Annotated in this window: 102 protein-coding genes, 2 tRNA genes and 2 pseudogenes (2 of these 106 running past the window's edge); 56 read left to right on the top strand and 50 right to left on the bottom strand. The window is 70.5% G+C overall.

What is annotated here, in order from left to right; all coding sequences use genetic code 11:
- Window positions 1–954 carry the 5' portion of a restriction endonuclease gene (locus tag ACIBKX_RS36680; protein WP_363269972.1) on the bottom strand. 54 nt of this gene lie to the left of the window's left edge, so 954 of the gene's 1,008 nt are visible here — the first part of the coding sequence; the start codon lies at window positions 952–954; its stop codon lies beyond the left edge, outside the window.
- 221 nt (window positions 955–1,175) lie between these two features.
- On the opposite strand from ACIBKX_RS36680, the gene ACIBKX_RS36675 reads away from it, so the two are divergent.
- Complete coding sequence (locus tag ACIBKX_RS36675) at window positions 1,176–1,427, top strand: hypothetical protein (protein ID WP_363269973.1); 252 nt, start codon at window positions 1,176–1,178, stop codon at window positions 1,425–1,427.
- A gap of 63 nt (window positions 1,428–1,490) precedes the next feature.
- Here ACIBKX_RS36675 and ACIBKX_RS36670 read toward each other — a convergent pair whose 3' ends face one another.
- From ACIBKX_RS36670 to ACIBKX_RS36615, 12 genes and pseudogenes are all read right to left on the bottom strand, one after another.
- Window positions 1,491–2,075 carry a hypothetical protein gene (locus tag ACIBKX_RS36670; RefSeq protein ID WP_363269974.1) on the bottom strand — a complete coding sequence of 195 codons (585 nt, stop codon included), beginning with the start codon at window positions 2,073–2,075 and terminating at the stop codon, window positions 1,491–1,493.
- Window positions 2,076–2,226: 151 nt separating this feature from the next.
- On the bottom strand, window positions 2,227–2,376 hold the full coding sequence (locus tag ACIBKX_RS36665) for a helix-turn-helix transcriptional regulator (protein ID WP_363269975.1): 150 nt from the start codon (window positions 2,374–2,376) through the stop codon (window positions 2,227–2,229).
- Window positions 2,377–2,474: 98 nt separating this feature from the next.
- Window positions 2,475–2,990 (bottom strand): pentapeptide repeat-containing protein, encoded by a 516-nt coding sequence (locus ACIBKX_RS36660; RefSeq protein ID WP_363269976.1) that lies wholly within the window; start codon window positions 2,988–2,990, stop codon window positions 2,475–2,477.
- A gap of 84 nt (window positions 2,991–3,074) precedes the next feature.
- Window positions 3,075–3,488 (bottom strand): hypothetical protein, encoded by a 414-nt coding sequence (locus ACIBKX_RS36655; RefSeq protein ID WP_363269977.1) that lies wholly within the window; start codon window positions 3,486–3,488, stop codon window positions 3,075–3,077.
- A gap of 172 nt (window positions 3,489–3,660) precedes the next feature.
- Window positions 3,661–3,786: a hypothetical protein gene (locus tag ACIBKX_RS36650; RefSeq protein ID WP_363269978.1), complete on the bottom strand. Its 126-nt coding sequence runs from the start codon at window positions 3,784–3,786 to the stop codon at window positions 3,661–3,663.
- Window positions 3,783–3,992 (bottom strand): hypothetical protein, encoded by a 210-nt coding sequence (locus tag ACIBKX_RS36645; protein ID WP_363269979.1) that lies wholly within the window; start codon window positions 3,990–3,992, stop codon window positions 3,783–3,785. The genes ACIBKX_RS36650 and ACIBKX_RS36645 overlap by 4 nt, the downstream gene beginning before the upstream one ends.
- A 113-nt stretch (window positions 3,993–4,105) precedes the next feature.
- Window positions 4,106–4,178: transfer RNA gene (locus ACIBKX_RS36640), tRNA-Arg, on the bottom strand.
- Window positions 4,179–4,237: 59 nt separating this feature from the next.
- Window positions 4,238–6,146: pseudogene (locus ACIBKX_RS36635) on the bottom strand (helix-turn-helix domain-containing protein).
- A 95-nt stretch (window positions 6,147–6,241) separates the two neighbouring features.
- On the bottom strand, window positions 6,242–7,657 hold the full coding sequence (locus ACIBKX_RS36630; protein ID WP_363269980.1) for an MFS transporter: 1,416 nt from the start codon (window positions 7,655–7,657) through the stop codon (window positions 6,242–6,244).
- Window positions 7,658–7,711: 54 nt separating this feature from the next.
- Complete coding sequence (locus ACIBKX_RS36625; RefSeq protein WP_363269981.1) at window positions 7,712–8,503, bottom strand: 3-hydroxybutyrate dehydrogenase; 792 nt, start codon at window positions 8,501–8,503, stop codon at window positions 7,712–7,714.
- A gap of 103 nt (window positions 8,504–8,606) precedes the next feature.
- Window positions 8,607–9,206: a hypothetical protein gene (locus tag ACIBKX_RS36620; protein WP_363269982.1), complete on the bottom strand. Its 600-nt coding sequence runs from the start codon at window positions 9,204–9,206 to the stop codon at window positions 8,607–8,609.
- 155 nt (window positions 9,207–9,361) lie between these two features.
- Window positions 9,362–10,897 carry a hypothetical protein gene (locus ACIBKX_RS36615; protein WP_363269984.1) on the bottom strand — a complete coding sequence of 512 codons (1,536 nt, stop codon included), beginning with the start codon at window positions 10,895–10,897 and terminating at the stop codon, window positions 9,362–9,364.
- 435 nt (window positions 10,898–11,332) lie between these two features.
- On the opposite strand from ACIBKX_RS36615, the gene rho reads away from it, so the two are divergent.
- Window positions 11,333–12,553, top strand: coding sequence for a transcription termination factor Rho (gene rho, locus ACIBKX_RS36610; protein ID WP_399377025.1), 1,221 nt, complete (start codon window positions 11,333–11,335; stop codon window positions 12,551–12,553).
- Window positions 12,554–12,567: 14 nt separating this feature from the next.
- Here the strand turns inward: rho and ACIBKX_RS36605 are convergent, their stop codons facing one another.
- Window positions 12,568–13,851, bottom strand: coding sequence for a M6 family metalloprotease domain-containing protein (locus ACIBKX_RS36605; RefSeq protein ID WP_363269986.1), 1,284 nt, complete (start codon window positions 13,849–13,851; stop codon window positions 12,568–12,570).
- A 397-nt stretch (window positions 13,852–14,248) separates the two neighbouring features.
- Between ACIBKX_RS36605 and ACIBKX_RS36600 the strand changes: the two genes are divergently transcribed.
- Together ACIBKX_RS36600 and ACIBKX_RS36595 are read left to right on the top strand one after the other, a co-directional pair.
- Window positions 14,249–14,905, top strand: a complete 657-nt coding sequence (locus ACIBKX_RS36600; protein WP_363269987.1) for a helix-turn-helix domain-containing protein — start codon at window positions 14,249–14,251, stop codon at window positions 14,903–14,905.
- Between the two features lie 93 nt (window positions 14,906–14,998).
- Complete coding sequence (locus tag ACIBKX_RS36595) at window positions 14,999–16,501, top strand: MFS transporter (RefSeq protein WP_363269988.1); 1,503 nt, start codon at window positions 14,999–15,001, stop codon at window positions 16,499–16,501.
- A gap of 25 nt (window positions 16,502–16,526) precedes the next feature.
- Here the strand turns inward: ACIBKX_RS36595 and ACIBKX_RS36590 are convergent, their stop codons facing one another.
- A complete protein-coding gene (locus ACIBKX_RS36590; RefSeq protein ID WP_363269989.1) occupies window positions 16,527–17,066 on the bottom strand; it encodes a MarR family transcriptional regulator in 540 nt (179 codons plus the stop codon).
- Window positions 17,067–17,192: 126 nt separating this feature from the next.
- Here ACIBKX_RS36590 and ACIBKX_RS36585 point away from each other — a divergent pair, with 126 nt between their 5' ends.
- The gene (locus tag ACIBKX_RS36585; protein ID WP_363269990.1) at window positions 17,193–17,975 is read left to right on the top strand and encodes a class III extradiol ring-cleavage dioxygenase; all 783 of its coding nucleotides are present in this window, start codon (window positions 17,193–17,195) and stop codon (window positions 17,973–17,975) included.
- Here the strand turns inward: ACIBKX_RS36585 and ACIBKX_RS36580 are convergent.
- Window positions 17,972–19,018 carry a questin oxidase family protein gene (locus tag ACIBKX_RS36580; RefSeq protein ID WP_363269991.1) on the bottom strand — a complete coding sequence of 349 codons (1,047 nt, stop codon included), beginning with the start codon at window positions 19,016–19,018 and terminating at the stop codon, window positions 17,972–17,974. The two genes, ACIBKX_RS36585 and ACIBKX_RS36580, sit on opposite strands and share 4 nt — an antisense overlap.
- 66 nt (window positions 19,019–19,084) lie before the next feature.
- The gene (locus tag ACIBKX_RS36575; protein ID WP_363269992.1) at window positions 19,085–19,681 is read right to left on the bottom strand and encodes an N-acetyltransferase family protein; all 597 of its coding nucleotides are present in this window, start codon (window positions 19,679–19,681) and stop codon (window positions 19,085–19,087) included.
- A 181-nt stretch (window positions 19,682–19,862) separates the two neighbouring features.
- On the opposite strand from ACIBKX_RS36575, the gene ACIBKX_RS36570 reads away from it, so the two are divergent.
- The gene (locus tag ACIBKX_RS36570) at window positions 19,863–20,870 is read left to right on the top strand and encodes a sigma-70 family RNA polymerase sigma factor (RefSeq protein ID WP_363269993.1); all 1,008 of its coding nucleotides are present in this window, start codon (window positions 19,863–19,865) and stop codon (window positions 20,868–20,870) included.
- Between the two features lie 104 nt (window positions 20,871–20,974).
- Here the strand turns inward: ACIBKX_RS36570 and ACIBKX_RS36565 are convergent, their stop codons facing one another.
- Window positions 20,975–21,262, bottom strand: coding sequence for an antibiotic biosynthesis monooxygenase (locus tag ACIBKX_RS36565; protein WP_363269994.1), 288 nt, complete (start codon window positions 21,260–21,262; stop codon window positions 20,975–20,977).
- Between the two features lie 101 nt (window positions 21,263–21,363).
- Between ACIBKX_RS36565 and ACIBKX_RS36560 the strand changes: the two genes are divergently transcribed.
- Entirely contained in the window at window positions 21,364–21,936 is a 573-nt protein-coding gene (locus tag ACIBKX_RS36560; protein WP_363269995.1) for a TetR/AcrR family transcriptional regulator, read from the top strand.
- A 72-nt stretch (window positions 21,937–22,008) separates the two neighbouring features.
- Here ACIBKX_RS36560 and ACIBKX_RS36555 read toward each other — a convergent pair whose 3' ends face one another.
- Entirely contained in the window at window positions 22,009–23,019 is a 1,011-nt protein-coding gene (locus ACIBKX_RS36555) for a YafY family protein (protein WP_363269996.1), read from the bottom strand.
- 62 nt (window positions 23,020–23,081) lie between these two features.
- Between ACIBKX_RS36555 and ACIBKX_RS36550 the strand changes: the two genes are divergently transcribed.
- A complete protein-coding gene (locus tag ACIBKX_RS36550; protein ID WP_363269997.1) occupies window positions 23,082–24,611 on the top strand; it encodes an MFS transporter in 1,530 nt (509 codons plus the stop codon).
- A gap of 36 nt (window positions 24,612–24,647) precedes the next feature.
- On the opposite strand, the gene ACIBKX_RS36545 is transcribed toward ACIBKX_RS36550, so the two are convergent.
- Window positions 24,648–25,895 (bottom strand): extracellular solute-binding protein, encoded by a 1,248-nt coding sequence (locus ACIBKX_RS36545; protein ID WP_363269998.1) that lies wholly within the window; start codon window positions 25,893–25,895, stop codon window positions 24,648–24,650.
- Between the two features lie 121 nt (window positions 25,896–26,016).
- Here ACIBKX_RS36545 and ACIBKX_RS36540 point away from each other — a divergent pair, with 121 nt between their 5' ends.
- From ACIBKX_RS36540 to ACIBKX_RS36520, 5 genes are all read left to right on the top strand, one after another.
- Window positions 26,017–26,706: a TetR family transcriptional regulator gene (locus ACIBKX_RS36540; RefSeq protein WP_363269999.1), complete on the top strand. Its 690-nt coding sequence runs from the start codon at window positions 26,017–26,019 to the stop codon at window positions 26,704–26,706.
- A 127-nt stretch (window positions 26,707–26,833) separates the two neighbouring features.
- Window positions 26,834–27,595, top strand: coding sequence for a DeoR/GlpR family DNA-binding transcription regulator (locus tag ACIBKX_RS36535; RefSeq protein ID WP_363270000.1), 762 nt, complete (start codon window positions 26,834–26,836; stop codon window positions 27,593–27,595).
- Window positions 27,596–27,678: 83 nt separating this feature from the next.
- Window positions 27,679–28,626 (top strand): 1-phosphofructokinase, encoded by a 948-nt coding sequence (pfkB, locus tag ACIBKX_RS36530; RefSeq protein ID WP_363270138.1) that lies wholly within the window; start codon window positions 27,679–27,681, stop codon window positions 28,624–28,626.
- A 43-nt stretch (window positions 28,627–28,669) separates the two neighbouring features.
- On the top strand, window positions 28,670–30,706 hold the full coding sequence (locus ACIBKX_RS36525; RefSeq protein ID WP_363270001.1) for a fructose-specific PTS transporter subunit EIIC: 2,037 nt from the start codon (window positions 28,670–28,672) through the stop codon (window positions 30,704–30,706).
- Between the two features lie 119 nt (window positions 30,707–30,825).
- Window positions 30,826–31,104 carry a hypothetical protein gene (locus tag ACIBKX_RS36520; RefSeq protein ID WP_363270002.1) on the top strand — a complete coding sequence of 93 codons (279 nt, stop codon included), beginning with the start codon at window positions 30,826–30,828 and terminating at the stop codon, window positions 31,102–31,104.
- A 33-nt stretch (window positions 31,105–31,137) separates the two neighbouring features.
- Here the strand turns inward: ACIBKX_RS36520 and ACIBKX_RS36515 are convergent, their stop codons facing one another.
- From ACIBKX_RS36515 to ACIBKX_RS36500, 4 genes are all read right to left on the bottom strand, one after another.
- A complete protein-coding gene (locus ACIBKX_RS36515; RefSeq protein WP_363270003.1) occupies window positions 31,138–31,929 on the bottom strand; it encodes a DUF6227 family protein in 792 nt (263 codons plus the stop codon).
- A gap of 150 nt (window positions 31,930–32,079) precedes the next feature.
- Window positions 32,080–33,312 (bottom strand): Ig-like domain-containing protein, encoded by a 1,233-nt coding sequence (locus ACIBKX_RS36510; protein ID WP_363270004.1) that lies wholly within the window; start codon window positions 33,310–33,312, stop codon window positions 32,080–32,082.
- A 165-nt stretch (window positions 33,313–33,477) separates the two neighbouring features.
- Entirely contained in the window at window positions 33,478–34,518 is a 1,041-nt protein-coding gene (locus ACIBKX_RS36505; RefSeq protein ID WP_363270005.1) for a P1 family peptidase, read from the bottom strand.
- Between the two features lie 166 nt (window positions 34,519–34,684).
- The gene (locus ACIBKX_RS36500) at window positions 34,685–35,911 is read right to left on the bottom strand and encodes a low temperature requirement protein A (protein ID WP_363270006.1); all 1,227 of its coding nucleotides are present in this window, start codon (window positions 35,909–35,911) and stop codon (window positions 34,685–34,687) included.
- A 165-nt stretch (window positions 35,912–36,076) separates the two neighbouring features.
- Between ACIBKX_RS36500 and ACIBKX_RS36495 the strand changes: the two genes are divergently transcribed.
- The 4 genes from ACIBKX_RS36495 to ACIBKX_RS36480 all read left to right on the top strand — a co-directional run bounded on the left by ACIBKX_RS36495 (window position 36,077) and on the right by ACIBKX_RS36480 (window position 41,027).
- Window positions 36,077–37,510: a NarK family nitrate/nitrite MFS transporter gene (locus tag ACIBKX_RS36495; RefSeq protein ID WP_363270007.1), complete on the top strand. Its 1,434-nt coding sequence runs from the start codon at window positions 36,077–36,079 to the stop codon at window positions 37,508–37,510.
- A 195-nt stretch (window positions 37,511–37,705) separates the two neighbouring features.
- Window positions 37,706–39,964 carry a formate C-acetyltransferase gene (gene pflB, locus ACIBKX_RS36490; protein WP_363270008.1) on the top strand — a complete coding sequence of 753 codons (2,259 nt, stop codon included), beginning with the start codon at window positions 37,706–37,708 and terminating at the stop codon, window positions 39,962–39,964.
- Window positions 39,965–39,982: 18 nt separating this feature from the next.
- Window positions 39,983–40,765: a pyruvate formate-lyase-activating protein gene (gene pflA / locus ACIBKX_RS36485; RefSeq protein ID WP_363270009.1), complete on the top strand. Its 783-nt coding sequence runs from the start codon at window positions 39,983–39,985 to the stop codon at window positions 40,763–40,765.
- A gap of 34 nt (window positions 40,766–40,799) precedes the next feature.
- On the top strand, window positions 40,800–41,027 hold the full coding sequence (locus tag ACIBKX_RS36480) for a hypothetical protein (protein ID WP_363270010.1): 228 nt from the start codon (window positions 40,800–40,802) through the stop codon (window positions 41,025–41,027).
- A 7-nt stretch (window positions 41,028–41,034) separates the two neighbouring features.
- Here ACIBKX_RS36480 and mscL read toward each other — a convergent pair whose 3' ends face one another.
- The 6 genes from mscL to ACIBKX_RS36450 all read right to left on the bottom strand — a co-directional run bounded on the left by mscL (window position 41,035) and on the right by ACIBKX_RS36450 (window position 46,813).
- Window positions 41,035–41,511, bottom strand: a complete 477-nt coding sequence (gene mscL / locus ACIBKX_RS36475; protein WP_363270011.1) for a large conductance mechanosensitive channel protein MscL — start codon at window positions 41,509–41,511, stop codon at window positions 41,035–41,037.
- Between the two features lie 159 nt (window positions 41,512–41,670).
- Window positions 41,671–42,219 (bottom strand): hypothetical protein, encoded by a 549-nt coding sequence (locus ACIBKX_RS36470; RefSeq protein ID WP_399377015.1) that lies wholly within the window; start codon window positions 42,217–42,219, stop codon window positions 41,671–41,673.
- A gap of 160 nt (window positions 42,220–42,379) precedes the next feature.
- A complete protein-coding gene (locus ACIBKX_RS36465) occupies window positions 42,380–43,231 on the bottom strand; it encodes an S-methyl-5'-thioadenosine phosphorylase (RefSeq protein WP_363270013.1) in 852 nt (283 codons plus the stop codon).
- 93 nt (window positions 43,232–43,324) lie between these two features.
- Window positions 43,325–43,657, bottom strand: coding sequence for an FmdB family zinc ribbon protein (locus tag ACIBKX_RS36460; RefSeq protein ID WP_363270014.1), 333 nt, complete (start codon window positions 43,655–43,657; stop codon window positions 43,325–43,327).
- 67 nt (window positions 43,658–43,724) lie between these two features.
- Window positions 43,725–44,990 carry an MFS transporter gene (locus ACIBKX_RS36455; protein WP_363270015.1) on the bottom strand — a complete coding sequence of 422 codons (1,266 nt, stop codon included), beginning with the start codon at window positions 44,988–44,990 and terminating at the stop codon, window positions 43,725–43,727.
- Window positions 44,991–45,292: 302 nt separating this feature from the next.
- Entirely contained in the window at window positions 45,293–46,813 is a 1,521-nt protein-coding gene (locus ACIBKX_RS36450) for a potassium/proton antiporter (RefSeq protein WP_363270139.1), read from the bottom strand.
- Window positions 46,814–47,026: 213 nt separating this feature from the next.
- Here ACIBKX_RS36450 and ACIBKX_RS36445 point away from each other — a divergent pair, with 213 nt between their 5' ends.
- Window positions 47,027–49,786, top strand: a complete 2,760-nt coding sequence (locus ACIBKX_RS36445) for a penicillin acylase family protein (RefSeq protein ID WP_363270016.1) — start codon at window positions 47,027–47,029, stop codon at window positions 49,784–49,786.
- Window positions 49,787–49,850: 64 nt separating this feature from the next.
- Here ACIBKX_RS36445 and ACIBKX_RS36440 read toward each other — a convergent pair whose 3' ends face one another.
- Window positions 49,851–50,462, bottom strand: coding sequence for a 5-formyltetrahydrofolate cyclo-ligase (locus ACIBKX_RS36440; RefSeq protein ID WP_363270017.1), 612 nt, complete (start codon window positions 50,460–50,462; stop codon window positions 49,851–49,853).
- Window positions 50,463–50,556: 94 nt separating this feature from the next.
- Here ACIBKX_RS36440 and galU point away from each other — a divergent pair, with 94 nt between their 5' ends.
- The 7 genes from galU to ACIBKX_RS36405 all read left to right on the top strand — a co-directional run bounded on the left by galU (window position 50,557) and on the right by ACIBKX_RS36405 (window position 56,135).
- A complete protein-coding gene (gene galU / locus ACIBKX_RS36435) occupies window positions 50,557–51,462 on the top strand; it encodes a UTP--glucose-1-phosphate uridylyltransferase GalU (protein ID WP_363270018.1) in 906 nt (301 codons plus the stop codon).
- A gap of 4 nt (window positions 51,463–51,466) precedes the next feature.
- Window positions 51,467–52,798 (top strand): gephyrin-like molybdotransferase Glp, encoded by a 1,332-nt coding sequence (gene glp / locus ACIBKX_RS36430; RefSeq protein WP_363270019.1) that lies wholly within the window; start codon window positions 51,467–51,469, stop codon window positions 52,796–52,798.
- 85 nt (window positions 52,799–52,883) lie between these two features.
- On the top strand, window positions 52,884–53,408 hold the full coding sequence (gene moaC / locus ACIBKX_RS36425; RefSeq protein ID WP_363270020.1) for a cyclic pyranopterin monophosphate synthase MoaC: 525 nt from the start codon (window positions 52,884–52,886) through the stop codon (window positions 53,406–53,408).
- Window positions 53,405–53,905 (top strand): MogA/MoaB family molybdenum cofactor biosynthesis protein, encoded by a 501-nt coding sequence (locus tag ACIBKX_RS36420; RefSeq protein WP_363270021.1) that lies wholly within the window; start codon window positions 53,405–53,407, stop codon window positions 53,903–53,905. The genes moaC and ACIBKX_RS36420 overlap by 4 nt, the downstream gene beginning before the upstream one ends.
- Window positions 53,906–53,922: 17 nt before the next feature.
- Window positions 53,923–54,525, top strand: coding sequence for a GNAT family protein (locus ACIBKX_RS36415; protein ID WP_363270022.1), 603 nt, complete (start codon window positions 53,923–53,925; stop codon window positions 54,523–54,525).
- Between the two features lie 197 nt (window positions 54,526–54,722).
- Window positions 54,723–55,958, top strand: a complete 1,236-nt coding sequence (gene glpR, locus ACIBKX_RS36410; protein ID WP_363270023.1) for a gephyrin-like molybdotransferase receptor GlpR — start codon at window positions 54,723–54,725, stop codon at window positions 55,956–55,958.
- A gap of 103 nt (window positions 55,959–56,061) precedes the next feature.
- Window positions 56,062–56,135 (top strand) — tRNA-Ala (locus ACIBKX_RS36405).
- Between the two features lie 129 nt (window positions 56,136–56,264).
- Here the strand turns inward: ACIBKX_RS36405 and ACIBKX_RS36400 are convergent.
- Window positions 56,265–56,744 carry a GNAT family N-acetyltransferase gene (locus ACIBKX_RS36400; protein ID WP_363270140.1) on the bottom strand — a complete coding sequence of 160 codons (480 nt, stop codon included), beginning with the start codon at window positions 56,742–56,744 and terminating at the stop codon, window positions 56,265–56,267.
- A 169-nt stretch (window positions 56,745–56,913) separates the two neighbouring features.
- Here ACIBKX_RS36400 and ACIBKX_RS36395 point away from each other — a divergent pair, with 169 nt between their 5' ends.
- Both ACIBKX_RS36395 and ACIBKX_RS36390 read left to right on the top strand, forming a co-directional pair.
- Entirely contained in the window at window positions 56,914–57,726 is an 813-nt protein-coding gene (locus tag ACIBKX_RS36395) for an exodeoxyribonuclease III (protein WP_363270024.1), read from the top strand.
- Window positions 57,727–57,959: 233 nt separating this feature from the next.
- Window positions 57,960–58,859 carry a DUF6528 family protein gene (locus ACIBKX_RS36390; RefSeq protein WP_363270025.1) on the top strand — a complete coding sequence of 300 codons (900 nt, stop codon included), beginning with the start codon at window positions 57,960–57,962 and terminating at the stop codon, window positions 58,857–58,859.
- A gap of 463 nt (window positions 58,860–59,322) precedes the next feature.
- Here the strand turns inward: ACIBKX_RS36390 and ACIBKX_RS36385 are convergent, their stop codons facing one another.
- Entirely contained in the window at window positions 59,323–59,970 is a 648-nt protein-coding gene (locus tag ACIBKX_RS36385) for a MerR family transcriptional regulator (protein WP_363270141.1), read from the bottom strand.
- 198 nt (window positions 59,971–60,168) lie between these two features.
- Here ACIBKX_RS36385 and ACIBKX_RS36380 point away from each other — a divergent pair, with 198 nt between their 5' ends.
- Genes ACIBKX_RS36380 through ACIBKX_RS36370 form a run of 3 tightly spaced genes read left to right on the top strand, consistent with a single transcriptional unit; the run spans window position 60,169 to window position 63,601 of the window.
- Window positions 60,169–61,752: an NAD(P)/FAD-dependent oxidoreductase gene (locus tag ACIBKX_RS36380; protein WP_363270143.1), complete on the top strand. Its 1,584-nt coding sequence runs from the start codon at window positions 60,169–60,171 to the stop codon at window positions 61,750–61,752.
- Window positions 61,749–62,726, top strand: coding sequence for an alpha/beta hydrolase (locus ACIBKX_RS36375; RefSeq protein WP_363270026.1), 978 nt, complete (start codon window positions 61,749–61,751; stop codon window positions 62,724–62,726). The genes ACIBKX_RS36380 and ACIBKX_RS36375 overlap by 4 nt, the downstream gene beginning before the upstream one ends.
- Window positions 62,723–63,601 carry an SDR family oxidoreductase gene (locus ACIBKX_RS36370; RefSeq protein WP_363270027.1) on the top strand — a complete coding sequence of 293 codons (879 nt, stop codon included), beginning with the start codon at window positions 62,723–62,725 and terminating at the stop codon, window positions 63,599–63,601. Before ACIBKX_RS36375 ends, ACIBKX_RS36370 begins: the two co-directional genes overlap by 4 nt.
- A 158-nt stretch (window positions 63,602–63,759) precedes the next feature.
- Here the strand turns inward: ACIBKX_RS36370 and ACIBKX_RS36365 are convergent, their stop codons facing one another.
- Both ACIBKX_RS36365 and ACIBKX_RS36360 read right to left on the bottom strand, forming a co-directional pair.
- On the bottom strand, window positions 63,760–63,984 hold the full coding sequence (locus ACIBKX_RS36365) for a hypothetical protein (protein WP_363270028.1): 225 nt from the start codon (window positions 63,982–63,984) through the stop codon (window positions 63,760–63,762).
- Between the two features lie 112 nt (window positions 63,985–64,096).
- Complete coding sequence (locus ACIBKX_RS36360) at window positions 64,097–67,387, bottom strand: S41 family peptidase (protein ID WP_363270029.1); 3,291 nt, start codon at window positions 67,385–67,387, stop codon at window positions 64,097–64,099.
- Window positions 67,388–67,604: 217 nt separating this feature from the next.
- Here ACIBKX_RS36360 and ACIBKX_RS36355 point away from each other — a divergent pair, with 217 nt between their 5' ends.
- Together ACIBKX_RS36355 and ACIBKX_RS36350 are read left to right on the top strand one after the other, a co-directional pair.
- Entirely contained in the window at window positions 67,605–68,195 is a 591-nt protein-coding gene (locus tag ACIBKX_RS36355; RefSeq protein WP_363270030.1) for a TetR/AcrR family transcriptional regulator, read from the top strand.
- 106 nt (window positions 68,196–68,301) lie between these two features.
- Window positions 68,302–70,536 (top strand): MMPL family transporter, encoded by a 2,235-nt coding sequence (locus ACIBKX_RS36350; RefSeq protein WP_363270031.1) that lies wholly within the window; start codon window positions 68,302–68,304, stop codon window positions 70,534–70,536.
- Between the two features lie 6 nt (window positions 70,537–70,542).
- On the opposite strand, the gene ACIBKX_RS36345 is transcribed toward ACIBKX_RS36350, so the two are convergent.
- On the bottom strand, window positions 70,543–70,884 hold the full coding sequence (locus tag ACIBKX_RS36345) for an SsgA family sporulation/cell division regulator (RefSeq protein ID WP_363270032.1): 342 nt from the start codon (window positions 70,882–70,884) through the stop codon (window positions 70,543–70,545).
- Window positions 70,885–71,102: 218 nt separating this feature from the next.
- On the opposite strand from ACIBKX_RS36345, the gene ACIBKX_RS36340 reads away from it, so the two are divergent.
- From ACIBKX_RS36340 to ACIBKX_RS36330, 3 genes are read left to right on the top strand one after another with little or no spacing between them, the layout of a single operon-like run.
- Entirely contained in the window at window positions 71,103–72,173 is a 1,071-nt protein-coding gene (locus ACIBKX_RS36340; RefSeq protein ID WP_363270033.1) for an energy-coupling factor ABC transporter permease, read from the top strand.
- 1 nt (window position 72,174) lies between these two features.
- A complete protein-coding gene (gene cbiQ / locus ACIBKX_RS36335) occupies window positions 72,175–72,936 on the top strand; it encodes a cobalt ECF transporter T component CbiQ (RefSeq protein ID WP_363270034.1) in 762 nt (253 codons plus the stop codon).
- Window positions 72,924–73,688, top strand: coding sequence for an ABC transporter ATP-binding protein (locus ACIBKX_RS36330; RefSeq protein WP_363270035.1), 765 nt, complete (start codon window positions 72,924–72,926; stop codon window positions 73,686–73,688). Before cbiQ ends, ACIBKX_RS36330 begins: the two co-directional genes overlap by 13 nt.
- Before the next feature lie 113 nt (window positions 73,689–73,801).
- On the opposite strand, the gene ACIBKX_RS36325 is transcribed toward ACIBKX_RS36330, so the two are convergent.
- Window positions 73,802–74,257, bottom strand: a complete 456-nt coding sequence (locus tag ACIBKX_RS36325) for an alkaline phosphatase family protein (protein WP_363270036.1) — start codon at window positions 74,255–74,257, stop codon at window positions 73,802–73,804.
- A 120-nt stretch (window positions 74,258–74,377) separates the two neighbouring features.
- On the opposite strand from ACIBKX_RS36325, the gene ACIBKX_RS36320 reads away from it, so the two are divergent.
- A complete protein-coding gene (locus ACIBKX_RS36320) occupies window positions 74,378–75,550 on the top strand; it encodes a serine hydrolase domain-containing protein (protein WP_363270038.1) in 1,173 nt (390 codons plus the stop codon).
- Between the two features lie 4 nt (window positions 75,551–75,554).
- Here the strand turns inward: ACIBKX_RS36320 and ACIBKX_RS36315 are convergent, their stop codons facing one another.
- The 5 genes from ACIBKX_RS36315 to ACIBKX_RS36295 form a co-directional block, all read right to left on the bottom strand.
- Window positions 75,555–76,406 (bottom strand): DMT family transporter, encoded by an 852-nt coding sequence (locus ACIBKX_RS36315; RefSeq protein ID WP_363270039.1) that lies wholly within the window; start codon window positions 76,404–76,406, stop codon window positions 75,555–75,557.
- Window positions 76,403–76,903, bottom strand: coding sequence for a YbaK/EbsC family protein (locus ACIBKX_RS36310; RefSeq protein WP_363270040.1), 501 nt, complete (start codon window positions 76,901–76,903; stop codon window positions 76,403–76,405). The genes ACIBKX_RS36315 and ACIBKX_RS36310 overlap by 4 nt, the downstream gene beginning before the upstream one ends.
- 87 nt (window positions 76,904–76,990) lie before the next feature.
- Complete coding sequence (locus ACIBKX_RS36305; protein WP_399377004.1) at window positions 76,991–78,715, bottom strand: penicillin-binding transpeptidase domain-containing protein; 1,725 nt, start codon at window positions 78,713–78,715, stop codon at window positions 76,991–76,993.
- A gap of 90 nt (window positions 78,716–78,805) precedes the next feature.
- Entirely contained in the window at window positions 78,806–80,440 is a 1,635-nt protein-coding gene (locus ACIBKX_RS36300) for a penicillin-binding transpeptidase domain-containing protein (RefSeq protein ID WP_363270041.1), read from the bottom strand.
- 75 nt (window positions 80,441–80,515) lie between these two features.
- Entirely contained in the window at window positions 80,516–82,261 is a 1,746-nt protein-coding gene (locus tag ACIBKX_RS36295; RefSeq protein WP_363270042.1) for a phospholipid carrier-dependent glycosyltransferase, read from the bottom strand.
- A gap of 62 nt (window positions 82,262–82,323) precedes the next feature.
- Between ACIBKX_RS36295 and rsmI the strand changes: the two genes are divergently transcribed.
- The 12 genes from rsmI to ACIBKX_RS36235 all read left to right on the top strand — a co-directional run bounded on the left by rsmI (window position 82,324) and on the right by ACIBKX_RS36235 (window position 97,238).
- Window positions 82,324–83,214 (top strand): 16S rRNA (cytidine(1402)-2'-O)-methyltransferase, encoded by an 891-nt coding sequence (gene rsmI / locus ACIBKX_RS36290; protein ID WP_363270043.1) that lies wholly within the window; start codon window positions 82,324–82,326, stop codon window positions 83,212–83,214.
- Between the two features lie 215 nt (window positions 83,215–83,429).
- Window positions 83,430–83,867, top strand: a complete 438-nt coding sequence (locus ACIBKX_RS36285) for a hypothetical protein (RefSeq protein ID WP_363270044.1) — start codon at window positions 83,430–83,432, stop codon at window positions 83,865–83,867.
- 23 nt (window positions 83,868–83,890) lie between these two features.
- A complete protein-coding gene (locus ACIBKX_RS36280) occupies window positions 83,891–84,772 on the top strand; it encodes a TatD family hydrolase (protein WP_363270045.1) in 882 nt (293 codons plus the stop codon).
- A 145-nt stretch (window positions 84,773–84,917) separates the two neighbouring features.
- Window positions 84,918–86,171: a ubiquitin-like domain-containing protein gene (locus tag ACIBKX_RS36275; protein ID WP_363270046.1), complete on the top strand. Its 1,254-nt coding sequence runs from the start codon at window positions 84,918–84,920 to the stop codon at window positions 86,169–86,171.
- Between the two features lie 49 nt (window positions 86,172–86,220).
- The gene (rsmA, locus tag ACIBKX_RS36270; RefSeq protein ID WP_363270047.1) at window positions 86,221–87,090 is read left to right on the top strand and encodes a 16S rRNA (adenine(1518)-N(6)/adenine(1519)-N(6))-dimethyltransferase RsmA; all 870 of its coding nucleotides are present in this window, start codon (window positions 86,221–86,223) and stop codon (window positions 87,088–87,090) included.
- On the top strand, window positions 87,087–87,974 hold the full coding sequence (locus ACIBKX_RS36265; RefSeq protein WP_363270048.1) for a 4-(cytidine 5'-diphospho)-2-C-methyl-D-erythritol kinase: 888 nt from the start codon (window positions 87,087–87,089) through the stop codon (window positions 87,972–87,974). The genes rsmA and ACIBKX_RS36265 overlap by 4 nt, the downstream gene beginning before the upstream one ends.
- 100 nt (window positions 87,975–88,074) lie before the next feature.
- Window positions 88,075–89,418: an acyltransferase gene (locus ACIBKX_RS36260; protein WP_363270049.1), complete on the top strand. Its 1,344-nt coding sequence runs from the start codon at window positions 88,075–88,077 to the stop codon at window positions 89,416–89,418.
- Between the two features lie 75 nt (window positions 89,419–89,493).
- Window positions 89,494–90,468: a DUF4328 domain-containing protein gene (locus tag ACIBKX_RS36255; protein WP_363270050.1), complete on the top strand. Its 975-nt coding sequence runs from the start codon at window positions 89,494–89,496 to the stop codon at window positions 90,466–90,468.
- Between the two features lie 55 nt (window positions 90,469–90,523).
- Window positions 90,524–92,341 (top strand): ABC-F family ATP-binding cassette domain-containing protein, encoded by a 1,818-nt coding sequence (locus ACIBKX_RS36250; RefSeq protein ID WP_363270051.1) that lies wholly within the window; start codon window positions 90,524–90,526, stop codon window positions 92,339–92,341.
- 146 nt (window positions 92,342–92,487) lie between these two features.
- Window positions 92,488–94,302: a PQQ-binding-like beta-propeller repeat protein gene (locus ACIBKX_RS36245; RefSeq protein WP_363270052.1), complete on the top strand. Its 1,815-nt coding sequence runs from the start codon at window positions 92,488–92,490 to the stop codon at window positions 94,300–94,302.
- 70 nt (window positions 94,303–94,372) lie between these two features.
- Window positions 94,373–96,241, top strand: a complete 1,869-nt coding sequence (locus ACIBKX_RS36240) for a PQQ-binding-like beta-propeller repeat protein (RefSeq protein ID WP_363270053.1) — start codon at window positions 94,373–94,375, stop codon at window positions 96,239–96,241.
- A gap of 271 nt (window positions 96,242–96,512) precedes the next feature.
- Window positions 96,513–97,238, top strand: a complete 726-nt coding sequence (locus ACIBKX_RS36235; RefSeq protein ID WP_363270054.1) for a response regulator transcription factor — start codon at window positions 96,513–96,515, stop codon at window positions 97,236–97,238.
- Window positions 97,239–97,301: 63 nt separating this feature from the next.
- Here ACIBKX_RS36235 and ACIBKX_RS36230 read toward each other — a convergent pair whose 3' ends face one another.
- Window positions 97,302–97,601 carry a hypothetical protein gene (locus ACIBKX_RS36230; protein WP_363270055.1) on the bottom strand — a complete coding sequence of 100 codons (300 nt, stop codon included), beginning with the start codon at window positions 97,599–97,601 and terminating at the stop codon, window positions 97,302–97,304.
- 23 nt (window positions 97,602–97,624) lie between these two features.
- Window positions 97,625–99,307 carry a sodium:solute symporter family protein gene (locus ACIBKX_RS36225; protein ID WP_363270056.1) on the bottom strand — a complete coding sequence of 561 codons (1,683 nt, stop codon included), beginning with the start codon at window positions 99,305–99,307 and terminating at the stop codon, window positions 97,625–97,627.
- A 226-nt stretch (window positions 99,308–99,533) separates the two neighbouring features.
- Between ACIBKX_RS36225 and galT the strand changes: the two genes are divergently transcribed.
- From galT to galK, 3 genes are read left to right on the top strand one after another with little or no spacing between them, the layout of a single operon-like run.
- Window positions 99,534–100,595, top strand: a complete 1,062-nt coding sequence (gene galT / locus ACIBKX_RS36220; RefSeq protein ID WP_363270057.1) for a galactose-1-phosphate uridylyltransferase — start codon at window positions 99,534–99,536, stop codon at window positions 100,593–100,595.
- Window positions 100,592–101,545, top strand: a complete 954-nt coding sequence (gene galE / locus ACIBKX_RS36215; RefSeq protein ID WP_363270058.1) for a UDP-glucose 4-epimerase GalE — start codon at window positions 100,592–100,594, stop codon at window positions 101,543–101,545. The genes galT and galE overlap by 4 nt, the downstream gene beginning before the upstream one ends.
- A 20-nt stretch (window positions 101,546–101,565) precedes the next feature.
- The gene (gene galK, locus ACIBKX_RS36210; RefSeq protein WP_363270059.1) at window positions 101,566–102,720 is read left to right on the top strand and encodes a galactokinase; all 1,155 of its coding nucleotides are present in this window, start codon (window positions 101,566–101,568) and stop codon (window positions 102,718–102,720) included.
- 64 nt (window positions 102,721–102,784) lie between these two features.
- Here the strand turns inward: galK and ACIBKX_RS36205 are convergent, their stop codons facing one another.
- Window positions 102,785–103,240 carry a GNAT family N-acetyltransferase gene (locus ACIBKX_RS36205; protein ID WP_363270145.1) on the bottom strand — a complete coding sequence of 152 codons (456 nt, stop codon included), beginning with the start codon at window positions 103,238–103,240 and terminating at the stop codon, window positions 102,785–102,787.
- A 264-nt stretch (window positions 103,241–103,504) separates the two neighbouring features.
- Here ACIBKX_RS36205 and ACIBKX_RS36200 point away from each other — a divergent pair, with 264 nt between their 5' ends.
- Window positions 103,505–104,281, top strand: a complete 777-nt coding sequence (locus ACIBKX_RS36200) for a response regulator transcription factor (RefSeq protein ID WP_360770453.1) — start codon at window positions 103,505–103,507, stop codon at window positions 104,279–104,281.
- Here the strand turns inward: ACIBKX_RS36200 and ACIBKX_RS36195 are convergent.
- A complete protein-coding gene (locus ACIBKX_RS36195; protein WP_363270060.1) occupies window positions 104,240–104,737 on the bottom strand; it encodes a MarR family transcriptional regulator in 498 nt (165 codons plus the stop codon). The two genes, ACIBKX_RS36200 and ACIBKX_RS36195, sit on opposite strands and share 42 nt — an antisense overlap.
- Before the next feature lie 110 nt (window positions 104,738–104,847).
- Between ACIBKX_RS36195 and ACIBKX_RS36190 the strand changes: the two genes are divergently transcribed.
- On the top strand, window positions 104,848–105,705 hold the full coding sequence (locus ACIBKX_RS36190) for a trans-aconitate 2-methyltransferase (protein WP_363270061.1): 858 nt from the start codon (window positions 104,848–104,850) through the stop codon (window positions 105,703–105,705).
- Window positions 105,705–106,061 (top strand): annotated as a pseudogene (locus ACIBKX_RS36185) (VOC family protein); the annotation flags it as partial. The gene ACIBKX_RS36190 and the pseudogene ACIBKX_RS36185, both read left to right, overlap by 1 nt.
- A 70-nt stretch (window positions 106,062–106,131) precedes the next feature.
- Here the strand turns inward: ACIBKX_RS36185 and ppc are convergent.
- Window positions 106,132–108,864, bottom strand: a complete 2,733-nt coding sequence (ppc, locus tag ACIBKX_RS36180; protein ID WP_363270063.1) for a phosphoenolpyruvate carboxylase — start codon at window positions 108,862–108,864, stop codon at window positions 106,132–106,134.
- 288 nt (window positions 108,865–109,152) lie between these two features.
- Between ppc and ACIBKX_RS36175 the strand changes: the two genes are divergently transcribed.
- Complete coding sequence (locus ACIBKX_RS36175) at window positions 109,153–110,157, top strand: fatty acid desaturase (RefSeq protein WP_363270064.1); 1,005 nt, start codon at window positions 109,153–109,155, stop codon at window positions 110,155–110,157.
- Window positions 110,154–110,849 (top strand): TetR/AcrR family transcriptional regulator, encoded by a 696-nt coding sequence (locus ACIBKX_RS36170; protein ID WP_363270065.1) that lies wholly within the window; start codon window positions 110,154–110,156, stop codon window positions 110,847–110,849. The genes ACIBKX_RS36175 and ACIBKX_RS36170 overlap by 4 nt, the downstream gene beginning before the upstream one ends.
- 8 nt (window positions 110,850–110,857) lie before the next feature.
- Here the strand turns inward: ACIBKX_RS36170 and ACIBKX_RS36165 are convergent, their stop codons facing one another.
- From ACIBKX_RS36165 to ACIBKX_RS36155, 3 genes are all read right to left on the bottom strand, one after another.
- On the bottom strand, window positions 110,858–111,337 hold the full coding sequence (locus ACIBKX_RS36165; RefSeq protein WP_363270066.1) for a hypothetical protein: 480 nt from the start codon (window positions 111,335–111,337) through the stop codon (window positions 110,858–110,860).
- Window positions 111,338–111,392: 55 nt separating this feature from the next.
- Window positions 111,393–111,995 (bottom strand): aminoacyl-tRNA hydrolase, encoded by a 603-nt coding sequence (gene pth, locus ACIBKX_RS36160; protein WP_363270067.1) that lies wholly within the window; start codon window positions 111,993–111,995, stop codon window positions 111,393–111,395.
- A gap of 86 nt (window positions 111,996–112,081) precedes the next feature.
- Window positions 112,082–112,557 carry the 3' portion of a 50S ribosomal protein L25/general stress protein Ctc gene (locus ACIBKX_RS36155; protein ID WP_363270068.1) on the bottom strand. The gene runs 118 nt beyond the window's last position, so 476 of the gene's 594 nt are visible here — the last part of the coding sequence; its start codon lies off the right edge, out of view; it ends in the stop codon at window positions 112,082–112,084.

The raw sequence follows: 112,557 nt of genomic DNA, 5'->3' as shown, positions 1-112,557 counted from the left end.
TTCTGCCACGCGGATGCCAGCGGCTCGTGCGCAGTCTGCTGCGGGTGCGGTGAGGCTCGCGGTGGTGACCAGCAGGGCGACATCGGCGCGGTGGATGTGGAAGACGGTGCCGGCGAACTTCTGCACATCTGGACTGCGGACCTTGCCGTTGTACTGCTTGCACTGGATGACGAGTTTGCGGTCGTCAGGGGTGTAGGCGATGACATCTGCCCCGAGGTCTCCGGCTCCTCCAGGAGTCTGGACCCGTGTGCAGCCGTCTTTGCGGCACAGCTCGGCGATGGCTTGCTCAAACTCAGTGGCGGTCAGGGAGAACCAGTCGGGGGCGGCGCGGGGTTCGTCGGTGGGGGATTTTTCGTCCAGGACGCGCCCTTGGTCCTTCAGGAGGGCAACTAGATTGGCGAGTTCGGAGGAGAGGGCCTCACGGGTGCGCGCGTCCCTGGTCTGGTACTGGGCCATCAGCGTGCGGTATGCCACGTCGGCCTCGCGAAGCTGACGCGCATAGTCGTCAGGGTCGTAGCTGGTGGGTGTGTGGGAGGCAGCGGTCGACTGGGGAGTGGCGACGGGCCCGAGCGCGCCGCTGCCTGGAGGCAGGATTTCTCCCACAGTCACCTTGTGGAAGATCCGGTTGCCGTTCAGGTAGGTGACGACTTGGCACAGGGTGTCGAATCCTGCCAGGCGGTGCTGGATGAGCGTCACGGTAGCCACACCGTCGTCGACGGCGGAGATACCGATTCCAAGCTCCGGTGGCATGTCCCATGACTGGTACTTGGGGTCGTAGGTTCCCGTGTGCTTTTCGGAGCCCAACACGGTTCCGGTGCCGAGGATGTCCTTCTTGGCGTTCTCGATGTCTCGTTCCCAAGTGGTGCGACGGGATTGAGGCATGTTCTTCAGGGCTTCTTCGGCGTTCGGCCGGATCAGTACGTCACTGACGTGGCCGGGGTCCTGGAACCACATTCTTTTTGGGCTTCCTCTGCTTCTGGGCCGATGGGATGCAGGTGCCGACATTCGCACGCCTCCCATGACCTCGGGAAGCGCGCCGATTTCGGCTGCCCTGTGACGGTCAGGTGCCGTCGTAGACCCAGGCACGGCCGGTCGGTCAGGGCCGTGATCTCCACCGTGATCTTCAGGGGGCTGGGGACGAGGCCGCGTACGTCGAAGAAGCTGAGTCAGCCTTCGTGCTGCTCGTCCATTTCGCCGGAGCGGTCGGTGATCCGTGGGTTGAGCAGGATGATGGCGGGTGCGTCGCCGGACGGCTGGACGACGGCCGCGGTGCGGCCGATGCGATCTGTGGGGCGGCGATGCCCTTGCCCTTGGCGAAGAGGTGGACCTGGCCGATTCGCTCCATGGTGGCGAAGAGTTCGTTCGGTGATGCGCTCGGCCTCGCCGCGCTCGGCGGGCAGGTCGAAGGGGCGGGCCCGGTTCGGTGAGGATGTCGGCGCCGTGCTGGACGACTCCGAGGTCGCGCATTCGCCGGCTGGGCCGCGCGTCGATCACCTGAACTCCCCTTGTTGCGTATCGGGTTCGGGCCGCGTGCGGAACCGCCACTCAAGACGGTACCGAGCGTGCAGGGCGGGTGTGGTCGTGATCCATGTGAATTGCCGTAGCTTGCTGTCGTCGCTTCGTACGGGAGGGGTCCGGAGAGGGGAGGCTTCGGCGGTCATGGAGGTCTCGGTGCCCCATACGACGGGGTCGAGGGCGGCGGGGAAGACGAGTTGGACTTCCAGGCGCTCGGTGGGCAGGCGCACGGCTCGCTGGAACCAGCGGCCCCACTTGTCGTCGCCGACGGTGTAGGCGTACTCGATCCACACGGACTCGCCGGGGTAGAGCGGGAAGCGGCCGTGTTCGTTGTCGAACAGCAGCCAGACTTCCTTGAAGGCGTCGCGGTCGTGCTTGGATTCCCAGCGCATCGCTTCACCCCGGCAGTTGGCCGTCAGCGCAAGTTCGTCCCAGGCCAATGGGTTCGCTCTGTAGTGGGTGTTGGACCGCTCGGGATCGCCGGGGTAGCGGTCGACGGAGATCCGGATCAGGCAGCGGGTGACCAACTCGTCGCCGGTGTTCCACAGGCGTCGGCGCATGATGAGCCGGTAGTTGCCGCCGTCGTACTGGAGCCGTGCGGCGTCGTGCTCGACGGTGAGTGCGGAGCCGGTCGCGTACGGCTGCTCGGGGCGGCGCCGGGCGGGCGGTGACGCCGCGGGCCGCCGGGTACAGGCCTTGGCCTGCTCGTAGTCACCACCGCCGCCAGATCGCCTTCCCGGCGTTCAGCGCCTCGTCGGCGAGCCGTGAGAACTCCTCGCTGGGATTGTGGCGGCCGGACTCCACATGGCTGACGTAGGACGGGTCGAACCCCATGGCCAGGGCTAACGTCCGCTTGGACATGCCGCGCACTTCCCGCCAGCGGGCCACCTCGGCCGCGGGAAAATCTCTTGGCCCTTGGATCTCGCGCATGCAGGTTGTCAGTGGAGCCGAGATTGTCTTTACCCCACAGGGGCTGTTGGGGGCGGGGGCGGTGTATGCGCGTTCCACTGGTCTTGCTCCCGCCATGCGCGGCAGGCCGCGAGACGAGCAGTGACCCATGGGTCACTCGCGAGAGGCGCGGGCAGCCGGGTTTCCTCATCGATCACGGCTCCCGCCAGCTGCCGGGCGGTGAGGCTTCTGGTGTCCCTGAGGTCTGCGCCACTGAGGTCCGTGCCGAGCAGCGTCGTCTCGGCGAGGAGGGCGCCGCGAAGGTCCGCTTCGACCAGTCCCGCGTCATCGAGGCGGACCCCCGCGAGATTCGTACGGCTCAGATCAGCGCTGTTGAGAATGGCGTCGCGCAGGTCAGCACCACGCAGATCGGCACGGCAAAGGTCTGCCCAGGTCAGGAACGCCCGAGAGAGACGGGGCGGGGCATCGAACTCGAAGCTGCGAAGCATCAGTCCAACCAGTTGGGTGGAACGGAGGTCGATACGGCGGGCCTCGTCCCGTTCGGGCCGCCGTGCGAGAACTTCCACGGCCGCCTTGATGTCCGCGGGCGGTTCTGTACCCGGTGCCGGGACTGGCCGCGGCGGCCTGCGTCCCTCTGAATCGGTGGGTGCCTAACGACGAGCGGACCCTCGGGCGTTTTCACGGACGAAGGCCGACAGGACGCCCACCACGGTGGCGTGATCCTGAGGCGACTCCGCCATGACGTGCTCCAGCCCGTAAACGGCTCCCAGCCGTTCTTCGAGCTTGTCGGAGGCCAACTGCCCTATGGCCGTGCTGAATCGCTCGGTCACCTGCCCACGCCGCGACAGCTGATAGGTACGGGCGGTGTACCCCAGCCCGAGCAGTACGGATGCCCCTCCCATGGCGGCCAGCAGCGTCTGGCGTACTGCGTTCAGCGCATCTGCCCGCTCCTTGCCATGAAGGCCCTGAACCGTATCGCCGGCTACCCACCACGACACCGGCCCCAACACCACGAGGATGGCCCCGACGGCAACGGCCGCCCCCACTGTCAGACTGACGATCACCCGGTGGCGGCGGTACAGGCGAGTACAGCGCGGTCCGATATTCCTGAGAGGGCTATGGGACATGGAGGCCATCCCATCGCACGGAGGCGGAGGAGGGGAACCGGTCCGGACTTCCTCTGGTTCACGGCGGAGCCCGACGGGCCGATGAAGAGCGTTGCCAGAACGGGGCCTGTCAGCGTCCTTCACGCCGTGCGCGGTCCACGGCCTCTGCAGCCTCGTCACCGGCCGGCCGCTCGACCTCCTCCGGCACCTCCCGCTCGTCGAGAACGAAGAGCCGCCCACCAACGAGCTTGGTCATCGGTTTCCAGCCGAGACGGCGGCCGGCCTCTCGGGCAGCACGACGCACGTCTTGAGGTCGCCCATCTCCGCGAGGTCATCGCCGCTCAGGATCAGCTGCCCGTAGTACCCCTCGTACTGGGGCTTGAGGGTGGCCCGCATCATCGACTCCAGGAGGTCGACCAGCCTCTCGTACCGCCGCCGGCCCAGCTCGTCTTTCGCGGGCATCGCCGACTCCTCCCCGCCCTCTGTGCGCACCCCATGTGTGCCATATATGTGCTGCAAGATCGAAGCCCTGTCGCCCGACCGGACGACAGGGCTTCTGACCTGCTACATCTCTGTGCCCCCGGCAGGATTCGAACCTGCGACACCCGCTTTAGGAGAGCGGTGCTCTATCCCCTGAGCTACGAAGGCGGGGCTTGTCCGTGAGGACAGCTTTGGACAGGGTAGCCGATGCGGGGGGCGGGGCAGTGTCAGGTGCCGGATACCGCGTGCAGGCGCAGCGCCAGCTGGAGCTCCAGGGCCCGTTCCGGGGTCTGCCAGTCCGGGCCCAGCAACTGGGATATGCGGTCCAGGCGTTGGACCACCGTGTTCACGTGGACGTGCAGGGCGTCCTTTGCCTTCGACTGGCTCATTCCCGAGGCGAAGTAGGCCCTCAGCGTGTGGGTCAGTTCCGTGTTGCGTCTCGCGTCGTAGTCCAGGACCGGGCCCAGTGTGCGGCGTACGTACGAGTCGAGGTCCGTGTCGTCGCCCAGGAGTACGCCGAGGAAGCCCAGGTCGGGGAGGTCCGCTCCCTGGCCCTTGTGGCCCAGCGCGCGCAGGGCCGACAGGCAGCGCAGGGCCTCCGCGTGGGCCTGGGACAAGGCCGCCGGGCCCACGCCGGGGCCCGCCGCGCCCACCGTCACCGGAGTGCCCGCCGCCTGCGTCAGCTCCGTCGCCAGCGTGCGGGCGCAGGTTGAGGTGGATGTCGTCGGGAGGACAAGGACCACGTGGTCGTGGTGCAGGCCCGACAGGCCGCCTCGGGTGCGGGCGGCGCGTGCCGCCGTGTTGAGGAGGGTCTGGCGGGGGGCCGATTCGGCGTGCGGGACGAATACCGCGTGCGGCGTCGTCAGGTCCACTTCCAGTTTGCGGGCCCTCGCCGTCAGGCGGGCCGGTGTGCCGGTCAGGGAGAGGAGGTCGTCGAGCAGTTCGCCTCGTACCCGGTCCTCCGCCTCCGATGCCGAGCGGCGGAGCAGGAGGAGCAGTGCCGTCACTACTCCTGCCCGCTCGAAGAGGCGTCTGTCCGGCTCGTTCAGGTCCGGGCGGTCCGTCAGGGCGATGCTGCCCAGCAGCTCCGGGCCCGCCAGGACCGCGCACACCCAGGTGCCGTCCAGCGGTACCGCCCTGCCGCTGGTGCGTGACGTCGCCACCGCCTTCGCCGGCGGGGTGCGCGGGGCCGCGCCCACCCGGGCCAGTTCCGTGCCGTCCGCGTCGTGGATCAGGGTGCCGCCGTGCAGGAGCGCGCCGATCGCCGTCGCCACCTCCGTGAAGTCGCCGCCCCGCAGCACCAGGTCCGTCAGGCGGTCGTGCGCGTCCTCCGCCCGGCGCAGGGCCTCGCTGTGGGCCTGGATCGTCTGCGATGCCGTGTTGAGGTCGACCAGCGCCGCCCGCGTCTCCTCCATGCGGCGTGCGCTGTCTATCGCTATCGCCGCATGGTCCGCCAGCGAGGACAGGAGTGCGCCCTCGTCCGGGGTGAAGGAGCGGGCCGTGCGGTCCGCCGCGTACAGGACGCCGATGACGTGGGTGCCCTGACGAAGAGGGACTCCGAGGATCGCGTGCAGGCCCTCCTCCAGTACGGCGCTGTCGATCGTGGAGGTGTGCTGGAAGCGGGGGTCCACCTCGTAGTCGCCGGTGGCGTACGGGCGGGCCGTCTGTGCCACGAGGCCGCCCAGTCCCTCGCCCATCCCGAGGCGCAGGTTCTGGAACGCCGCCGAGACCGAGCCGTCGGTGACCCTCATATAGGTGTCGCCCGCCACGTCGTCGTTCAGGGACAGGTACGCCACATCCGTACGAAGCAGAAGCTTCGCCCTGTGGACGATTGCGCGGAGTACCGCGTCCAAGGTCCCGCAGCGCCGCGAGGTCGCCCGCCGTGTCGAACAGCGCGGTCAGCTCGGCCTCCCGGCGCTGGTGCTGGTTGAGGGTGCGGCGTACCCGTAGGGCTGTCTGTGTGGCCTCGTCTATCGCGCCGAGTTCGGCGGCACAGGCGCCCGCCGCCCGTGCCGCCGCCGCCGGCCGGGCGAAGTGCTCGGCCGGGGCGTCCCCGGCCAGCAGGTCGAGCAGCTCGCGCAGGGCGGCCGCGGCGTGCGCGAGCTCCCGGTGGGCCAGGTCTGCGGGACGGGGCATACGTCGGTCGCCTCCGGGAGCGGGCTTCGGCTTCAGCGGACTGCGTGGCTTCAGCGGCTTCAGCGACTTCAGCGGCTTCAGTCGCTACTTCGCGGTCAGCTTCCGATTGTCGCCGAGGGAGCCGCCGCCGAGGAGGCCTCGTCCGGCGTCGTCCGCTGCGCCAGCGAACGGCCCCGCGTCTCCTTCGCCGCGAGCACCGTCAGCGTCGTGATGATCACCGTGACGCAGACGTACAGGGCCACCGGCGTCGCCGACTCGTAGTCCTTGAGCAGCTCCACGGCGATGATCGGCGCGAGCGCGCCGCCGATGATCGACGCCAGCTGCGAGCCCATCGAGGCCCCCGAGTAGCGCACCTTCGTGTCGAACATCTCGGAGATGAACGCCGCCTGCGGCCCGTACATCGCCCCGTGGAAGAGCAGCCCCACCGTGACCGCCAGCGTGATGACGGTGAAGGACTCGCTGTCGACCAGCGCGAAGAAGGCGAAGGCCCACACCGCCATGCCGATCGAGCCGATGAGGGTGACCGGCCTGCGGCCGATGCGGTCCGAGAGCGCGCCCCAGAGGGGGATGGTGATGAAGTGCACCGCCGAGCCGATGAGCACGGCGTTCAGGGCCGTGCTCTTGGGCAGCTCCAGATGCACGGTGACGTAGACGAGGACGAAGGCCGTGAGGATGTAGTACGAGACGTTCTCGCCGAGCCGTGTTCCGATGGCCGTCAGGACGCCGCGCCAGTTGTGGCGGAAGACCTCGACGACGGGTGCCTCGTCCTTGACCCCGGTGTCCGCTTCGGCCGCCCGCGCCTGCGCCTCCAGGAACAGCGGGGACTCCGACACCGACACCCGTATCCACAGACCGATGATCACCAGTACGCCGGACAGCAGGAACGGGATCCGCCAGCCCCACGCGAGGAACGCCTCGTCCGACTGGACGGCGGCGAGCAGCGCGAGGACACCGGTGGCGAGGAGATTGCCGCCCGGCGCGCCGGCCTGCGGCCAGGACGCCCAGAAGCCGCGGTTCTTGTCGTCGCCGTGCTCGGACACGATGAGTACGGCACCGCCCCACTCGCCGCCGAGCGCGAAGCCCTGGACCAGGCGGAGCAGGGTCAGGAGGATCGGGGCGCCCACGCCGAGCGTCGCGTGCGTGGGCAGCAGGCCCATCGCGAACGTCGCGCCGCCCATCATCAGCAGGCTCAGGACCAGCAGCTTCTTACGGCCGATCTTGTCGCCGAAGTGACCGAAGACGACACCGCCGAGGGGGCGAGCGGCGAAGCCGACGGCGTACGTGAGGAAGGAGAGGAGCGTGCCGACCAGGGGGTCGCTGTCGGGGAAGAAGAGGGTGTTGAAGACGAGGGCCGCCGCCGAGCCGTAGAGGAAGAAGTCGTACCACTCGATGGTGGTGCCGATCAGGCTGGCGCTGATGATGCGGGCGATGCCGGTCTTCTTCTGGGGCTGGGGCTGGGGCTGGGGCCGGTCGGCTGGGTCCTTGCCCTGGGCATGCGGCGTTGCTGCCATGGCGTGATCCGTTCTCTATGGGGACGTGGGAGAGCTCTTGAGGAAGGCGGGGCGCTAGGCGGCGGTCCAGCCGCCGTCGAGGGGGAGCGACGCCCCGGTCACGAAGCCGGTGTGCGGCCCGCACAGCCACAGCGCCGCGGCGGCCACCTCCTCCGGCTCGATCAGCCGCTTGGCCGCCGAACGACGCAGCAGTACGTCGGTGAGCACCCGCTCCGGAGCGATGCCGTGGGCGGCGGCCTGGGCGCTGATCTGGTGCTCGACGAGGGGGGTACGGGTGTAGCCGGGGCTGAGGCAGTTGCTGGTGACGCCGTGCGCGGCGCCTTCCAGGGCGGTGACCTTGCTGAGCCCCTCCAGGGCGTGCTTGGCCGCGACGTACGCGCTCTTGAAGGCGCTGGCCCGCAGCCCGTGCACGCTGGAGATGTTCACGACGCGGCCCCAGCCCCGCGCGTACATGTGCGGCAGCGTCTGCCGCAGGAGGAGGAACGGGGCGGTGACCATCACCCGCTGGATCAGGTCGAACCGCTCCGGGGGGAACTCCTCCAGGGGCGCGACGTGTTGCAGCCCCGCGCTGTTGACGAGGACGTCCACCGCGGCGGGCAGCGTACCGAGCGCCGCGGGGTCGGCGAGGTCCACGACGTGCGCCGCGCCGCCGACGGCTTCTGCCGCCGCCTTGGCCGAATCGGCGTCCACGTCCACGACATGGACGAAGGCCCCGGAGGCGGCGAGCGCCACGGCACAAGCACGCCCGATGCCGCTGCCGCCTCCGGTGACCATGGCGGTACGTCCGGTCAGATCGGCGCCCGCCGTCGCTCCGGCGGGGGCGCTTCCGCTCACAGTGCTGGTCATGGCGGGAAACGTAAGGGCGCCGCGCGGGGCGTTCCCATGTGTGGGGGCCACATAACAGGGGGCTTGTGTATGTGGGCCTGAAGGGCGTTGCCCGTGGGGGCGGTTACGCCGGGTGCGTCCGCGCGAAGCGGTCCGTGCTGCCGTCCGACCAGGTGCACGCGAGCTTCTGCGCGGTCCCGCTGCCGGTCGCCACGGCCGTACCCGTGGTCGTCATGTCACCGCCGCCGCAGTCGACGGTCATGGCCATGGTGCTGCTGATCGTCCCGGTGCAGGACTTCGCGCCGGCGCGCATGGTGAGCGAGGTCCCGGAGATCGTCAGGACCATCTCCTTGCCGTCCTGCGCGCGGACGATGTGGTACCAGGTCCCCTGGACGCCGCTCGCGCCGGGCTTGCTGGTGGGGGCGGGTTTCGGGGCGGCCGTACGGGTCGGCGCGGGGGCCGCGGTCCTGGCGGGGCTGGGGGTGGCCGACTCCGTTTCCCGCGCCTTGCCGGGGGTGGGGGTGGGCTTCTTCGTGGACGGCTTTGTCGTGGACGGCTTCTCGGCGGGCTCCGAAGCGCTGGGCTCCGAAGCGCTGGGCTTCGACTCGCCCGCGCCCTTCGCGTCGTCGCTCTTGCCTCCGTCGTCGCCGCTGCCGCAGCCGCTCAGCGTGAGGGCGATCAGGGCGGCGGCAGCGGCGGCCGCCATGGAAGTAGTTCTGCGCACGGGAGTTGATTTCCTGTCGGGCCTGGATTGCGTTGCAGGGGGAAGTGGATTGCCCTGCGGGGAAGGGGAATCCCTGTTCGGTACGTTCACGAACGTGTCCGAGCGTGTCACACGAGGCAAACGGGATTCCAGGCCAACTCCCTATGTTCCACAGATTAGTTCGGCTGCACCGGAGGAGGGGAGAGGTAGGCCCGGTAGTCCGTGAGGAAGGGCAGCTCGGGCAGCCGGACCGCGCGCCAGTTCCGGGCGTACGAAGGGGGCTTCCGATCGCCCGGGACCAGGACGGCGACCGGCCGGTCGAGGGCGGCGGAAGCGAGGCCGGCGCGCGTGATGCTGCCGTCGTGGCCGGTGGGCTGGCGGGAGGCGCAGCCCGTGCGGAAGGCGACACGGACGGCCTCTTCACCGGTGAGCACACACGGCGGGCGAACCCCTTGGGCGTTCAGTTCCGCGGCGATACGGCCGAAGGCGATGTTGTTGGCGCGGGCGCGGTCGACGACCCCTTCGAGTAGCCGGTACTGGATGGCGAGGTGCGCGACGACGCCCACGGCGACGAGGCCGACGACGGCCGGCCGCCATTTTCCCCGCCGACGGCAGGCGCGGACCAGGAACAGCGCCACGGGCAGGGCGAGGAGCGCGTACGCGGGCAGCAGGAAGCGCGGCGCGGCATAGCCGACGGCGAACAGATACGGCGCGGCCATGCACGTGCCGACCGCCGTGGCCACGACGATCTGCGTGCGATGCGGCGTACGCCAGGCACACAGCACGCCGACCGCGACGAGCAGGGGCAGCGCGAAGAACCAGAGGGCGGACGCGGGGTGTTCCCAGGCCACGTCGCAGGGGCGGCACAGCGTGCGGCCCGCCAGGGCGCGTACGTGGTCGTCGACGGCGACGTTCCAGCCGAGGTCGCCCTGGATCTCGCTCGCCCGCCCCAGCCGCTGCCGCAGACCGCCGTACCGTGCGTACGCCTCGGCGATCCACACGGCGGAGCCGAGCACCGCGCCGGCGGCCGGCACGGCGAGCAGCGGCCAGTGACGCCGGCGGGCGCCCGGGCGTGCCCAGGTCAGCAGCGCCGTGGCGACGAGCGGCACGGCCAGCCACACGGCGTCGGTCGGGCGCATGAGGGCGACGAACGCGACCGAGGCTCCCAGGCCGGGCAACGCCCACCTGTCACGGGTGAAGCGGGGAATCCCGAGCGTGCCACCGGGAAATCCGAGCGTGCCACCGGGAATCCCGAGCGTGGCCCCGGGAATCCCGAGCGTGGCCCCGGGAGACCTCAGCGCGCGCAGAAAGCAGCCGACGGCGGCGAACGCCCCGTACGCCACCCACAGGTTCGGCATCACCTGCGGCCCGTAGAACATCGTGATCCACAGGCCGGCGAAGAGCGCACCGGCGACCGCGAGCACGGCGGGCGGCAGCAGCCGTCGCCAGGCGCACAGCGCGACGAACAGGCCGCAACCGGAGAGGAGGGCGAGGCAGACGCGGAGGATCTCGGTGGACGTGGTCAACGCGGTGACCGGCGCGACGAGGAGGGTGATGCCGCGGGCGCGGGGAGCGCTGAAGAACGCCGCGGGCGCCTGTTCGCTGACCTGGCTGACGTAGACCGTCTCGTCCCAGCCGAGCCCCACGCCAGGGGTCGTGAGCAGCAGCTGGGCGAAGCTGAAGGCGGCGGCGACCAGGGCGGGCCACAGCATCCGGCGCGCGCCTGACCGGTCCCGGTCGGCGCCGGGGAGCGGCAAGCGGTGCCGGCCTTCGCCCGTCTCCCAATTCTCCCAGGACGGTACGCCGCTCCGGGGGCCGGAGATCAACCCGGTTTCTCGCATGCATGGCCTCGCTCAAGAGTGCTCGCGCTTCAGCCCCCTCCTGATCGCCATGCTGTGCCGGGCCGTGCGGCGCCACCAGCGGACGGGCCACTCGGCCCAATGCGGACCGCGCGCCGCCGCCCCGCAGTGAGGTGACCCACGTCACGTTCGGCGCTCCCGGGCCTGTGCTACCTTGCGAACAGCACGTGTGTACGCCGCCTCTCTGCGGCGCCGGTGCTGATCTCTCCGGCGAGCTTCTCGCCGAGTTCTTCTCTTCCGCCTCCTCAGAGGCCGCTTTGCTTCCAGCCCGTCGTACGGGGCGTGATCATGCCGTCCCGCCGGGCTCCGTCATTCGCATGTCTGCGAAAGGAACCCATCATGACCACCGCAACGATCACTCACGAAAAGACATCCGCCCCGCCCCCGGTCAAGCCCGCCTCCGGCATCCTCGACATCACCCAGGGCGGCCACGGCCATCTCCGTACCGGCGACTGCCTCCCCGTGCCCAACGACGTACAGGTCCCCACCGCCCTCGTCCGCCGGCTCGGTCTGCGCAACGGCGACCTCGTCGAGGGGGAGTGCGCGCGTTCCCGCACCCTCACCGACGTCCACCGCGTCAACGGTCACTCCGCCGAGGCGCTCCGCGCGCGGGCCCGCTTCGGGGATCTCACCCCGCTGCACCCCCGCGAGCGCATCCGCCTCGAAACCGCGGGCGGCCCCGTCGCGACCCGGCTCGTGGATCTGGTCGCCCCCGTCGGCAAGGGTCAGCGCGGCCTCATCGTCGCGCCGCCCCGCACCGGCAAGACCGTGCTGCTCCAGCAGATCGCCGCGGCCGTCGCCGCGAACCACCCCGAGGCACACCTGATGGTCGTACTCCTCGACGAACGCCCCGAGGAGGTCACGGACATGAAGCGTTCCGTACGCGGTGAAGTGCTCGCCTCGACCTTCGACCGGCCCGCCAAGCAGCACATCGCCCTGGCCGAACTGGCCGTGGAGCGCGCCAAGCGGCTCGTGGAGGAGGGGCGTGACGTCGTCATGCTCTTCGACTCCCTCACCCGGCTGTGCAGGGCCTACAACAACGCGGCGTCCAGTGGCGGCCGTACGCTCTCGGGCGGTGTCGACGCCGCCTCGGTCCAGGGCCCCAAGCGCCTCTTCGGCGCCGCGCGGCTCGCGGAGGAGGGCGGCTCCCTGACCATGCTCGCGACCGTGCTCGTGGAGACCGGATCGCGCGCCGACGACTACTACTTCGAGGAACTCAAGAGCACCGGCAACATGGAGCTCCGCCTCGACCGCGCCGTCGCCGAGCGGCGCGTCTTCCCCGCCGTCGACGTCACCCCTTCCGGTACGCGCCGTGACGAACTCCTCGTTCCGGCCGACGAGTTGACCGCCGTACGCGGACTGCGGCGCGCCCTGCACGGCCGGGACGCGCACGGCGGCCTGGAGGCGCTGCTCGACCGCATGCGCAAGACACCGGACAACGCGGCCTTCCTGCGGCAGGTACGGCAGACGGTGCCCGGCGCCAACTCCGCGAAGGTCAACGGCAGTTGAGCCGAACCGGAGGCTTACGGCCGCGTGATGTGCACCCGGTAGCCGCCGTCGTCGTCGACGCCCGCCACCGTGACGCGCACCCCCGCCTTCTTGTCCACGAACGTCTGCCCCGGCCCGTACGGCGCGTCGGAGAGCTCCGCGTGGACGTTCGGCAGCCGCGTGCAACCGCCGCTGTCCCTGTCCGAGTCGGCGACGGTGACCGGGCCGTGGCCCGTGTCGATCTCCGCGTTCACCCGGTAGACCAGTACGCCCGGCTTGCAGACCGCCTCGTCGTTGCCGCCCTGGGTGCGTACCTCGACGGCGTACCCCGTCTTCTCGTCCATCGGTACGAAGGCGAGCTTTGTGCCGCCGCGCTCCGCGAGCGGGGTCAGCGTGTGCTCGGTGGTGCCGGAGTTGGACGCGCAGCTGATCTGGTCGTCGTCGAGCCAGCCCAGCTTCCACTTGTGCCAGGCGAGCAGATCGTTGTTGGCGCCCCAGTCCTCGCTCATGATGTCCCAGTGGCCGACCGCGCCGCCGCCCTCCTGGGTGTAGAGGTCGGGCAGGCCGAAGGTGTGGCCGTTCTCGTGCGGGAGTACGCGGTAGCCGGTCTCGCGGTAGCTGCCCGAGCCGTCGTCCTGGCGGCTGTAGACGAACGACGCGTTGGCGACCGGGACGCCGTCCGCGACGGGCGCCTCGGTGTTGCCCGCGAAGGTCACGGACAGGACCGTGTCGAGCGCGGAGGGGCCCGCGTTCGGCGTGATGAGGATGTTGACCAGGTCGTACTCGCGGAAGTCCACGTCCGGGTCGGCCGCCGCCACGATGTCCTGGACGAGTTCGCGGTACCCCGGATCGAACGGGGCGCCCCGCTCTATCCCGTACGCCTTGAAGGTCTTCGGCATCCGCAGCCAGTCGGGGACAGGGGACTCCGGGCGGTAGTCGAGCCGCCCGTAGGAGCTGGTGCGGAACCAGTCCGAGGTCTGCGGGAAGAACTCCGCGAGCCGCTCCATGGCGGTTCCCTCGCCGGGTGCGTCGGAGAAGTCGACCATGAGGTTCAGGGCCCGGACGGTGCCCGTGGAGCGGGAGTACCCGGCGGGCGTGGGCACGCCCTCCGACATCTGGACGCCCAGCGTGCCGTTGATCATGCACGGGCCGAGGGCGGTCGCGCGGGCCAGGGACACGGGGCCCGCCGCCGTGGGGGAGTCCTCCATCAGCCGGCCGGTGCTGGCCGACGTGGTGACCGTGAGGGCGAGAGCGGCGCAGGTGGCAAGTGCCGCGCCACGACGGGCTCCGCGTATCCGCCTCCAGGTCGGCTGCTGCATACGTCGCCCTCCCGTTGCGGCAGCCGTCGGTCCTGGCTGCACCCTGTTCGCTCACCCTGTGCCGGGGTCCGCGCGGGCGCTCGCTGGGTGCGACCGATCGTGGGTTTCTTGCTCGCGGAGGTGTGAGCCGGGAGGCATGGAGGTGTGAGCCGGGAGGCGTCGAGGTGTGAGCCGGGAGGCATGGAGGTGTGAGCCGGGAGGCGTCGAGGTGTGAGCCGGGAGCCGCGGAGGTGTGAGCCGGGAGGCGTAGATGTGTGACGCGGGTCACAGAAAACAAACCGGGTGCCCGGAAATATCCGGGGACTGCTTCCCCGTTTAGACCTGTGTCCGAGCGAAACGGGGACTGATTCCCCGCATCGCACCGCAAGGGTCAACCACAGCTTCGAGGAGTGCCGTCGTGGACACCGCCACCGCCCCCCAGCGCAAGGCCACCCGCCCGCGGGCCGACGCCCTGCGCAACCGGGAGCGGATCGTCGTCGCCGCACGCGAGATGTTCGTCGAGTTCGGCGCCGATGTGCCGCTCGACGAGGTCGCGCGCCGGGCCGGCGTCGGCAACGCCACGGTCTACCGGCACTTCGCGGACCGCGCCGAACTGGTCCACCAGGTCGTGCTGCTGGTGACGGACCGCGTCGCCGAGCACGCCGAGCGCGCCCGCGTCAGGTCGGACGCCGACGAGGGCGCCGCCTTCGACGCGCTCCGCGAGTTCGTGCACGCCGCCGCCGACGAGCGGATCGGCGCCCTGTGCCCGATGCTCCAGGAGGCGTTCGACCCCGAGCACCCTGATCTGATCGACGCCCGCGACCGGCTCGAGGCCGCGATCGACGGGCTGATGGAGCGGGCGCGCACCGCCGGGCAGCTGCGCACCGACATCGCCGTCGGAGACCTGATGGTCGCCCTCTCCCAGCTCACCAGGCCGCTGCCCGGCACCGCGTGCCCGAACATGGACCGCTTCGTCCACCGCCATCTGCAGCTGTTCATGGACGGCCTGATGGCACCGGCACGCTCCGAGCTTCCGGGGGAGGCGGCGACCTTGGAGGACCTGCGCCAGTCGTGAGTCCCGCCTGACCTCCGACCGTTCACTCCTGTACGTCACGCCTGTCTTCTCACGTCCGTTTTTTCACTTCCGTACCGCTAGGTGGCTACCCCCATGTCAGAAACAGACCCGAGGCGCTGGAAAGCGCTGATATTCATCGCGCTCGCGCAGCTGATGGTCGTGCTCGACGCGACGATCGTGAACATCGCGCTGCCCTCCGCCCAGCAGGACCTGGGCATCTCGGACGGCAACCGTCAGTGGGTCATCACGGCCTACGCCCTGGCCTTCGGTGGTCTGCTGCTCTTCGGTGGCCGCATCGCCGACCTCTGGGGCCGCAAGCGCACCTTCGTGACCGGCCTGATCGGCTTCGCCGCGGCCTCCGCGCTCGGCGGTGCCGCGACCGGCGAGGCCATGATGCTGGGCGCCCGCGCCCTGCAGGGTGTGTTCGGCGCGCTGCTCGCGCCCGCCGCCCTCTCGCTGCTCGCGGTGATGTTCACCGACGCCAAGGAGCGCGCCAAGGCCTTCGGCATCTACGGCGCGATCGCCGGTGGCGGTGGCGCCGTCGGCCTGATCCTCGGCGGTTTCCTCACCGAGTACCTGAACTGGCGCTGGACCTTCTTCGTGAACATCCCGTTCGCGGTGGTCGCCGCGCTCGGCGCGTACTTCGTCATCCGTGAGCCGGCCGGCGGCCGCAACCGCTCGCCGCTCGACATCCCGGGCGTGGTCCTGTCCACCCTCGGTCTGGTCGCGCTCGTCTACGGCTTCACCCGTGCCGAGTCGGCCGGCTGGTCGGACTCCCTGACCATCGGCATGTTCGTCGCGTCGGCCGTACTGCTCGCCGCGTTCGTCCTCACCGAGGCCAAGGTCAAGTCGCCGCTGCTCCCGCTGCGCGTCCTGACCGAGCGCAACCGCGGCGGCGTCTACCTGTCGCTCGGCCTCGCGGTCATCGCGATGTTCGGCCTGTTCCTGTTCCTCACGTACTACCTGCAGATCGTCAAGGGCTTCTCGCCGGTGAAGACCGGCTTCGCGTTCCTGCCGATGATCGTCGGCATGATCACGGGCTCCACGCAGATCGGCGCCCGGCTGATGACCCGCGTCGCACCGCGGCTCCTGATGGGTCCGGGCTTCCTGCTCGCGGCCGTCGGCATGCTGCTCCTGACGCAGCTGGAGATCGGTTCCTCGTACGCCGGTCTGATCATGCCCGCGCAGCTGATGCTGGGCCTCGGCATGGGTACGGCGTTCATGCCGGCCATGTCCCTGGCCACGCACGGTGTGGAGGCGCGTGACGCCGGTGTCGCCTCCGCGATGGTCAACACCTCGCAGCAGGTGGGCGGCGCCATCGGCACGGCCCTCCTGAACACCATCGCCGCTTCGGCGACGACCGCGTACATCGCGGACCACGCGGCGCTGGGCGCGAGCAACCCGAAGCTCCTCCAGGCGCAGGCCATGGTCGAGGGCTACACCAGCGCCATCTGGTGGGCGGTCGGCATCCTGGTGGTCTCCGCCGCGATCGCCTTCACGTTCATCAACACCGGTGCCCAGGGCGGCGCGTCCGCCTCCGCCGGTTCGGCGGACGGCGCCGAGGACGAGGTGAAGGTCCCGGTGCTGGCGCACTGATCCCGGCAGCGGGACCTACGGGGCCCTAGCGGAGCCAGGGGAGGTCCGCCCCGGCCTCCTTGGGCTGAAGTCCCTCGGCGACGATCATCATGATCTCGCCGAGGGACTTCTGCTGTTCCGGGCTGAGCCGGTCGAAGAGCGCCTGGCGTACGGCGGTGACATGGCCCGGCGCGGTCCGGCGCAGCACCTCGTAGCCGTCCTCGGTGAGGATCGCGAACTGCCCGCGCTTGTCCGAGGGACAGTCCTCGCGGCGCACCCAGCCGTTCTTCTCCAGGCGGGCGACGGCGTGCGAGAGCCGGGACCGGGTGATCTTGGAGTTCTTCGCCAGCTCGGTCATCCGCAGCCGGCGGCGCGGGGCGACGGAGAGCTGGACGAGCAGTCCGTAGTAGATGTGCGGCATGCCCGCGTCGCGCTGCAACTGGCGGTCGAGGTGATCCTCCAGGAGCGTGGTGGCGTGCAGGTACGCGAGCCAGGTGCGCTGTTCCTCGTCGTCGAGCCAGCGCGGCTCCTCGTCGGCGCGGGCGTCGGCGGCGGCGTCGGGAGGAGAAGTGGGTGCCGTGTCCATGTACTCCACTGTACGCAACCCTTCCTTGAAAGTTAAACAATGCGGGAGTAGGGTCATCATCGAACAGGAAGCTTGAGAGTTAAAGTAAAACTGCCGAGCGCGTTTGGTATTTCCGGAGGTGTCGTCATGACCGAAACCCAGGAGCGCATGCCCGCCCTGTACCTCAGCCACGGCGCGCCGCCGCTCGCCGACGACGCCCTCTGGCCGGACGAGCTCCGGGCCTGGTCGGCGGGGTTGCCGCGTCCCAAGGCCATCCTGATGGTCTCCGCCCACTGGGAGGAGGCCCCGCTCGCCCTCGGCGCCACGGAGACGGCCCCGCTCGTCTACGACTTCTGGGGCTTCCCCGAGCACTACTACCAGGTGACGTACGCCGCTCCCGGCGCCCCGCAACTCGCCGACTCCGTACGTAAGTTGCTGCGCGGGGCGGGTACGCCGGTGCAGGACATCCCGGATCGCGGGCTCGACCACGGAGCGTACGTCCCGCTCGTCGAGATGTACCCCGACGCGGACATCCCCGTCCTGCAGATCTCCATGCCGACGCTCGATCCGCAGCGCCTGATGGACATCGGCCGCAAGCTGGCCCCGCTGCGGGACGAGGGCGTCCTCATCGTCGGCAGCGGCTTCTTCACGCACAACCTGGCGGCGCTGCGCCAGGGCGGCATTCCGTCGTGGTCGGTCGAGTTCGACGCGTGGGGGCGCGAGGCGCTGGACGCGGGGGATGTGGACGGGCTGCTCGATTTCGCGCACAAGTCCCCGGCGGGGGAGCTGGCGCATCCGCGCACGGAGCATTTCGCGCCGCTGTTCGTGACGTTGGGGGCGGCGGAGGCGTCGGGTGACCTCGGCGATCAGAGGAGCGTGATCGACGGGTTCTGGATGGGGTTGGCGAAGAGGTCGGTGCAGTTCGGCTAAGCGAGCGGCTCGCTTAGCTCCATCGCCCGCAACGCCGCCGTCAGGGCGGCCTCGTCACCGACGTCCAGTGCCGTGTCCGTGAACTTGATGACGTGCTCGTCGCCATGGGCCAGGGCCCGCTCGAAGACCTCCTCGGGGGCGAAGGTGCCGGGCGCGGTGTATCCGACCGGGGCGTCCGGGGCGTACATCGACGTCACGGCGGCCGACGCCGTCCAGGCCGCGTGCAGGCTCGGCGCCCACAGGGTGCGGGGGAGTGCGGGCAGGGCGCGCAGTACGGCGTTCGGCGCCGTCGCCGCGTGCACCAGCATCGTCTCCTCGCCGTGGCCGTGCGTGGCGTACCGGTGGGTCGCCGCCCGCACCAGCTCGGTCAGCCTGCGGTGCGCCTCGTCGGGGGTGGTGACGTCCGCCGCCCAGGCGGGGAGGCCCTCGACCCGGCCGAGGCGCGCGGGGAAGCCGCCCTCCGCCCGGTCGCGGATCGGCTCGACCGCGTCCAGGGCGGCCGCCGCGCTGTCGGCACCGGGGAGTGTTGTCACGCCGGTCACGGGGTGGTGGCGGGCGGCCCAGTAGCCGAGGCCGTGGGCGAGTTCGGCGACGCGGGGTGCGGTCGCTTCGCCCGCGTCGGTGGCCATGAGGGCGCGGACCGCGTGGCCCACCCGGATCACCGGGTGCGTGGAGCCGCCGTACATGCCGGGCAGCAGGCGGGGCCACCACTCGGCGAGGACGTCGCGCCAGGGCCGGTCGGACGTCTGGTGCGTGAAGTACGCGATCCAGTCCGCGGCCCGGCGTGGATCGCCCAGCGCCGCCTGCCAGTTGGCGCCGGTGACCGGCTCCACCCTGCTCGGGAACCCCTCCAGCTTGGGCGCGTACAGCTCCAGCCAGCGGTGCACCGCGCCGGACTGTCCGTGGGCGGCCAGGGCCTCGACGGCCATCGGGGCGTGGTTGGTGAGGCGGCCGAGGCGTTCGGGGCCGGAGGCGTGCAGGCGCTGGAGGGCTTCGTCGAGGGTGCCGTCGAGGGTGCCGTCGAGAGGGCCTGAGGTGTCCATGGCCCGCACGCTAAGTGGAGCGCGGGCCGGGCGTAACGGGCTTGCGGACTAGGGCTGAGGGCCGACTTAGGCCTGCGGTCCGAGGGGGCGTTCGTACCAGGCGACGTCCCAGTAGCGGCCGAACTTGCGGCCCACTTCCTTGTACGTGCCGACGTGCCGGAAGCCGAAGCGTTCATGGAGGCGGTGCGAGGCGTGGTTGGGCTGGGCGATGCCGGCGTAGGCGCGGTGCAGGTCTCCGTGGGCGGCGGCCTCGTCGTCCAGGGCCTCGAAGAGGGACTTGTAGAGCAGGGTGCCGATGCCGCGGCCGGCGGCGTCCGGGGCGCAGTAGACGCTGACTTCCACTGAAGTGGCGTACGCGGGCTTGGGGCGGAACGGGCTGCTGGTGGCGTAGCCGAGGATGCGGCCCGGGTTCTGCTCTGCCGGGTCCGGTTCGGCTGCCGGGCCCGGTTCGGCTGCCGACTTTCGCTCCTGGGCAACCATCAGGCGGTGGGGGCCGTCTTCAGGGTGGGAGAGCAGCCAAGGGCGGCGCTCTTCTGGCAGGAAGACGGCCGTGTCGAATGTGATCGCCGTCTCACGTACGTAGTGGTTGTAGATGTCGGTCAGCGCCGCGAGGTCACCCTCGGTGCCCGGCCTGACCTGCACCTCTGTGCGTTCCGACGGCATCCCGCCTCCCCTTGTGGCGGCACAGGGTACTGCACCGTCGGGAAAATAGATGCGCGGCTTGGGAATTCTGTCCGGATTCCAGTCGTTGTTTCCATCGGAAGCAGGCATCCGGAAGGGTGTGGTTTCCACCACAGAGGCCGTGAAAAGGCCGACCAGGACCTCCACACGCAAGGGAGCACGCATGGCAACCCGTGCCGTCGCCCGTCGTAAGTCCGCCTCCTCCGGCGAGACCGACGCGGCACGCAGTGTTCGCGCCGTAGGCGGGGAGATCGCCGACCGCGACCTGGTCGGCATGTACCTCGACGAGATCGCGCGTACGCCGCTGCTCGACGCCGCCAAGGAAGTCGAGCTGTCCCAGATCATCGAGGCGGGGGTGTACGCGCGGAAGATACTGGACGGAGAGGTCGAGGACTCGGAGGCGGGTGCGGCCGCGTCCCGCGAGGAGCTGGAGGCGTTGGTCGCCGACGGCGAGCGCGCGAAGGATGTCTTCATTCGCTCGAACCTCCGTCTTGTCGTGGCCGTGGCCCGGCGCTATCCGAGGAGCGGTCTCCCTCTCCTCGACCTGATCCAGGAGGGGAACGCGGGCCTGGTCCGCGCGGTGGAGAAGTTCGACTACGCCAAGGGCTTCAAGTTCTCCACGTACGCGACGTGGTGGATCCGCCAGGCCATCACGCGCTCCATAGCCGACCAGTCGCGCACCATCCGCCTCCCCGTCCACCTGGTGGAGGAGCTGGGCCGGATCCGCCGCGTGCAGCGTGAGTTCAACCGGAAGAACGGGCGGGACCCGGAGCCCGAGGAGGTCGCAGCCGAGCTCGACTCCACCCCGGAGCGGGTCGTGGACGTCCTGGACTGGGCCCGTGACCCGGTCTCGCTGAACATGGGCGTGGACGACGACGGCGACACCCAGTTCGGTGACCTGCTCGAGGACACCTCGGCGATCTCCCCCGAGCAGTCCGTCCTGACGCTGCTGCGCAGCGAGGAGCTGGACGGACTGATCGGCCGCCTCGACCAGCGCACGGCCTCCATCATCAAGATGCGGTACGGCATCGAGGACGGCCGTGAGCGGACGCTGACGGAGGTGGGCAAGCAGCACGGCCTGACCCGGGAGCGGATCCGCCAGATCGAGAAGCACGCGCTGCTGGAACTGAAGAAGCTGGCCAGGGACACGGGCTTCGACGCGGCGGCCTAGGCGGCCGGCCTTGAGCCGCCCCCTCTAGCTGAGCCCCGGTGCCATCCCCCCGGCACCGGGACTCACTTCCTCTCCCGCCGGCCCACCCGATTGCCCGGCAGCCGCTAGCGCGACACCAGGAAGTGGACCTCTCGGGGCCTGACCTCCAGGTCGCTCTGGCCGTCAGGCGTCGCGTCCATCTCGCGGGCGAGGTCGGCCGTGGCCCGGAAGGCCTCCTCGGACTCGAACGCGCCGGTGGTGACGACCGCCTCGCCGTCCGGGGTGACCCAGACCCCGACCGACTCGAAGCCCGGCTGCCGCCGCATCGCGTCGGCGACCTTGTGGCAGTCGGCGACGAACGCGTCGACGTGTTCGGGAGCCGGGTAGTGGAAGGCGACGAAACCGAATGACATGACGTGCCCCTCTCGTCGGGTTATACGATCCCGTACAAGGTGAGGCTAGACCTGTTGTACGGCCTCGTACAACAGGTCTTCGACGGTGAGGTGAGCCACAGATGGGCGCGTTGCGCACGCCGCGGGAGCAGTGGATCGAGGAGGGGCTGCGGGCGCTGGCCGCAGGCGGTGTGGACGCGGTGCGGATCGAGGCGCTCGCCAAGGCGCTCGGGGTGACCAAGGGTGGCTTCTACGGCTACTTCGCCGACCGTGACGCACTGCTGACCGAGATGCTGGAGACCTGGGAGCGCGAGAGCGTCGACGACGTCATCGACCGGGTCGAGCGGGAGGGCGGCGACGCACGGGACAAGGTCCGCCTGGCCGGACAGCTCACCTTCTCCAGCGACCGGCTGCTCCGCATCGACCTGGCCATCCGCGAATGGGCCCGCCGCGACCCCGCCGTCGCCGCCCGCCTGCGCCGCGTGGACAACGAACGCATCCAGTTGGCGCGCGATTCGATCAGCACCTTCTGCGCCGACCCCGAAGAGGTGGAGGCCCGCGCCCTGCTCGCCTTCTGCACGGCCATCGGCAGCCACTTCCTCGCCGCCGACCACCCGGCAGGCACCCGCGCCCAGGTCATCGCCCGCGCCGCCGACATCATCCTCGACCTCCCGCACGGCAACTCCGGCGGATGAATTCCGGTGGATGAACTCCGGCGGATGAACTCCGGTGGATGAACTCCGGTGGATGAGAGACCCCAGGGCGGATCACGTGCCGGAGGCCCGAGTCAGGCGTGCGCCCAGGTCGCGCAGGTACTGCACCAGTTCCGGCGGTTCATGTGCCGTGAAGTCGCAGTCGGCCAACGCCAGGCGGACCGCCAGCCATTCGATGGAGTCCGGCACCGTCGACCGCAGGCGGCAGGACGTGTCGGAGATCCGTTCCGGCGTTCCGAGCGCCGCGGGGAGCCGTGCCGCGATGTACTCCGCCGGAGCCGCGAACGTCACGTCGATGGCGTACGACTGCTGACCGCGCCACATGGACTGGCGGATGTACTCCGCGGCGTTCCCGGTGGGCAGCTCCCGCGGCGCGAACCGCGCTCCCGTCGCGAACGGCGACGACACCCGGTCCACGCGGAACGTCCGCCAGTCCTCGCGGTCGATGTCGTACGCGACCAGGTACCAGCGACGGCCCGTCGACACCAGCCGATAGGGCTCGGTCAGGCGGCGCGACTCGGTGCCGTCCCCCGCGCGGTACGCGAAACGGAGACGCTCCTGGCCCGCCGCCGCGGACGCCATCACCGTCAGCGTCTCGGGGGCGATGCTCGCGCCGTCCCCGCTGGTGAGGGGGGTCGTCGCGATCTGGAGGGTCGAGACCCGGTGGCGCAGACGGGAGGGGAGGACCTGCTCCAGCTTCGCCAGCGCGCGCACGGAGGCCTCCTCGATGCCCTCCACCGCATGGCCCGCCCCCGCCCGCAGCCCCACCGCGATCGCCACCGCCTCCTCGTCGTCCAGGACCAGCGGCGGCATCGCCTTGCCCGCGACCAGGCGGTAGCCGCCGGCCGCGCCCTGGCTCGCCTGCACCGGATAGCCGAGGTCCCGCAGTCGGTCGATGTCGCGCCGTACGGTGCGGCGGCTGACGCCGAGCCGCTCGGACAGTTCACCGCCCGGCCACTCCCGCGGCGTCTGCAGGAGCGACAGCAGTTGGAGGAGCCTCGCGGGGGTGTCGGTGGCCGTGGTCGTGGAGGAGCGCGGTGGGGACGTACCGGGATTCGAGGTCATGTTCTTCAGGATGCCGTTTAACTAGGACGCAACCTGGCCTATATGGCCCCTAGGTTTCTCGCATGACTTACAGCAGCCCCGCTCAAGCCCAGGCCGGCCCCGGCGACCGCCGTCGCTGGTTCGCGCTCGCCATCGTGATGACCGCGGCCTTCATGGACCTCGTCGACGTCACCATCGTCAACATCGCGATCCCCTCCATAAAGCGGGACGCCGGTGCCACGTTCAGCCAGATCCAGTGGATCACCGCGGGTTACGCACTGGCCTTCGCGGCCGGTCTGATCACCGGCGGGCGGCTCGGCGACATCCACGGGCGCAAGCGGATGTTCCTGATCGGCATCGGCGGCTTCACGCTCGCCTCCGCGCTCTGCGGATTCGCCGCGAATCCGGAGATGCTGGTCGCGTCCCGGATCCTGCAGGGCGGCATGGCCGCGATGATGGTGCCGCAGGTGCTGTCGATCGTGCACGCCACGTTCCCCGCGCACGAGCGCGGCAAGGTCTTCGGACTCTTCGGGATGATCGTGGGGCTCGGCGCCGTCTCCGGTCCGCTGCTCGGCGCCCTGCTCACCGAGTGGAACCTCTTCGGGCTCGAGTGGCGGCCGATCTTCCTCATCAACCTGCCCGTCGGCATCGCGGGGCTGATCCTCGGCCGGAAGTTCATCACCGAGTCCAAGGCGCCGAAGGCGCTCAAGCTCGACATGGTCGGCGTCGTCCTCGTCACGCTCGGCATGCTGGCCGTGATCTACCCGCTGACCCGCGGCGGAGAGCTGGACTGGCCGCTGTGGGGGTACGCCATGATGGCGGGCGGCGTCCTGGTCTTCGGCGCGCTCGTCGCGTACGAGAAGAAGAAGGCGGCGAAGGACGGTTCGCCGCTGGTGGAGCTGTCGCTGTTCAAGGTGAAGAGCTTCGCGGCGGGTATCGCGGTGCAGACCGTCTTCGGCGTGACGATGGGCATCTTCTTCCTGGTGTGGACGCTCTACATGCAGGAGGGGCTCGGCTGGTCCGCGCTGCGGGCGGGCACCACCGGCATCCCGTTCTCGATCGCCGTCTCGGTGGCCGCCGGTATCTCCGTGCAGAAGCTCGTCCCCCGGTTCGGCCGCAAGGTGCTCCAGGCGGGCGCGATCACCATGGCCGCCGGCGTGCTGATCTACATCTGGGAGGCGAACCGGTACGGCGCGGACATCGCGTCCTGGCAGATGGCGCTGCCGCTGGTCGTCATGGGCGTCGGCATGGGGCTCATCGTCGCGCCGCTCACCGACGCCGTGCTCTCCGAAGTGCCGCGCGAGCACTCGGGGTCGGCCTCCGGGCTCATCAACACCGTGCAGCAGATGGGCACCGCGCTCGGTCTCGGGCTTGTGTCGGTGGTGTTCTTCGGCGTGATCGACGAGAAGGTCACGGCCGGCCAGGTGCCCGCCGAGTTCGTCGACGCCTTCCAGAACTCGCTGTGGTGGGTCGTCGGTGTCCTCGCCGTCATCTTCCTGCTGATGTTCGCCCTGCCGGGCAGGCCCCGGCAGCACGTCGAAGGTGCTGATGTCGTCGAGGACGGTGAACTCGACGGTGAACTGCCCGAGCGGGAGCCCGCGTTGACTTCCTGACGTGCGGTAAGGGGCGGGGCGCGGCCCAGGTGGAGACTAGAGCTCCGCCTGGGTCGCCGTCGTGTCCAGGGACTCCAGTACGGCGCTGGGGTCGCCGCCCTTCATCACGGCGCCGCCGATCTCCTTGCGGATGGCCGCCCGGACCGTCGGCCACGAGCGCATGTTGACCGGCTGGAACTGCGCCTGCGGCATCTGGTCGATGAACTTCCACAGCGGGCGCTGCGCCGCGTCCGCCCGCAGCGCCGTCGCCGCCGAACTGGTCACCGGCAGCGCCGCCTGGCCGCCGCCGTACGCCGTCGCCGACTTGCGGCCGTAGATGTAGCTGAGGAACTCGCCGCACGCGGCGCCGTTGCCGTTCTGCCGGAACGCCAGCAGCCAGTCGCTCAGGCCCACGGGCGCCGCGGCCCCGCCACGCCGCGTCGGGAACGCGGCGTGCGCGTACGGGAACTTGTACTTGTCGGCGGCGCCCATGAGCACCGGGTGGGCGATCAGCATGCCGATGTCGCCCTTCATGAACTGGGCGTACGCGGCCGTCCTGTTGAGCCCCGCCGGGTTCTTGCCCGCAAGACCCTGGCCCACCAGCTCGTCCCGCAGCCAGGTCAGCGTCTGGATGTTGGCCGCGGTGTCGAAGTCGTAGCTCGTCAGGCCCGCGTAGCCGCCGTCGTCGGCGAGCAGCCACGACAGCAGCTCGTCCTCGGCGGCCTCGGGGCCCAGCTGCAGGCCGTACGGGGTCTTCACGCCGATCGACTTCAGCGTCTGCGCCACCGTCAGCAACTCGTCCCAGGACGTGGGCGCTTCGAGCCGCGCCTGCTTGAACAGGGCCTTGTTGTAGAAGAGGCGGGGCGTGCTGGCCAGGAACGGGATGCCGTACTGGATGTGCTTGACCGAGCCGGCCTCCGCGTACGAGCGGGTGAAGTCGGCCTCGGTGCGGATCTCGAAGAGGTCGGGCGCGCTGTAGAGCTTGCCGTCCTCGGCGTAGGGGGCGAAGACGTTGGACTGCGCGATGTCGGGCGCGTCGCCGTCCTTCACGCGCCGGGCCAGCGTCCGGTCCAGCTTGTTGAAGGGGACCCGCTCCAGGTCGATCTTGATGGCGGGATGGGCCTTCTCGAAGGCCGCGATCAGGCCGCCCCACTGGTCGCCGATGGAGGAGCCCACGCTCTCGTCGTAGCTGGCCACGAGGAGTTTGAGGGTGGTCGTGTCGCCGTCCGACGAACAGGCGCTGAGCCCGAGCGCCGAGGCGCCGGTGAGACCGGCCGTGTGGAGAAGGAACTGCCGACGACGCACCGCTCTTTGCCACCTTCTGATCGCACCGCACCTACGCGATGGCAGATTCTGTCACACGGGCAGTTTGTGTCTTCGGGCGGCTGTGGGGAGTGCGGGCTGTCGCTGGCATAGCCTGCCTCGCATGTCCGTACGTACGGCCGGTTCCGCCGGTTCTGCTGCTTCTGTCGGGTCCGCCGGTTCGGCTGCCGGTTCACCCGGTTCGCTCACCGAGCGGCGCAAGGCCGAGACGCGGCTCGACATCGCCCGTACCGCCGCCGCGCTCTTCGTCGAGAACGGGCTGCGCGCCACCCGCGCCGAGGACATCGCCCGTGCCGCGGGCGTCGCCCCGCGCACCTTCTACCGCTACTTCGCGACCAAGGAGGAGTCCGTCGCCCCCCTCTTCGCCGCCGGAGCCCAGCAGTGGGCCGAGGCCGTGCGGGAGGCGCCGGGGCCGCTTCCGGTGTCGGACGCGCTGCGGCACGCGGCGGCTCGGGCGCTGGCCGCCGAGGACGCCGCGGCCGTGGAGTCCCTGGAGTGGGTGCGCTCGCTGCTGCGGATGGCCGCGGAGAGTCCGGCGCTGCGAGCGGTGTGGGCGGACGCCTGTCACGCCTCGGAGCAGACGCTGCTCGCGGTGCTGGCCGAACGGGAATCCCGCCCCTCCGAGGGTGCGCCCTCGCTGGAGCTGCGGCTCGCGGCGGCGCTGGCCAGCTCGGCGGTGCGGGTGGCGGTGGAGACCTGGGCCGCCGGGGACGAGGCGGCCGGCGGCGCGTCGGGTCCGGCCGCGCTCGCCGAGCGGTGCATCGCGGCGCTCGGTGAATTCCGGAGGCCGTAGGGCCAGGGCTGGGGGACCAAAGTCCGTTTGTGTCTGCCTCACGCCCGAACCTGTTTACTTTTCGGAAATCCGGCCGTAGCCTCCAAGAGAACCCACAAGCTCGGGCATCAAGCGGAGGCGAACGGACATGTACGCACCGGAGCGGCAGCAGGAGATCCTGCGGCTCGCGCGTGACGGCGGACGCGTGGACGTGCTGTCCCTCGCCGAGGAGTTCCAGGTCACCGCCGAGACCATCCGGCGCGACCTGAAGGCCCTCGACCGCGCCGGTCTCGTACGCCGTGTCCATGGCGGTGCCATTCCCGCCGGGCGCCTCGACTTCGAGCCGGACCTCGCCGAGCGCGAGGGCACGTCCGCCGACGAGAAGGACCGCATCGCGAAGGCCGCCCTCGCCGAACTGCCGGCGGAGGGCAGCGTCATCCTCGACGCCGGTTCGACGGTCGCGCGGCTCGCCGCCTCGCTCCCGCTGGAGTCGACGTTCACCGTCGTCACGCACGGCCTGCCCACCGCCGCCCGCCTCGCCGACCACCCCGGCATCCAGCTGCACCTCATCGGCGGCCGGGTACGCAGTCGTACGCGCGCGGCGGTCGACGCCTGGGCGCTGCGGGCGTACGGAGAGATCCGCGCCGACGTCCTCTTCCTCGCCACCAACGGCTTCTCGGCGGAGGCCGGTCTGACCACCCCCGACCTCGCCGAGGCCGCCGTCAAGCGGGCGGCGATCGGCGCGGCACGCCGGGTGGTGCTGCTCGCCGACTCCACCAAGCACGGCCAGGAGCATTTCGCCCGCTTCGGCGACCTGGACGACGTGGACCTCCTGATCACCGACAGCGGCCTCAGCCCGGAGGACGCCGCCGCGATCGAGGGCGGCGGCACGGAGGTGATCCGGGCATGAGCGGCGGCGCCATCGACTCGGGCAGCACCTCGGGCAGCACCTCGGGCAGCACTGAGAACAGCAACGGAACGGTACGTACGCGCATGATCCTCACCGTCACCCCCAACCCCTCCCTCGACCGCACCTACGAAGTCCCTTCGCTGGACCGGGGCGAGGTCGTGCGGGCCACCGGAGAGCGGATGGATCCGGGCGGCAAGGGAGTCAACGTGTCGCGGGCGGTCGCGGCGGCGGGCGCGGACACCGTCGCCGTGCTGCCGCTCGGCGGGGCGCCCGGCGCGCTGGTCGCCCAGCTCCTCGACGAGCAGGGGATCAGGGTCGCGCCGGTCCCGGTCGCGGGCCAGACCCGCTCCAACATCGCGGTCGCCGAACCGGACGGCACCCTCACGAAGATCAACGCCCCCGGTCCCGAACTGACCGTCGCGGAGGCCGAGTCGCTGCTGTCCATCGTCCGCGAACGGTCCTCCGGCGCCGACTGGATCGCCTGCTGCGGCAGCCTGCCGCGCGGTCTCGCGCCTTCTTGGTACGCCGATCTCGTGGCCCGCGCGCACGCGGCCGGGGCCCGTATCGCCCTGGACACCTCGGGCCCGGCGCTGCTCGCCGCGCTCGCCGAGCGGCCGGACGTCGTCAAGCCGAACGCCGAGGAGCTCGCGGAGGCGGTCGGCCGCCCGCTGGCCACCGTCGGCGACGCGGTGAAGGCCGCCGAGGAACTGCGCGAGCGCGGCGCCCGCGCGGTGCTCGCCAGCCTCGGCGCGGACGGCCAGCTCCTGGTCGACGACTCGGGCCGCTATTTCGGCAGCGCCGAGGTCGACGTCGTACGCAGCAATGTCGGCGCCGGTGACTCCTCGCTCGCCGGTTTCCTGATCGCCGGCGGCAGCGGAGCCGACGCCCTCGCCTCGGCCGTGGCGCACGGCGCGGCGGCGGTCCAGCTGCCGGGCAGCGCGATGCCGATGCCCGCGGACCTCGCGCCGGACGCCGTCACGGTGACGGCCGATGTCCCCCTGGACCGCGCCCTGACGGAACCGGCGTCATGACTCCCCGTCCCCACCAGCCAAGTCCCCCGCGAAGGAGCCCGCGATGAGCGAGATGATCACCGCGGAACTGGTCGACCTCGAACTCGACCGGTCCGCCGGAACCAAGGAAGAGGCGGCCCGCGCCCTCGCCGAACGCATGGTGTCCCTGGGCCGGGTGACCGACCTGGACGGGTTCCTCGCCGACGTCGCGGCCCGCGAGGCACAGATGCCGACCGGCCTCGACGGCGGTATCGGTATCCCGCACTGCCGCAGCCCGCATGTCACGGAGCCGACCCTGGCGTTCGGCCGCTCGGCGAACGGCATCGACTTCGGCGCCCCGGACGGCCCAGCGGACCTCATCTTCCTGATCGCGGCCCCGGCGGGTGCCGATGACGCCCACCTCACCATTCTGTCGTCGCTGGCACGGCAGTTGATGGACGAGGGATTCACGGGTGCGCTGCGGGGGGCGGCGGACGCGGAGACGGCAGCGGCTCTGATTACAGGGGATGAGGCCGCCGCCGCTGTGGGCAGCAGTTCCGCTGGGGCGGAACGGGTGGGCACAGCCCCCGATGCCGGGCCGCCGTCCCAAGAGGCGTCCACGGAAGAGGTGCCCGCGTTCAGAATCGTCGCCGTCACGTCCTGCCCGACGGGCATCGCGCATACGTACATGGCCGCCGAGTCCCTGGAGAACGCGGCCCGCGAGGCAGAGGTGGAACTCACGGTCGAGACCCAGGGGTCAGCGGGGTTCACCCGCCTCGACCCGGCGGTCATAGCCTCCGCGGACGCGGTCATCTTCGCCCACGACGTCCCCGTACGCGAGAAGAACCGCTTCGCCGGGAAGCCGACCGTCGACGTCGCCGTCAAGGCCGGCATCAACCGCCCCGCGGAACTCATCGCGGAGGTCCAGGAGAAGGCGGCCCGCGGCGAGATCACCGCGCCGGGGACGGGGCCGAGCCCCGTGGACAACGCGGGGGACAGCGGCGACGGCTACGGAACCAGGCTCCGCAAGTGGCTGATGTCCGGCGTCAGTTACATGGTCCCCTTCGTCGCCGCGGGCGGCCTCCTCATCGCGCTCGGCTTCGCCATCGGCGGCTGGAAGATCGACAAGGCGCCGTCCGTCGCCGAGCACTTCGTGTGGACGGACACCACCAGCTGGGCCGCACTGCTCTTCCAGATCGGCGGGCTCGCCTTCGCCTTCCTGGTACCGGTCCTGGCCGGCTACATCGCATACGGAATGGCCGACCGGCCGGGCCTGGTCCCCGGCTTCGTCGGCGGTTCCGTCGCCGTCACCATCAACGCGGGCTTCCTCGGCGGCCTCGCGGCGGGCCTGATCGCGGGCGGCGTGGTCCTCGGCATCCAGCGGGTCAGGATCCCGACGGTGCTTCGCGGGATCATGCCCGTCGTCGTGATCCCGCTGATCTCCTCCGCGGTGGTCGGCTTCCTGATGTTCCTCGTCATCGGAAAGCCCATCGCCTCGCTGCAGAGCGCGCTGACGGACTGGCTGGAGGGCCTCTCCGGTGCCAACGCCATCATTCTCGGCGTCATCCTCGGCCTGATGATGTGCTTCGACCTCGGAGGTCCGCTGAACAAGGTCGCGTACGCCTTCGCCGTCGGCGGCCTCGCCAACCCGACCGAGGGCAGCCTGAAGGTGATGGCCGCGGTGATGGCCGCCGGTATGGTCCCGCCGCTCGCCATGGCCCTGGCCACCACCGTCCGCGGGAAGCTCTTCACCAAGACGGAGCGCGAGAACGGCAAGGCCGCCTGGTTCCTCGGCGCCTCCTTCATCACCGAGGGCGCGATCCCGTTCGCCGCGGCCGACCCGCTGCGGGTGATCCCCGCGTCGATGGCGGGCGGCGCGGTCACCGGCGCCCTGTCGATGGCCTTCGACTGCACGCTGCGGGCCCCGCACGGCGGCATCTTCGTGGTGCCGCTGATCGGGCAGCCGCTGCTCTACCTGGTCGCGATCGCCGCCGGTGTCGGCGTCTCGACCGTGGTGGTCGTCCTGCTCAAGGGCGCCCGGAAGACGGCGCCTTCGGAGGGTGCGGAGACGGCGAAGGAGAGCGGGGGCGTGGCGGAGGAGCGGGTACCGGCCGCCGCCTGATCCGGGATTTGATCCCAAGAGATCCGAATGCGGGGGGTTGTGCGACATGCGTCACTTCAGGACGTAAGTCCCACGGCCCCCCTGTCGGAAGTCCCGGATCGTGTTGTCTACTGTGCGGCATGCTCCAGAATGTCTCGATCCTCCAGCAGATAGGCGTGGCCGTACTCGCTGTGGCGACCGTCGTCTGGGCCGTGGGCCTGGTGCTGGTGCTGCGGCGCGATCGGTTCGACGTGGACGCCTGGCGGCAGTCTCAGCCGCAGGGACTGCGCGCGCTTCCCGCGCTCCCCGCACTTCCCGTGCAGGCCGGACCGCCGCGCGCGGAGACGGTCGAACTCACGCCGGACGAGCGGGCCGCCTTCGCCGGTCTGGTACGGCAGTTCGGCGACAGCCGGTCCTAGCCGGAAGCCCCGGCCAGGAGCGCTGGAGAGTGCTCAGGAGCGCTGCTGCGGAAGGCTCCGCGCCCGCAGCTCCATCGCGGCCCGTGCCGCGCCCTCGCTGACGTACACCTCGCACATGTGCCGCTTGTCCGGTGTGACCGTGTGTTCGACCTCCCACAGGCTCAGCTCGCTGCCGTCGAAGAGCAGGAACGCGTGCTCGTAGAGGGAGAAGCAGAAGCGGGCCTCGCCCGTCAGACAGGGGCGGCCGAAGGCCTGCGTGATCTGGTGGGCGAACGCCGAGCGCAGCCGCCGCTCGATCTCCTCGCCCGGCCGCCCTGCCTCCGGCGGGTTCTCCGCGCGGCGCAGCAGCCGGCGGCCGTGGTCCGCGGAGTCGTCGGGAACGTACGTATGCCGAGGTTCTTCGGCGATCGACAGGCGCAGCACGACGGGCTGTTCGCAGGGGGCGGGGCCGGTCTCCGGGAGCAGCGGCAGGCGCGAGGTGGCGACGCCGGCCTCCTCCTCGTCCGCGTACAGCTCGAACTGGGGGCTGCTGTCGGGGCCCGTGTTGTGGACGAGCTCCCAGAGGGTGAGCGCCTCCGCGTCGGCGAGCAGCCACGTGTGCCGGTACGTCTCGCGGTGCAGGTCCGCGCTGTGGTGCGCGGAGTGCAGCGAACTGTCGTACGCGATCGCCGAGTCCAGGCGCCGTATCGTCTCGTCCGGCAGGTCGAAGGAGTTCAGGGCGCGGCCGAGGAGTCGCTCGAGGTGCTCCTGCGGAGAGTGCGGAGTCTGCTGCTCGGGCGACTCGGGTGGCTCGTACGCTGTCTCGTACTCGTACGGAACGCTCAAGGTTTCTCCCGGCGTTGCTGCATGTCACCTTGTGAGTGCATACCGTAGCCCCTTGCTCGGACATCATGTCCGGGAACGGGAAAACGTACGAGCCGCACGGCAAGTTCCCGTGCGGCTCGTGGTGTTGTGAGTGCTTCTGGCCGGCTTTGGCTAGCCCGCGCTGCCCGCCGTCCACTCGCTCCAGGACATGTTCCAGCCGTTCAGGCCGTTGTCCGGGGCGATCGTCTTGTCGGGGGAGCCCTTGACCGTCACGACGTCCCCGATCAGGGAGTTGTCGTAGAACCACGCGCCCGGCGTGCTGGAGTCGCCCGCGCCCTGCGCGTCCTGGAGGCCGACGCAGCCGTGGCTGGTGTTGGAGCTGCCGAAGATCGAGGGCGAGCCCCAGTAGTTGCCGTGGATGAAGGTGCCGGAGGACGACAGGCGCATCGCGTGCGGGACGTCCTTGATGTCGTACTCACCGCCGAAGCCGACCGTGTCGCCGTTCATCCGGGTCTGGGTGAACTTCTCGGAGATCACCATCTGCCCGTTGTACGTGGGGTTCGACGGGCTGCCCGCGGAGATCGGGATGGTCTTGACGACCTTGCCGTCCCGCTCGACCGTCATCTTCTTCGCCTGCACGTCGACCGTGGAGACCTGCGCGCGGCCGACGGTGAAGCTGACCGTCTTGTTCTGTACGCCGGTGGCGCCCTCCGCGCCCTTCACGCCCTCCAGGTCGATCTTCATCGTGACCTTGGAGCCGGCCTTCCAGTACTCCTCGGGCCGGAAGTCCAGGCGCTGGTCGCCGAACCAGTGGCCGACGACCTTCTGGCCGCTGTCCGAGGTGACCTTGATGTGCGCCTGGACGTCCTTCTTCTCCGTGATGGCCTTGTCGAAGGTGAAGGAGACCGGCATGCCCACGCCGACCTTGGTGCCGCCGTCCGGGGCGTAGCTGCCGATGAAGCTGTTGGCCTTCGAGACGGTCGTGAAGATCGAGTTCTCGGTGGCTTCCTTGCCCTTGGCGTCCTCGGCGTTGGCCGTGATGCGGTACTTCATGCCGCGCTCCAGCTGGGCCTTGGGCTTCCAGCTGGAGCCGTCGGCGGAGAGCGTGCCGTCGACCGCGGCGCCGGTGGAGACCAGCGTCATCTTCACGTCGGTGAGCTTGCCGCCCTCGGCCTTGACGCCCGTGGCGTTGATGGAGGCCCCCGTGGAGCCGTCCTTCGCCGAGATGGTGATGGCGAGGCCCTTGGAGTCCTTGCCCTTGCCGTTCTTGCCGTCGTCGTCCGCGTCCGCGTCGCCGCCGCAGGCCGTGAGGGTCAGCGCACCCGCGGCGGCGAGTGCGGCGGCTGCCAGCAGGGTGCGTCGCCGAGGCCGGGCTGTGTACGACGTTGTCACGGGCTGCTCCATCTATGTGCCAAGTGCGCGTTCTGGTCCAGTACGGGTAAAGAGCGCGCGGCAGGCGGAAAGGTTCCTTCCGGATGGTGTGAGCGGAGGCACAGCTGAGCGGCCCGTCGTGGAGGTCAACGGGCTGTGGTTTAGGGCTATTTGGTGCTGGTTGGGCTTATTCGTCTGCTACCCGCCGTAGAGATCGCGGTACGACGGGAACGTGCCGCCAGGTGTCTCTACCGACTCCGCCGCGAGCAGCGCCCGCACGATCGCGGTCGTCACCAGGTCCGCGCCCGCCGCCAGGATGTCGTTGAGCGCGAGGGGGTTGTCGGCGGGCAGCGGGTGCTCGCCGGTCGCCAGGGCGAAGACGGTGTCCCCGTCGTTGAGGAGGTGCACGGGGCGCACCGCGCGGGCCATGCCGTCGTGCGACGTGCCGGCGAGCTTCTGCGCCTGGGCCTTGGTGAGCACGGCGTCCGTGGCGACCACGGCGAGGGTCGTGTTCAGCGGCGGCCTGCCGTTCCTGGCGGCCGCTTCGGCGAGCCTGCGCCCGGCCTCCTTGTGCACATCGGGCGCGGGGTAGGCTACTTGCCGCCCCTCGAAGTACCGCCCGTACAGCGCGCCCGTCTCCGGGTCGACGCCCGAGCCCGCCGCGTTCGCCACGACCAGCGCGGCCACCGTGATCCCCGAGTCGAGGCGGACGCTCGCGCTGCCGATGCCACCCTTGACCCTGCCGACCACCGCGCCGGTACCCGCCCCGACGTTGCCCTCCCGGACCGGCGTGAACGGCTCGGTGGCCGCGGCATCCGCCACCGCCGCCCGGCCCGTCGCCGCGTCGGGGCGGGCCGTGAACTCGCCGCCGCGGCCGAGGTCGAAGACGCAGGCGGCCGGGACCACGGGCACGACGTGCGAGGGATCGGGGCCCACCCGCACACCGCGGCCCTGCTCCTCCAGCCAGGCCATCACCCCGGACGCGGAGTCCAGGCCGTACGCGCTGCCGCCGGTCAGGACGACCGCCTCGACGCGCTGCACCAGATTCCGCGGGTCGAGCGCGTCCGTCTCCCGGGTGCCGGGACCGCCGCCGCGCACATCCACGGCCGCCACGGCGCCGCCCACGGGCGCGAGTACGACCGTCGTACCGGTGAGATGCCCCGCGTGCCCGGGGCCACTGAGGGTGGCGTGCCCTACGCGCAGGCCTGGGATGTCGGTGAGGGAGCCGGAGGTGTCCATGCCGACCTGCGTATCACGCGGGGCGCGTCGAGTGAGGCGAGTCGGCCATGCGGGGTCGTCCTCGATGCGCGGTTATCCGCCATGCGCGCTCAGCCTCAATGCGCGCTCAGCCTCCACGCACCGTTCCCTTGCGCGGTCAGCCTCCATGCACCGTTCCCTTGCGCGCTCAGCCTCCATGCGCCGTCATCCGTCGGGTGAGCGTCACCCCCGTTGCGACCGTCGCCGTCGCGACGAGGCCCGCGACGAACACCGCCCAGCTTCCCGCGAAGGTGCTCGCCAGGGTCGCGAGCGCACCGCCGGGCAGCACCAGTTGCTGTGCGATGCCCACCTTGTAGTAGCGGGAGTGCAGCAGCCAGACGGTCAGCAGATACAGCGCCATCGGCACCGTCACCGAGGCGGACGCGGCGAGCGTCGAGATGTGCGCCTTGCCGATCGCCTGCTCGACCGCCACCTCGATCCCCGCGCCGATCGCGGCCGCCGAGCCGAGGATGAAGTAGTGCCCGTAACCCCACAGGAACGCCTGCCGGTTGCTGCTGAGCCGGCCGTGGATCGGCACGACGAAGTAGATCCACCACGCCGCGAAGATGATCAGGAGCCCGCCGGCCGCGATGGGCAGCAGATCGCCCAGCTCGTCGGTCTCGTCGATGCCGGACTTCACGGCGACCGTCGCCGCCGCGATCGTCTCACCGAGCACGATGATCGTGAACAGGCCGTACCGCTCGGCGATGTGATGCGGATGCCACGGCGTGGTGAAGCTCCGCTCCGCGACGACCGGCACGCACATCTCGGCGATCGCCATCGCGAGGAACAGCCAGCCCCGGCCGCCCTCCGGCAGGAACAGCAGCCCCGACCAGCCGATCTGGCAGATCAGCACTCCCACGGCGTACCGCAGCGCGGTGCGGCGCTCCTCCCCGCTCGCGGCGGCCGCGGCGCGCAGCCACTGGGTGGTGAGGGCGACCCGCATGATCAGGTAGCCGAGCCAGATGAGCAGGAAGTCGTGGTCCTCGAAGCCCTTGGAGACCCCGGCCGCGAAGACCAGCACACCCGCGATCTGGATGAGTGTGACCACCCGGTAGAGCACGTCGTCGTTGTCGTACGCCGACGCGAACCACGAGAAGTTGACCCACGCCCAGAACAGCGCGAAGAACACCATCGCGTAGTTGAGGATCCCCTCGCCCGCGTGTCCCTCGGCGACGGCGTGCACCAGCTCGGCACCGGCCTGGGCGACCGCCACGACGAAACAGAGGTCGAAGAAGAGCTCAAGCGGGGTCGCCGCCCGGTGCTCCTCGTCCCGCCCGCGCGCGGTCAGCGGGCGCAGCGTGGCCGACGCGGGGGCGGGCCCCGGCTTCGGGCTTCCTGCTGGGTTCGGCGTGGGGGCCGGTTCAGATGTCATGCCGAAAGCACAGCAGAACACGAGGTCCGAAGTCCTGCCCGACCCGCGGTCTTTGTCCTGGTCACCTGGTGGCCAAGGGCTCTGCCCGCCGCGTTCGGCGGCGGCGATCGTGGAAGGGTCAGGCCCCGGAGCAAGGTCGGGACCCGTAGCGAACTGGGAACCCACATGAGATCGCCTGCCGTCCAAGAAACGCCGACCGCGCCCACGGGCACGTCGTACGACCCCGCTCAGTACCGTCCCGGCCGGACCATCACCGACTGGGAGCCGGAGAACGAACTCTTCTGGAAGTCCACCGGCAGGAAGGTCGCCGCCCGCAACCTGTGGATCGCGGTCCCCGCCCTCCTGGTGGCCTTCGTCGTCTGGCAGGTGTGGTCGGTCACCGCGACCAACCTGGCCGATGTCGGCTTCAGCTTCTCCACCTCCCAGCTGTTCTGGCTGACGGCGGTCCCCGGCCTCACGGGCGGCACGGCCCGGATCCTCTACACCTTCCTCGGCCCGATGATCGGCCAGCGCCGCTTCACCGCGCTCTCCACGATCGTCCTGGTCGTCCCCCTGATCTGGCTCGGCATCGCGGTCCAGGACCCCGACACCTCGTACGGCGTGATGATCGCCATCGCCGCCCTCTGTGGCGTCGGCGGCGCGAACTTCGCCTCGTCCCTCGCCAACATCGGCTTCTTCTTCCCCAAGCGGGACAAGGGCAACGCGACCGGCATCAACGGCGGCCTCGGCAACCTCGGCGTCTCCGTCGTCCAGCTGGTCACCCCGATCGTCATCACCAGCTCCGTCATCGCGGTCGGCTCGGCCCAGCACAAGGCCGACGGCACTCCGGTCTGGCTGCAGAACGCCGCGTTCCTGTGGGTGCCCGTCCTGGTGGTCCTGGCCGCGATCGCCTGGTTCGGCCAGAACGACCTGAAGATCGCCTCGACCCCCTTCAGCCAGCAGAAGATCATCTTCAAGCGCAAGCACAACTGGCTGATGACCTGGCTCTACGTCGGCACGTTCGGCTCCTTCATCGGCTTCGCGGCGGCCCTGCCGATGCTCATCAAGACCACGTTCACGCCGATCGACGCGGCCTACTCCGCGGCCACGTACGCCTGGATGGGCCCGGCCGTGGGGGCGCTCGCCCGCTGGGCCGGCGGCTGGATCGCCGACAAGATCGGCGGCGCGCGGGTCACCATCATCTCCTTCGCCGGCATGGCGCTCTCGATCATCGGCGTCATCAACTTCCTGCCCTCCGGCGGCGACAACGGCAACTTCTGGGGCTTCCTCGCCTGCTTCCTGTGCGCGTTCTTCTTCTCGGGCATCGGCAACGGCTCGACGTTCCGCCAGATCCCGGTGATCTTCCGCAACCAGCACCTGAAGGGCCTGACGGAGGGCACGCCCGAGTACACGAAGGCGCTGAAGCAGTCCGAGATGGAGGCGGGCGCCGTCACCGGCTTCACCTCCGCCATCGCGGCGTACGGCTTCTTCTTCATCCCGGCGATGTTCGCCAACTTCGCGGTCACCAGCGCGATGTGGGGCTTCGTGGCCTTCTACGCCAGCTGTGTCGCCGTCTGCTGGTGGTTCTACGCCCGCAAGGGCGCGGAGTCCCCGAGCTGACGCGTCGGGCGGCGCGGACCGAGCGGACCGGGTGGGCCGGGTGTGGGAGCACCCGGTCCACCCTCTTTCCGTTGCCCTCAGGCGCCGGGAATCGGGACCTCCGGCCCTGAAGTAGGGACCATTGCGGCGCCCCTGATCGATCAAACGGGCGTGGAATGGAGACGTACCGAAGAGGCGAGACGGAAGGTGCGGATCATGACTGCCACTCCTGCGGAAGCGACGGTGCACGGCACGGCCTGGGACGGCTTCAAGGGCGGCCTCTGGCGCGACGCCGTCGACGTACGCGACTTCGTGCAGCAGAACTACACGCCGTACGAGGGCGACGACTCCTTCCTCGCGGGCCCGACCGACCGCACCACCCAGGTCTGGCAGAAGCTCCTCGCCATGTTCCCGGAGGAGAACGAGCGCGGCATCTACGACGTCGACGTCAAGACGCCCTCCCGCATCGACGCCTTCAGGCCCGGCTACATCGACCACCGCCTCGACCTGATCGTCGGCCTGCAGACCGACGCCCCGCTGCGCCGCGCCATCATGCCCAATGGCGGCTGGCGAATGGTCGAAGGCGCCCTCAACGCCTACGGCTACGAGGCCGACCCCGAGGTCAAAGAGGTCTACACGCACCTCCGCAAGACCCACAACGAAGGCGTCTTCGACGCCTACACCCCCGAGATCCGCGCCTGCCGCTCCTCCGGCATCATCACGGGCCTGCCCGACGCCTACGGCCGCGGCCGCATCATCGGCGACTACCGCCGCGTCGCGCTCTACGGAGTCGACCGCCTCATCGCCGCGAAGGAGGCCGACAAGGCCCTCCTGAACGAGCAGTGGCCCACCCAGGACGTCATCCGCGCCCGCGAGGAGACCTCCGAGCAGATCAAGGCCCTGGGCGAGCTGAAGGCCATGGCCCTGTCCTACGGCCACGACATCTCCGGCCCCGCCCGCACGGGCCGCGAGGCCGTCCAGTGGCTGTACTTCGCCTACCTCGCCGCCGTGAAGGAGCAGAACGGCGCGGCCATGTCGATCGGCCGCATCGACAACTTCCTCGACATCTACCTCCAGCGCGACATCGAGGCCGGCCGCATCACCGAGGCCGAGGCCCAGGAGTTCATCGACGACTTCGTCATCAAGCTCCGCATCGTCCGCTTCCTGCGCACCCCCGAGTACAACGAGCTGTACTCCGGCGACCCCACCTGGGTCACCTGGTCCATGGCCGGCATCGGCGAGGACGGCCGCCCGCTGGTCTCCCGCACCACCTTCCGCGCCCTGCAGACCCTCTACAACCTCGGCCCGGCCCCCGAGCCGAACTTCACCGTCTTCTGGGCCCCGCAACTGCCCGACGGCTTCAAGAAGTTCGCCGCCCAGGTGGCCGTCGACACCTCGGCCCTCCAGTTCGAGTCCGACGAGCTGATGCGCCCCAAGTACGGCGACGACACCGCGATCGCCTGCTGTGTGTCGGCCATGGCCGTCGGCAAGCAGATGCAGTTCTTCGGCGCCCGCGTCAATGTCGCCAAGGCGCTGCTCTACGCCATCAACGGCGGCCGCGACGAGAAGACCGGCAAGCGCGTCGTCGAGGGCTTCGAGCCGGTCGAGGGCGACTACCTGGACTACGAGACCGTCGCCGAGCGCTACGACGCGATGCTCGGCTGGCTCGGCAAGACGTACGTCCACGCGCTGAACGTCATCCACTACATGCACGACAAGTACGCCTACGAGCGCATCGAGATGGCCCTGCACGACCAGGAGGTCCTGCGCACCATGGCATGCGGCATCGCGGGCCTCTCGGTCGCCGCCGACTCGCTCTCCGCCATCAAGCACGCCAGGGTCAAGGTGATCCGCGACGAGACGGGCCTCGCCGTCGACTACGAGATCGAGGGCGACTACCCCGCCTACGGCAACAACGACGAGCGGGCCGACGCCATCGCGCGGCGGATCGTCTCCGACTTCATGGGCAAGGTCCGCAAGCACCCGACGTACCGGAACGCGGTGCACACCCAGTCGGTCCTGACGATCACCTCGAACGTCGTCTACGGCAAGAAGACCGGCAACACCCCCGACGGCCGCCGCGCGGGCGAGCCCTTCGCGCCGGGCGCCAACCCGATGAACGGCCGCGACCAGCACGGCTACATCGCCTCCGCGCTGTCCGTCGCCAAGCTCGACTACGACGACGCCGAGGACGGCATCTCGCTGACCAACACCATCACGCCCGACGCCCTGGGCCGCACCCCCGAGGAGCGGACCGCGAACCTCTCCGGCGTCCTGGACGGCTACATGGCGAGCGGCGGCTTCCACATGAACGTCAACGTCCTCGACAAGGCGACCCTCCAGGACGCCATGGAGCACCCGGAGAACTACCCGCAGCTGACCATCAGGGTCTCCGGCTACGCGGTCAACTTCATCCGCCTCACCCGCGACCAGCAGCTCGACGTCATCAACCGCACCTTCCACGGCTCGCTCTGAGCCACTTGGAGGCCCGCCATGACTGCCCTGCTCGACACGGCGACCCCGGCGGCCGCCGTCACCCGCCGCCCGGTCACCGGATCCCTCCACTCCTGGGACCTGTCCACAGGGGTCGACGGACCCGGCACGCGCTTCGTCACGTTCCTCTCCGGATGCCCGCTGACCTGCCTGTACTGCCACAACCCCGACACCTGGCGGATGCGGGACGGCAAGCGGACCACGGTCGACGACGTGATCACGGAGGCCGCCAAGTACACGACGTTCATCTCGGCGGCCGGCGGCGGAGCCACCGTCAGCGGCGGCGAACCCCTGCTGCAGCCCGTCTTCACCGGGGAGCTGCTGCACCGCCTCAAGCACCAGCTGGGCCTGCACACCGCCCTCGACACCTCGGGCTTCCTCGGCACACGGGCCACCGACGCCCTGCTCCGCGACGTCGACCTGGTGCTCCTGGACATCAAGTCCTGGGACCGCGACACATACAAGAGGGTCACGGGCCGCCCCCTGCGGCCCACCCTCGACTTCGCCCGGCGCCTGGCCGACCTCGGCCAGGACGTCTGGGTGCGGTTCGTCCTCGTGCCCGGTCTGACCGACGATCCGGCGAACATCGGGGGAGTCGCCCGCTTCGCCGCCTCGCTCGGCAACGTCTCGCGCGTCGACGTGCTGCCCTTCCACCAGCTGGGCGAGGCGAAGTGGGACGCGCTCGGCAAGGACTTCACGCTCCGCGACACCCCCTCGCCCACCCCCGGGCAGGTCGCGGCGGCCAAGGAGATCTTCGCGGCCCAGGGCCTCAGGGCCGTCTGAGCGGGGCGGGGCCCCACGGACGTACCCTGGATACATGAGCACCGCCCCCGCCCCCGAACCGCGCGATCCGAAGGAATCGGAGGCCCCGAAGGACGCGACGGCGCCGAGGAAGCCGAGGAGCGCCCTGGTCTTCGACGATCCCCTGTCGCAGCAGTCTTCGGACGACACGGACCGCGGGTGGGGAGAGCGGCCTCCGGTCGGCGGCGACAGCGCCGCCGACCTCGCGCGCTTCCTCGACGAGAAGCCGCCCCACCACCTCTGAGCCCGCTCTAGGGCTCGCTGTGGCCAGAGCCGCGCTGCGCCACCAGGGCGTCGCGGATCTCCTTGAGGACCTCCAGCTCGGACACCTCGATGACCTCCTGCGTTCCCTCCTTGGCCGCCTTCCGCGCGGCCTGCTTCGCGAGGTACTTGGCCATGGGCAGCACCATCAGGAAGTACACGACGGCCGCGGTGATCACAAAGCTGAGCGTGGCGCTGAGCACCGAACCCCACATGATCGGGATGCCGCTCTCGACCGTCCCGTCGGGCTTCATGACGCACGGGTCCTTGAGGCACGAGCTGTAGCGGTCGAGATCCTTCGTTCCGAAGGCACCGACCAGCGGGTTGATGACACCCTTCACGACCGAGTTCACGATGTTCGTGAACGCGGCGCCGATGACCACCGCGACCGCCAGGTCGACGACATTGCCGCGCATCAGGAAGGCCTTGAAGCCCTCCCAGAGACCCGGTTCCTTCTTCTCGCTCACCACGAGGCCTTTCGTTGCACATGCAGGTTGTAAAACAGACGGCTTCGCAACCTACGGCAGCGCCCGGCGGGCCTGTCCAATTGGGCGCCTCGAACGGGCGACTTGACCGCATGTCAGTGCAGCCGCCCATGTGATGAATGCAGTCGCACACGCGCTGGGTCAGCACAGTGTCACCGCCAGGCGCGCCGTCGCACCGGCGCCCGCGAGCCGCGCGGCGGTCGCCCGCGGGACGGAGAGCACCACCAACGCGCCGCCCTCCGCGGCGCTTTCGGCCCCGGCATCCGCCCCGCCGTCGGCCTCGGGCACCTCGGCGACCCTGGCGCCCGCCGCCACCACCCGCGGCTTTCCGCCGCCGACGGCCGATCCGTCCGCGGCGACGACGTCCACCCGGTCCCCGCGGCGCAGCAGCCGCACCGTCGCCGCGTCCGCGATCCGCACGGGCGCCGTCACCAGCGGGGCGGCCGGCGCCGGATGCGCCCGTGGCCGCACCACCCGCTCGGCATCCCCGACCCGCTCGGCGTCCCGTGGCCCGGCGGCCACCAGCGCGGCGGCGGTCATCGCCAGCCCCGCGGCCATGGCCCGGCGTCTGTGCCGCAGCAGCCGCCGCAGCCGGTGCCGTCCGCCCCTGACGCGCAGGGGAGCGAAGTGCGGTACCTGGCGGCTGTCTGCCGGCCGGGGCTGGGAGGGGACTGGGATCACGACGACCACCGCCTGCGATGAGAGGGAATCGGCTTGCGCTCTCACGATGAGGGCTCACGCCGAATCCCGCTGAGGCCCGTGGACTACTCGCCGGTTGTGGACAACTCCCTCACTCGAAGGGGAAGTTCCGCCAGGTCAAGTCGTACTCACGCCGCGCTCAAGCCCTACCTCACGGCATCCGTATCCCCGCGTCCATCCCGCCCAGCGCCTCCGCGCACGGACAGTCCCGCTCGCCGGCCGCCGGCAGCCCCGCCACCGCGTCGAACAGCACCGACCGCAGCCGGTCCACGTTCGCCGCGAAGACCTGGAGCACCTCGTCGTGCGAGACGCCCTCGCCGCTCTCCGCCCCCGCGTCGAGATCCGTGACCAGGTTCAACGACGTGTAGCAGAGCTCCAGTTCACGGGCGAGCGCCGCCTCGGGATGCCCGGTCATGCCCACCACCGACCAGCCCTGCGCCGCGTACCAGCGCGACTCGGCGCGGGTCGAGAACTGCGGGCCCTCGATCACGACCAGCGTCCCGCCGTCCACCGGCTCCCAGTCACGGCCGCGCGCCGCCTTCAGCGCGGCACTGCGCCCGGCCGGGCAGTACGGGTCGGCGAGCGACACGTGCACGACGTTCGGGATGCTCCCGTCGGGCAGGGGCACTCCGTCGAAATACGTCTGCGTCCGCGCCTTGGTGCGGTCCACGAGCTGGTCGGGCACGAGCAGCGTGCCCGGCCCGAACTCGGGGCGCAGCCCGCCCACCGCGCACGGTCCGAGCACCTGCCGTACGCCCACGGAACGCAACGCCCACAGGTTCGCCCGGTAGTTGATGCGGTTCGGCGGCAGATGGTGGCCGCGGCCGTGCCGGGGCAGGAAGGCGACCCGCCGCCCGGCGATCTCACCGAGGAAGAGGGAGTCGCTGGGTGCCCCGTAGGGGGTGTCGACCTGGATTTCGGTCACGTTGTCGAGGAAGGAGTAGAAGCCCGAGCCGCCGATGACACCGATGTCGGCCCGCGTCGCGTTCGCCGTGTTCACCATGCCCAGCACAGTAGTCGGGCGGTGGTACGCCGAGGTCCCCGCCGTCAGAAGACGGCGGGGACCCGGAAAGAGGCGTGTGCGGGGCGCTGAGCCCTACGCGGCCGACGACCCCGAGGACGAGGTCGACGCGGAAGACGACGACGAAGACGACGAAGCGGTCGACGTGGACTTCGAGTCGGACGGCTTCGAGTCGGACGACTTCGAGGAGGAGGACGTCGACGTCGACGACGGCGTGCTGCTCGACGAGGAGCCGCGGCTGTCGTTGCGGTAGAAGCCGGAGCCCTTGAAGACGATGCCGACGGCCGAGAACACCTTCTTGAGGCGTCCGTCGCAGCTGGGGCACACGGTCAGGGCGTCATCGGTGAACTTCTGCACCGCCTCGAGGCCCTCGCCGCACTCGGTGCACTGGTACTGGTACGTCGGCACTTGCTTCCTCCTGGCACTCTCACTCGATGAGTGCTAACGACGGTCCATAGTGACGTATTCCGCGAGATCAGTCCACCGTCACCGGCTCGCGGTGACCGACGCCACGCGCCACCGTGCGCCCGGCGGACCGCGGCACAAGCCGCGATCGCAGGGCGAGGAGCACCACGAGGGCCAGTGCGGTGCCGCCCAGCGGCACCAGGAATCCGGCGCCGTCCCAGAGCCGGTCCTCCAGCTGTCCGGCGACCGTGACGGCGGCGGCCTGGCCGAGCGCGACGGCGCCCGTGAGCCAGGTGAAGGCCTCCGTGCGGCCGGTCGGCGCGACCAGCTTGTCCACCAGTGTGTAGCCGGTGATCAGCGCGGGAGCGATGCAGACGCCGACCAGGAGACCGAGCCCGGCGAGCAGCACCACGGAGTGCGCGGCCCACAGCCCCGACGCCATCAGCGTCAGTGCCGCGTACGCGACGACGAGGCGCCGCTGCGGGGCGATCTTCCAGGCGATGGCGCCGCAGACCAGGCCGGAGAGCATGTTGCCCGCCGCGAAGGTGCCGTACAGGACGCCGTTCAGGCCGGGCTCGCCGATCGACTCGGTGAAGGCGGCCAGGGCCACCTGCATGCCGCCGAAGACGGCGCCGATGCCCAGGAAGGTCACGATCAGGACGCGCACCCCGGGGATCCGCAGGGCCGAGGTGTGCTCCACGCGCGCGTGGGCGTCACGCGGGGCGGGCTTGGGCTGGGTGCTCTTCTGCGCGGCGAACAGCAGGCCGCCGACGAGGGTGAGGCCCGCCTCGGTGAAGAGTCCGGCCGACGGGTCGATGGTGGTGCACAGGGCGGTCGCGAGGAGCGGGCCGAGGACGAAGGTCAGCTCGTCGGTGACCGACTCGAAGGCGGCCGCCGTGCCGGCCAGCGGGGTGTCCTGGAGCTTGACGCCCCAGCGGGCCCGGACCATGGGGCCGATCTGCGGCTGCGAGGCGCCGGTGGGCACCGCCGCGACGAAGAGCGCCCACAGGGGGGCGTCCGAGAGCGCGAGCAGCGTCAGGGAGAGCACCGACACCGTGTGGATGAGCACGCCCGGCACCAGCACGGCCCGCTGGCCGAACCGGTCGGCGAGCTTGCCCCCGAAGGGGGCGAAGACCGCCATGGAGACGCCGGTGACGGCCGATACGGCGCCGGCGACACCGTAGGAGCCGGTGGTGTGCTGGACCAGCAGGACGATGGAGATGGTCAGCATCGCGAAGGGCTGGCGTGCCGCGAAGCCGGGCAGGAGAAACGTCCAGGCGCCGCGGGTGCGCAGCAGCTGGCCGTATCCGGGGCGGGAGGTGACCGTGGATGCCACGGCCCGTGCCTTTCTGCCGCCTGGTAGCGCGGCCCCTTTTTTCAGGGAGACGGCGCCGAGAGCTGTCCTCTTGCGCGGAACTGCGGTAGATGCCGGTTGCCCACTGCGAGGACACGCGGCCGCCATACGGTCGGCGCCAGCTCTGCTTCAGACAGAGTTGGTTCGATCAGTTGGTTCTGGCGCTTCAGGCACCCGAGGCGCCCAAGCGATATGGGCAAGATCCATTGCTTCGGATCATGCGTCCCTTCATCGTACAGGGAACGAACGCGTCAAGCCTGCGAATACTGAGAATGAGGCGCCCGTCACCTGCGATTGTCCCGCCCATCCCGCTCCTGGGTGGTCGTTCCCAGCCAGCCGGCCAGCTTTCCGCCCTGTCCGACCGCGCGCAGCCGCTGCTCGGCGGCGTCCCGCACCGGGTCGGTGGCCACCACCAGAAGCTCGTCGCCGCGGCGCAGCACGGTCGTCGGCAGCGGCACGAAGGATTCGCCTTCGCGTACGACCAGGGTGACCGCGGCACCGGCGGGCAGCCGCAGCTCGGCCACCTCGACGCCGTGCATCCGTGACCCCTTGGGGATCGCCACGGAGAGCAGATGGCCGCGCAGCCGCTCCAGGGGAGCGGACTCGATGCCCAGGTCGGCGGCCTCCGCGGAGTCGCCGAGGCGCAGCACCTTGGCCAGCCACGGCAGCGTAGGACCCTGGATGAGGGTGTAGACGACGACCAGGACGAAGACGATGTTGAAGATCCGCTGGCTGTCGTCGACGCCGTTCACCATCGGGATGGTCGCCAGGATGATGGGCACGGCGCCGCGCAGTCCGGCCCAGGACATCAGGGCCTTCTCCTGCCAGGGCATGCGGAACGGCAACAGGCTGATCACGACTTCCAGGGGCCTGGCCACCATCGTCAGGACCAGGCCGATGACGATCGCGGGCCAGGTGTCGTCGAGCAGGTCGTGCGGTGTGACGAGCAGGCCGAGCAGGACGAACATGCCGATCTGGGCGATCCAGCCGAGCCCCTCGGCGAAGCCGCGGGTGGCGGGCCAGTGCGGCAGCTTGGCGTTGCCGAGGACCATCGAGGCGAGGTAGACGGCGAGGAACCCGGAGCCGTGCGCCATGGCGCCCGCCGCGTACGCCGCGACCGCGATGGCGAGGACGGCGATGGGGTAGAGGCCGGAGGCGGGCAGGGCCACGTGCCGCAGGCCGTAGGCGCCCAGCCAGCCGACCGCGATGCCGATCGCGGCACCGATCGCCAGCTCCAGGGCGATCTCGCCGATGAGGACGTACCAGTGCTCCACGGTCCCCGTGGTGGAGAACGCCACGACCAGGATCACCACAGGGGCGTCGTTGAACCCCGACTCCGCTTCCAGGACACCCGTCACGCGCGAGGGCAACGGCACCTTCCGCAGCACGGAGAAGACCGCCGCCGCGTCCGTGGACGAGACGACCGCGCCGATGATCAGCGCCTGCCGCCACTCGAGACCGACCAGATAGTGCGCGCCCGCGGCCGTCACGCCGACGCTCACGGCGACGCCGGCCAAGGAGAGCGCGGCGGCCGCCGGCAGGGCCGGTTTGATCTCTTTCCACTTCGTGCCGAGACCGCCCTCGGCCAGGATCACGACGAGGGCGGCATAGCCGATGACCTGCGTCAGCTCGGCGTTGTTGAAGGTGACGTTGCCGATGCCGTCCTGGCCTATCGCGACGCCGATGCCGAGGTAGAGCAGCAGGCTGGGGAGCCCGCTGCGCGAGGAGACGCGGACGGCCGCCACCGCGACGAGCAGGACGAGCGAGCAGATGAGCAGGAGCTGGTTGAGGTCGTGGACAGTCAGGGGCCGTTCCTTCCTCCGCGCGAGCCAAGTACTTCGTTACCTTACCTAATTGTTAACGCCTCCTTGACGCCATCGAACGCCAGTCCGATGCGTGGCGATGTAGGTTCCTGACTCCGCGTCCGAGGCCGTAGTGCCCTGCGCCTATGGTTGCTCCAGCGCTCTCACCACCGCCCAGCCAGCCCTGCCGCTCGCGTAAGGACAGCAAGGACAGCGATGCCCTCGAATACCAACGCCTCTTCCGGTCATAAGTCCGGCAAGAAGAAGGGGCGCCGAGCCCGACTCATCGTGATCGTCCTGGTCCTCGCCATCGTGGGGGGCATCGGCTACGGCGCGTACTGGAGCATCAGCACGGTGCGCGCCTCCTTCCCGCAGACCAAGGGAACGATCGAGCTCGACGGTCTGGCCGGTCCCGTCGACGTGAAGCGTGACGGCAACGGAATCCCGCAGATCTACGCCGAGTCCGACGCCGACCTGTTCATGGCCCAGGGCTATGTCCAGGCGCAGGACCGCTTCTGGGAGATGGACGTCCGTCGCCATATGACCTCCGGTCGGCTCTCCGAGATGTTCGGAAAGGGTCAGCTCAAGACCGATGAGTTCCTGCGGACGCTCGGCTGGCACCGGGTGGCGCAGAAGGAGTACGACTCCAAGCTCTCGCCGGAGACGAAGAAGTACCTCCAGGCGTACGCCAAGGGAGTCAACGCCTACCTGAAGGACAAGGACGGCGAGGAGATCTCCCTGGAGTACGCCGCCCTCGGCTTCACCAACGACTACAAGCCCCAGGAGTGGACGCCCGTCGACTCCGTGGCCTGGCTCAAGGCCATGGCCTGGGACCTGCGCGGCAACATGCAGGACGAGATCGACCGCTCCCTGATGACCAGCCGCCTCGGCCCGTCGCAGATCAAGGACCTGTACCCGAAGTACCCGTACGCCCGGAACAAGCCGATCGTCCAGGAGGGCGCCTACAACAGCGTCACCAAGGAGTACGAGGGCAAGGGCGGCGCCACGGGCAGCCAGTCGGGCACGGCAGGCGGCGCCGCGGGCACGGGTCTCGCCGGCAACACGGAGGCCCCCGACGGCCTGCAGTCGCAGCTCTCCGGCCTCTCCGACGTCCTGGACAAGATCCCGGACGCGGGCCTCGGCCCGAACGGCAACGGCATCGGCTCCAACTCGTGGGTGGTCTCCGGAGACCACACCATCTCCGGGAAGCCGCTGCTGGCCAACGACCCGCACCTCTCGCCGCAGCTGCCGTCCGTCTGGTACCAGATGGGCCTGCACTGCCGGACGGTCTCCAAGGAGTGCCAGTACGACGTCTCCGGGTACACGTTCTCCGGGATGCCGGGTGTGGTCATCGGCCACAACCAGGACATCGCCTGGGGCATGACGAACCTGGGCGCCGACGTCACGGACCTCTACCTGGAGAAGTTCGAGGGCGACGGCTACGAGTACGACGGCAAGGTCGTGCCCTTCAAGACCCGCGTCGAGACGATCAAGGTCGCGGGCGGCAAGCCCAAGAAGATCACCGTCCGCGAGACCGACAACGGCCCGCTCCTGTCCGACCGCGACGACGAGCTGGTGAAGGTCGGCAAGAAGGCCACCGTCGACAGCGCCGCCCCCGACCGGGGCGACGGCTACGGAGTCTCGCTGCGCTGGACCGCGCTGCAGCCCGGCAAGTCGATGGACGCCGTCTTCGAGCTCAACAAGGCGAAGAACTTCTCGGACTTCCGCAAGGCCGCCGCTTCTTTTGAAGTGCCCTCGCAGAACCTGATCTACGCCGACACCAAGGGCCACATCGGCTACCAGGCGCCCGGCAAGATCCCGGTCCGCGGCAAGGGCGACGGCGCGCTGCCCGCGCCCGGCTGGGACTCCGACTACCGCTGGACCGGCTACATCCCGCAGTCGGCGCTGCCCTACGAGTACGACCCCAAGCGCGGCTACATCGTGACCGCCAACCAGGCCGTCATCGACGAGGACAAGTACCCGTACAAGCTCACGTCGGACTGGGGCTACGGGGCGCGCAGCCAGCGGATCACGGACCTCATCCAGTCGAAGATCAAGGACGGCGGGAAGGTCTCCACCGAGGACATGCGCACGATGCAGATGGACAACAGCAGCGAGATCGCCAAGCTGCTGGTGCCCAAGCTGCTCAAGATCGACATCAAGGACCCGTACATCCGCGAGGCGCAGAAGCTCCTCGAGGGCTGGGACTACACCCAGGACGCCGACTCGGCGGCCGCGGCGTACTTCAACTCGGTCTGGCGCAGCGTCCTCAAGCTGTCCATCGGCAACAAGCTCCCCAAGGAGCTGCGCGCCAAGGGCCAGTGCCTGAACGTCGAGCCGGCCGGGAACACCGGTCCCGCGGACGAGGCCGAGCCGGTGCGCGAGTGCGGCCAGCGCGACGCGGAGTCGGCGCAGCCCGACGGCGGCGACCGCTACTACGAAGTGATCCGGTCGATCCTCGACGACGAGAAGAACGACTGGTGGCAGTCGCCGAAGACCCGCACCGACAGCGAGACCAAGACCCGCGACCAGCTCTTCGCGCGGGCCATGGAAGACGCCCGCTGGGACCTGACCGCCAAGCTCGGCAAGGACATCGACACCTGGAGCTGGGGCCGCCTGCACCGGCTGACCCTGAAGAACCAGACCCTCGGCGTCGAGGGTCCGGGCTGGCTCCAGTTCATGCTCAACCGCGGCCCGTTCAAGCTGGGCGGCGGCGAGGCGGCGGTCAACGCCACCGGCTGGAACGCGGCGGGCGGCTACGGAGTGCAGTGGGTGCCGTCGATGCGCATGGTGGTGAACCTCGACGACCTCGACAAGTCGAAGTGGATCAACCTCACCGGCGCTTCGGGGCACGCCTACAACGCGCACTACACCGACCAGACCAGCAAGTGGGTCAAGGGCGAGCTGCTGCCGTGGTCGTTCTCCGAGAAGGCCGTCAAGAACAGCACGAGCGACACCCTGGTGCTGCGGCCCTGAGCCGTGAGCAGCAGTGAAAGGGCCCTCCACGCGCGCGTGGAGGGCCCTTTCACGTCACCGGAGGTCAGCGGAAGCGGCGTACTCCCGAAGGCGTGACCACGGCGTGCACCGGCCGGTCGTGCGCCTCCGCCGGGACGCGGGCGACGACCTCCGTGTCGTACAGGAGCACCACCAGGGCCGGATCGGCCGCCGCCCGCTCCAGGCGCGCCAGGGCCCTGTCGTACGAGCCTCCGCCGCGCCCCAGGCGCATTCCGCGCTCGTCGACGGCGAGGCCGGGAAGCAGCACGGCGTCGGCCTCCGTGACGGCGTCGGGCCCGAGCCGCGGCCCGGAGGGTTCCAACAGCGCGATCTTTCCCGCGTGTTGGACCCGCTCAAGTGAGCCCGCTCCGTCGTACGCGGCCCAGTCGAGGTCGTTGTCGGCGAGCAGCACCGGCAGCAGGACCCGCGTCCCGCGCGCGTGCAGGGCGTCGAGGAGGGCGCGCGTGCCCGGCTCGCTCCCCACAGAGACGTACGCCGCCACCGTGCGGGCCCCGGCCAGCTCCGGCAGCTCCAGTGCGCGCCCGGCGAGAACCGCGGCGGCCTCCTGAGCGTCATCCCTAGTCAACCCGCCTCTAACCGCGAGGAACTCTCGCCGCAACGTGCGCTTGGTTGCCTTGTCCGAGCCGGTCTCTGCCATGGCGTGGCCACAAATCCCTTCAGTTGTGCTCATATGAGAATCAATTGTCCGGAGCCACAGATTCCGCACATACGCACCAGTTATGGTTACGGACATGACTGAGTCTCACCCCCCCAGGATCAGCAAGGCTGTCATTCCGGCAGCGGGTCTAGGCACCCGGTTCCTGCCGGCGACCAAGGCCACTCCGAAGGAGATGCTGCCGGTCGTCGACAAGCCGGCCATCCAGTACGTGGTGGAGGAAGCCGCCTCCGCGGGCCTCGATGACGTCCTCATGATCACGGGTCGCAACAAGCGCCCCCTGGAGGACCACTTCGACCGCAACTACGAACTGGAGTCGGCCCTTCTGAAGAAGGGCGACGAGGCGCGGCTCGCGAAGGTCCAGGAGTCCAGCGACCTCGCGACGATGCACTACGTACGCCAGGGCGACCCCAAGGGGCTCGGTCACGCCGTCCTGTGCGCCGCCCCGCACGTCGGCAACGAACCGTTCGCGGTGCTCCTCGGCGACGACCTCATCGACCCGCGCGACCCCCTGCTGGCCCGCATGGTCGAGGTCCAGGAGCAGCACGGCGGCAGCGTCATCGCCCTCATGGAGGTGGCCCCGGAGCAGATCCACCTCTACGGCTGCGCGGCCGTCGACGCCACGGAAGACGGCGACGTCGTGAAGGTGACCGGCCTGGTCGAGAAGCCGGACCCGGCGGACGCCCCCAGCAACTACGCCATCATCGGCCGCTATGTCCTGGACCCCCATGTCTTCGACATACTGCGCAAGACCGAGCCGGGCCGCGGAGGCGAGATCCAGCTCACCGACGCACTCCAGCAGCTGGCGGCCGACGAGAAGGTCGGCGGTCCCGTGCACGGCGTGGTCTTCAAGGGCCGCCGCTATGACACCGGTGACCGCGGCGACTATCTGCGTGCCATTGTCAGACTCGCGTGCGAACGTGAGGACCTGGGCCCGGACTTCCAGGCCTGGCTTCGCAGTTACGTGTCCGAGGAGATGTAGCACTTTGAGCAGCAGCGCGACGACCGAAGCCACCGGCCAGCACCATGTGTGGTCGGTGGGCGAGCACCTGGACGACATCCTCGGATCCGTCCGCCCCCTGGAGCCCATCGAGCTCCAACTCCTCGACGCCCAGGGCTGCGTCCTCGTCGAGGACGTCACGGTGCCCGTCTCGCTGCCGCCCTTCGACAACAGCTCCATGGACGGATACGCGGTCCGGGTCGCCGATGTCGCGGGCGCGAGCGAGGAGTTCCCCGCCGTCCTGACCGTCATCGGCGACGTGGCCGCGGGCCAGGGCGAACAGCCCACCGTCGGCGCCGGCCAGGCCGCCCGCATCATGACCGGCGCCCCGCTGCCGCCCGGCGCCGAGGCCGTCGTCCCCGTGGAGTGGACCGACGGAGGCCTCGGCGAAGGCCCCGTCTCCGGGATGCGCGCCCACAGCGCCGCCCCGGACGGCGCCTCCGGAGAGGTCCGCGTGCACCGCCCCGCCGAGGCACGCGCGCATGTCCGCGCACAGGGCAGCGACGTCCGCGCGGGCGACCGCGCGCTCACCGCCGGCACGGTCCTCGGCGCCCCGCAGATCGCCCTGCTCGCCGCGATCGGCCGCGGCACGGTCAAGGTGCGCCCGCGCCCCCGCGTGGTCGTCATGTCCACCGGCAGCGAACTGGTCCAGCCCGGCGAGGAATTGGGCAAGGGCCAGATCTACGACTCCAACAGCTTCGCTCTCACCGCCGCCGCGCGGGACGCCGGAGCGATCGCCTACCGCGTCGGAGCGGTCGCCGACGACGCCGAGACGCTGCGCTCCACCATCGAGGACCAGCTGATCCGCGCGGACCTCATCGTCACCACGGGCGGTGTCAGCGTCGGCGCGTACGACGTGGTGAAGGAAGCGCTCTCCTCCGTGGGAGACGAGGACGAGGACGGCAGCGGCATCGAGTTCCGCAAGCTCGCCATGCAGCCGGGCAAGCCGCAGGGCTTCGGCTCCATCGGCCCCGACCACACCCCGCTGCTCGCCCTGCCGGGCAACCCGGTGTCGTCGTACGTCTCCTTCGAGCTCTTCGTCCGGCCCGCCGTGCGCACGCTGATGGGCCTCCCGGACGTCCACCGGCCCACCGCGCGCGCGGAGCTGGACGTCGACAAGGCGCTGACCTCACCGGCGGGCAAGCGGCAGTTCCTGCGCGGGCAGTACGACGCGGAGGCGGGCACCGTGCGCCCCGTCGGCGGCGCCGGATCGCATCTCGTGGCCGCCCTCGCGCACGCGGACGCGCTGATCGTCGTTCCGGAGGACACCACGTCGGTGGAGCCCGGCACCGCCGTCGAGGTGGTCCTGCTCGGCTGAGAAGCCTCCCCGCGCGGTACGGTGTCGCGCACATAGGCCCCCGCGCCGCACCGCGGGAGTGCCCGGACCGGGAGCGCCACAGCACATGACCGCGATTTCCCGGGGGGAGACCCCCGGAGCCCCTGAGCAGCAGCGACTGACGCACATCGACGAAGCGGGCGCCGCCCGCATGGTCGACGTATCCGAGAAGGACGTGACCGCGCGGACCGCCCGCGCCACCGGCCGCGTCCTGGTCTCGCCCCGCGTGATCGAGCTGTTGCGCGGCGAAGGAGTCCCCAAGGGCGACGCCCTCGCCACCGCGCGGATCGCGGGCATCATGGGCGCCAAGCGGACACCCGACCTCATCCCGCTCTGCCACCCGCTGGCCGTCTCCGGAGTGAAACTCGACCTCTCCGTAGCGGACGACGCCGTCGAGATCGCCGCCACGGTGAAGACGACGGACCGTACGGGCGTCGAGATGGAGGCCCTCACGGCGGTGTCCGTCGCGGCCCTCACGGTGATCGACATGGTCAAGGCCGTCGACAAGGGCGCCGTCATCACGGACGTACGCGTGGAGGAGAAGACGGGCGGCAAGTCCGGGGAGTGGCACCGCGAAGGAGCCGGCGCATGACCGCGTACCGCGCGCTCGTCGTCACGGCCTCCAACCGCGCCGCCGCCGGGGTCTACGCCGACCGCGGCGGACCGATCATCGCCGAGGCGCTCACCGCCCTCGGATTCGCCGTCGAGGGCCCCCGGGTCGTCCCGGACGGCGACCCCGTCGAGCAGGCCCTGCGGGCCGGTACGGACGCCGGGTTCGATGTGATCCTCACCACGGGCGGCACCGGCATCTCGCCCACCGACCGCACCCCCGAGGCCACCCGCCGCGTCATCGACCATGAAGTGCCGGGCATCCCCGAGGCGATCCGCGCGTACGGCAGGGAGAAGGTCCCCACGGCCGTCCTCTCCCGCGGCCTCGCCGGAGTCGCGGGCCGCACGCTCATCGTGAACCTGCCGGGCTCCACCGGCGGCGTACGCGACGGTCTTGCCGTCCTGGAGACCCTCCTGACGCACGCCGTGGAGCAGCTCCGCGGCGGTGACCATCCCAGACCCTCCGGGGGTGCCAGCTGAACAGCCCCTCCTGGCCCGTGGAGCTGACGGACGGCGATGTCGCCCTCCGCCCGATAAAGATGCGCGACCAGCGGGCCTGGCGTGAGGTCAACCGGCGCAACCGGGACTGGCTGCGCCCCTGGGAGGCCACGATCCCGCCGCCCACGGCGAGCGGCCCGATCGTGCACCGGCCGACGTACCGTCAGATGGTCCGGCATCTGCGCGCCGAGGCGCACGCCGGGCGCATGCTGCCGTTCGTCATCGAGTACCAGGGGCGGCTCGTCGGCCAGTTGACGGTCGCCGGGATCACCTGGGGATCGATGTGCTCGGGCCATGTCGGCTACTGGGTCGACCAGTCGGTCGCGGGCCGCGGCGTGATGCCGACCGCCGTCGCCCTCGCGGTCGACCATTGCTTCCGGTCGGTCGGCCTGCACCGTATCGAGGTCTGTATTCGCCCCGAGAACGGGCCAAGTCGCCGGGTCGTGGAGAAACTCGGATTCCGCGAGGAGGGGCTGCGTCCACGCTTTCTCCACATCGACGGTGCCTGGCGTGACCATCTTGTCTTCGCGCTCACCGCCGAAGAGGTACCGGAAGGGTTGCTCCGGCGCTGGCACCAGGCACGACCCCGGAACACGGCGTAAATAAAATAAGTGTTCGAAAATGACCGGTGATCGACCGCCTGAGGCCTGACTTGGTCCCCCTGAGGCATTAATTTCGCGGTCTCGGTGGCCTGTTGATCGCATCAGTCACAAAAAAAGTTCGAGATATCAGCCAGATCGTGCGACACACCGGCCCAATTGGCAGATGGCCTCTACGAAACCCCTCTACCGTGTGAGGCGTGAGCAGCAGCGGCCTCATCTACGCAGTCATCGTCGGGGCCTGGGCCGCCTACTTGGTGCCGATGTGGCTCCGTAGGCAGGACGAGCTCAATGAAGCCCGTCCGACGGAACGCTTCAGCACCGCCATCCGGCTGTTGTCCGGACGGGCGGGGATGGAGCGCCGGTACGCCAAGGACCTGCAAGCGCGCTCGCCTGAAGAGGAGTCGCGCGACCCGGACGACGCCACCGGTTCGGTGGACGTCCGGGCCTTTGTCGCGCCTCCGAAGTCCGCCACGCGGCACCCCCAGGCGCAGCAGCCCCCGGCCAGGCCCCAGGCCCAGCCTCCGGCTCCGGAGGAACCGGCCGAGCGGACTCCGCCGGCGCACGCCCGGCGGGCGGCTCCGGCCTCCGCGCCGGGCCCGGCTTCCGCCTCGGCTTCCGCTTCGGCCTCGGCTTCCGCTTCGGCGGAGGCCGCCGCGCGCGCCCGGCGCACCAAGGTGCTCGCGCGCCGACGGCGTACGACCGTGGTGCTCTTCGTCGCCTTCACGATCGGCGCGGTCGTAGCGGCGGTCGGCGGGCTCGCCTTCCTCTGGGCGCCCGCGGTGCCGGCCGCGCTCCTGAGCGCGTACATCGTGTATCTGCGGGGCCAGGAGCGGCGCCGCTTCACCTACACGATGGACCGGCGCCGGGCCGAGGTCGCGGCGCAGCGGCTGCGCGAACGCCAGCCGCGCAGGCGGCCGTCCGGCACGGAGACGACGCTCGACGCGACGGAGGAAGGACCAGTCCCCGACACGGAGACGGACCTGTCCGCCCTCGCGGCCGACCGGCGCGCCCTGGTCGAGCAGACCGACCACGCGGAGTGGGTGGACCAGCAGCGTGAGCGGCAGCGCCGCCCCGGACACGGCGACAGCTGGGACCCGGTGCCGGTGCCGCTGCCGACGTACGTGACCGCGCCGGTCGCCCCGCGTGCCACCGGCGACGTCGACCTGGGCGCACCCGACGCCTGGAGCTCGGCACGGTCGAGCGCCGTGGAGCCGAAGGGCGCGGCTGCCGCTGCCGCCGCAGAGGAGGCGCGGGACGAGGCCGAGAACCGTGCGTACGCCGATGAGGCGGACGGCGCGGAGGCGGGCGACGGGGACGGCGGCCGGAGCGACGCACGGCGGGCCGCGTCCGCGCGGCGGGCCCGTGAGCGCGGGCGTACGCCGCTCTTCGACCAGTACGAGGACGGGGCCCGGCCGCGTGCCGCCAACGAGTGATGCCTGACCAGCCATGACCTGGAGCGGCTGGAGCGGATCGGATTTCCGGGCACCCGGATCGGGGTGCTAGAGTTTCACTCGTTGCAAGGGCCGAACGGCCCGGGGGCCTGTGGCGCAGTCTGGTAGCGCACCTCGTTCGCATCGAGGGGGTCTGGGGTTCAAATCCCCACAGGTCCACTGCACATGAGATCCCGTCCAGTTCATCGAACTGGGCGGGATCTTTGCTGTGTGCGGTGCGTGGGCGGCGCGTGTGCGGTGTGTGGGCGGCCCGGCTCGGTCCGCCCCGAACGCCGTGTGAGCTGTGTCTCACAGGTCCTTCGTGTAGCAGCGGCTCAAGTCGTCGAAGCGGTAGAGGCCGAACTTCTCGACGGCCGGGGTGTAGCCGGTCGAGGAGTAGAGGGATATCGCCTCCGGCTGCTTCGTCCCCGTCTCCAGGACGACGCGGGTGCGGCCCGCCGCCCGTGCGTCGTCCTCCAGGGCCGCGAGTATGCGACGGGCGAGCCCGAGGCCGCGGGCCTCCGGGGTGACGTACATCCGCTTCAGCTCGGCGTCGCCGTCCGCGTATCCCTCGTCGTTCTCGTCCTGCGCGCGCCAGCCGCCGGTGGCCAGCGGGGTGCCGTTCTCGTCGTACGCGATGAGGTACAGGCCGTTCGGCGGGCGGAACATCGCCGGGTCGAGCGGCGTGACGTCCCCTTCGTCGCCGTAGCGCTCGGCGTATTCGAGCTGGACGCGGTCGTTGAGCTTGATGGCGTCGGGGTGGTCGAAGGGGGTGGGGCGGAGGTCGATCCCGGGCTCGGTTCTCGGCTCGGTTCTCGGCTCGGTTCTCGGTTCGATCGCCGGCTCGGGGCTCGGGGTGGTCTCCGGGTCGACAGGTGCGTGGATAGTCATGCGTTGTATCGTACTTCTATGCGAGATCGGGCGGCATTCTCGTCCAGTGTGCCGGTATCGTTCCCGGATGCTCACAGTGACCTCAGTGAATGTGAACGGGCTGCGTGCCGCCGCCAAGAAGGGCTTCGTGGAGTGGCTCGCCGGGACCTCGGCCGATGTCGTCTGCCTGCAGGAAGTGCGTGCCGAGCCGCAGCAGCTGCCGGACGAGGTACGGGATCCCGAGGGCTGGTACGTCGTGCACGCGCCGGCCGCCGCGAAGGGGCGTGCGGGTGTCTCGCTCTACACGCGGCGGGAGCCGGAGCGGGTTCAGGTGGGCTTCGGGTCGGCGGAGTTCGACGGCAGCGGGCGCTATGTGGAGGCCGATCTGCCGGGGGTCACGGTCGCCAGCCTCTATCTGCCCTCGGGTGAGGTCGGGACCGAGCGGCAGGACGAGAAGATCCGCTTCATGGGGGAGTTCCTCGCGTACCTCAAGGAGCTGCGGGTGCGGGCGGCCGCCGAGGGGCGGCAGGTCGTGGTGTGCGGCGACTGGAACATCGCGCACCAGGAGGCCGACCTCAAGAACTGGAAGGGCAACAAGAAGAACTCGGGGTTCCTGCCCGAGGAGCGGGCCTGGCTCGGGGAGGTCCTTGATCTCGGTGAGCAGGGCGGTGGGTACGTCGATGTCGTGCGGGCGCTGCATCCCGACGTCGAGGGGCCCTATTCCTGGTGGTCCTATCGCGGGCGGGCCTTCGACAACGACACGGGCTGGCGGATCGACTACCAGGTGGCGACGCCGGGGCTCGCCGAGCGGGCGGTCAAGGGGTTCGTGGAGCGGGCGGCGACGCATGCGGAGCGGTGGTCCGATCATGCGCCGGTGACCGTGGTGTACGAGATGGGCTGATGCCGCGGCATGGCGGGATGAAGTCACGTACCTGACAATGGCGCCACGTAGGCGTATGGGCCCAACTGTCAGTTGTGTGGGGGGACTTCATGTCTGGTACGTACGGTGCTCGGTTCTCTCGGCGGGGTGTGTTGCTCGGGGCCGCCGGTGTGGGGCTCGGGCTCGGGGCCGGGGTTGGTACTGGGAACGCCTTTGCCGGGGGTGGCTCCGGGGTTCCCCGGGGGACGCCGCCCGTGTTGCTGACGGAGCAGGCCAGCAAGCGGATTCTCGTGCTCGATCCGCGGCGCAGGGTGTGGGATCCGGTCGCCGATCCGTCCTGTGTGCGGTGGGAGTTCTCGCCGTTGGGGGACGCGCGGTACAAGGACCTTCGGCCCGAGGTCAGCTGGGTGTATCCCAGTGAGTCGAAGGTGCGGCGGGTGGGTGGGCGGACGTATGTCCTGACCACCGCTTCCTTCGGGTTCGTGGCGGTCGTCGACTATCCGTCGGGGCGGCGGTACTGGGGTACGGCGATCGGGGCCGGCGACGATCTCTTCAATCCGCACAGCGCGGAGATTCTGCCGGACGGGAATGTCGCGGTGGCGTGCAGTACGGGGGCGCTGGTCCGGTTGTACGCGGCGTCGCAGGGGCCGCGGGCCTCTCGGTATGCCGAGGCCGGGCTCAAGGGGGCGCATGGGCTGCACTGGGATGCGGGGCGGGGGCTGTTGTGGGCCATCGGAGACGATGAGTTGGTGGCATACGAGGTGGGCGGGACTCGGGCTCGGCCCTCGTTGAGCCGGGTGTTCTCGGTGGGGCTTCCGGTGGGGACGCCCGGGAAGACGCCGGGGGGTCATGATCTGTTCCCCGTGGCGGGGCGGGCCGGGCGGCTCTGGGTCACCACCAACGCGTCCGTCTTTCAGTACGACATTGGGGCGCGGGCCTTTGTGCAGGACTTTCCCGGGGCGGGGGAGATTGCCCGGAAGTCCGTGAAGGGGGTGGGGGATGATCCGCGGACCGGGCAGGTCGTCAGTACGGTGCCGGAGGCCGGGCTCGAGGAGACGTGGTGGACCACCAAGGTGAGCGTGCATTGCCCTGCCGGGGAGTATCGGCTGGTCAACGGGGGGATTTATAAGGCGCGTTGGTTCTTGCCGCGGTAGGTGGGGGTGGGCCTGGGAGGGGTTTCTTTCCCCAACCCCGCCCCTTCCCGAAACCTTCCGGCTGCCGCCGGGCGCGGGTGGCTGTCATCACCGGCTCCGCCGAGTTCGTCCTCAAGCGCCGGACGGGCTGGGGAGGGCTGGAGTGGGTGGGGAGCGCGTCCCGTGCGTGGGGTGGCCGCGGATCACCGGCTTCGCCGAGTTCGTCCTCAAGCGCCGGACGGGCTGAGAGGGCTGGGGCGGGTGGGGAGTGAGTCCGGTGCGTGGGGTGGCCGCGGATCACCGGCTCCGCCGAGTTTGTCCTCAAGTGCCGGACGGGCTGAGAGGGCTGGGGCGGGTGGGGAGTGAGTCCGGTGCGTGGGGTGGCCGCGGATCACCGGCTCCGCCGAGTTCGTCCTCAAGTGCCGGACGGGCTGGGGTGGTTGGGGTGGGTGGGGAGTCGTCGGCCGTCGGGCGGTGGAAGGGCTCAAGCGTTCTCGTTTGGTTTTTCTGAGGCCAAGCGGCGGTCCAGTGCCATCGAGAGTTCCGCCTCCACCACGCTCTTCGCCAGCGGGCGCAGGCGGGTGATCGTCATTTCGCCTGCCTCCGGAGGCGTGTTGCCGCGGATGATCGTGATGAACAACTCCGCCAGCGCGTCCGCGTGTTCGCGGACCCGTTGGCCCGCCTCCAGGACCGCCGCCAGGGGGATGCCCTCGCGGACCAGGGTCGAGGAGACCTCCAGGAGGCGGCGGCTCACGTGGACGATTTCGTCGCCGTCCGTCGCCACATAGCCGAGGTCCAGCGCCGCTGCCAGGTTCTCCGGAGTGACCTCGCCCGCGAAATGGTCGGCCAGGGCCTCGGGGGTGAGGCGGACCGGGGTCTCCTCCGTGGGTTCGCCCAGGCCCAGGAGTTCGCCGACGTCCCTGCCGTTCTCGAAGGCCTCCGCCAGCTCCGCGATGCCGCTCAGCGTGTGGCCGCGGTCGAGGAGCGCCGCGATCGTGCGCAGCCGGGCCAGATGGTGGTCGTCGTACCAGGCGATGCGGCCCTCGCGGCGGGGCGGCGGGATCAGGCCGCGCTCACGGTAGAAGCGCACGGTGCGCACTGTGATGCCGGCCGCCTTGGCCAGCTCCTCCATGCGGTACTCGCGTGTCTCTGCCACGGCAGCAGCCTATGCCGTGTGGATCGCGCGGGTGTTCTACCGGCGGTAACTCCTCCCTCCCGACCCCTACCCATGAGTACGTAGCTGCTCTAGTCTCCCCATTGCGCCAGTGGTCACTGGCAAGGTTTGGGCAGAGTCATGGACAGAGTCATGAGCAGTTCGGGAGGCGGCGGCATGGCCGAGAGCGAGCGGGAGCGCGCGCAAGAGCGTGAGCACGAGCATGTCCGGGTGGCCGTCATCGGGTCCGGCTTCGGCGGGCTCGGGGCCGCCGTCCGGCTGCGCCGCGAGGGCATCACCGACTTCGTCGTCCTGGAACGGGCCGGCGCGGTGGGCGGCACCTGGCGGGACAACAGCTATCCGGGCTGCGCCTGCGACGTACCCTCGCACCTGTACTCGTTCTCCTTCGCGCCCAACCCCGACTGGCCCCGCACCTTCTCCGGCCAGGAGCACATCTGGGAGTACCTGGAGCGCGTCGCCGACACCTTCCGGCTCCGCTCCCACATCCGCCTCAACACCGAGGTGATGCGGATGACCTGGGACGCCGAGAAGCTCTGGTGGAAGGTCGAGACCAGCAACGGCACCCTCACCGCCGACGTCGTCGTCTCCGCCACCGGGCCGCTCTCGGACCCCAAGCTGCCGGACATCCCCGGCCTCGACACCTTCGAGGGCAAGGTCTTCCACTCCGCGCGCTGGGACCACGACTACGACCTGCGCGGCAAGCGCGTCGCGATGGTCGGCACCGGCGCCTCCGCCATCCAGATCGTGCCCGCGATCCAGAAGGAGGTCGGCAGGCTGACCCTCTTCCAGCGCACCCCGCCGTGGGTGATGCCGCGCATGGACCGCACCATCACCGGCGCCGAGCGCTGGCTGCACCGGCAATTGCCGTTCACCACGCAGGCCCGCCGCGGCATCCTGTGGGGCATCAGGGAACTGCAGGTCCAGGCGTTCACCAAGCGGCCGAACGAGCTCGGCGCGGTCGAGCAGCTGGCCAAGGCGAACATCCGCCGGGCCATCAAGGACCCGCAGCTGCGGGCCAAGCTGACACCGGCGTACCGCATCGGGTGCAAGCGGATCCTGCTGTCCAACACCTATTACCCCGCCCTCGCGCAGGACAACGTGGATGTCGTCGCGAGTGGGTTGAGTGAGGTGCGCGGGAATACCGTCGTCGGCGCCGACGGCACCGAAGCCGAGGTCGACGCGATCATCTTCGGTACGGGATTCCATGTGACGGACATGCCGATCGGCGACCGCGTGGTCGGCGCCGACGGCGGGACGATGATGGAGTCCTGGAAGGACGGCATGAAGTCCCTGCGCGGCGCGACCGCCGCCGGATTCCCCAACTTCATGACGATCATCGGCCCCAACACCGGGCTCGGGAACTCCTCGATGATCCTGATGATCGAGTCCCAGCTGAACTATCTCGCCGACTACATGCGGCAGTTGAACGTCCTGGGCGGCCGGGCCGCGCTCGCCGCCCGGACCAGTTCCGTGCTCGCCTGGAACGACAAGGTGCAGCGCCGCATGGAGCGCACCGTCTGGAACACCGGCGGCTGCAACAGCTGGTACCTCGACGCGAACGGCGTCAACACGACCATCTGGCCGGGGACCACCACCGAGTTCCGCAACGCCACGCGTCAGGTGGATCTCGCCGAGTACGAGGTGCTGCGGCCACCTAGGGAAGCGGCGGTGCCGAAGTCGCGTACCGCAGCGGGCAAGGGCAAGGCGCGTACCAGCAAGAAGGTCGAGGCCGGGGCATGAGCAGGCTTACGCAGGTCACCAGTGGGCCCTTCGCGCCCCCGCCCGCCGCGCGGGAACTGACCGTCGTGTCGGCGGACGGCGCGCGGCTGCACGCCGAGGTGCACGGTCCCGAGGGTGCGCCGCCCGTGGTGCTCGTGCACGGGTGGACCTGCTCGACCGCCTTCTGGGCCGCGCAGATACGTGATCTGGCGGTCGACCACCGCGTGATCGCGTACGACCAGCGGGGCCACGGGCGCAGTGCCGCTCCGGCCGGTCCCGAGGGGTACGGGACGGCCGCGCTCGCCGACGACCTGGAGGCGGTGCTCGCGGCGACGCTCGCCCCCGGCGAGAAGGCGGTCGTCGTCGGGCACTCCATGGGCGGGATGACCCTGATGGCCGCGAGCACGCGGTCCGGGTTCCGGGAGCACGCGGCGGCCGTCCTGCTGTGCAGCACGGGCAGTGCGCGTCTTGTCGCCGAGGCGACCGTGGTGCCGATCCGGGCCGGGTGGCTGCGAACCCGCCTCACGCGGTCGGCGCTCGGTGCGAAGGCGCCGCTGGGGCCGGTCACCGGGGTGACCCGGCGGGTCCTGAGGTTCGCGACGATGGGCCCCGGTTCGGCGCCGGACCGGGTGGACGTCTGCGCGCGCATCGTGCACGCCTGCCCGCGGGTCGTGCGCTACCGCTGGGCGCATGTGCTGGACGAGATCGCGCTGGACGCGGGCGTCCTGGAGCTGACGGTCCCGACGGCCTTCATCGCGGGTACGGCGGACCGCATGACGCCCATCGGGCACGCGCGCCGCATCGAGGCGATGCTGCCGCACTCCCTGGGGCTCACCGAGTTGGCGGGGATCGGGCACATGACGCCGGTCGAGGCACCGGAGGCGGTCACGGCGCGGATCAGGGAACTTGTGGAGACGTACGTACAGGAAGTCCGGGAAGTCGCGGTCGAGCCGCAGGTCGAGGTCGAGGTCGAGGTCGAGGGGAGCAGCGCATGAGCAAGGTCAGCCTGGAGGGGCAGGTCGCCGTCGTCACCGGGGCGGCGCGCGGCGTGGGGGAGTTGCTCGCGCGCAAGCTGTCGGCGCGGGGCGCGAAGATCGCGCTCGTCGGCCTGGAGCCGGACGAGCTGAAGCAGGTCGCGGGGCGGCTGCACACGGAGGCCGAGGCCTGGCACGCGGACGTCACGGACCATGTCGCGATGGCCCGCGTCGCCCAGGAGGTCAAGGAGCGGTTCGGGAAGGTCGACATCGTCGTCGCCAACGCGGGTGTCGCCAGCGGGGGTCCGTTCGTCGACTCCGATCCCGTGGCATGGCGCCGGGTGATCGAGGTCAACCTCATCGGCAGCGCGGTGACGGGGCGGGCGTTCCTGCCCGTGCTGATGGAGAGCCGGGGGTATCTGCTGCAGATCGCCTCGCTGGCCGCGATCACTCCGGCGCCGATGATGACGGCGTACTGCGCGTCGAAGTCGGGTGTCGAGGCGTTCGCGCACTCGCTGCGGGCCGAGGTCGGCTACAAGGGCGTGAAGGTCGGCGTCGGCTATCTGTCCTGGACGGACACGGACATGGTGCGGGGCGCCGACGAGAACGACGTGATGCGGGAGCTGCGGCAACGCCTTCCGTGGCCGTCCAACAAGACGTATCCGCTGGGCCCGGCCGTCGACCGCATCGTGGCCGGCATCGAACGCCGCTCCAGCCATGTGTACGCGCAGTGGTGGCTCCGCGGCATGCAGGGCATCCGCGGCTACCTGCCGGGCGTCATCGGCTCGGTGGGCCAGCGCGAGATGCGCCGCTTCGAGCCGAGGCTGGGCACCGTGTCGACCGGGCTTGTGGGCGCGGGAGGTTCGGCGGACGAGTCGGCTCGGGCAGGTAGTTGAGAGGAGGCGCGCCCCTTCGCGCCCCGAAGGGGCGCGGGGAACTGCGCGCTCAGCCACGTCCGGCGCGCGGACGAAAGTGAACGAAAAGCACCCCGCACAGCAGTGGGGCCCACCCGGCAGCAGCCGGGTGGGCCCCACTGTTCAAGCACAGCGCAGCGTCAGGCGTCGTAGTCCTGGTTGAACTTGTCCTGTGCTTCCTGCGCCGCCCGCTGTGCCTCGTCCGGGGCCTGGCCGGCGCGCTCGCTCTGTTCCTGCTGGGCGCCGCGCTCGGGCTGCTCCTGCTGGGCGCCGCGCTCGCTCTGTTCCTGCTGGCCGCCCATGGCCTGCTTGGCCTTGTCGGAAAGCTCGCCGGCCTTGTCCTGGAACTGGTCCTTGATGCCCATGCGGTTCACTCCTAGAGGGTGAGGTTGGAAGGGCCTCGACCAGACTGACATGGGGGGACATAGCGCGCATTTCGATCAGTGGCGGACAGTGACCACGCCCTCTGAAGTGCGGCTAGGCACGCGGCGGAAGCTTCGGCCGCCGCCGGTCGGGGACGTCCTCGTAGCCGGGCGGGACGGCCGCCGGCTGCGCCTTCAGGAGGTCGAGCGCCACCCCTACCGCGTCGTCGAGTTGGGCGTGCCGCCCCTCCGCCCAGTCCAGCGGAGTGCGCAGCACCTCCAGGTCCGGGGTCACTCCGTGGTTCTCCACGGACCAGCCGTACGCGTCGAACCAGCCCGCGTTCATCGGCACCGTGATGACCGACCCGTCGCCCAGCGTGTGCCGTCCGGTCATGCCCACCACGCCGCCCCACGTGCGCTGACCGACCACCGGCCCGAGGCCGAGGAGTTTGAAGGCCGCCGTGATCATGTCGCCGTCGGACGAGGTCGCCTCGTCGGCGAGGGCCACCACGGGCCCCCTGGGCGCGTTCGATGCGTACGACACCGGCTGGGCGTTCCGTGTCAGGTCCCAGCCGAGGATCTTCCGCGTCAGCTTCTCGATCACCAGCTCGCTGATGTGCCCGCCCGCGTTTCCCCGTACGTCCACGATGAGCGCGGGCCGCGACACCTCAAGGCGCAGGTCCCGGTTGAACTGGGCCCAGCCCGAGCCGCCCATGTCGGGGATGTGCAGATAGCCGCACTTGCCGCCGCTCAACTCCCGTACGACGTCGCGGCGTTTGGCCACCCAGTCCTGGTAGCGCAGAGGGCGTTCGTTGATGAGCGGGACGATCGCCACGCGCCGTGAGCGGCCCTCGCCCTCCGCGGGCTGGAACGTCAGCTCCACCGTCGTGCCGCCCGCCGCCGCCAGCAGTGGATAGGGTCCGGTGACCGGATCGACGGGGCGGCCGTCGATGTGGGTGAGGATCGCGCCCTCCCGGATCCCGGCGCCCGCGAGCGGAGAGCGGGCCTTGGAGTCGGAGGACTCGCCCGGCAGGATCCGCTTGACCATCCAACTCCCGTCCCGGCAGACCAGATTGGCGCCGAGCAGGCCCATCGCGCGCTGGTAGTGCGGCGGCCCTTCGTTGCGGCGGGCGGCGGAGACGTACGCATGGGAAGTGCCCAGCTCGCCGAGGACCTCGCGGAGCAGGTCCGCGAACTCGTCGGGGGACGCGACCCGTTCGACCAGCGGCCGGTACTGGTCGAGGACGGCGGTCCAGTCGATGCCGCACATGTCCGGGTCCCAGTAGTAGGCGCGGATGAGGCGGCCCGCCTCGGCGTAGGCCTGGCGCCACTCGGCGCCCGGGTCGACCTCGTGCAGGATGCGGCGCAGGTCGATCCAGACGGTGGTGTCGCTGTCGCCGGTCTCCGTCGAGGGCACGGCGGTCAGGTCGCCCTCGTCGACGACCACGAGCCTGCTGCCGTCGCCGCTGACCGCGAACCAGTCCAGATGCTCGACGAGTTGGGACTTCTTCGCCTTGGTGATGTTGAAGTATTCGAGGGTCGGCCGGCCCGAGGTGTCCGCCGGGTTGGCGAAGGTCTCGCCGAGCGCCCCCGAGATCGGCCAGCGCAGCCAGACCAGGCCGCCGCCGCTGACGGGGTGCAGGGCGGAGTACTTCGACGCGGCGACGGGGAAGGGGGTGACCCTGCTCTCCAGGCCCTCGACCTCCACGGTGGTGGTGCCGTCGCCCTGGCCGTCCCCGTCGCCGTCCCGTACCGGGTCGAGCCCGCCCGCCGCCGGGCGGCCGTCGGGGGAGAGCGCGAAGGGGGACGGCGTCGCCGATGACAGGGGGACGAGATAGGGGCGGCAGCCGAGCGGGAAGGAGAGGTCGCCGGTGTGCACGTCGTAGACGGGGTCGAAGCCGCGCCAGGACAGGAAGGCGAGATAGCGGCCGTCGCGCGTGAAGACCGGGTTCTCGTCCTCGAAGCGGCCGTTGGTCACGTCGACGATGGTGCGGGCGCCCGGCCCTTCGATACGGGCCATCTTGATCTGCCGCAGCGACCGGCCGATGCCGGGATGCGACCAGGTCAGCCAGGCGCCGTCCGGCGAGAACGCGAGATCGCGCACCGGCCCGTTGACCGAGCGGATCAGCTCGGTGACCTCGCCGTTGGAGTCCTCCGTCGCGTCGATGAGCAGCAGCCGGCCGTCGTTCGACGCGATCGCGAGCCGCTCGCCCTCCGGGTCGGAGAGCAGCTCCAGGACCCGGCCAAGCTCCCCCTGCGCCAGCCTGCGCGGCTCGCGGTCGCCGCTGGCGCGCGGCAGATAGGCGATCTCGACGGCGTCATCGCCCCCGGCGTCGGTGACGTAGGCGACCTGCCCGCCCGTGCCCAGCATCTCCGGGAGCCTGACCCGGACACCCGGCGTATCGGTGATGGTGCGGGCGGGACCGTCCCGGTGCGTGAGCCAGTACAGGCTGCCGCGTACGACGACGGCGCTGGCCCGGCCCGTCGTGTCCACGGAGAGCGAGTCGACGTGGTGCGCGGCCGGCACCTGGTAGATCCGCCGCCCGGTGCGCGGCCCGCCGAGCCGCACGTCGAGCCGGCGCGGCACGGAGTTCGGGGTGAGGTCGTCGACCAGCCAGATGTCGCCCGCGCACTGATAGACGACGCGGGTGCCGTCGCTGGACGCGTGCCGGGCGTAGAAGGCGTCGTGGTCGGTGTGCCGGCGCAGGTCGGAGCCGTCGGGGAGGCAGGAGTAGAGGTTGCCGATGCCTTCGTGGTCGGAGAGGAAGGCGATCCGGCCGTCGACGAACATCGGCGCGTCCAGGTGCCCGTCGATGTCGGGCAGGATCTGCTCGCCGTGCACCCACAGACGGCCCATCGCGCCGCCCCGGTAGCGCTTCCAGGCGGCGGGCTCGTGCGGCGGCTTCCCGGTGAGCAGCAGCGTCTTGCGCTCGCCGTCGATGTCGTTGACGGCGATGTCGTAGACGGGCCCCCAGGGCAGCTTGCCGCCGGGCGAGCCGTCGGTGGGCACGCTGTAGGCCCAGCAGAAGTAGGAGAAGGGCTGGCCGTGCGAGGAGACGGCGAGGATGTCGCCGTCGGGGGACCAGCCGCAGACGCGGGTGTCGGTGCTGCCCCAGTAGGTGAGCCTGCGCGAGGGCCCGCCGTCCACCGGGGCGAGGTGGATCTCCGGGTCGAGACTGCGCCAGGTCGTGTAGGCGATGTGCCGGCCGTCCGGCGAGAAGCGCGGGTGGCTGACCTTGGTCCGGTCGACGGTGAGCCGCCAGGCGCGGCCCGCCGGGGCGCCGTCCGGGGCCAGCGGGGCCACCCAGAGGTCGTCCTCGGTCGCGAAACAGAGACGGTCGCCGCTGAGGTGCGGAAACCGCAGGTATGCGGGGGCAGCGAGGGCATCGTCGCGCGCATGGGTCACGTCACCATGCTTTTCCGGGCCGGAGGGCGCGGCAACTCGTGACGGCGCGCCGCCTGGGCCGTTCCGGTGCCGTTTGGTGGTGCCGGTGACGCGGTGCTCGTGACGCGGTGCTCGTGACGCAGCACACGTACGAAACCGTTTCGTTTCGTTAAGGCGAGGGGTACAGTCGTGGTGTACGAAACCGTTTCGATAACCTCATGGAAGACGTGGAGGGATCATGGTTGAGGCGGCAACGGCGCGGCGCAGCCGGATCACGCCCGAGCGCGAGGCCGAGCTGTACGGCGCCGTGCTCGATCTCCTCCGCGAGGTCGGTTACGAGGCGCTCACGATGGACGCCATCGCGGCCCGTACGCGATCCAGCAAGGCCACCCTCTACCGCCAGTGGGGGAGCAAGCCCGAGCTGATCGCCAAGGCCCTGCGGCACAACAAGCCGGGGTCCATCGAGGACATCGACACCGGGTCTCTGCGCGGTGACATGCACGCCGCGATGGCCCGCTCGGACGACTGTCAGATGGAGCGGGACGCCGCGCTGATGCGGGGCCTGTTCCACGCCATCCACGGCAATCCCGAACTCCACCAGGCGATGCGCCAGTTGCTGATCGAGCCGGAGATCGACGGTCTGCGGCTCATCCTGCGCAGAGCCGTGGACCGGGGCGAAGTGGCCCCGGACAACCCGGCGTTGGACTACGTCATCCACATGCTGGTGGGCGGCTTCGTCGCCCGTGACCTGATCGAGGACCGCACGGTCGACCGTGCGTTCCTCACCTCCTACATCGATGCCGTGATCCTCCCCGCACTCGGCATCTGACCCAGCCCCCCGAACCGGCTCACCCCTTCCTGACGCGACCGCTCACGTCGTCGGGCTGATCTCCCCTGCCCTGTAGTCACCACGACCTGACCGGGAGTACTCCCTCGTGGCCACTTTCCTCTATAAACTCGGCCGATTCGCCTTCCGGCGACGGCATTTCGTCGCCCTGATATGGGTGGCGCTGCTGACCGTCGCCGGCGTCGGCGCGGCGTCGGCGCCCACCGCCGCCTCCAGCTCCTTCTCCATTCCCGGCACGGAGGCCCAGAAGGCCTTCGACCTGCTCGACGAGCGGATGCCGGAGATGAGCGCCGACGGCGCGAGCGCCCGTGTCGTCTTCAAGGCGCCGGACGGCGAGAAGGTCACGGACCCGGCCAACAAGGCGGAGATCGAGAAGACCGTCGGCGCGCTCAAGTCCGGTTCGGACGAGGTCGCTTCGGCCGCCGACCCGTTCCAGGCCAAGACCGTCAGCAAGGACGGCTCCACGGCGTACTCGTCCGTCTCGTACAAGGTCTCCGCGATGGAGCTGGCCGACGAGAGCCGGGACGCGCTGGAGCAGACCACCGACGACGCCCGCGAGTCCGGGCTCACCGTCGAGGTCGGCGGCGACGCGCTGCAGGCGATGCCCGAGACCGGGGCCACCGAGATCATCGGCATCGCGATCGCGGCGGTCGTCCTCGTCATCACCTTCGGTTCGCTGGTCGCGGCGGGGCTTCCGCTGCTGACCGCGCTCATCGGCGTCGGCATCGGCGTCTCCACGATCACCGCGCTGGCGAACGCGCTGGATCTCGGTACGACCACCTCGACGCTGGCCATGATGATCGGCCTGGCGGTCGGCATCGACTACGCGCTGTTCATCGTCTCCCGCTTCCGGGGCGAGCTCGCCGAGGGGCGGGACCGCGAGGACGCGGCGGGCCGGGCCGTGGGGACCGCCGGTTCGGCCGTGGTCTTCGCCGGGCTCACCGTCGTCATCGCGCTGGTCGGCCTCGCCGTCGTGAACATCCCGATGCTCACCAAGATGGGCGTCGCGGCCGCCGGCACGGTGGTCATCGCCGTACTGATCGCACTCACGCTGATCCCGGCGCTGCTCGGTTACGCGGGCAAGAAGGTCAAGCCGACGGGCGCGAAGAGCAGGCTGCTGGGCGGCGGCAAGAAGGCGGAGGCCGGCCCGGCGAAGGAGGCGAAGCCCAACCTCGGCACCCGCTGGGCCCGCTTCGTCGTGCGCCGTCCGCTGTCCGTGCTGCTCGTCGGCATCATCGGCCTGGGCGCGGCCGCGCTGCCCGTCTCCTCCCTGGAGCTCGGCCTCCCGGACGACGGCTCGCAGCCCACGTCCACGACCCAGCGCAAGGCGTACGACCTGGTCTCCGACGGGTTCGGCCCCGGCTTCAACGGTCCGCTGATGACGGTCGCCGACCTCAAGGGAACGGACGACCCGAAGGCGGCGGCGCAGCAGATCACCAAGAAGATCTCGGGCCTCGACGACGTCCTGACCGTCGCTCCACCCACGATCAACAAGGCGGGCGACACGGCGATCATCGGCGTCGTCCCGTCCTCCAAGCCGAGCGGCCACGAGACCGAGAACCTCGTGCACGCCATCCGTGACGCGGGCGGTGAGATCAAGTCCGACACGGGCGCGAGCGTGATGGTCACCGGGACGACGGCGATGAACATCGACGTCTCCCAGAAGCTGAACGACGCGCTGGTGCCCTACCTCGCGCTGGTCGTGGGCCTCGCCTTCGTCCTCCTGATCATCGTCTTCCGCTCGATCCTGGTCCCGCTCAAGGCGGCCCTCGGCTTCCTGCTCTCGGTCCTCGCCGCCCTGGGCGCGGTCGTCGCGGTCTTCCAGTGGGGCTGGCTCGGCTCGCTCTTCGGCGTCGAGCAGACCGGCCCGATCATGTCGATGATGCCGATCTTCATGGTGGGCGTCGTCTTCGGCCTCGCGATGGACTACGAGGTCTTCCTGGTGACGCGCATGCGTGAGGCGTACGTCCATGGGGAGCGCCCCGGCGAGGCGATCGTGACGGGCTTCCGGCACGGGGCGCGGGTGGTCTCCGCGGCGGCGGTCATCATGATCGCGGTCTTCGCGGGCTTCATCGGCTCCTCGGAGCAGATGATCAAGATGATCGGCTTCGGCCTGGCGATCGCGGTGTTCTTCGACGCGTTCGTCGTCCGCATGGCGCTGGTCCCCGCGGTCCTGGCGCTGCTGGGCCGCAAGGCGTGGTGGCTGCCGAGGTGGCTGGACCGGGCGGTGCCGAATGTGGACGTCGAGGGCGAGGGCCTGCGCGACATGGAGGCGGCGGGGGACCGGGACGCCGATGGGGACCGGGAGCTGGTGCGGGTCTGAAGTCCCTCAGTGGGGCACGGGCGTGGCCGCGTAGGTGCGGCGCAGGAAGCGGAGCAGGACCGCCGAGTCGAACTGGACGACGTCCACGCCCTCCCGCGAGTGGAACTCGATCACCAGCTGTACCCGGCCGCAGGGCCAGACGCGTACGTCGCCGCTGGTGACCGGGGCCCACAGGCCCTCTTCGATCAGATGACGGGCGCAGGTCCTGCGCAGGCCGCCAGGGAGGTCGATCCGCACCGCGTGCGGGTCGGCCTCCGGGTCGTAGTGGAGGATGGCTGGCACGGCACGGTGGCCGTCTTCCGAGTCCGTGACGATGTGGGCGCGTGCGTACTGCTCTACTCCGGCCATCGTCGGACTCCCTTGTCTTCCGCGGCTTCTCGTAAGCGACTTTCCGTGAGGCTTATGTCCTCTAATGTCCCATATCTCGGGGATTTTGCTCCGTCGTCGGGCGGTTTAGTTGGGTATACGGCGCTCTTGCAAAGCGTTCGCAACAGGGCCCTATCATTGAACGGTTCACGAGCGACCCGCTCTGTCCCCCTCCCCGTGTCCTGCCCAGGAGCGCGCGCATGCATGTCCCCGACGGATTCATCGATGCCCCCGTCTCCGCCGTCACCGGGGTCATCGCCGCCGGCGCCGTCGCCGTCAGCCTGAAGGGTGCCCGGCGCGAGCTCGACGAGCGGACCGCCCCGCTCGCCGGCCTGGTCGCCGCCTTCATCTTCGCCGTGCAGATGCTGAACTTCCCGGTGGCCGCGGGCACGAGTGGACACCTCCTCGGCGGTGCGCTGGCCGCGATACTCGTCGGCCCCTATACGGGTGTCCTCTGTGTCTCCGTCGTACTCCTCATGCAAGGCGTTCTCTTCGCGGACGGCGGCCTCACCGCGCTCGGCGTGAACATCACGGACATGGCGATCGTCACGACCGTCGTGGCCTACCTCGTCTTCCGGGGCCTGGTGAAGGTGCTGCCCCGCACCCGCCGCTCCGTCACCGTCTCGTCCTTCGTCGCCGCACTGCTCTCCGTGCCCGCGGCCGCCCTCGCCTTCACCTTCCTCTACGCCCTCGGCGGCACCACCGACGTCTCCATCGGCAAGGTGGCCACCGCGATGATCGGCGTACACGTCCTCATCGGCATCGGCGAGGCAGCCATCACCGCGCTCACCGTCGGCGCCGTCATCGCCGTACGACCCGACCTCGTGTACGGCGCCCGCGGCCTGACCCAGAAGCTCAAGCTGCGGGTCGCGGGTGAACTGGTCGACGCTCCGGCCGAGGAGCCCGCCCCCGCCGCCGCCGGCTCGCACCGCAAGGTGTGGATCGCCGGCCTGGTCACCTCCCTCGTGCTCGCCGGCTTCGTCAGCTTCTACGCCTCGTCGGACCCCGACGGCCTGGAGAAGGTCGCCGCCGACAAGGGCATCGACAAGAAGACGGAAGAGCACGCCACCGCCGAGTCCCCGCTCGCCGACTACGGCGTCAAGGACATCACCGACGCCCGCCTCTCCGGCGGCCTCGCCGGCGTGATCGGCGTCGGCGTCACCGTCGTCGCGGGCTCGGCGGTCTTCTGGGCGCTGCGCCGCCGCCGTACGTCGGATGTCGACCCGGCGTCGACGGCATCCGTCACCTCCTCCGGATCCGAGAACGCCTGACATGGGCGCGGGCCACGCCCACCGGCTCTACCGGCAGGGCAACTCGCCGGTGCACCGGCTGCCGCCGCACACCAAGCTGGCGGCGGTCTTCGCCTTCGTGGTCGTGGTGGTGTCCACGCCGCGCGAGGCGATGTGGGCGTTCGCGCTGTACGCGGTGCTCCTGGGCGCGGTGGCGTACGCGGCCCGCATCCCTGCCGGGTTCCTCCTGAAGCGGCTGCTCATCGAGGTGCCGTTCGTGGCGTTCGCGGTGCTCATGCCGTTCGTGGCGGAGGGCGAGCGCGTCGACGTACTGGGCATGTCCCTGAGCGTCAACGGGCTCTGGGGCGCCTGGAACGTCCTGGCCAAGGGCACGCTCGGCGTCGCCGCCTCGGTCATCCTCGCCTCCACCACCGAACTGCGCGCCCTGCTCCTCGGCCTCCAGCGGCTGAAGCTGCCGCCGCTGCTCGTCCAGATCGCCTCGTTCATGATCCGCTACGGCGATGTGATCACGGACGAGATGCGCCGCATGAAGATCGCCCGGGAGTCGCGCGGCTTCGAGGCGCGCGGCGTACGCCAGTGGGGCGTCCTCGCGAAGTCCGCGGGCGCGCTCTTCATCCGCTCGTACGAGAGGGGCGAGCGGGTGCATCTGGCGATGGTCAGCCGTGGGTACGCCGGTTCGATGCCGGTCATCGACGAGGTGACCGCCTCGCGCGCGCAGTGGACGTACGCACTGGCCCTCCCGTTCTCCGCGCTCGTCGTATGTCTGTTGGGATGGACCCTGTGAGCACTGCCCCTTCCCTCGATGTCGCCGGACTCGCCTTCGCCTACCCCGACGGGCATCAGGCGCTCTTCGGCGTCGACATGACCATCGGGCGGGGCGAGCGGGTCGCGCTGCTCGGCCCGAACGGCGCGGGCAAGACGACCCTCGTCCTGCACCTGAACGGCATCCTGACCGGCGGCGCGGGCACCGTCACCGTCGCGGGCCTGCCGGTCGGCAAGCAGCACATGGCGGAGATCAGGCGCCGGGTCGGCATCGTCTTCCAGGACCCGGACGACCAGCTGTTCATGCCGACGGTCCGGGAGGACGTGGCGTTCGGTCCGGCGGCGGCAGGGATGCGCGGCCCCGAGCTGGAGGCACGCGTACAGAAGGCACTCGCGCAGGTGGGCATGGCCGACTTCGCGGACCGCCCGCCGCATCACCTCTCCTTCGGGCAGCGCAGGCGCGTCGCGGTGGCGACGGTGCTCGCGATGGAGCCGGAGATCCTCGTCCTCGACGAGCCGTCGTCGAACCTCGACCCCGCATCGCGCCGCGAACTGGCCGACATCCTGCGGTCGTTGGACGTGACGGTCCTGATGGTGACGCACGATCTTCCGTACGCCCTCGAACTCTGCCCCCGGTCCCTGATCCTCAGCGACGGCGTGATCGCGGCGGACGGGCCGACGGGGGAGCTGCTGGGCGATGAGGCGCTGATGAGTGCGCATCGCCTGGAGCTGCCGTTCGGGTTCGACCCGAAGTCGGTGCGCGCCTCGCGTTAGTGGGGTCCGGTCAGAGGATCGACCTGCCGTCCAGCGCCCAGTCGGCGCCGGTCGAACCGCCCTGCGGACCGGCGCCCTTGGCGATGACGAAGTGCTGCTTCTCGTCGGCCGTGTCACCGCCGTGGCCGCCCTCGGGCCGGTGGCCGTGGTCGGGCGAGGTGGGCGACGGCGGTCTCGGTGGTGCCGTTGTCGTACTGCTCCTTGGGCGTGGCCACGGCGTGGTCGGCTCCAGGGAAGACCGGTCCGCCGTTCGTCGCGGAGGTCAGCTCCGGCCAGGAGGAGATCGCACAGGTGTCGAGCGAGGCCTTGGCCTGCTCGATCCGGGTGAGGAAGTCCGGGCAGGCGGCGAAGTCGTTCCCGGCGAAGGTGTTGTCGCGGACCTTGTGCTTCGCGGGCCAGACGCCGGTGGCGATGCTGGACCAGCCCACGCCGGACAGCGTCGGGTGGTGCGGGGAACAGGGAAGGCTGGTCCGCGAGGTCTGGCCGTCCGCCATCAGCGCGGCGAGCGTGGGTGCCTCGGCCTCCTCGATGCGCCCCAGCATGGCGCCGTCGATCCCGACGACCGGCACCTTGGGGGCCTCCGAACTCTGGACCAGACCCGTTACTCATCCGCTATTTTCTTGGTTCCGAAGGTGGAGGGCGATGGTTGGGCAAGGAATCGTCGGCGCCAGGCGATTGTTGACCCCTTCATGGACGTCATGGGTGGGGTGAACGGCACGGTGGCCGTCGGCTTCGAGCCGGTTCGGGACGCTTTCGTGCGCAACTTCGGCGAGCGCGGCGAGCGGGGAGCGGCCGTCACCGTCTACCGCGACGGCCGCAAGGTCGTGGACCTGTGGGGCGGCACGAAGGACGTGGACGGGAGCGCCCCCTGGGAGCGGGGCACCGCCCAGATCGTCCGCTCGGCCACCAAGGGCGTCGCCGCCTCGGCCCTGCTCCTGCTCCACCAGCGGGGCGAGCTGGACCTGGACGCGCCGGTCGGGTCGTACTGGCCGGAGTTCAAGGCGCGGGGCAAGGAGCGGACCCTGGTCCGGCATCTGCTGTCGCACCGCGCGGGAGTGCCGGCCCTCGACCGTCCGCTGACGCCCGCGGAGGCGGCGGACCCGGATCTCGCGGCGGAGGCGGTGGCGGCGCAGGCTCCCGCGTGGGAGCCGGGGGCCGATCACGGGTATCACGCACAGACGTACAGCTGGCTGACGGGCGAGGTCGTGCGGCGGGTGACGGGGCGTTCGCTCGGGGAGTGGGTGGACGCCGAGATATCCCGGCCGCGCGGCCTGGACCTCTGGATAGGACTCCCCGAGGGCGAGGCGGACCGGGTCGGCAGGATCGGCCGCATCTCGCCTCCCGAGCCGCCGGGCGGCCTCCGCGTCCGCCCCCGCAGGAACGTCGCCGAGGCCTACGCGGATCCGGACTCCCTCACGCAGCGGGCGTTCGGCGCAATCACTCCCGCACCGGACGAGAACGACGCGGCGTACCGGTCGGCGGTCCTCCCGGCATCCAACGGCATCGCTACGGCGGACGGGCTGGCCCGCTTCTACGCGTCGCTGATGGGCGAGGTCGGGGGAGACGGGCCGGGACTCTTCTCACCGTCGACTCTGGAGGCGGCCCGAGGAGAGGAGTCCACGGGCCCGGACCGCGTCCTGATCGTCAACACCCGCTTCGGCCTCGGCTACATGCTCCACGGCGGCGCGTCCCCCCTCCTGGGCCCAGGCTCCTTCGGCCACCCCGGCAGAGGCGGCGCACTCGGCTTCGCGGACCCGGACACGGGCATCGCCTTCGGCTACGTCACGAACGGCATGAACAAGGGGGTCACGGCGGACCCTCGGGCGCAGGCGTTGGTGGGGGCGGTGCGGGGGGTGTTGTAGCCCCTCACCCCGCATGCAGCATCAGCCCGATCCCCGCCACCATCAAACCCGCCGCCAGCAGCCGCGGCGTGCCGAAGCGTTCCTTGAAGAAGATTGCTCCTATTGCCGCGCCCACGATGATCGACGACTCGCGGAGGGCCGAGATCGGGGCCAGGTCCGCCTTTGTCTGGGCCCAGAGGACCAAGCCGTACGCCGCGACCGAGAGTGCCGCCCCGAAGAGGCCCACCGTTGCGAACGGGCGCAGGCGGGGGAGCAGTTCGCCGCGCCAGCGGTACGCCGCGTAGACCGGGACCGCGATGCCCTCCAGGATCATCAGCCACGCGATGTAGCCCATCGAGGAGCCCGACGCGCGGACGCCGAGGCCGTCCACCACCGTGTATGCCGCGATGGAGACGCCCGTCGCCAGCGCCGCGCCGATCGCCGCCCAGTCCGGTCGGCGGCCCGAACCCCGGATGCCCCACAGCGCCAGGCCCGTCAGGCCCGCGGACGACACCGCGACGCCCGCCGCCTGCCAGCCGTCCGGGACCTCCCCGGCGAAGACCGCCGCGAGGACCGTCACCACCAGCGGTGCCGTACCCCGTGCGATCGGATACGCCTGCCCGAAGTCGCCCAGCTTGAACGAGCGCATCAAGAGGGCGTAGTAGCCGACGTGCAGGGCCGCGGAGAGGATCAGGTACGGCCATGCCTCCGCCGCCGGGATCGGCACGAAGGGGGACAGGAGCAGGCCGATCAGTGTTCCGCCGCCGGATATGAGCGTGAAGCCGACCAGCTTGTCCGTGATGTGGTGGGCTATCGCGTTCCAGCTCGCGTGGGTGACGGCGGCCAGCAGTACCGCCGCCGCGACCACTGGGGTCATGCCCCGAGCTCGCGGACGTCCACCAGCGTGCCGCCCGCGTGGGCGATCAGGTCCTTGGGGGCCATGGGGAAGACGGCGTACGGAGTGCCCGCCGCCGCCCACACCTCGGCGTGGTCGAGGAGGGAGCGGTCGGCCAGGACGCGGGTCTTGGTGGCGTGACCGAAGGGGGGTACGCCGCCGATCGCGTAACCCGTGGTCTCCCGGACGACCTCCGCCTTGGCCCGCGTGACCTTCTCCGCGCCCAGTTCACGACGTACGAGATCCACGTCGACGCGTGACGCTCCGTCCATCAGGACCAGGACCGGGACGCCGTCCGCCGCGAAGATCAGTGACTTGCAGATCTGGCTGAGTTCGCAGCCGATCGCCGAGGCGGCTTCCTGGGCGGTCCGGGTCTGGTCCGGGAAGCGGCGGACCCGGCCGATCAGCTCGGCCAGGCCCAGCTCGCGCAGGGCCTCGGCGAAACGGGGACTGGCGGGGGAGGAGTCTGTTGCGCTCATGCGCCGCACGCTAGCGGTCCGTGTACGGCGCACGCGAACCAGTTCCGGATGCCGGGCCCCACGAGGCCCGGCACGGCGCACCGGCCGCTACTCCGCCAAGAACATGGCCCGAACCAACGGCCCCGCCGAGTCGCCCCCGTGTCCGCCCTCCTGCACCACCGCCCCCGCGGCCAAGTCGCCTCGGTACGCCGTGAACCAGCCGTTCGGCTTCTTCTGGCCGTCGACCTCCGCGGAGCCCGTCTTCGCGCCCATGTCGGAGCCGAGGCCCGACATCGGCTTCACCGCGGTGCCGGCCACCGCCGTGTAGTGCATCAGGTCCCGCAGCGCCCCCACCGTCGCGCCCGACATCTTCCGGGGGGCCGTGGCGAGGGTGCGGTCGTCGACGTCCGGAGAGACCAGGTACGGCTGCTTGAACGTGCCCGACTTCACCGTGGCCGCCACCGACGCCATGTTCAGCGGGTTCATGCGCACCCCGCCCTGGCCGATCAGCGAGGCGCCCATCTGCGCGTCGCTCTGCACGGGGATGCCGCCGTCGAAGGACGGGACGCCGATCGACCAGTTGTCGCGGCCGAGGCCGAAGACCTCCTGGGCCTGCTTGGTGAGGGAGTCGTTCTCCAGCTTCTTCGCCTGGCTGATGAAGGCCGTGTTGCAGGAGCGGGCGAAGCTCGCGCGGAACGTGCCGTCCTTGATCTCGAACTTGTCGTCGTTCTGGAACTTCCAGCCGCCGTACGTCACGTACTTGGGGCAGGGATGCTTCTTGTCCACTCCCGCCAGCTTCTTCTCCAGGAGGAGCGAGGACGTCACGACCTTCATCGTCGAGCCCGGGGCCAGTGAGCCCTGGAAGGCGATGTTGAAGCCCGTCGGATTCGAGTTCGCCGCCGCCAGGATCTCGCCCGTGCTGGGCTTCACCAGGACCACCGACGCCTGCTTGCGCTTCCCCGTCTCCTTCTCGGCCGCCGACTGGAGCGACGCGTCGATCGTCGTCTTCAGGGTGCCCGGCGTGCCCGGCGAGAGCGTGAGCAGCGTCTTGTCGGGGGTCGCCTTCGCGTCGTCCTTCGTCGTCGCCGACTTCTCGGCCGCCTTCGCGCTGCCCTTGCGCACGACACGCAGCTCCACGCCCGCCGTGCCGCCCGCCTTGTCGCCGTACTTCTCGCGCAGGGAGTCGAGGACCGTGCCGAGGGACGGGTACTTCTTCGCCGTCAGCTCGGCGCCGTCCCGGTCGACCGCCTTGATGGGCGGGTCGCCCGCCTCACCCGTGACCAGGCGGTCGCCCTCCTTCAGGTCGGGGTGGACGACCGAGGGCTGCCAGGTGACGAACGTCTTGCCGTCGTGCTCGCGGCGGACGACGGTGAGCTCGGAGTCGTACGCGAAGGGCTTCTTCTTTCCCTCGTACGAGACCGTGGACGTGACCGAGAACGGCAGCTTCGCGCCCGACCGCTTGCCCGGCGTCAGCTGCACGTCGGTCAGGTGGGCGTCCTTGGCGAACGAGGTCAGGGCCGTCTTCGCCGCCGTCCGGTCGTCCGTGAGCGCCGCGGCCGCCGCCACGTCGCCCTTCTGCCACGCGGTGAGGAAGCCCTGCGTGGTGGCGCGGACCTCGGCGGCCGTCGGCGGGCCCGACGCCACCTGCTTCTCGTCGACCGTCGAGCCGCCGTCGGACGAGCCGCCGATCAGGCCGTACGCGGCGAATCCGACGCCGAAGACGACCACGGCCGCCGCGCCGCCGAGCACGCCGGGATGCACCTTGGTGCCGCTTCCCGCACCCGTGATGCCTCTGATGCCCTTGCGCTCGCTGGCGCGTCCTCGCTTGCCCACAAACCCTCCGCAGTTCCCCAGAGCCCCCAAGCTCCGCACCGGAAGGCCCCACCATAGGGGGCTTTCATGAAGCCCCCGACCACACGTCTGTCAACTGCCCGCGGCAAGCACCGCCGCCACGATCGGGCCCGCGGTGTCGCCGCCGTGCCCGCCCTCCTGGGCCATCGCGGCCGCCGCCACGTCCCCCCGGTAGCCGGTGAACCAGCTGTTGGGCCTCGCCTGGCCGTCGACCTCCGCCGAGCCGGTCTTCGCGCCGATGGAGCCGCTGAGTCCGGACATCGCACGGGCGCCGGTGCCGCTGACCGCCGTGCGGTTCATCATCTGGCGCAGCTGCTGGACCGTGGACGCGGGCAGGCTGCCGGACGCCCTCGCCAGCTCACGGTCGTCCACGCCCCGGCCCACGACGACCGGCTGCCGGAAGGTGCCCGTCATCGCCGTCGCCGTGACGGAGGCGAGGTTGAGCGGGTTCAGCTGGACCTGGCCCTGGCCGATCATGTTCGTCGCGCGGTCGGGGCCGCCGGACGCCGGGACCGAGCCGTCGGTCGTGGGGATGCCCACCTTCCAGTCGAGGCCCAGGCCGAAGCGGCTGCGCGCCTCTTCGGTGAGGGACTCGTCCGTGATGCCCTCCTCGTCGACCAGCTTCACGAACGCCGTGTTGCAGGAGCGCGCGAAGCTGTCCGCGAGGGTCGCGTTCTCGTTCGGGGCCAGGCCCGGCAGGTTGTTGATGGTCTGGCTCTGCCAGGTCGCCGTCTTGGGGCAGGGCGCCGGTCCGCTCGCCGTCGTCACGCCCTTGTCGATGAGCATCGCCGCCGAGACGATCTTCATGGTCGAGCCGGGGGCGAGCTTGCCCTGGAACGCCGCGTTGAATCCGTCCGCCCGGTGGTTGGCGACCGCGAGGACCTCTCCGGTGCCGGCCCGCACGGCCACCACCGACGACTCCGCGTACCGCGCGACGGCCTTCTCGGCCGCCTTCTGCGCGGGCGCGCTCAGCGTCGTCTTCAGTTGGCCCGCCTTGCCCTTGGCGAGTGTGAGAAGCGTTTCGGTGCCCTCGTCCTCGGTCTCGTGCTGAACATAGAGCTCGACGCCGGGGGTGCCGCCCGCCGTGTCGCCGTACTTCGCGCGGAGCTGGTCGAGGATCGGGCCGAGCGACGGGTAGTCCTTCTTGTCCAGGACCTCGCCGTGCCGGTCGACGGCCTCGATGGGCGGCGCGGCGGCCTCGCTCGTCTGCAGGGTGTCGCCGTCCTCCAGATCCGGGTGGACGACGGACGCGTCCCAGTCGACCAGCGCGCGGCCGGTGGTGACGCCCCGGACGACGGTGAGCTCGGAGTCGTACGCGAAGGGCTTGGTCTTTCCTTCGTACGACACCGTCGCCTCGACGGAGAACGGTACGCGCGTCCCCGACGCCTTCCCCGGCGTCAGTCGCACCTTCGTCAGATGCGCGTCCTCGCGGAAGCCGGCCAGGAGGAGCGAGGCCACCTCCGCGTTGTTCGTGTACTCGGCCGCAAGACCGGCGTCGCCCTTCGCCCACGCGGCGAGGAACTTCTCCGCGGTCGCGCCGACCTCGGCGTCCGTCGGCGGCCCCGTCTTCACGGCCTCGGGCCCGGACGAGGCGGCACCACCGCCGCCCGTCACGCCGTTCACCAGGTTGTACGCGCCGTATCCGGCACCCCCGACCATGACGGCGAACACCCCGCCGACCAGAGTCACCTTGACCCCTTTGCGCATGACGCGCTTCCCCTCCCCAGGAGCCCTTCCGTGTCCGTATGAACACGGAAGGTTGTTCGCCCCGACTTTAAGGGGTCACACCCAGGTGTCGAGGAGCATTCGTGCCCGCCAGGACTCGATGGGAATGGCCTGGCCGGTGTAAATGGGCCAGAACCAGATGAAGTTCCACAGGATCAGCAGGACGAGCACGCCCGCGCTCGCCGCGCCCACCACCCGCCGCCGCTCGCTCGAACCCGCCGGCCCGATGATCGCGCCGATCATCATCGACACGGCAAGGCAGAGGAACGGGATGAAGACCACGGCGTAGAAGAAGAAGATCGTCCGCTCCTGGTACATGAACCAGGGCAGGTACCCCGCCGCGACCCCGCAGACGATCGCGCCGGCCCGCCAGTCCCTGCGGAACACCCACCGCCACAGGACGTAGACCAGCGCGAAGGCCGCCGCCCACCAGAGCATCGGCGTGCCGAGCGCGAGGACCTCGCGGGCGCACTTCTCGGCCGTGTCGGCGGGGCAGCCGTCCTTGCCGGGCAGCGGTGACTCGTAGAAGTAGGAGACGGGGCGGCCGTCGACGATCCAGCTCCACGGGTTGGACTGGTAGGTGTGCGGCGAGGAGAGGCCCACGTGGAACTCGTACACCGCGTGCTCGTAGTGCCACAGGCTGCGCAGCCAGTCCGGCAGCCACGTCCAGTCGCCGCCCTTGCCGTCCGTCACCGCCCAGTTGCGGTAGTAGCCGCCCGTGCCGTCGGTCGGGGAGAGGATCCAGCCGAGCCAGGACAGTACGTACGTCGCGAGCGCCACCGGCACCGTCGACACGAACGCCGGGAACACGTCCCGCCTCAGGACCGCCCGGTAGGGGCGCACCGCCCCGGCGACCCGGCGGCCGCCCACGTCCCACAACACGGTCATCAGGCAGAAGAAGACCATGATGTACAGGCCGTTCCACTTGGTCCCGAACGCGAGACCCAGGCAGAGACCGGCCGCCCACCGCCACGGCCGCCACCCCAGGCGCACCGTTTCGGCGACGTACGCGTCGGGACGTACGACACCGTCCTCATCGGTCGGCAGCGCCGCCGCGAGCCGCTCCCGTGCCTTGTCCCGGTCGATCAGGAAGCAGCCGAACGCGGCGAGCACGAAGAACATCAGGACCTGGTCGAGCAGGGCCGTGCGGCTCATCACGAAGTGCAGGCCGTCCACCGCGAGCAGCGCGCCCGCCAGACAGCCCAGGAACGTGGAGCGGAACAGGCGGCGGCCGATCCGGCAGAGCATCAGGACGGAGAGGGTGCCGAGCACCGCCGTCATGAAGCGCCAGCCGAACGGGTCGAAGCCGAACATCCATTCGCCGATGCCGATGACGTACTTGCCGACCGGCGGATGCACCACGTACGCGGCGTCCGTGGGGATCTTGATGCCGCTGCCCTGGGCCAGGACGGTGTCGTTGACCTTCTCCGGCCAGTTGACCTCGAAGCCCCGGTGGATCAGCGCCCAGGCGTCCTTGGCGTAGTACGTCTCGTCGAATATCACGGCCTTCGGGCTGCCGAGATTCCAGAACCGCGTCACGCCCGCGACCAGCGTGATCAGCAGCGGGCCGATCCAGCCCATCCGCTTGACCAGCAGTTCCGCCGTCGCCTGCGGCACCCCGAGCGTCAGCCACAGCCGTGGGCTGGGCTCGGTGTACGCCGGTACGAGACGGGCCCGTACGTCGTCGCTGCCTCTGGGCCGCGCCACATGGCCGAAGCGGCGCAGCCTGCGCTGCCACGACGGCTGCTGCTCCTCGGCGCTCTGGCCCTGACGGGTGTCCGGGGAAGACGCGGTACTGGTCACCGCGCCATCGTAGGGAACCCGGCTGTGTGAGTCCCGCTCCCGGCCCCTGCGAGGATGGAACCGTGACAGGAAGCGCTCACTCCCCCGAAGACCAGTCCCCCGGAACCCTTGTGCTGGCAGGCACCCCCATCGGCGATGTCGCGGACGCGCCGCCGCGGCTCGCCGCCGAGCTGGAGTCCGCCGACGTCGTCGCCGCCGAGGACACCCGGCGGCTGCGCAGGCTCACCCAGGCGCTCGGCGTGCAGGTGGGCGGGCGGGTCGTCTCCTATTTCGAGGGCAACGAGAGCGCGCGTACGCCCGAGCTGGTCGAGGCCCTCGTGGGCGGTGCGCGGGTGCTGCTCGTGACCGATGCGGGGATGCCGTCGGTGTCCGACCCCGGCTACCGCCTGGTCGCGGCCGCCGTGGAGCGGGACATCAAGGTGACCGCCGTGCCGGGACCGTCCGCCGTGCTCACCGCGCTCGCGCTCTCGGGGCTGCCGGTCGACCGCTTCTGCTTCGAGGGCTTCCTGCCGCGCAAGGCGGGCGAGCGCCTCTCGCGCCTGAAGGAGGTCGCCGAGGACCGGCGCACCCTCGTCTACTTCGAGGCGCCGCACCGCATCGACGACACCCTCGCCGCGATGGCCGAGGCGTTCGGCGACGGGCGCAGGGCCGCGGTCTGCCGCGAGCTGACCAAGACGTACGAAGAGGTCAAGCGCGGTTCGCTGAAGGAGCTCGCCGAGTGGGCCGCCGACGGAGTGCGCGGTGAGATCACCGTCGTCGTCGAGGGCGCCCCCGAGAAAGGGCCCGAGGAACTGGGCCCCGACGAGCTGGTGCGCAGGGTGCGGGTGCGCGAGGAGGCGGGGGAGCGGCGCAAGGAGGCGATCGCCGCCGTCGCGGCCGAGGCGGGGCTACCCAAGCGTGAGGTGTTCGATGCCGTCGTCGCGGCAAAGAATGCGGCTCAGAGCGCCCCATAGGAGGGCAAAGGACTATCGTGAAAGGCAAAGTGCGGGCCGCGCACCGGGCCTGAAGGCCAATGAAAGGCCAAATCGCCTTCAACGCTCGACAGGTCTGATGCGCTCGCTCCGGGAAAAGCGTCCACTGGTCAAAGGGACGCACCCGTCCCGACGCTGTCGGCTGGGAGGAGAACCCCGGCCGGACGGCGCTTGTCCAGCGGACAAGAGGAGCTGGCATGAGTGATATCGCCGACACCGGTCACGACACGACGACGACAACGCAGACCGTCACGAGCACGGTTCACGAGTCGTACGCCTTCGCCTGCATGCGCTGCGGGCACGGCTGGGAGCAGTCGTACGAGATCGAGCATCACGTGGACGCCGAGGGCAAGGAGTTCGTCCTGTACGTGGCGGACGGCCGGCATGTGCCGTCGCCGCTGTCCCGGCCGACCTGCCTGAACTGCGGTGGCCACGTCGTACGGATCATGCGTGCCGGGCAGGTGTCGTCGGTGCTCGACCTGATGCGGCAGTCGCACGCGCCGCGGGCCCCGCACAAGGCCGCGGAGCCCGGCGCCGAAGAGACGCAGGGCGAGGGCGGCGAAGAGCACAGGCACCACCACTGGCACCTGTCCGACCTGCTGCACCCTTTCCAGCACCACCGCAAGGCGGGCTGACACCGCCTTCGTAGGATCGGGGCATGCCTTCGAAAGACGCCGAGAAGAACGCCGCGCCCCCGCTGCCCGAACCGCTGCGGGTGGCAGTCGCCGACTCCCACACCCACCTCGACATGCAGTCGGGGACGGTGGAGGAGGGGCTCGCCAAGGCCGCGGCGGTCGGTGTGACGACGGTCGTGCAGGTCGGCTGTGACGTGGCGGGCTCGCGCTGGGCCGCCGAGACGGCCGCGGCGCACGCCGCCGTGCATGCCACCGTCGCCCTGCACCCCAACGAGGCGCCCCGCATCGTGCACGGCGACCCCGACGGCTGGTCGCGGCAGGGCGCGCGCGAGCCGGGCGGCGACGCGGCCCTCGACGCCGCGCTCGCCGAGATCGACCGGCTCGCGGCGCTCGCGCACGTCAAGGGAGTGGGCGAGACGGGCCTCGACTACTTCCGCACCGGCCCCGAGGGCAAGGCCGCCCAGGAGCGGTCCTTCCGCGCCCACATCGAGATCGCCAAACGGCACGGCAAGGCCCTGGTCATCCACGACCGCGAGGCCCACGAGGACGTGCTGCGCGTCCTGAAGGAGGAGGGCGCCCCCGAGCGGACCGTCTTCCACTGCTACTCGGGTGACGCGGAGATGGCCCAAGTGTGCGCGGAGCACGGCTACTTCATGTCCTTCGCCGGGAACATGACCTTCAAGAACGCGCAGGGCCTGCGGGACGCGCTCGCCGTCGCCCCGCTCGAACTCGTCCTGGTGGAGACCGACGCCCCCTTCCTGACGCCCGCGCCCTACCGCGGACGGCCTAACGCGCCGTATCTCATTCCGGTCACATTGCGGGCCATGGCCGAGGTGCGGGGCATCGACGAGGACGCCATGGCCGCGGCGATCTCCGCGAACACGGCCCGCGCTTTTGATTACTGATGACTGCTGACCGATAACGCCCAAACACCCGTAGCCCAGGGCAGTGCCGCGACACAGCGTAGTCGGCCTGCTTTGGAGAGTGACGGTTGCTCCGCTAGGTTCTGTCCGCCTCGCCCGATCCGGACCAGAACCGTGGAGCGTCGTCGTGAGTCAAGCGCAGTACGGAACGTCTTACGGCGCGCCCGCCCCCGCCGCCCCGGCTCCCGCCCCCGCCGCCCCGGCCCCCTCTGCCTCCGCCGTCCCCGCGCCGCGCACCGAGGGCGGCCGGGCCCAGGCGCGGCGGGCCGCGCGGCGCAAGAAGGCCCCGGAGCGGCCCGATTCGCTGCGCAGGCTGCTGCCGCAGGCCCTCGTCGTGGCGTTCCTCGCGGGCGGCACCTCCGCCTTCGTCGCCAACGACAAGGCCGTACACCTCACCGTCGACGGCGAACCGCGCACCCTGCACACCTTCGCCGACGACGTGGGCGAACTCCTTGAGGACGAGGGCGTGGACTTCGGCGCCCACGACATCGTGGCGCCGACCGCGGACACCGCCCTGGCCAGCGGCGACGAGATCGCCGTCCGCTACGGCCGCCCCGTCAAGCTCACCCTCGACGGGGAGCGGCGCGAGGTGTGGACGACGGCGCGCACGGTGGACGGCGCGCTGCGCCAGCTCGGCGTGCGCGCGGAGGGCGCCTATCTCTCGGCGTCCCGCAGCAAACGCATCGAGCGCTCCGGCCTCGACCTCGACGTCCGCACGGAACGCACCGTGACGGTCATGGCGGACGGGCGCGAGCGGACCATCCGTACGAACGCGGCGACCGTCCGCGAGGCCGTCGAGGAGTCCGGCGTCAGCCTGCACGGCCAGGACACCACCTCCGTCGCGCCCGAAAGCTTCCCGCGCGACGGCCAGACGATCACCGTCATGCGGATCTCCGGGCGCAAGGAGGTCCGCGAGGAGCCGATCCCGTACGACGTGCAGCGCACCGACGATCCGACGCTGTTCAGCGGCACGGAGGTCGTCGAGCGGGCCGGACACCAGGGGACCCGCCGGGTCACCTACGCCCTGCGGACCGTCAACGGCGTCAAGCAGAAACCGCGCCGCGTGAAGTCCGAGGTGGTGCGCGAGCCGCAGACGCGGATCATCAAGGTCGGCACGAAGCAGCTGCCGAACTCGGTGGCGGGCGCGGACGGCCTGAACTGGAACGGGCTCGCCCAGTGCGAATCGGGCGGCCGCCCGAACGCGGTGGACGGCTCCGGCACCTACGGAGGCCTCTACCAGTTCGACACCCAGACCTGGCAGAGCCTCGGCGGCCAGGGCCGCCCCCAGGACGCCCCGGCCGAGGAACAGACCTTCCGCGCGAAGAAGCTCTATGTGCAGAGGGGGGCGAGCCCATGGCCGCATTGCGGGTCGCGGCTGTAGCGGCTCTGCCGTGGGCAGGCGTGCCGTACGCGCCCCGTAACCTGGACGGGTGAGCAACACAGAGCCCAGCAGCCTCCTCGGCGCCGCCGACATCCGCGAACTGGCCGCCGCCCTGGACGTACGTCCGACCAAGCAGCGCGGCCAGAACTTCGTCATCGACGCCAACACCGTCCGCCGCATCGTCCGCACCGCGGAAGTGGGCCCGGACGACAACGTCGTCGAGGTCGGCCCCGGGCTCGGCTCCCTGACCCTGGCCCTGCTGGAGACCGCCGCCCACGTCACGGCCGTCGAGATCGACGACGTCCTCGCGGCGGCGCTCCCGGCGACGATCGAGGCCCGCCTCCCGCAGAAGGCGAACTCCTTCGCGCTCGTGCACAGCGACGCCATGCTGGTGAGCGAGCTGCCGGGCCCCGCCCCCACCGCGCTGGTGGCGAACCTGCCGTACAACGTGGCCGTCCCCGTGCTCCTGCACATGCTCGACACCTTCCCGAGCATCGAGCGCACCCTCGTCATGGTGCAGGCCGAGGTCGCCGACCGGCTCGCCGCCGCCCCCGGCTCGAAGGTGTACGGGGTGCCGTCCGTGAAGGCCAACTGGTACGCCGACGTCAAGCGCGCCGGATCCATCGGCCGCAATGTCTTCTGGCCCGCGCCCAACGTCGACTCGGGACTCGTCTCGCTGGTGCGGCGGACCGAGCCGGTCAAGACCAGCGCCACCAAGCGCGAGGTCTTCGCCGTGGTCGACGCCGCCTTCGCCCAGCGCAGGAAGACGCTGCGGGCCGCCCTGTCCGGGTGGGCGGGTTCCGCGGCCGCAGCCGAGGCGGCGCTCGTCGCCGCCGGGGTCTCGCCGCAGGCGCGCGGCGAGGCGCTCACCGTGGAGGAGTTCGCGCGCATCGCCGAGCACAAGGAGGCCGGCGCGTGAGCGTCACCGTACGGGTACCCGCGAAGGTCAACGTCCAGCTCGCGGTGGGTGCCGCGCGCGCGGACGGCTTCCACGACCTCGCCAACGTCTTCCTCGCGGTCGGCCTCTACGACGAGGTCACCGTCACGCCCGCGGACGAGCTGCGGGTGACCTGCGAGGGGCCCGGATCCGACCAAGTCCCCCTTGACCGTACGAACTTGGCGGCGCGGGCGGTGGAACTGCTCGCCGCGCGATATGGCATTGCGCCCGACGTGCACATCCACATCGCCAAGGACATCCCCGTCGCGGGCGGCATGGCGGGCGGCAGCGCGGACGGTGCGGGCGCCCTCGTGGCCTGCGACGCGCTGTGGGGCACGCGCGCCTCGCGGGACGAACTCCTCGACATCTGCGCCGAGTTGGGCAGCGACGTGCCGTTCAGCCTGGTGGGCGGGTGCGCGCTCGGCACGGGGCGCGGCGAGAAGCTGGAGCCGCTGCCGGTCGGCGGCGCCTTCCACTGGGTGTTCGCCGTCGCCGACGGCGGGCTCTCGACCCCGGCGGTGTACCGGGAGTTCGACCGGCTGACCCCCCAAGCGCCGCAGCCGGAGGCCTCCCCGGCGCTCCTGGAGGCGCTGCGGACGGGCGATGTCGCGGGCCTCGCGGCGAACGTGGCCAACGACCTGCAGCCCGCCGCGCTCTCCCTCTTCCCGTCGCTGAAGGACACCCTCGCGGCGGGTACGGCCGCGGGCGCGGTCGCGGCCCTGGTCTCCGGCTCCGGGCCGACGACGGCGTTCCTCTGCGCGGACGCGGACGGGGCGCGGCGGGTGGCGCAGGCGCTGCTCGCGTCCGGTACGTGCCGGGCGGCGCGGGTGGCGGACTCGCCCGCCAAGGGTGCCGTACTGCTCTGACCCACAGGGCGTGCCCGACGTACTCAGACGCGGATCTGAGTACGGGATTTGAGTACGGGTGCCCTGATGCGGGGCGGACGTCGCGCGCGACCGTACCCGTATGGGATCAAGCGTGCGCGAACTGGCCGAGCAGACGCCCGCCGGGCGTGACCGGTACATCGACCTGCTGCGGGTCGCCTCGCTCGGCACGGTCGTGCTCGGGCACTGGCTGATGGCCGCCGTGACGGTCGGGGACGACGGCAGGACCGAGGTCGGCAACCTCCTCGCGGTCGTGCCGGAGCTGCAGGTGCTGACCTGGGCGCTGCAGATCATGCCGGTGTTCTTCTTCGTCGGCGGTTTCTCGCACGCCCTGTCCTACCGTTCCCTGAGCCGGAAGGCCCCGGAGGGCGGTTCGGTCTACTCGGCGTTCCTGCGGGCCCGGCTCCAGCGGCTGCTGCGGCCCACGATGGTGTTCATCGGGGTGTGGGGAGCCGCGGCCCTGCTGCTGCAACTCCTCGGCGGGGGCGGGGCGTTGCTGGACGTGACGCTGCGCCTGGTCGCCCAGCCGCTGTGGTTCATCGGGATCTACCTGGCGATGGTCGCGTTCACGCCGCCGCTGCTGCGGCTGCACGAGCGGTACGGGTGGGGCGCGTTCGGCGGCCTCGTCCTCGCCGCGGCGGCGGTGGACACGGCGCGGTTCGCCTTCGACGTGCCGTACGTGGAGTTCCTCAACTTCGCCTTCGTGTGGCTCGCGGTGCACCAGCTGGGATTCCTGCGGGCGGACGGCTGGCTGTGGGGGCGGGTGCCGCTCGTGACGGCGGGCGCGGGACTCGTGGGCGCCGCGCTCCTGGTGGTGCTCGGCCCGTATCCGCTCTCCATGGTGGGCATGCCCGGCGAGAAGGTCTCGAACATGGCCCCGCCGACGTTTGCGCTGCTCTGCCACGGGATGTGGCTGGTGGGAGCGGTGGAGCTGCTGCGGGGGCCCGCCGGGCGGTGGCTGGCCCGGCCGCGGGTGTGGCGCGGGGTGGTCGCGGCGAACGGGATCTCCATGACGGCGTTCCTCTGGCACCTCACGGCGATGCTGGGCGTGTACGGGGTGCTGATCGGCCTCGACGTACCGCTGCCGGAGGTTGCGTCGGGGGCGTGGTGGGCGCAGGTCCCGCTGCGGATGGCGGCGGCCGGTCTGCTGACGGCCGCGCTGGTGACCGTCTTCCGGCGCTTCGAACGGCCTTCCCCCGCACGGGAGTTGACGTCGCCCCCCGGCCCGGTGTCGGGCCCGGCGGCGGCCGTGGGCGTCACACTGTGCCTCTTCGGGGTGCTCGGCCTGTCGATGGTCGGCTTCGGGGGACTCCTTGAGGGGCGTACGGCGATGCTGGTGGCGGTGCGGGTGACGGCACCGGTGGCGGTGGGGATGGCGCTCGCGGGGTGGCTGCTGGTGGAGAGGGCGGGACGTTCCCTGCGCTGATCGCCTAACCTGATCGCTCCACGGCCCGGCGGAACATCCCTTCCGCGCGGCCGAGTTGAGATCGGGGGCAGAGGAATGAACTGCACGCGGTGCAATGCCGCCGCACTGGACGACCAGGGCCGCTGCCCGCGCTGCGACGCCGGGGGGAAGCCGGCGCGCAAACCCTGGGAGGCGCCGGACACCCCGCCCGCCGCGCCTTCGACCGGCGGCCCCGCGGCTCCGCCCGGTCCCGCAGCGCCCCCGCCCGCCGCGCCCCCCGGCCCCGGCTATCCGCCCCCGCCCGGCACCCCGTACCCCCGCTACTACGTCCCCATCCCGCCCCGCCCCGCCCCGGCGGGCGGCCTCGGCACCGCCGCCGCGATCCTCCTCGGCGGCGTGGCCGGCATCTCCTTGCTGCGGCTCATCGCCGACTTCGATCTGTACGGGGATCTGGGCGACGCCTGGCTGGTCTACGCCGACGACGACTTCGGGGAGTTCTGGGGCGTCACCGTCCTGCTGCTCCTCATCGCCTTCCTCGCCGCCATCCCCGTCTTCCTGACCTGGTTCAACCGGGTCAGGACCAACGCGGAGGTGCTCGCGCCCGGCCGGCACCGGCAGCCGCCGGGCATGGCGATCGGCGCCTGGTTCATCCCCGTGGCGAACTGGTGGATACCGAAGCAGATCACCGACGACATCGTCGTGGCGAGCGAGCCGGAAGGCCCCCGGCCGACGCCGCCGCCCGCGCCGTACGGATACGGGTACGCCCCGCCCCCGCCCCCTTACCGCCCCGGCCAGGGCACCCTCACGGCCTGGTGGATCACCTGGGTCGCGGCCAGCGCCACCAGCGCGCTCGGCTGGCTGCTCCTGATGGGCGCGGACGACGGCGACGTCGGCACCGCCCGCACCGCCGTCCTGATGTTCATCCTCTCCGACCTGACCCTGATCGCCGCCGGGATCTGCGGCCTGATGGCCGTGCGGATGATCAGCACCATGCAGGACGTACGCCTCGGCTACGCCCGCCCCGGCATGCCCGGTATGCCCATGCCCCCGCACCGGCCGCCGGGCTGGTAGCCCCGGCCTCCGACTACGCTGGGAGATCGATCGATCCCCCTTACCTGGAGCGTTAATGGCCGTCAATCTGGTCAATGTCGAGGCAGTCAGCAAGGTGTACGGCACCCGTGCCCTGCTCGACGGTGTCTCCCTCGGCGTGTCCGAGGGGGACCGGATCGGCGTCGTGGGGCGCAACGGAGACGGCAAGACGACCCTCATCCGGATGCTCGCCAAGCTGGAGGAGGCCGACACCGGCCGCGTCACGCACAACGGCGGACTGCAGCTCGGCGTACTGACCCAGCACGACTCGCTCGACCCCGAGGCGACCGTCCGGCACGAGGTCATCGGCGATCTCGCCGACCACGAGTGGGCCGGCAACGCCAAGATCCGGGACGTGCTCACCGGTCTCTTCGGCGGGCTCGACCTGCCCGGCTTCCCGCAGGGCCTCGACACCGTCATCGGTCCGCTCTCCGGCGGCGAGCGGCGCCGCATCGCGCTCGCCAAGCTCCTCATCGGCGAGCCCGACCTGATCGTGCTCGACGAGCCGACCAACCACCTGGACGTCGAGGGCATCGCCTGGCTCGCCGAGCACCTGCGCACCCGGCGCTCGGCGCTCGTCTGCGTCACGCACGACCGCTGGTTCCTGGACCAGGTGTGCACCCGCATGTGGGACGTACAGGGCGGGGCCGTCTTCGAGTACGAGGGCGGCTACTCCGACTACGTCTTCGCGCGTGCCGAGCGTGAGCGCATCGCGGCGACCGAGGAGACCAAGCGCAAGAACCTGATGCGCAAGGAACTGGCCTGGCTGCGGCGCGGGGCGCCCGCCCGCACCAGCAAGCCGCGCTTCCGCATCGAGGCCGCCAACGAGCTGATCGCCGACGTGCCGCCGCCGCGCGACACCAGCGAGCTGATGAAGTTCGCGACGACGCGGCTCGGCAAGACCGTCTTCGACCTGGAGGACGTGACCGTGCAGGCCGGGCCGAAGGTGCTGCTCAAGCATCTGACCTGGCAGCTCGGCCCGGGCGACCGGATCGGCCTGGTCGGCGTGAACGGCGCGGGCAAGACCTCCCTGCTGCGGGCGATGGCCCAGGCCGCGACCTCCGAGGGCGACGTGCAGCCCGAGGCGGGCCGGGTCGTGGTCGGCAAGACCGTGAAGCTCGCCTACCTCTCGCAGGAGGTCGCCGAGCTCGACCCGGCGCTGCGGGTCCTCCAGGCGGTGCAGCAGGTGCGCGAGCGCGTCGACCTCGGCAAGGGCCGGGAGATGACCGCCGGGCAGCTCTGCGAGACCTTCGGCTTCAACAAGGAGAAGCAGTGGACGCCGGTCGGTGATCTGTCGGGTGGCGAGCGGCGCAGGCTTCAGCTGCTCCGGCTCCTGATGGACGAGCCGAACGTCCTCTTCCTCGACGAGCCGACGAACGACCTCGACATCGAGACGCTGACCCAGCTGGAGGACGTACTCGACGGGTGGCCCGGATCGATGGTCGTGATCTCGCACGACCGGTTCTTCCTGGAGCGCACCACCGACAAGGTGTTCGCACTTCTGGGTGACGCGACGATGCGGATGCTGCCGCGCGGCATCGACGAGTACCTGGAGCGGCGCAAGCGGGCGGCGGACGCGGCGGCTCCCGCGGCGCCCGCGACCGCGGCAGCCGAACCGGCCGCCGCGCAGAAGACCGTCTCCTCCGCCGACGCCCGCGCCGCCAAGAAGGAACTCCAGAAGATCGAGCGGCAGCTGGACAAGCTGTCGACGAAGGAAACCTGGCTGCACGCTCAAATCGCCGATAACGCCACCGACTTCGAAAAGGTGGCCAAACTGGACGCCGAGCTGCGTGAACTGATGGGCGAGCGCGACGAGTTGGAGATGCGCTGGCTGGAGCTCGCGGAGGACGTGTAGAGGTCACGTAACAGACGCATCACAGGCCGGTCCTCCCTTGGGTACAGGGGACGGACCGGTCAGGTGTGCTAGGGGGGCAGGGTGATAGAAAGGTCGGCCTGAGCACCACTTGGCGTGCCGAAAAATCAGTGAAGGGGGAAGCGCTGATGACTCAGCCGCCCAACCAGCCGCCGCAGGGCGGTTTCGGAGCTCCGCAGGATCCGCGGCAGGCCGGAGCCCCGCAGCCACCGGGCCAGCCGCCGCAGGCTCCGGGCCAGCCGCCGCAGGCGCCGCCCGCCGGAGCCCCGCAGACGCCGCCCGCGCCGCAGCCCGGCTACGGCTACCCGCAGACCCCGCCGGCCGGCGCCCCGTACGGGCAGCCGGGCCAGCCGGGTCCCTACAACGCGCCCACGCAGCCGGGCCCGTACAACGCGCCCACGCAGCCCGGTCCCTACGGCCAGCAGCCCCAGTACGGGTACCCGCCACAGCAGCCGCAGTTCCCCGGCGCCCCCGGAGCACCCGGCACGCCGCCCGGCGGCGGCAGCAAGAACCCCTTCAAGGGCAAGCCCGGGCTGATCGTGGCCGCCGTGGCCGCCGCCGCGCTCGTCATCGGCGGTGTCGCCTGGGCGGTCGTCGGCGGTGACGACGACGGCAAGAAGAAGAAGCCGACCGCCGGCAAGAGCGACGACCCCAAGCCCACCGGCTCCGCCCCGGTTAACCCCGGTGACGGGGACGGCGACGGCGGCGGCGAGACGGAGGACCTCAACGCGGGCCGCCAGCCCGGCGAGTCGAAGGTGCTCTGGTACAAGGAGGCCCCCAAGGTGCCCGGCTCGGGCGCCGACGCCAACGGCATGTGGGTCGAGGGCGATGTCGCGGTCAAGGCCGCGTTCAAGGAGATCAACTCCTACAACGTCCAGACCGGCAAGCCGGAGTGGCCCACGATCAAGTTCCCGCAGAAGATCTGCGGTACGACCCCGACGGCGACCGACGACGGGGACATCGTCGTCGCGTACAAGGACGGGCTCAAGGACAACGCCAAGTGCAGCCAGATCCAGGTCGTCAACCTGAAGACCGGTGAGAAGGGCTGGAAGAAGCCGGTCGAGGAGGAAGGTCTCTTCGACTTCGCCTCGAACGCCGACCTCTCCCTCACCGGCGACACGCTGATGGTCGGCCGCTCCCAGTCCGGCACGGCGCTGAAGATGAGCAACGGCGACGAGCTCTTCGTCTCCGACAAGAAGGACGAGGGCACCTGCTTCCCCAGCGGCTTCGCCGGCGGCAAGAAGATGCTCCGCGCGCTGTCCTGCGGTGCCGGCTCCGACACGGAGCACGACGAGCTGCAGCAGCTCGACCCGAAGACCGGCAAGGCCGTCTGGACGAAGAAGTTCCCCAAGGGCTGGAAGGTCGGCCGGATCTACTCCGAGAGCCCCACGGTCGTCTACCTCACCAACGAGGACAAGAAGCAGTGGAACATCACCACGCTGAAGCCCAACAGCAGTGACACCCGCTCCGAGGTCAGCGTCGACGAGAAGTGGGCGCCGGAGTGCGGCGGCTCGACGTTCCTCGGCGGCAGCCTCCAGGGCTGCCTGGGCGTGACGGTCGACGACAACAACCTCTACCTGCCGACCGAGGCGACCTCCGGTGCCAACGAGGTCGTCGCGATCAGCCTCTCCACCGGCAAGGAGGCCTGGCGCGTGAAGTCGCCGGCCGAGGAGTCGATGCTGCCGCTGAAGATGCAGGGCGGTGCGCTCGTCGCCTACGTCAACCCGTCGTACGACGCGGGCGGCCAGGTCGTCTCGATCCCGACGTCCGGCTCGCACAAGCCCAAGAAGCTCCTGCAGAACCCGGCGGGTACCGCGGAGATCGAGAGCGGCTTCTTCTCGAAGGACGTCGACTACGTGGACGGGCGCTTCTACATCTCCACCACGCGGCTCTCGGGCAGCTCCCAGGGCCCGGAGAAGCTGATGCTGGCCTACGGCAAGTGATCGGCCCCGCTGTCCGGTACGCCCCAGTCCCCCCATCGCCGCACGCTTCACGTCTCAAGGAAATGACCTCATGACGCAGCCGCCCCAGCCGCCCAACGAGCCCCCGCAGGGCGGGTTCGGCGCCCCCCAGGATCCGCCGTCCGGCGGTTTCGGCGCACCGCAGAACCCGCCGCAGGTGGGCTTCGGCAAGGCTCCCGAGCCGAACCCGAACCCGTCGTACGGCTACCCGCAGACCCCGCCGCCGGCCCAGCCGCCGACGCCTCCGGCGGGGCAGCCCCCGGCCGGCCCGCCGCAGACGCCGCCGCCGGCGGCTCCGCAGGGTCAGCCGCAGGGCTACGGCTATCCGGGTCAGCCGGGTCAGCCGCAGGGCTACGGCTATCCGGGCCAGCCGGGCCAGCCGTACGGGCAGCAGCAGCCGTACGGTGCCTACCAGCAGCAGCCCCCGACCATGCCGATGGCGCCGCAGGCGGGTGCCCCCGGCGGGTCCGGCGGCGGCAAGCTGAACAACCAGATGAAGATCATCATCGGGGCGGTCGTGGCGATCGCCCTGATCGTCGGCGGCGGTGTCTTCTACGCCTCCTCGTCCGGCAAGGACGACACCGAGGCCAGCTCCGAGGGCTCGACCGGCGGCGGCAAGGGCGGTGAGCAGAAGGGCGGCGGCGGCGCGGCCGAGGGCGGCCCCGGCAAGGAGAAGGTCCCGGCCAACACCGCGGGCAAGATCGTCATGCAGCTCCCGCAGCCCGAGGTGCCCAAGAACGACGTATGGAGCATCAAGGGCTCCTGGCTGATCGACGGCGTCTACGCCAAGGCGGGCGTCAACGAGATCGTCGGCTACGACTCGACGACCGGCAAGGAGATCTGGACCCGTCCGCTCGACGGCCAGACCTGCACCGCATCGCCCCAGGTCACCAAGGACGGCGTCGCCGCGGTCGCGTACGAAGAGGCCAAGCGGAACAAGGCCGGCGACCACGAGACCTGCTCGAAGATCTCCGCGATCGACCTGAAGTCCGGTGAGAAGCTCTGGACCGAGCAGGTCAAGGAGGGCAGCTCCGCGGCCCGCGTCCAGGAGATCGCCATCAGCGGCTCCACCGTCGCGGTCGGCACCAGCGCGGGCGGCGCCGCCTTCGACGCGGCCAAGGGCGATCTGCTGTGGGAGCCCGAGGTCGGTGCCAAGTGCCAGGACGAGGGGTACGCGGGCGGCGAGCAGCTCGTCGCTGTGCGCCAGTGCGGTGACTACAACGACGAGAAGCTCTCCGTCGAGCTCCTCGACTCCAAGTCGGGCAAGGCCCAGTGGACGTACCCGGTGACGCCGGGCGTCGACAACGCGAAGATCATCTCGACCAGCCCGGTGGTGTTCGGCCAGGACACCCAGGAGATCACCTCCAGCGGTGCCACGGACGTCTTCTCGCTCGACGGCCAGGGCAAGCTGCGCGCCAAGATCTCGCTGCCGGACGGCAAGTACGACCACAACTGCGAGGTCAACGTCGTCTCCGACTGCAGCTCGATGGCGGTCGGCAACGACAAGCTCTATGTCCCGACCCGGCAGCACGACGGCGGCGGTGACGGCTACAGCCAGACGAACGAGATCATCTCGTTCTCGCTGAAGACCGGCAAGACCACCGGTGACCGTGCGGACGCCGGCGAGAACGGCGAGATGTTCCCGATCCGCATGGACGGCGGCAACATCCTGGCGTACAAGGACGGCGGCTACGACAAGGGCTCCCAGATCGTCTCCATCAACGGCAAGACGATGAAGGAGACCAAGCTCCTGGAGACCCCGGCCGCGGAGTCGGTCGGCAGCGCGATCAGCAGCATGGTCCCGAAGTCGAACGAACTCCTCTACTCGGACGGCAAGTTGTTCTTCGGCAAGGAGCTGATCAGCAAGCCGTACTCGAAGGACGAGAAGGAGTACACGGCGCTGGGCTTCGTCGCGGAGTAACCCCCGACGAGCACCGCGAGCACCGCGCGGAAGCGCAGGAAGTTCCGGAAGTGCCGGAAGGCCCCGTTCCATTCATTGGAGCGGGGCCTTCCGCACGTCCGTACTCCCCCTCACCCGCCCATGGCCGGGATTTCGGCATTCCGGGCCGCTTCTGACCGGTAGGGGGCGCGTAACGTCGAACAAGCGTGTAGCTTCCGGGGGATGAGTGGGTGTGGGGCCGGGGGGCCCTTGATCCGTGGGGGATCAGTGGGGACAAGTGGGGGGTTGCTCTATGGGTGTGCGGCTCATGGTGGTCGACGACCATCGACTGCTCGCCGAGGCACTCGCCTCGGCGCTGAAGCTGCGCGGGCACCGGGTGCTCGCCGCGGCCGCGCCCGCCGCGGGGGCGGCGGAACTGGTCATCAACCGGGCCCCGGAGGTCTGTCTGCTCGGCACGGCGACGCCCGCCGAGACCGGCATGTTCGACCCGGTGGTGAGGATCAAGCGGGAGCGTCCGCAGGTCGCCGTGGTGGTGCTCGGCCCGGTGCCGAGTCCGCGCGGCATCGCGGCGGCGTTCGCCGCGGGTGCCTCCGGGTACGTACGTCATGACGAGCGCATCGAGGGCGTCGAGCGCGCCATCATGAAGGCGAGAGCGGGCGAGGCGGCGGTCGCCCCGCAGCTGCTCCAGGGCGCGTTCAGCGAACTCCTCAATCCGGCCGCGCAGCCCGACGACGAGGGCCAGCGGCTGCTCCAGATGCTGACGCCGCGCGAGGTGGAGGTGCTGGTACGGGTCGCGGACGGCGAGGACACCCGGCTGATCGCCGCCGGAATGGGCATCGCGCCGAGCACCGCGCGCACGCATGTGCAGCGGGTCCTGATGAAACTCGGGGTCGGCTCCCGCCTGGAGGCGGCGGCACTCGCGGCGCGCACGGGCCTGCTCGACCGGGCGGAACGGCCGACGGACACGTACACGGAGAACACGGAGACACAGGCGGGGCCCGAGTCACCTGCACAGTGAACTCGGGTCCCGTTTCAGATGGTTGACGTCATCTGAAATCTGTCATCTGTCATCTGTCAGCCGCTACTCGGGCTTGGCCTGCGCCTCGTTCTCCGGTGCCTCCGTAGGCGGCGGTGTAGGCCGCAGCCACAGCCACCCCAGGAAGAAGAGGCCCAGGGCGAGCATGGCCAGGCCTGTCCACAGGTTGATGTTGATGTCCTCCGCCTTGTTCAGGTCGGCGTCGGACGGGGAGATGCCGGCGATCGTCACGATGATCCCGTACACCACGAACAGGCCGCCGATGATGCGCCGGATGTCGAAGAGACGGGCCGCCGTGGCGGACTTGCGCTCCAGCTCGGAGACTTCGTTCTGCAGTTCGGACATGGTGTTCCAGACCTCCGATCGGGTTAGAGCGAGTACGGCAGGTAGCAGGCCGCGGCGAGCACGATGGCGCCCCAGCCGAGCAGCGCCGGCTTGCGGTACCAGGCGTCGTCGCCCTCGGCGGGGGGCTCGTCCATGCCCGGCGCGGTCGTTCCGTACACCAGACCCGCCAGCTCCGCCTCCGGCTTCGGCGCGGTGAAGAGCGTGACGACGACCATCACCACGGCACCGGCGACGAAGCCGACGATCGCCGAGACGAAGTTGGCGCCCTGGTCGGTCGGGATGTCGATGACGCCCTGCTTGTAGATCCAGAAGTAGTTGACCATCGCGGCGGTGGTGCCCGCGACCAGACCCCACACGCCGGACTTCATCGAGGCGCGCTTCCAGAACATGCCGATGATGAAGACCACGAACATCGGGACGTTGAAGAAGGAGAACAGCGTCTGCAGGTACCCCATGATGTTCGAGAACGACGAGGCGATGAAGGCCGTGCCGATGGAGGCGAGGACGCCTATCGCCGTGATGAGCCGGCCGAACTTCAGGTAGTAGCCGTCCTCGCGGCCCTTGACCACGTACTTCGCCCAGATGTCGTACGTGAACACGGTGTTGAAGGACGACACGTTCGCCGCCATGCCCGCCATGAACGCGGCCAGCAGACCCGTCACCGCGATGCCGAGCACGCCGTTCGGCAGCAACTCCTGCATCAGGTAGGGGATCGCGTCGTTGTACGTCAGATCTGAACCCGCCGTGCCGATCTTCGGGACGAGTACGGCCGCGACCAGGCCCGGGATCATCACCAGGAAGACGATGAAGATCTTCGGGAAGGCCGCGATCAGCGGGGTGCGCTGCGCGGCGGAGAGGTTCTTCGCGGACAGCGCGCGCTGCACCTCGGCGAAGTTCGTCGTCCAGTAGCCGAAGGAGAGCACGAAGCCGAGGCCGAGGATGATCGTCAGCCAGTTCGCGCCGAGCGGGTTGGCGTCACCGATGCCGGTGCCGCCCCAGGCGGTCATGAAGTTGTCGCCGTGCGACTTCTCGATCGACCCGCTCAGACCGTCCCAGCCGCCGACCTTCTTCAGGCCGATGACGCAGATCGGGATCAGCGCGGCCAGGATCACGAAGAACTGGAGCACCTCGTTGTAGATCGCCGAGGAGAGTCCGCCGATCGTGATGTACGCCAGGACGAAGAAGCCCGCGACGACGATCGCCACCCACTGCGGCCAGCCGAGCAGCGCCTCGACGACGATCGACAGGGCGTAGAGGTTCACGCCCGCGATGAGGATCGCGGCGAAGGCGAAGAGCACCGAGCTGAGCAGATGCGCCGACTTGTCGAAGCGCTGGAGCAGGAACTCGGGGACCGAGCGGACCTTGGACCGGTAGTAGAACGGCATCATCACGAGGCCGAGGAAGACCATCGCCGGGATGGCGCCGATCCAGTACCAGTGGACCACCGCGACGCCGTACTGCGCGCCGGTGGCCGCCATGCCCAGGATCTCCGTGGCGCCGAGGTTCGCGGCGACGAAGGCGAGGCCGGTGACCCAGGCCGGCAGTGACCGGCCCGAGAGGAAGAAGTCGAGGCTCGTCTTCACGGAGCGCCGGGCGGCGAAGCCGATGCCGAGGACCACCGCGAAGTAGATCGCGAGGATCGCGTAGTCGAGGCCGTTGGTGGGCAGCCGAAGCCCCTCGGCCAGGGTTTGTGTGGGGGACTGCATAGGAACTCGCTTCGTTGCGCGAACTGATCAGACGGGAACCTACGCCTCTCGCTTCAATAACTGAACAGTTCTGTTGGTGTTCTTTGTTGGATTGTGATCGGACGCATAGATCACGCCCAGTTCCGGCCTGCTCCGGGCCCGCCTCATCGCACCATTGACGATGCTGTTGCCTTGTGGTTTGTTGTGTGCGGTTATGTTTGATGGGTGTTGGTGAGGAGCCCCGGACGTGAAGAAGACCTCGACCCGTCTCGCAGACGGTCGTGAGCTCATCTACTACGACTCGCGCGACGACGCGGTGCGTGACGCTGTGGACCGCAGGCCGCTCGACCCCATCTCCACCACATCGGAGATCCGCCGCGACCCGCTGCTCGGCGACCGTGTCGCCATCGCCTCGCACCGCCAGGGCCGCACCTACCACCCGCCGGCCGACGAATGCCCGCTCTGCCCCTCTGCGGGCGAGCGGCTGAGCGAGATCCCCGACTCCTCGTACGACGTCGCGGTCTTCGAGAACCGCTTCCCCTCGCTCGCCGGGGACGCCGGACGCTGCGAGGTCGTCTGCTTCACCTCCGACCACGACGCGTCCTTCGCCGACCTCACCGAGGAACAGGCCGGACTCGTCCTCGACGCCTGGACGGACCGCACCGCCGAGCTCTCCCACCTGCCCTCCGTGGAGCAGGTCTTCTGCTTCGAGAACCGCGGCGCCGAGATCGGCGTGACCCTCGGCCACCCGCACGGCCAGATCTACGCCTATCCCTTCGTCACACCGCGTACGTCCCTGATGCTGAGGTCCCTCGCCGCGCACAAGGAGGCGACGGGCGGCCGCAATCTCTTCGACGACGTCGTGGCCGACGAGCTGGCCGGCGAGCGGGTGGTCCTGGACGCCGAACACTGGGTCGCGTTCGTCCCCTACAGCGCGCACTGGCCGTACGAGGTGCACCTCTACCCCAAGCGCCGGGTGCCCGACCTGCTCGGGCTCGACGAGGCCGCGCGCACAGAGTTTCCCCAGGTCTATCTGGAACTGTTGAGGCGCTTCGACCGGATCTTCGGCGAAGGTGAGAAGGCGACCCCGTACATCGCGGCCTGGCATCAGGCGCCCTTCGGGTCCCTGGACGGACATGACGGGGTCAACCGGGACGACTTCGCCCTCCACCTCGAGCTTTTCACCATTCGCCGCACTTCGGGCAAGCTGAAGTTCCTCGCGGGTTCCGAATCCGGCATGAGTGTGTTCATCAACGACGTGCCGCCGGAAGCCGCGGCCCAGCGACTGCGAGAGGTAGCGAGTTCATGAGCGGTAAGTACCTGGTCACCGGCGGTGCGGGCTATGTCGGAAGTGTGGTGGCCCAGCATCTGATCGAGGCCGGGCACGAGGTGACCGTCCTCGACAACCTCTCCACCGGCTTCCGCGAGGGCGTCCCGTCCGGCGCGAAGTTCATCGAGGGCGACATCCGCGATGCCGCCAAGTGGCTGGACCCCTCCTACGACGCGGTCCTGCACTTCGCAGCGTTCTCGCAGGTCGGCGAGTCCGTCGTGAAGCCCGAGAAGTACTGGGATAACAACGTCGGCGGCACGATGGCGCTGCTCGCCGCGATGCGCGACGCGGGCGTCCGCAGGCTCGTCTTCTCCTCTACGGCGGCGACGTACGGCGAACCGGTCAGCACCCCCATCACGGAGACCGACCCCACCGCGCCCACCTCTCCGTACGGCGCCTCGAAGCTCGCCGTCGACCACATGATCACCGGTGAGGCGGCGGCCCACGGCCTGGCCGCGGTGTCGCTGCGCTACTTCAACGTGGCGGGCGCGTACGGGGCGTACGGCGAGCGGCACGACCCCGAGTCGCACCTGATCCCCCTCGTCCTCCAGGTGGCCCAGGGCAGGCGCGAGGCGATCTCGGTGTTCGGGGACGACTACCCGACCCCCGACGGCACCTGCGTACGCGACTACATCCACGTCGCCGACCTCGCCCGGGCGCACCTCCTCGCGGTCGACGCGGCGACGCCCGGCGAGCACCTGATCTGCAACCTCGGCAACGGAAACGGCTTCTCCGTGCGCGAGGTCATCGAGACCGTGCGGGAGGTCACCGGGCACCCCATCCCCGAGGTGATGGCCCCGCGCCGCGGCGGCGACCCGGCGACGCTCGTCGCCTCGGCCGCCACCGCACGCGAGAAGCTCGGCTGGAACCCGACCCGCGCGGATCTCGCGGGCATCGTCGCGGACGCGTGGGCGTTCGCTCAGCGGTAACTGTGGTTGAGGGGTAACTCATGGACGTAGCGGGGCAGTTCACGGAGCTCTACGGGTACGCGCCGGACGGGGTCTGGTCGGCACCCGGCCGGGTCAACCTGATCGGCGAGTACACGGACTTCAACGAGGGCTTCGTGATGCCGCTCGCGCTGCCGCACACGGCGGTGGCGGCGGTCGCGCGCCGCACGGACGGCGTGCTCCGCCTCCACTCGGCGGACATCGACGCACCGGTCACCGAACTGCGGGTCGACGAGCTGACCCCCCTCTCGAAATACGGGCAGGGCGGCTGGGCCGCCTACCCGGCGGGAGTGGTGTGGGCGCTGCGGGACGCGGGCCACGAGGTGTCGGGCGGCGCGGACATCCATCTGGCCTCGACGGTCCCGACCGGAGCGGGTCTGTCCTCCTCGGCGGCCCTGGAGGTCGTGACGGCGTTCGCCCTGAACGACCTCTGCGAACTCGGTCTTTCCGGGCCGGAGCTGGCGGTCCTTTCGCAGCGTGCCGAGAACGCCTTCGTCGGCGTCCCCTGCGGCGTCATGGACCAGACGGCCTCCGCGTGCTGCCAGGCGGGCCACGCCCTGCACCTCGACTGCCGCGACCTGTCCATCCGCCAGGTCCCCTTCGACCTGGCGGCCCAGGGCCTGCGGCTCCTGGTGGTCGACACGCGGGTCAAGCACGAGCTGGGGGACGGCGCGTACGCCGAGCGGCGGGCCGGCTGCGAGGAGGGGGCGCGGATCCTCGGCGTCACACATCTGCGGGACGTCGCGTACGCCGAACTCGACGCGGCCCTCGCGAAGTTGACGGACGAAAGGGTCCGCCGCTACGTCCGCCACATCGTCTCCGACGACCACCGCGTCGAGCGGGTGATCGCCCTCCTCGACGCGGGCGACGCCCGCGCGATCGGCCCGGTCCTGACCGAGGGCCATCTGTCCCTGCGGGACGACCTGCGCATCTCCTGCGAGGAGCTGGACCTGGTGGTCGCCACGGCGAACGCGGCGGGCGCGCTCGGCTCCCGGATGACGGGCGGCGGCTTCGGCGGCTCGGCGATCGTCCTGGTGGAGGAAGCGGAGGCGGAGACGGTCACGAAGGCGGTCCTGGCCGCGTTCGCGGACGCGGGCCATGCGGCGCCGCGGGTGTTCCCGGCGGTTGCTTCGGCGGGGGCGCGGCGGGTGGCGTGAGGGGCGGGCTTCGCGGGCGGTCCTTGAGTGCGGGCCTTGAGTGCGGGGCCCGCAACCCCCTTTCTCAGCCCAACTTCTTCGTCAGGGTGAACTCCTTGGCCCCTTCCGGGTAGTCGGGGATCACCGACACCACCTCGTAGCCCTGGCCCCGGTAGAAGGCGGGGGCCTGGAAGTCCCAGGTCTCCACCCGGGAGTTGAGGCAGTCCCGTTCCTCGCGGGCGACGCGTTCCGCCTCGGCGAGGAGGCGGGAGCCGACGCCCGTGCCCCGGTGGGCCTCGTCGACCCAGAGGTGGTTCACGTGGAGCCAGCGGCCCCAGGTGTGTCCGGCGAGGCCGCCGACCAGGGTGTCCGCCCCGTCAAGTACCCAGACGGCCAGCGGGACTTCGCGGTCCTGGAGGGTGCCGCGCAGGGCGCGGATCGCGGGGGACGCCGCGTCGTTCGCGTTCTCCAGACCGTTCAGCAGCAGAGCGAACCGCGCTTTGTCGACTCCTGTCTCCATACGAAACATACGGCTCACCATAAACGCGCTGGCCAATCAGTTCTGTAAATCACCTTCCGCTCCTGCCTTCCGGCCCTACTCTGAGGGCAGTGCCGGTGGGGGCCGGCACCGTTCAGGGGGCGAGACAGTCGGGTACGACGCCCGGCTTGGGGGTAGCGGTCACTGCACGGCGGCGGCCGTGCGGCTGTGGCGACCCCCGATCCGGGCGTCGTACCCGCACCGTGCGTTCTCCCGATGATGGGGTATCCCCTGCTCTCCGCGGAGAGCCTGGGGAAGGGGGTTTCAGTGGTTCGCATCCGAGTCCTGGTCGTCGACGACCATCGCATCTTCGCCGAGTCGCTCGCCGCGGCGCTCGCGGCGGAGCCGGACGTCGACGTGTCCGCGGCGGGCAGCGGCCCGGCCGCGCTGCGCTGCCTCGAGCGCGCGATAGCCGAGGGCCGCAGGTACGACGTGCTGCTCGTCGACGCCGACCTCGGCGCGTCCGCGAGCGCGATGCAGGGCGTCAGGCCCGCGCCGTCCGTCCAGGAGGGCAACGCGGACGGTCTGGTCGACGGCATCTCGCTGGTGGCCGGGGTCCGTTCCGGCCAGCCGATGGTGCGTACGGTGGTGCTCGCCGAGAAGGACGACCCGCGCCGAGCCGCGCTCGCGCTGCAGGCGGGCGCGTCGGGCTGGGTCGCCAAGGACTGCTCCCTGTCCCGGCTGCTCACCGTCATCCGGGGCGTGCTGCGCGAGGAGACGCATCTGCCGCCCGCGCTGCTCACCGGCGTGCTGCGCGAGCTGACCGCCGCGCGCAAGCACCGCACGGAGTCGGAGCGTCTTGTGGAGTCGCTGACCCCGCGTGAGCGCGAGGTGCTGCGCTGCATGGTGGCCGGGCTCGGGCGCAAGGCCGTGGCCGAGCGGCTCTTCCTGTCCCCGCACACGGTGCGTACGCATATGCAGAACGTGCTGGGGAAGCTGGGCGTCCACTCCACCCTCGCGGCCGTCGCGCTGGCCCGCAGGGCGGGGGTCGGACCGGTCGACCTAGCCGGGGATGTTGTCGAACGGGGCGGTCAACTGGCGTAGCAGCGCCGCCAGTTCCCCGCGCTGGGCGCGGGAGAGTTCGGCGAGGATCGCCCGCTCCTGGTCGAGCAGTCCGGCGAGCGCCTGGTCGGCCCTGTTCTGCCCCTCCTCGGTGAGGCGCACGAGCACGCCGCGCCGGTCGCTGGGATCCGGCAGCCGCTCGACGAGGCCCTTCTTCGCGAGGCGGTCGATGCGGTTGGTCATCGTGCCGGACGTCACCAGGGTCTGGGTGAGCAGCTGGCCGGGGGAGAGCTGATAGGGCGCGCCCGCGCGCCGCAGCGACGTCAGGACGTCGAACTCCCAGGGCTCCAGGCTGTGCTCGGAGAACGCGAGCCGGCGCGCCCGGTCGAGATGCCGCGCCAGCCTGCTGACACGGCTGAGGACCTCGAGCGGTTCCACGTCGAGGTCAGGGCGCTCCCGGCGCCACGCTGCGACCAGCCGATCGACCTCGTCCTCCATGACGATCAGTGTAGGGGGTCTGTCGACATGAAGTCTCTTGACGTCAAGATACTTCGGGGATCAAGATGGCGATACGACGTCGAGGTACGTGACTTCAGGAGGCCAAGCCGATGCCCGCAGCCGCCCACACCCCTGCCGCCGCAGCCGCTCCCACCTGGGATCCGGCCCAGTATCTGCGCCATGCGGGACACCGGGCCCGCCCCTTCGTGGACCTCCTGGCCCGCGTCCCCGAACTCCCTTCCCCCGACGGCCGCCCACCCCGCATCGCCGACCTCGGCTGCGGCCCCGGCAATGTCACGTGCCTGCTCGCCGACCGGTGGCCCGCCGCGCACATCACGGGATACGACAACTCGGCACAGATGCTGGAGCGGGCGGAAGGCCTGGCCGGACCCACGGGAGGCGGCGGACGCCTCGACTTCGCGGCGGCGGACGCGGCGAACTGGGCGCCGCCCGAGGGGACGTACGACCTGATCCTCTCCAACGCGACCCTGCAGTGGGTGCCCGGCCACCCGGACTCCTTCCCCGCCTGGACCGCCGCGCTCACCCCCGGCGGCGTCCTCGCCTTCCAGGTCCCCGGCAACTTCGACGCCCCCAGCCATGTCCTGATGCGGGAGCTGAGCGAGTCCGCGCGCTGGCGCTCCCGCCTCGGCGAGGTCCTGCGCCACGCGGACGCGGTGCTCTCGCCGGCGGCCTACCTGGAGCGCCTGGTGGCCCTCGGCTGCGAGGTGGACGCCTGGGAGACGACGTACCTGCACCTCCTCAAGGGCGCGGACCCGGTTCTCGACTGGGTGAAGGGCACGGGCCTGCGCCCGGTCCTGACGGCCCTCGCGGACGACCCGGAGGCCCGCGACGCCTTCCTCTCCGAATACGCCGGACTCCTGCGCACGGCCTACCCGGCCGGCCCCGCGGGCACGGTCTTCCCCTTCCGCAGGGTGTTCGCGGTGGCCCGGAAGGGGGCCGGAGCCTGATGCTGGCGGCCGTCGACCACGTACAACTGGCCGCCCCACCGGGCAGCGAGCCGCAGCTGCGGGCCTACTACACCGACGTACTCGGCATGACGGAGCTACCCAAGCCCCCGGCCCTCGCGGCGCGCGGCGGCTGCTGGTTCCGGGCGGGCGCCGTCGAACTGCACCTGGGCATCGAGCCCGGCTTCCGTCCGGCGCTGAAGGCGCACCCGGGGCTGCGGGTGCGGGACATCGAGGCGTACGCCGAGCGGCTCGCCTCGCGCGGTGCGGACGTCGAGTGGGACGACGCGCTGCCGGGGCGGCGGCGGTTCTACTCCAGTGATCCGGTGGGCAACCGGCTGGAGTTCCTGGAGGCGGTGGCGCACACGGCGAAGGCGCCCGCCCCCTCGGGTCGTGCCCGACGGGGAACAGGCGCCTTCGGCAGAAACGTCAGCCAGTGTTTCGCAGACCGGCCGCCACGCCGTTGACGGTCAGCAGCAGCGCACGGCCGAGCAGCGGATCGGGCTCCTCGCCCGCCGCGGCCGCGTCCCGCTGCCGCTTCAGGAGCGCCACCTGGAGGTACGAGATCGGGTCCAGGTAGGCGTCGCGGATGCCGAACGTCTGCTGGAGCTCCGGCTGGGAGTCGAGCAGTTCCTCGCCGCCGGTGATCCGCAGGACCTCCTGCACCGTCAGCGCGTGCTCGGCCTCGATGACGTCGAAGACGTGCTTCAACTCGTCGGGGACGAGCGTGTCCACGTAGTGCCGGGCGATCCGCAGGTCCGTCTTGGCCAGCGTCATCTCCACGTTCGAGATGAAGTTCTTGAAGAAGTGCCAGTGCTCCTGCATCTCGGTGAGCACCGTTTCCAGGCCCGCCTCGCGCAGCGCCTTCAGGCCCGACCCGACCCCGAACCAGCCCGGCACGATCTGCCGCGACTGGGTCCAGCCGAAGACCCACGGGATGGCCCGCAGACCGTCGAGCGAGACGCCCGAGCCGGGGCGGCGGGCGGGCCGGGAGCCGAGGTGCAGGTCGGCGAGCTGGTCGACCGGCGTCGACGCGAGGAAGTATGTCGGCAGGTCAGGGTCCTCGACCAGCCTGCGGTACGCGGAGTGCGCGGCGTCCGAGACGACGTCCATGGCGGCGTCCCAGCGGGCGAGCGCCTCGTCCGACTGGCGGGGAGCGGTGTGCAGGGCGGAGGCCTGGAGCGTGGCCGCGACCGTCAGTTCGAGGTTCTCGCGGGCCAGGGACGGCACCAGATACTTGTCGGAGATGACCTCGCCCTGCTCGGTCACCTTGATCTCGCCCTCCAGCGTGCCCCACGGCTGGGCGAGGATCGCGTCGTGGGACGGACCGCCACCGCGGCCGACCGTTCCGCCGCGGCCGTGGAAGAGCCGGAGCCGGACCCCGTAGCGGTGCGCGACGTCACGCAACCTGCGCTGGGCGCGGTGGATCTCCCACTGCGAGGTCGTGATGCCGCCGAACTTGGAGGAGTCCGAGTAGCCGAGCATGACCTCCTGGACGTCGCCGCGCAGCGCGACGAGCCGGCGGTAGGACGGGTCGGCCAGCATCTCGTCGAGGATGACGTCGGCGGCGCGCAGCTCGTCCGTGGTCTCCAGGAGCGGCACGATGCCGATCTTCGCCCAGCCCGCGTGCAGGTCGATGAGACCGGCCTCGCGGGCCAGCACGGCAGCCGCGAAGACATCGTCGGCACCCTGGCACATCGAGATGATGTACGACTCGATGACCTCGGGCCCGAAGACTTCCAGGGCCTTCTTGACGGTGAGGAACACCCCGAGCGTCTTCTCGCCCGCCGCGTCCACCGGCGCCGGGGACGGGCCGAGCGGGCGCCGCGAGCGCAGCTCCTTCGCGAGCAGCTTCTGCCGGTACTCGCGCGGCATGTCCGCGTACCGCCAGGACTCCTCGCCGAGCCGGTCGAAGAGCTGGCCGAGCGCGTGGTGGTGGGCGTCCGCGTGCTCGCGTACGTCCATGGTCGCCAGCTGGAGACCGAAGGCCGCGAGCGTACGGATCGTGCGGTTCATCCGGCCGTCCGCGAACAGACCGCCCTTGTGCTCGCGCAGGGAGGTCTGGACGAGGGTGAGGTCGTGCAGCAGCTCGCCGGTGCCGAGGTAGTCGCGGCCCGGCTCATGGGCGGTGCCGCGCGCCAGGCGCTCCTTGGTGTTCTCCAGCTTCTGCCGGATGCAGGTGGCCTTGAGGCGGTACGGCTCCTCCGCGTTGAGCCGCTTGTAGCGCGGGCTGATCTCGGGCAGCCGCTCCAGGTCGCACTGGAGGGAGGCCTTCAGCTCCTCGGTGGCTCCGGTGTAGCGGATGGAGTTGGAGAGGAAGCCGCGCAGCTCGTCGATCATGTCGAGCGCGTCGTTGATGCCGTGCTCGTGCTGGAGGATCAGGACGTCCCAGGTGACCTGCGGGGTCACGTTCGGGTTGCCGTCGCGGTCGCCGCCGATCCAGGTGCCGAAGGTCAGCGGCCGGGTGCCCTCGGGCAGCTCCACGCCGACTCGCTCCAGCTCGGCCGTCAGGTCTTCGAGTACGTCACCGACGGCGCCGGAGTGCAGCTCGTCCAGGTAGTAGATGGCGTTGCGGGCCTCGTCGGCGGGCTCCGGGCGGACCACGCGCAGCTCGTCGGTCTGCCACACCAGGTCGATGTTCTCGGCCAGCCGGGTGTCGTGGCGGCGCCGGTCGGACTCGATGACCGGCGTCTCGAGCAGCTCGGCGACGCGGCGCAGCTTGTTCAGGACCGACCGGCGGGCGGCCTCGGTGGGGTGCGCGGTGAAGACGGGCCGCACATTGAGGTGCTGCACGGTCTGGCGCAGGTGCTCGGGGTCGGCGTCCTTGAGGCGGTCCGCGGTACGGGCGAGGAGCCCGCCCTCGGCGGCCCGGCGGGCGCGCAGCTCACGGCCTCGGTGGACCTGCTCGGTCACGTTCGCCAGATGGAAGTACGTGGAGAAGGCGCGGACCAGCTTGGCGGCGGTCTCCAGTTCCGTACCGCCGAGGAGGCGGGCGGCGGCCTCGCCGTCCTCGCGGGTCAGGCGGCGGACCTTCTCGACCAGTTCGAGGAGCTCGGGACCCTCCTGACGTACGAGGGTCTCGCCCAGCAGGTCGCCGAGGCGGCGGATGTCGGCACGCAGCTCGGTGCTGGCGCTGGTCGTCTGGTCGTCGGCACTGCTCACAGGTGCGGCTCCTTGCAGTGTTGAAGCACGTCAGGTCTGGGAGGGGTCCCCGCTCGGATAGGAATCCGGGTTCCGGGGGAGATAAAGAGCGGACCGCGCTGTCCGACCGTTTCCAAGGATAAGTGTCACCTCGCGGCACGGGCTCACGGCCTCTTGCCGCCAGGTCCCGCACTGCCATACTTACGACGCCGTAGGTTACGGGACCGTAGAAAACGCGGGTGTCCGTGACTGTGCGCCCGTCGCACCCGCGCTGTAACCCTCACCCTCGACCCCACAGGGGACGTGCCCATGACCACATCTTCCGATGCGTACTCCGACACCGATGTGATCGAAGACGCTCCGCCGGCGGCTCCGGACGCCGCCCCGATGCCCTCGGCGACGCTGGGCGGTGAGCAGAAGCGGTCACTCGAACAGATCACGCTGCTCCTGTTCATCGTCGTGCCGTTCCTGGCCCTGGTCGCGGCGGTGCCGCTGGTCTGGGGCTGGGGCGTGAGCTGGCTGGACCTCGGTCTGCTGGTCTTCATGTACTACCTGGGGTGCCACGGCATCACGATCGGGTTCCACCGCTACTTCACGCACGGCTCCTTCAAGGCGAAGCGTCCGCTGCGGATCGCGCTGGCCGTGGCGGGGTCGATGGCGGTGGAGGGGCCCCTGGTCCGCTGGGTCGCCGACCACCGCAAGCACCACAAGTTCTCGGACGCGGAGGGCGACCCGCACTCCCCGTGGCGCTTCGGCGAGACCGTCCCCGCCCTGATGAAGGGCCTGTGGTGGGCGCACATCGGCTGGATGTTCGACGAGGAGCAGACGCCGCAGGAGAAGTACGCACCGGATCTGATCAAGGACCCGGCGATCCGCCGGATCTCCCGCCAGTTCCTGCTCTGGACGATCGTCTCGCTGGCGATCCCGCCGCTGGTGGGCGGTCTGGTGACGATGTCCTGGTGGGGCGCGGCGACGGCGTTCTTCTGGGGTTCGCTGGTCCGCGTGGCGCTGCTGCACCACGTCACGTGGTCGATCAACTCGATCTGCCACGCGGTGGGCAAGCGCCCCTTCAAGTCCCGCGACCGCTCGGGCAACGTGTGGTGGCTGGCCGTCCTCTCGTGCGGTGAGTCCTGGCACAACCTGCACCACGCGGACCCGACGTCGGCGCGGCACGGCGTGATGAAGGGCCAGCTGGACTCGTCGGCGCGGATCATCCGCTGGTGCGAGCAATTGGGCTGGGCGACGGACGTGCGCTGGCCCTCCGCGTCCCGTATCGAGTCCCGCCGGAAGCCGAAGACCGTCGGCCCGGCATGATTGACGACGTGGCGACCGACTCCAGCAGCTCAGGCACTTCCAGCTCTTCCGGCAAGGAGAAGCAGCCCCGGCGTGCGCGCCGCACCCGGATGACGGGTGCCGAGCGCCGGGAGCAGCTGCTGGACATCGGGCGCACCCTCTTCGCCGCCAAGGGCTTCGAGGGCACGTCGGTGGAGGAGATCGCCGCGAAGGCGGGCGTCTCCAAGCCGGTCGTGTACGAGCACTTCGGCGGCAAGGAGGGGCTGTACGCGGTGGTGGTCGACCGCGAGATGCGGGCGCTGCTCGACATGGTGACGGGCGCGCTGACGGCGGGCCATCCGAGGGAGTTGCTGGAGCAGGCCGCGTTCGCCCTCCTCGACTACATCGAGACGTACACGGACGGCTTCCGCATCCTGGTCCGCGACTCCCCGGTGGCGCAGTCGACAGGCACGTTCGCGTCCCTCATCTCCGACATCGCGACGCAGGTCGAGGACATCCTCGGCCAGGAGTTCAAGACCCGGGGCTTCGACCAGAAGCTGGCCCCGCTGTACGCACAGGCGCTGGTGGGCATGGTCGCGCTCACGGGCCAGTGGTGGCTGGACGTCCGCAAGCCGAAGAAGGCGGAGGTCGCGGCGCACCTGGTGAACCTGGCGTGGCACGGCCTGGACGGGCTCGAGCCGAAGCCGCGGCTGATAGGGCACAGGAAGAGCTAGGACGGGTCCTAGCCGCTGCCCGGGCGCTGGAACGTCAGGGACGCGTACGACGCCGTCAGCAGGGCGCCGCCGGTCAGGGCCAGGGCCCAGGCCGTGCGGCGCAGGCGCAGCCCGCCGGCGACCACCACCGCGGCCAGGAGCAGCGCGCCGCCCAGCGGGAGCCAGGCGTGCAGGAAGCCGGGGCCGCCCGCGCGGACGACCTCCGTGGTGCCCGGCTTCACCGCCACCGGGATCCGCGCACCCTTCTTCTCCGCGATGGAGCGGTCGATCACCACCCGCTCACGCGGCTTCGAGCCGGCCGATCCGGGAACGTACGACCCCACGCACTCGTCGGCGTCGCAGCGCGAGATCCGCATCGTCCCGCGCTCCCGCTCACCCGTGAGCATCACATGCTGCGCGGTGCCCCAGGACGCCCAGACCCCGGCGACCAGCAGCAGCACCGCGAGCCCGCCCATCGCCGTACGACGTCCGAGAAGCAGCGCGTTCATGGCGGCGATCCTTGGCCATATGACTGCGCTCAGTCAACACTCGCAGGGGCGGTGCTCAGGAGTTGTACGAACTCTGCGCCCGCTCCAGACCGTCGATGACCAGCGCCTCCACCGCGTCGGCCGCCCGGTCCACGAAGTAGTCGAGCTCCTTGCGCTCCGTCGACGAGAAGTCCTTCAGGACGAAGTCGGCCACCTGCATCCGGCCCGGCGGACGGCCGATGCCGAACCGCACCCGGTGGTAGTCCGGGCCCATCGCCTTCGTCATCGACTTCAGACCGTTGTGGCCGTTGTCGCCGCCGCCCAGCTTCAGCCGCAGCGTCCCGTAGTCGATGTCCAGCTCGTCGTGGACCGTCACGATGTTCGCCGTCGGCACCTTGTAGAAGTCCCGCAGCGCCGTCACCGGGGCACCCGAGACGTTCATGTACGACATCGGCTTCGCCAGGACCACCCGGCGGTTCGCCGGACCGACGGGACCGATCCGGCCCTCCAGGACCTGCGCCTGCGCGCGGCCCGCCCGCTTGAACGTGCCGCCGATCCGGTCGGCGAGCAGGTCGGCCACCATGAAGCCCACGTTGTGCCGGTTCATCGCGTAACCGGGACCTGGATTGCCCAGACCCACGATCAGATAGGGGGCGCCGGGATCCGTCGTCATCTGCATGTCTCCTTCATAGCTCAACCGCCGCCCCGCGCAGGAGCGCGGGACGGCGGTTGTCAGTCGGGCTCGGTCGAGCGCCGGGCTGAGGCTCAGGCCTCGGCGGCCTCGTCGCCCTCGCCCTCGGCGGCCTCGGAGGCCTCCTCGGCCTGCGCGGCCAGGACCTGAAGGACGACGGCGTCGTCCTCGACGGCCAGGGTGGTGCCGGCGGGCAGCGTGATGTCCTTGGCGAGGACGGTGGCACCGGCCTCGAGACCGGCGACGGAGACGGTGACCGACTCCGGGATGTGGGTGGCCTCGGCCTCGACCGGCAGCGCGTTCAGGACGTGCTCGAGCAGGTTGCCGCCCGGGGCCAGCTCGCCCTCGGTGTGGACCGGGACCTCGACGTTGACCTTCTCGCCGCGGCGGACGAGCAGCAGGTCGACGTGCTCCAGGAAGCCCTTGATGGCGTCGCGCTGGACGGCCTTCGGGATGACCAGCTCGGGCTTGCCCGCGACGTCGATGGCGAGCAGCACGTTGGACTGGCGAAGGGCCAGGTTCAGCTCGTGGCCGGGAAGGGTGATGTGGG

This window comes from Streptomyces sp. NPDC050658 (assembly GCF_044457025.1).
Classification (GTDB): Bacteria; Actinomycetota; Actinomycetes; order Streptomycetales; family Streptomycetaceae; genus Streptomyces.
This window is presented reverse-complemented; position numbering and strand designations above follow the sequence as displayed.

Excerpts from the sequence above, each read along its gene's own strand:
- ACIBKX_RS36345 (WP_363270032.1), bottom strand. The coding sequence starts at position 70,884 with ATGGCCGGAGTAGAGCAGTACGCACGCGCCCACATCGTCACGGACTCG.
- ACIBKX_RS36510 (WP_363270004.1), bottom strand. The coding sequence starts at position 33,312 with ATGGAGCAGCCCGTGACAACGTCGTACACAGCCCGGCCTCGGCGACGC.
- pflB (WP_363270008.1), top strand. The coding sequence starts at position 37,706 with ATGACTGCCACTCCTGCGGAAGCGACGGTGCACGGCACGGCCTGGGAC.
- ACIBKX_RS36520 (WP_363270002.1), top strand. The coding sequence starts at position 30,826 with ATGCTCCAGAATGTCTCGATCCTCCAGCAGATAGGCGTGGCCGTACTC.
- ACIBKX_RS36570 (WP_363269993.1), top strand. The coding sequence starts at position 19,863 with ATGGCAACCCGTGCCGTCGCCCGTCGTAAGTCCGCCTCCTCCGGCGAG.
- ACIBKX_RS36225 (WP_363270056.1), bottom strand. The coding sequence starts at position 99,307 with ATGCAGTCCCCCACACAAACCCTGGCCGAGGGGCTTCGGCTGCCCACC.
- ACIBKX_RS36555 (WP_363269996.1), bottom strand. The coding sequence starts at position 23,019 with ATGACCTCGAATCCCGGTACGTCCCCACCGCGCTCCTCCACGACCACG.
- galE (WP_363270058.1), top strand. The coding sequence starts at position 100,592 with ATGAGCGGTAAGTACCTGGTCACCGGCGGTGCGGGCTATGTCGGAAGT.
- ACIBKX_RS36375 (WP_363270026.1), top strand. The coding sequence starts at position 61,749 with ATGAGCAGGCTTACGCAGGTCACCAGTGGGCCCTTCGCGCCCCCGCCC.
- ACIBKX_RS36480 (WP_363270010.1), top strand. The coding sequence starts at position 40,800 with ATGAGCACCGCCCCCGCCCCCGAACCGCGCGATCCGAAGGAATCGGAG.
- ACIBKX_RS36465 (WP_363270013.1), bottom strand. The coding sequence starts at position 43,231 with ATGGTGAACACGGCGAACGCGACGCGGGCCGACATCGGTGTCATCGGC.
- ACIBKX_RS36190 (WP_363270061.1), top strand. The coding sequence starts at position 104,848 with ATGCCCGCAGCCGCCCACACCCCTGCCGCCGCAGCCGCTCCCACCTGG.
- ACIBKX_RS36280 (WP_363270045.1), top strand. The coding sequence starts at position 83,891 with ATGCCTTCGAAAGACGCCGAGAAGAACGCCGCGCCCCCGCTGCCCGAA.
- ACIBKX_RS36645 (WP_363269979.1), bottom strand. The coding sequence starts at position 3,992 with ATGCCCGCGAAAGACGAGCTGGGCCGGCGGCGGTACGAGAGGCTGGTC.
- ACIBKX_RS36630 (WP_363269980.1), bottom strand. The coding sequence starts at position 7,657 with ATGGCAGCAACGCCGCATGCCCAGGGCAAGGACCCAGCCGACCGGCCC.
- ACIBKX_RS36285 (WP_363270044.1), top strand. The coding sequence starts at position 83,430 with ATGAGTGATATCGCCGACACCGGTCACGACACGACGACGACAACGCAG.
- ACIBKX_RS36365 (WP_363270028.1), bottom strand. The coding sequence starts at position 63,984 with ATGGGCATCAAGGACCAGTTCCAGGACAAGGCCGGCGAGCTTTCCGAC.
- ACIBKX_RS36580 (WP_363269991.1), bottom strand. The coding sequence starts at position 19,018 with ATGGACACCTCAGGCCCTCTCGACGGCACCCTCGACGGCACCCTCGAC.
- pth (WP_363270067.1), bottom strand. The coding sequence starts at position 111,995 with ATGCAGATGACGACGGATCCCGGCGCCCCCTATCTGATCGTGGGTCTG.
- ACIBKX_RS36315 (WP_363270039.1), bottom strand. The coding sequence starts at position 76,406 with ATGACCCCAGTGGTCGCGGCGGCGGTACTGCTGGCCGCCGTCACCCAC.
- ACIBKX_RS36550 (WP_363269997.1), top strand. The coding sequence starts at position 23,082 with ATGACTTACAGCAGCCCCGCTCAAGCCCAGGCCGGCCCCGGCGACCGC.
- ACIBKX_RS36165 (WP_363270066.1), bottom strand. The coding sequence starts at position 111,337 with ATGAACGCGCTGCTTCTCGGACGTCGTACGGCGATGGGCGGGCTCGCG.
- ACIBKX_RS36235 (WP_363270054.1), top strand. The coding sequence starts at position 96,513 with ATGGGTGTGCGGCTCATGGTGGTCGACGACCATCGACTGCTCGCCGAG.
- ACIBKX_RS36605 (WP_363269986.1), bottom strand. The coding sequence starts at position 13,851 with ATGCAGCAGCCGACCTGGAGGCGGATACGCGGAGCCCGTCGTGGCGCG.
- ACIBKX_RS36340 (WP_363270033.1), top strand. The coding sequence starts at position 71,103 with ATGCATGTCCCCGACGGATTCATCGATGCCCCCGTCTCCGCCGTCACC.
- ACIBKX_RS36505 (WP_363270005.1), bottom strand. The coding sequence starts at position 34,518 with ATGGACACCTCCGGCTCCCTCACCGACATCCCAGGCCTGCGCGTAGGG.
- ACIBKX_RS36260 (WP_363270049.1), top strand. The coding sequence starts at position 88,075 with ATGGGATCAAGCGTGCGCGAACTGGCCGAGCAGACGCCCGCCGGGCGT.
- ACIBKX_RS36595 (WP_363269988.1), top strand. The coding sequence starts at position 14,999 with ATGTCAGAAACAGACCCGAGGCGCTGGAAAGCGCTGATATTCATCGCG.
- ACIBKX_RS36380 (WP_363270143.1), top strand. The coding sequence starts at position 60,169 with ATGGCCGAGAGCGAGCGGGAGCGCGCGCAAGAGCGTGAGCACGAGCAT.
- rho (WP_399377025.1), top strand. The coding sequence starts at position 11,333 with ATGCCGTCCCGCCGGGCTCCGTCATTCGCATGTCTGCGAAAGGAACCC.
- moaC (WP_363270020.1), top strand. The coding sequence starts at position 52,884 with ATGACCGCGATTTCCCGGGGGGAGACCCCCGGAGCCCCTGAGCAGCAG.
- ACIBKX_RS36175 (WP_363270064.1), top strand. The coding sequence starts at position 109,153 with ATGACCACATCTTCCGATGCGTACTCCGACACCGATGTGATCGAAGAC.
- ACIBKX_RS36535 (WP_363270000.1), top strand. The coding sequence starts at position 26,834 with ATGTACGCACCGGAGCGGCAGCAGGAGATCCTGCGGCTCGCGCGTGAC.
- ACIBKX_RS36310 (WP_363270040.1), bottom strand. The coding sequence starts at position 76,903 with ATGAGCGCAACAGACTCCTCCCCCGCCAGTCCCCGTTTCGCCGAGGCC.
- ACIBKX_RS36500 (WP_363270006.1), bottom strand. The coding sequence starts at position 35,911 with ATGACATCTGAACCGGCCCCCACGCCGAACCCAGCAGGAAGCCCGAAG.
- ACIBKX_RS36170 (WP_363270065.1), top strand. The coding sequence starts at position 110,154 with ATGATTGACGACGTGGCGACCGACTCCAGCAGCTCAGGCACTTCCAGC.
- ACIBKX_RS36250 (WP_363270051.1), top strand. The coding sequence starts at position 90,524 with ATGGCCGTCAATCTGGTCAATGTCGAGGCAGTCAGCAAGGTGTACGGC.
- ACIBKX_RS36240 (WP_363270053.1), top strand. The coding sequence starts at position 94,373 with ATGACGCAGCCGCCCCAGCCGCCCAACGAGCCCCCGCAGGGCGGGTTC.
- ACIBKX_RS36590 (WP_363269989.1), bottom strand. The coding sequence starts at position 17,066 with ATGGACACGGCACCCACTTCTCCTCCCGACGCCGCCGCCGACGCCCGC.
- ACIBKX_RS36300 (WP_363270041.1), bottom strand. The coding sequence starts at position 80,440 with ATGCGCAAAGGGGTCAAGGTGACTCTGGTCGGCGGGGTGTTCGCCGTC.
- ACIBKX_RS36320 (WP_363270038.1), top strand. The coding sequence starts at position 74,378 with ATGGACGTCATGGGTGGGGTGAACGGCACGGTGGCCGTCGGCTTCGAG.
- ACIBKX_RS36245 (WP_363270052.1), top strand. The coding sequence starts at position 92,488 with ATGACTCAGCCGCCCAACCAGCCGCCGCAGGGCGGTTTCGGAGCTCCG.
- ACIBKX_RS36560 (WP_363269995.1), top strand. The coding sequence starts at position 21,364 with ATGGGCGCGTTGCGCACGCCGCGGGAGCAGTGGATCGAGGAGGGGCTG.
- ACIBKX_RS36615 (WP_363269984.1), bottom strand. The coding sequence starts at position 10,897 with ATGCTGTGGCCCGCCCTGGTCGCCGCCGCCTTCAGCTTCGCCCAGCTG.
- ACIBKX_RS36445 (WP_363270016.1), top strand. The coding sequence starts at position 47,027 with ATGCCCTCGAATACCAACGCCTCTTCCGGTCATAAGTCCGGCAAGAAG.
- pflA (WP_363270009.1), top strand. The coding sequence starts at position 39,983 with ATGACTGCCCTGCTCGACACGGCGACCCCGGCGGCCGCCGTCACCCGC.
- ACIBKX_RS36255 (WP_363270050.1), top strand. The coding sequence starts at position 89,494 with ATGAACTGCACGCGGTGCAATGCCGCCGCACTGGACGACCAGGGCCGC.
- ACIBKX_RS36575 (WP_363269992.1), bottom strand. The coding sequence starts at position 19,681 with ATGCCGTCGGAACGCACAGAGGTGCAGGTCAGGCCGGGCACCGAGGGT.
- ACIBKX_RS36330 (WP_363270035.1), top strand. The coding sequence starts at position 72,924 with ATGGACCCTGTGAGCACTGCCCCTTCCCTCGATGTCGCCGGACTCGCC.
- ACIBKX_RS36420 (WP_363270021.1), top strand. The coding sequence starts at position 53,405 with ATGACCGCGTACCGCGCGCTCGTCGTCACGGCCTCCAACCGCGCCGCC.
- ACIBKX_RS36355 (WP_363270030.1), top strand. The coding sequence starts at position 67,605 with ATGGTTGAGGCGGCAACGGCGCGGCGCAGCCGGATCACGCCCGAGCGC.
- ACIBKX_RS36670 (WP_363269974.1), bottom strand. The coding sequence starts at position 2,075 with ATGCGCCGACGCCTGTGGAACACCGGCGACGAGTTGGTCACCCGCTGC.
- galU (WP_363270018.1), top strand. The coding sequence starts at position 50,557 with ATGACTGAGTCTCACCCCCCCAGGATCAGCAAGGCTGTCATTCCGGCA.
- ACIBKX_RS36395 (WP_363270024.1), top strand. The coding sequence starts at position 56,914 with ATGCTCACAGTGACCTCAGTGAATGTGAACGGGCTGCGTGCCGCCGCC.
- ACIBKX_RS36625 (WP_363269981.1), bottom strand. The coding sequence starts at position 8,503 with ATGACCAGCACTGTGAGCGGAAGCGCCCCCGCCGGAGCGACGGCGGGC.
- cbiQ (WP_363270034.1), top strand. The coding sequence starts at position 72,175 with ATGGGCGCGGGCCACGCCCACCGGCTCTACCGGCAGGGCAACTCGCCG.
- ACIBKX_RS36495 (WP_363270007.1), top strand. The coding sequence starts at position 36,077 with ATGAGATCGCCTGCCGTCCAAGAAACGCCGACCGCGCCCACGGGCACG.
- ACIBKX_RS36565 (WP_363269994.1), bottom strand. The coding sequence starts at position 21,262 with ATGTCATTCGGTTTCGTCGCCTTCCACTACCCGGCTCCCGAACACGTC.
- ACIBKX_RS36230 (WP_363270055.1), bottom strand. The coding sequence starts at position 97,601 with ATGTCCGAACTGCAGAACGAAGTCTCCGAGCTGGAGCGCAAGTCCGCC.
- ACIBKX_RS36385 (WP_363270141.1), bottom strand. The coding sequence starts at position 59,970 with ATGGAGGAGCTGGCCAAGGCGGCCGGCATCACAGTGCGCACCGTGCGC.
- ACIBKX_RS36585 (WP_363269990.1), top strand. The coding sequence starts at position 17,193 with ATGACCGAAACCCAGGAGCGCATGCCCGCCCTGTACCTCAGCCACGGC.
- ACIBKX_RS36195 (WP_363270060.1), bottom strand. The coding sequence starts at position 104,737 with ATGGAGGACGAGGTCGATCGGCTGGTCGCAGCGTGGCGCCGGGAGCGC.
- ACIBKX_RS36650 (WP_363269978.1), bottom strand. The coding sequence starts at position 3,786 with ATGACCAAGCTCGTTGGTGGGCGGCTCTTCGTTCTCGACGAGCGGGAG.
- pfkB (WP_363270138.1), top strand. The coding sequence starts at position 27,679 with ATGATCCTCACCGTCACCCCCAACCCCTCCCTCGACCGCACCTACGAA.
- ACIBKX_RS36525 (WP_363270001.1), top strand. The coding sequence starts at position 28,670 with ATGAGCGAGATGATCACCGCGGAACTGGTCGACCTCGAACTCGACCGG.
- ACIBKX_RS36540 (WP_363269999.1), top strand. The coding sequence starts at position 26,017 with ATGTCCGTACGTACGGCCGGTTCCGCCGGTTCTGCTGCTTCTGTCGGG.
- galK (WP_363270059.1), top strand. The coding sequence starts at position 101,566 with ATGGACGTAGCGGGGCAGTTCACGGAGCTCTACGGGTACGCGCCGGAC.
- ACIBKX_RS36665 (WP_363269975.1), bottom strand. The coding sequence starts at position 2,376 with ATGTCCAAGCGGACGTTAGCCCTGGCCATGGGGTTCGACCCGTCCTAC.
- ACIBKX_RS36205 (WP_363270145.1), bottom strand. The coding sequence starts at position 103,240 with ATGGTGAGCCGTATGTTTCGTATGGAGACAGGAGTCGACAAAGCGCGG.
- ACIBKX_RS36370 (WP_363270027.1), top strand. The coding sequence starts at position 62,723 with ATGAGCAAGGTCAGCCTGGAGGGGCAGGTCGCCGTCGTCACCGGGGCG.
- ACIBKX_RS36440 (WP_363270017.1), bottom strand. The coding sequence starts at position 50,462 with ATGGCAGAGACCGGCTCGGACAAGGCAACCAAGCGCACGTTGCGGCGA.